Genomic DNA, 115,343 nt, shown 5'->3' with positions numbered 1-115,343 from the left:
CGCAGGCGCTGAGCGACGGCGAACTACTGGCACTGCTGCTCGGTCAGGGCCGACGCGGGGCGAGCGCGGTCGAACTGGCCTTCGCCCTCCTTGCCGAATTCGGTGGAGTAACCGGATTGTCCTCGGCACGTCCCGAGGAACTCGCCCGCCTCGGCGGTGTGGGCACCGCCAAGGCCGCCGCGATCATCGCCGCCTTCCAACTCGCCGCCCGCGCCCGCCTCGGCCCGGCACCCGCGCCACCCCTGTTGCGCGCCGAGGATATCGCGCTGGCAGCCGCTCCACTGTTCGCCGGGGCGCGGATCGAGCGTCTGCTGGTGCTGGTCTGCGATACGCGCAACCGACTGCGGCGATCGGTATTCGTCGCCGAAGGCGCCATCGACGAGGTGGCGGTGCCGGTACGCGAAATCCTCAACACCGTGCTCCGGAACGACGGCCGAGCTTTCGCCCTGGTACACAACCACCCCTCCGGTGACCCCTCCCCCAGTCTCGACGACCGGCGCGCCAGTAGCGTGGTCGCGGCCGCGGCGCATACCGTCGGCCTCCGTTTCCTGGACCATGTGGTGCTCGCCGGCGAGCAGTGGCGACGCGCCGCCCCACTCGAGGAGCCGGACCCGTGATCAGCCGGATTCGTCCTCGGCGATCGCCGCCGTACTGCGTTCTCGGGCGCGGCGTCGCGCGATGACCAGTCGGGACCCGATGAGCCCCTGCCGGGGTGCGAACAGATAGACCAGGGTGAACACCACGCCCTGCGCGAGAACCATGGTCGCGCCGGGCGCGGTATCGGCGTAGTAGCTGACGTAGAGGCCGATGAGGGCACAGAGCGCCGAAATGACCGGGGCCAGCACCAGCATCCGACCGAACCGATCGGTGAGCAGGTAGGCGGTGGCGCCCGGGATGATCAGCATGGCCACCACCAGAACGACGCCCACGGCCTGCAACGCCACGACAGCCGTCACCGCCAGCAATCCGAGCAGTGTCGCGCCGAGTACGCGCGGGTTCAGGCCGATGGCGTAGGCGTGGATACGGTCGAAGGCGTACAGCGTGAAATCGCGTCGTTTGAGGACGAGAACCACGAAGACGAAGGCGGCCAGGACGGCGATCTGCACCAGTTCGTCCGGTCCGACGCCGAGGATATTGCCGAAGATGATGTGGTTGAGGTCGGTATCGCTGGGGGTCACCGAGATCAGGACCAGGCCGAAGGCGAACAGAGTGGTGAACACGATGCCGATGGCGGCGTCCTCTTTCACCCGGCTGGTATCGCGGACCAGGCCGATCAGTGCCACGGCCAGGAAGCCGAAGATCACCGCGCCGACGGCGAACGGAACTCCCGCGATGTACGCGAGCACCACCCCGGGCAGCACGGCGTGCGAGACCGCATCGCCCATGAGCGACCAGCCGACGAGTACCAGCCAGCACGAGAGCAGGCCGCAGACGATCGCGGCGATCAGGCTCGTGATCAACGCGCGGACCATGAAGGCGTACCGCAGCGGTTCGAGCAGGAATTCGACAATATCCATGACACTCACCTGATTGCTCCGAGGAAACCGGCGACCCGGGCGGAAGTCAACGTTGTTCCAGCACGTCGAGTCCGAACGCCAGCGCGAGATTTTCCGGACGCAGAGCCTCCTCGGTGCTGCCGTGCACCAGCACCCGGTGCATGAGCAGCGCCGCCTCGTCGGCCAGTCCGGGCAGAGCGTGCAGGTCGTGGGTGGAGATCAGGACTGTCGCACCGCCGGCGGCCAGTTCACGCAGCAATCCGGTGATCGTCGCCTCGGAGCGTTTGTCCACACCCGCGAACGGTTCGTCGAGCAGGAGGACCCGCGCGTCCTGCGCAATCCCCCGGGCCACGAAGGCGCGTTTACGCTGGCCGCCGGAGAGCCGCCCGATCTGCCGATCCGCGAGATCGGTCAGTTCGACCCGCTCCAGCGCCTCGTCTACCGCGGCCCGGTCGGTACGGCTCACGCGCCGGGTGAAACCCATCCGGCCGTAGCGGCCGGTGGTCACCACATCGCGGACCGACAGCGGGAACGACCAGTCCACCGCTTCGCTCTGCGGTACATATCCGAGTGCTCCGGAGCGGCGCGCCATCGCCGGTTTCTCACCACCGATACGGACGGTGCCGCGGTCCGGGACGATCATGCCCATCAGCGTTTTGAACAGCGTCGATTTACCCGAGCCGTTCATTCCGATCAGCGCACATACGCGGCCGGGGTCCACCGCCAGCCGGACGCCGTCGAGGGCCTGCACCTCGCCGTAGTAGACAGTGACGCCGTCGACGTCGATCGCGGGGATTGTCATGACCGGCTCCCGGTGAGTGCGGCGGCGATAGTTTCGGCGTCGTGGCGGATCAGGTCCAGATAGGTCGGCACCGGACCGTCCGCCGCGGACAGCGAGTCCACATAGAGAACACCGCCGAACCGCGCACCCGTAGCCTCGACGACCCGCTGCATAGGCGCGTCGGAGACGGTGGATTCGCAGAACACCGCGGGTACCTGATTGTCGCGGACGTATTCGATCAACCGAGTGATCTGCTGCGGTGTGGCCTGCTGTTCGGCATTGACCGGCCAGATATAGGCCTCCGACAGACCAGCGTCGCGAGCCAGGTAAGAGAACGCGCCTTCGCAGGTCACCAGGGCGCGCTGCCGGCGCGGCAGATCGCGAAGTTCGGCGACGAGTTCATCGTGCACCTGCTGTAACCGCAGCTTGTAGTTGTCACCGTTGGCCCGGAACACGGCACCGTGTTCGGGGGCAAGGCGGGTGAAGGCGGCCACCATATTGTCGACATAGGTCTGGACGTTGAGCGGGGACATCCAGGCGTGCGGGTTGGGTTTGCCCGCGTAGGCGTCGGAGGTGATGGGTACCGAGGCCACTCCCTCGCTCACGGTGACGTGCTCGGCGTCGAGGTCGGCGACGAACTGGCCGAACCAGGCCTCCAGGTTCATCCCGTTGTCGAGGATAAGATCGGCTTTGGCGGCACGTTTGATATCGCCGGGCGTCGGTTCGTAGCCGTGGATCTCCGAACCGGGTTTTGTGAGCGACTGCACCTCGAGGTGTTCACCTGCGATATTGCCGGCGATATCGGCCAGCACGGTGAAGGTGGTGACCACCACCGGTTTCCCGTTGCGTGGCAGGTGGAAGGTCTGGCAGGCGGTGAGGACGACCGCTGTTGCGCAGACCGCCAATACAGCGGTGAGCCGGAGAAATACCTGCATGCCGAACCACCGCCTTCCAGTCAGAATGGTAAGTTCGGGTACCCGAATTATCAAGTTCGTGTGACGAAACCCGAACGACCGGGAATGCAAAACCGCCCCCGTGCAGGACACGGGGGCGGTTGCGACGACAACGAATCAGCGCGCGAACAGCAGTGCGCGCTTGACTTCCTGAATCGCCTTGGTGACCTCGATACCGCGCGGGCAGGCATCGGTGCAGTTGAAGGTGGTGCGGCAGCGCCACACCCCGTCGACCTCGTTGAGGATGTCCAGACGCTCCCGGGCACCCTCGTCGCGGCTGTCGAAGATGAAGCGGTGCGCGTTCACGATCGCGGCCGGGCCGAAGTAGCTGCCGTCGTGCCAGTACACCGGGCACGAGGTGGTGCAGCAGGCACACAGGATGCATTTGGTGGTGTCGTCGAACCGGGCGCGATCGGCCTGACTCTGGATCCGCTCGTAGGTGGGCTCGTTACCGGAGGTCATCAGGTACGGCTTCACCGCCCGGAACGCGTCGAAGAACGGTTCCATATCGACGATCAGGTCCTTCTCCACCGGCAGGCCGCGGATCGGCTCGACGGAGATCGTGACCGGTTTACCGTTCTTCGGCAGCATATCCTTCATCAGGACCTTGCAGGCCAGCCGGTTCACACCGTTGATCCGCATCGCGTCCGACCCGCACACCCCGTGCGCACAGGAGCGCCGGAAGGTGAGCGTGCCGTCCAGGTAGGACTTGATGTAGATGAGGACGTTCAGGAAGCGGTCCGTCGGCAGCGCCGGCACCTGGAACGACTCCCAGTGCTGGCCCTGCCCGTCCTCCGGGTTGAACCGCGCCACCTTGACGGTGATCATGGTCGAGCCCTCGGGCACCGGCGCCGGGTTCGCGGCTGCGGGCTTTTCGGCTACAGCGGTCATCAGTACTTACGCTCCATCGGCTCGTAACGGGTCTGCACCACCGGCTTGAAGTCCAGCCGGATATCCGAGAGGAGATCCGCGCCTTCCTTGTAGGCCATCGTGTGCCGCATGAAGTTCACATCGTCGCGGTCCGGGTAGTCCTCGCGGGCGTGACCACCACGCGACTCCTTGCGGTTGAGCGCGCCGACCACCGTGACTTCGGCCAGCTCCAGCAGGAAGCCCAGCTCCAGGGCCTCGAGCAGATCACTGTTGTAGCGTTTGCCCTTGTCCTGCACCGTAATCCGGGCGTAACGCTCCTTGAGCGCGTGGATATCGGTGAGGGCCTGCTTGAGCGTGTCCTCGGTGCGGAACACCGAGGCGTTGTTGTCCATCGACCGCTGCAATTCGGTGCGGATATCGGCGACCCGCTCGTTGCCGTGGTCGGACAGGATCAGCGAGAGCCAGTCCTGCACCATCTGCGCGGGACTCTCCGGCATCTCGACGAATTCGGCGCGCTGCGCGTATTCGGCGGCGGCGATACCGGCGCGCCGGCCGAATACGTTGATATCGAGCAGCGAGTTGGTGCCGAGCCGGTTGGCGCCGTGCACGGAGACACAGGCGCATTCGCCGGCGGCGTACAGGCCGGGGACGACATCGGTGTTGTTGCGCAGCACCTCGCCCTGGATGCGGGTCGGGATACCACCCATCACGTAGTGACAGGTCGGGAAGACCGGCACCAGTTCCTTCACCGGGTCCACACCCAGGTACGTGCGGGCGAATTCGGTGATATCGGGGAGCTTCTCCTCGAGGACGTCCTCGCCGAGGTGGGTCACGTCGATATAGACGTAATCCTTGTTCGGGCCGGCGCCGCGGCCCTCGAGCACCTCGAGCACCATCGAACGGGCGACGATATCGCGCGGCGCGAGATCCTTGATGGTGGGCGCGTAGCGCTCCATGAATCGCTCGCCGTCCACATTGCGCAGGATGCCACCCTCACCGCGGACCGCCTCGGAGATGAGGATGCCGAGCCCGGCCAGGCCCGTCGGATGGAACTGGTGGAATTCCATATCCTCGAGCGGCAGGCCCTTGCGGAACACGATCGCCATACCGTCGCCGGTGAGCGTATGCGCGTTGGAGGTGGTCTTGTACATCCGGCCGGAACCGCCGGTGGCGAAGACGATCGACTTGGCATGGAACACGTGCAGTTCGCCGGTAGCCAGCTCGTAGGCGACCACGCCGGTGGCGACCGGGCCCCGCTCGGTATCTGTCATCACCAGATCGAGCACGTAGAACTCGTTGTAGAACTCCACGTCGTGTTTGACGCAGTTCTGGTACAGCGTCTGCAGGATCATGTGACCGGTACGGTCGGCCGCGTAGCAGGCACGCCGCACCGGGGCCTTGCCGTGGTCACGGGTGTGCCCGCCGAACCGGCGCTGGTCGATCTTGCCCTCGGGCGTGCGGTTGAACGGCAGGCCCATCTTCTCCAGGTCCAGTACCGCGTCGATGGCCTCTTTGGCCATGATCTCCGCCGCGTCCTGGTCGACCAGGTAGTCGCCACCCTTCACCGTGTCGAAGGTGTGCCACTCCCAGTTGTCCTCTTCGACATTGGCCAGGGCCGCGCACATACCGCCCTGGGCCGCGCCGGTGTGGCTGCGGGTGGGGTACAGCTTGGTCAGCACCGCGGTACGCGCCCGGGGGCCGGCCTCGATGGCCGCCCGCATACCCGCGCCACCGGCGCCGACGATCACGACGTCGTAGCGGTGCTCCTGAACAGGCCGAGACTCAACAGTGGTGTCGGTTCGTTCGCTGCTCTCACTCATGCGAGGGGGCCGTTCCTAACTGATGTTGGGGTCGAAGGTGAAGATGACGTAGGTGCCCACGCCCATGATCAGGATCATCGACAGCACCAACAGCGTATTCAGCCAGAAGCGGGTCGAATCCTTGCGCGAGTAGTCGGCGATCACGGTGCGCAGACCGTTGCCGCCGTGCAACTGCGCCAGCCACAGCATGGCCAGATCCCAGATCTGCCAGAACGGGCTCGCCCAGCGGCCGGCCACGAACGCGAAGTTCAACCGTTTCACACCACCGTCGAGCAGCAACATGATCGCCATATGACCGAGGACCAGCACAATCAGCGCGACACCGGAGAAACGCATGAACAGCCACGCGTACTTCTCGAAGTTGCTGCTTGCGTGGCCTCGCGGCGACCGCGGGAGATCCAGGCTCGCCGGGCGATCGTGAGATTTACCGAGAACAGGTGCAGTCATGGCTCAGTGCTCCGTCAACAGTAGGTAGAACATGCGGCCGATCGTGGGCACCATGAGCACCACCAGCAGGCCGATGATGCCCCAGAGCATCTGCTTCTGATAGCGCGGGCCCTGCGACCAGAAGTCCACCAGGATGACCCGCACACCGTTGAGCGCGTGGAACAGCACGCAGAAGACCAGGCCCATTTCCATGAGCGCGACGATCGGCGTCTTGTAGAGCTCGATCGCCTCGTCGTAGATTTCGGGACTGACTCGGACGAGCGCGGTGTCCAGGACGTGCACGAACAGGAAGAAGAAGACCGTGACACCGGTGATCCGGTGCAGGGCCCAGGACCACATACCGGGGTCGCCTCGGTACAGCGTTTTACGCTTCGGCTGAGCCGGAGCTTCTATCGTGGCCATAGAGTCTCGGTGCCTCCAACATCGTTGATGGACCCGGTCACAGATCCCGGCACCGGTGCGGTGGAGCCGGGATTCGGTGACGCACCAGCCGGGTTGTGACAGGGCCCTATCCCGGGGCCGCGGTCGCTGGGCTCGCCGCCGCCGAACGTGTAACCGATCTGATCTGGACTCTAATCCCCTCACATTGGCGGAACTAATTCGGCGTGCCGCGCGTTGCAGCGATATCAGGCAGGTTAGGGTCGCCTTTCTCCGGTCGCCACAGGGTTACGCGACGGGTCACCCACGCCCGCACAACCCGGCCTGCCGAACATGTCCCGCGCCGGTATTCAACTGGTAATTCATTGCCCGGCAACGGTTTTACCGAATCGACACGATTCCACGCGAACGGGGCCCGATTTCCGCCGGCGACGAATGCTCTCAATGCCGAGGTCGCCATTGTGCGCCGGGGCAATGTGCAAAATGTCTCAGTGGAATGGGTCAAGTTACTCGAGAGTAGCCGAAGAATCGGGCGCCCGGCGAAAGATCTCCCGGAAATCGTGACACCGGCCCACGCGCCGGGCGGAACAAGAGACCCGCCCGGCGCCGCGGCCGAACCACTCGTATCCCGGCGACGGCTCAGTCGCCCTCGCCGATCGCCTCCACCCGCAACCGCACCGCTTCGTAGTTGAACTCCGTATCGACGATATCGCCGGTCACATGCCCGAGTAGCGCCTGACTGGCCGGTGCGCTCTCCGGGTACCTGCCCACCGCGGGATCGGCGTCGTAATCGGGCACGATCTGGTACTCCAGCTGCACCTCGACCTCGTCGAACGCATTGAGCCTGGACAACATAAGTTTCGAATACACCATGACGATGAGGAACTTCGGAAGCGTCATTCGGCACCTTCCTGGCGACCACGAGGCCGGGCCGGACGGCCCGGCACCCTACATATCTCCGAACCGAACGCGGTGTTTCAGTGTTGATGGCGCCGACTCCGTCGGCGCGGGTTTTGGCCCCCCTTGGTCCCTGCTGTCAGCACTCGATGCTCGCGGCTGCGCCGCATCGCATCGAGCACTGACAGCAGGGACGGGCCAAAACCTCACAGGGCCTCGTAAGACTCGGCTGCGCCGCTGGTCACGTCCGGTCCGCAGGGTTGGCCGAAACTGGCACATCTCGCTGAACTCGGCACCGCCGCTGGTCACATCGGGTTTGTGGTGGGCCGCACCGAGCACCGCGCCACCGATGGTCGCGTTTGGGGTCGGCCGAGCTCGGGTCAGCTACGCCGAGCGCTGCGCCACCGATGGTCGCATTCGATTTGCGGTGGGCCGAGTACACGTGAGCCGCGCCGGGCGCTGCGCCACCGGTGGGTCGCGTCGGGTTCGGCGCGGACCCGCGGCGCGTCACCACTTCGGGCCGGCCGACGAGCCGACAGCCGCTGCGCGGTCCCCGCTCGTCGGCCACGGTGAGCTCGGAACGACTGGGCGGTGCGGTGGCGACAACGGTAGACATGGAAGCCGACCGTTCGACCACACACACCTACGGGAGCGCGTATGGGTATCGACTGGGCAGGGCTGCGGGCCGAGGCGTTTGCGGCGATGAGCCGGGCCTATGCGCCCTACTCCCGGTTCCCGGTGGGGGCGGCGGGCTGGGACGGGGAAACGATCTCGATCGGCTGCAATGTGGAAAACGTGTCCTATGGGCTGGGGTTGTGCGCGGAATGTGTCCTGGTCGGCAACCAGCGCACCCGGTCACCGGCTCGGCTGATCGCGGTATCCGTCTGCGATTCACGGGGAGAGATCCTGCTGCCCTGTGGTCGCTGCCGGCAGGTGCTGTACGAGTTCGGGGGCAAAGAACTCTTGATCGACCATCCCGCGGGCCCGCTCCCGCTGGGGGATCTACTGCGCGATGCTTTCGGACCGGACGACCTCGCGGCCGGTCGCATCTGATCGGTCTCATCCCGTGGCTGTCGAGCGGCGGTTCGAGCCCAGCGCCCGGATCCGGTCAGCGAACCCAGGGCCGCCGGATCACCGTCGTACGGCGCACGGGGCACCCGACCCACGGCGTCGGCGCCACCGATTCGGCGGGACCGGAATCACCACGCAACCCCGGAGGTTGGTCCCGGTATGACTGTTCCCCTCTCCGTGCTCGATCTGGCCGCCGTCGCCGCCGACGGATCACATCGGCAGGCGCTGGCCGATACGCTGACCGTCGCCCGCGAGGCCGAGCGGCTGGGATTCCGCCGGTTCTGGGTGGCCGAGCACCACGGTATGCCGGGAATTGCCAGTTCGGCGCCGCCGGTGCTGATCGCGGCCGTGGCCGCGGCGACCGAGCGGATCCGGGTCGGCTCCGGTGGGGTGATGCTGCCCAATCACGCGGCGCTGGTCGTGGCAGAACAGTTCGGGACCCTGGTCGCGCTGTACGGGGACCGGATCGATCTCGGTCTGGGCCGGGCCGCGGGAACGGATCCGCTGATCTCGGCGACCATCCGGCGCGGCGCCACCGCCGAGGCCGTGGAGGATTTCCCCAAGCAGGTAGTGGAGCTCCTTGCCTATTTCGGCACCATCCCGCCACTCCGGGGCGGTCAGGGCGACCGGATCCGGGCGATTCCGGGCGAGGGCGATCCGCCCGAGATGTGGCTGCTGGGTTCCAGTGATTTCAGTGCCCGGCTCGCCGCCATGATGGGGCTGCCGTTCGCCTTCGCCCACCATTTCGCGGGTGGACGCACCACTCCATTGGTTTTCGAGCTGTACCGGCGCGAATTCCGTCCCTCGGAGGTGCTGAGCGAACCGCGGTCGATGCTGGCGGTGGCGACGGTGGTCGCCGATACCGAAGCCGAAGCCCGCCGCCGGACCCTGCCGCAGAGCCTGGTGCAGTTGCGGATGCGCACCGGCCAACTGCCGCAGCGCATCCCGACGCTGGAAGAGGCCGAGGCCTACCCGTGGTCGGATGCCGAGGACGCTTTCGTCGACGACCGCAACGCGGATCAGGCCATCGGCACCCGCGAACAAGTACGGGACCGCCTCGACACGCTGGTGAAGGAGACCGGCGCCGACGAGATCATCGTGGCACCCACCGGCCCCACCGTGCAGCACCGCCTCGAAACGCTGCGCGCTCTGCAGGAGTAGATCGCCGCCGGGCCCGCCCGCGGCACCGAGAACACCGGCTATGACGATGCACACGCCGAGGCTTCGTCGCTGGGACCGGGATGCCTCGGCCACCGGCGGCGGCTACGAGTCGCTCACCAGCAGTCCGGTGCCGAGACCCAGAGCACGGTCGACCTGCCGCACGGACGGACCGTACCGACGGGGTGCCCGCCCTGACGTCCTTCGACTCCCGCGCCACGGTCGTCGAGACCACACCGAGGTAGCCCGCACGCAGGCAGTCGAGGACGGAGCGACGACCGGATGCCGTCCCACGGCCGGTCGCCTGCTTTCTGCCCGGAGCGCTGCGAGACTGAGGGCGTGACGGCACACGACGCAATATCGATCATCCGGGCGAAACGGGACGGCGGCGAGCTGTCCGACGAGCAGATCGACTGGGCCATCGACGCTTTCACCCGTGGTGCGATGGCCGACGAGCAGATGTCGGCGCTGGCGATGGCCATCGTGCTGCGTGGCATGAACCGCCGCGAAACCGCGAGGTGGACCCGCGCGATGATCGACTCGGGCCGCCGGCTGGATTTCACCGATCTGCCCCGGCCCACCGTCGACAAGCATTCCACCGGCGGCGTCGGCGACAAGGTCACACTGCCGCTTGCCCCGCTGGTGGCGGCGTGCGGTGCGGCGGTTCCGCAACTGTCGGGTCGCGGGCTGGGCTACACCGGCGGGACCTTGGACAAACTGGAATCCATCCCTGGCTGGCGTGCCGATATCAGCCCGGACCGGATGCGCGAAATCCTCTCCGACCCGGCCACCGGCGCCGTGGTCTGCGCCGCAGGCGCCGACCTCGCACCGGCGGATAAACGCCTCTACGCGTTGCGCGACACCACGGGCACGGTCGAATCGATCCCACTGATCGCGAGTTCGATCATGAGCAAGAAGATCGCCGAAGGCACCGCCGCCCTCGTACTCGATGTGAAGGTCGGCGCGGGCGCCTTCATGCCGACCCGGGACGAAGCCCACACACTGGCCACCACCATGGTCGAGCTGGGCGCCGACGCCGGGGTGCACACCGTCGCCCTGCTGACGGCCATGGATACACCGCTCGGCCGTACCGCGGGTAATGCGCTCGAAGTCGCCGAGGCGGTGGAGGTGCTGGCCGGGGGCGGCCCGGCGGATCTGGTCGAACTGACTCTGGCGCTGGCCCGCGAGATGGTCGCGCTGGCCGGGCTGCACACCGATCCCGCGCAGGCACTCACCGACGGACGCGCAATGGACCACTGGCGCAGCATGATCCGCGCCCAGGGCGGCGACCCGGAGGCACCGCTACCGGTCGCGAAACACACCGAAACCCTGTCCGCACCCGCAACCGGCACGCTGACCGGCCTGGACGCGCGCGCTGTCGGAGTCGCCGCGTGGCGGCTGGGCGCCGGGCGAGCCCGGCAGGGCGACCCGGTTCAAGCGGGCGCGGGTATCCGCCTGCACGCAACTGTCGGAGACCGGGTGAAGGCCGGTTCACCGCTGCTCACTCTCCACACCGACACTCCGGACGTACTACCCGCGGCAGTCGAAGCGCTGGCCGCGGCTGTCACGATCAGCCCGAACTCCCCGGAACACGACCGCGGCGGCCCTCTGATCCTCGACCGGGTCGGCCCGGGATGAATGCCGGTGGCGTGCCCGGGCGCCGACTCGGGAGCTGGGCCTGATCGGTCGGTCGACCGCGAAACACCGGTTCCCGCCGACGCGGTCTCGCTCGACCGCGGTCAATACACAAACGCATCGATGACGGTATGTGCTCATGCGGGGCCGAAGCGGCACGCTCGGCAATCGGCCTGCACCGGCGGCGCGGCGATCAATCCGGCACGGACCTGACTGTAGGCATCTGCGCCCGGTAGCTGAACGGACAAGGTACGTCTTCGCCCTGCCGGCAGCCCGAGACAGTCTCGGCCGAGTCCAGGGGGCGGCATATCCACCACTGCTGCCGGACGTGCAAGTACCACCGGCACCGGCGGGCCCCGGTAGACGGGCCGGGCCGGGCCTGAGGAGCCTTGCGACTTGCCCCGGTTCGTCCCACTCACCGGCTACTTACACGCAACGGCCGCCTGACCGCCCCGGGAACTCGGAGTGAGCGGCAGCCGAAGAGGTGGGATCATTCGGAGCGTACGGCTGCCCGGCCCGGAAATCGGCGATACCGTCGGTACATGACCGGACCCATGCCGCTGGACCTCGCCACCTTGCGCCGGGCGCCGAAGGCGCTCCTGCACGATCACCTCGACGGCGGTCTGCGGCCCGCGACGGTCCTCGAACTCGCCCGCGACTGCGGTTACGACGAGCTACCCGCCGACGACGCCGCGGGTTTGGCCCGGTGGTTCCGGGACGCCGCCGACAGCGGTTCGCTCGAACGCTATCTGGAGACATTCACCCATACCGTCGCGGTGATGCAGACCCCCGAGGGCCTGCACCGGGTGGCCCGCGAATGCGCCGAGGATCTGGCGGACGACGGCGTGGTCTACGCGGAGGTCCGGTTCGCGCCGGAACAACATCTGGAACAGGACCTCTCCCTGGACGAAGTGGTCGAACACGTCCTGGCCGGATTCGCCGCCGGAGAAGCGGCAGCCGCGGCGGCGGGGCATCCCATCGTGGTGCGCTGCCTGCTGACGGCCATGCGGCATGCCGCCCGCTCACGGGAGATCGCGGAACTGGCGGTGCGCTTCCGGGACCGCGGCGTATGCGGTTTCGATATCGCGGGCGCGGAGGCCGGCTATCCCCCCACCCGCCATCTGGACGCCTTCGAGTACATGCGGGTGAACAACGCCCACTTCACCATTCATGCGGGTGAGGCGTTCGGCCTGCCGTCCATCCACGAAGCGCTGGCCTTCTGCGGTTGCGACCGCCTCGGGCACGGGGTGCGAATCGTCGACGATATCGAGGTAACCGGCGGGATCGCCGACGCCCGGCTGGGCCGGCTCGCCCAATACGTACGCGACACCCGGGTGCCGCTCGAACTGTGCCCCTCCTCGAACGTCCAGACCGGAGCGGTGCCCTCGCTGGACAAGCATCCGTTCGATCTGCTGGCTCGGCTGCGTTTCCGGGTCACCGTGAACACCGACAACCGGCTGATGAGCGATACCAGTATGAGCCGGGAGATGCTGAAACTGCACCAGACCTTCGGCTACGGCTGGAGCGATCTGGAACGTTTCACCATCAACGCGATGAAATCGGCGTTCATCCCGTTCCCGGAACGACTGCGGATCATCGACGACATCATCAAACCCGGTTACGCGGTTCTCCTGGGCTGAGGTGTGTGGGGCGAGTCCTTTGCCGATGTCTCGCTGCCCGAAAAACCTTCTAGGCTCTTCCCCGATGTACACCACCGAGCTCCACCAGCGCACCGCCCGCCGTTTCGGCTCGGTGCTCACCGCCGCGGTGCTCGCGGCCGGACCATTGATCGTCGGCGGCCCCGCGGCAGCGCAGCCACCACCGCCCACCACCACCCCGTTCGCGACCCCGGTCACCGACAGCTGCCCGCAGAAGACACAGCCGCCGCCGGCCATAGACTCGTCCGAGGTCCCCGCGCCCGGTGAGGCCCCGCCCACTGCCCTGCCGATCCCCGATCCGCCGGTCGGCGGTAAACGCCTCGGCGAATGCGGGATCGTCCTGCCCGCGGCTGCCCCGGCGGTACCGGCGGATATCTCCGCGACCGCGTGGATGGTCTCCGATCTGGATACCGGGGCGGTGCTGGCCGCCAAGGATCCGCACGGCCGGTACCGCCCGGCCAGCACCATCAAGGTGCTGTTGGCCACCGTCGCCTTGCGCACGCTCGACCTGGACCGGGTCGTCGTCGGCACCCAGGCCGATGCCGATGTGGAGGGCACGCGTGTCGGGATCGGCCCGGGTGGCCGGTATACCAACCGGCAGCTGCTGCACGGCCTGGTGATGGCGTCGGGCAACGATGCCGCGCATGCGATCGCCGCCCAGCTCGGCGGCGACGAGGCCGCGGTCGCGAAGATGAACGATCTCGCGAAAGCCCTGCACGCCTACGACACTCGTGCTGCCACTCCGTCCGGGCTGGACGGGCCGGGGATGAGCACGTCGGCCTACGATCTGTCGTTGCTGTTCCGCGAAGCCATGTCGATACCACTGTTCGCGCAGATGATCGGCACCGAGCAGCTCGATTTCCCCGGTTATCCACCGAACCCGGCGATTCCCGGCGATCAAGACCATCCGGGGTTCCCGATCGCGAACGACAACGGCCTGCTCTACAACTATCCCGGGGCGCTCGGTGGGAAGACGGGTTTCACCGACGACGCCAGGCAGACCTTCGTCGCGGCGGCCGAACGTGACGGACGCCGGCTCGTCGTCACGCTGCTGCAGGCCGATGTGCTGCCGATCCGCCCGTGGGAGCAGGCCGCCCGGCTGCTCGACTACGGTTTCGCGCTGGATCCTGCCGCGAAGGTCGGCGATATCCCCGGCGACGAGGCCGAAACCGTTTCCGGCGCTCCGGGGTTGGCTGTTCCGCCCGATAACGGCGATATCGCATACTCGGCGCAACCCGCGGCGGACGAGGAATACGACGAATTGTGGATGCTGCTCATGGTCGCCGGTCTGATCCTTGTCCCGATCCTGCTGGTCGGCACCTGGCACGTCCGGACCAGGCGGCACTGACATCCCGGCCGGGCCGGGCGGCAACAACACGAAATCCGCCCGTCCCGCCCGGGAAATCCCTTGACCGCAGCAGCGACTCGGTAATCCGCCGTTACTCGGCGCGTTTCTGCACCCGGCCCCGGCGCAACCTGGCGACCCCCAGTGTGGTGAGCGCACCCGCGCCGAACAGTGCCGCCGCCCCACCCATGCCCGGCCGCCCGGTGGTCTGCACCCGTGGCCGGATCACCGCGGGTTCGGGAACCGGAACCGATACCAATTGCTCGTTCTCCCGCGCGGTCGCCGCCCATGCGGTGGCGAACAGGATGATCCGGTACACCACATAGCTGAACACCATGATGCCGATCACCGAACCGAACGCCGCCCCCGCCGGACTGCTCAGCACGGACCGCATGTAGATCCCGGCGATGTTCTTGAACACCTCGAACCCCAGCGCCGCCAGGACCGCGGCCTTCGCGGCGCTGCGCACGGTGACCGGCTCCCGCGGTAGCCGGGCGATGATCCAGGTGAACAACGCCCACGAAGCGACCAGCGCGAGCACCGTCGACAGCAGCCACAACAGCCACCGCGACCCCGGCATCTCCTCGAACCCCACCAGTTCCAGCAGTTGCACGCCGAGCCGGCTCGACGCCAGGACCGACAGTCCGAGCGAAAGAGCCAGCGCCAGGAACAGTCCCAGCAGGGCCACCAGATCGGAGAGCTTGGTGTGGAACCAGCTCTGCTCGTTCGATTTCTGTTCCCACTGCTCGGTCAGGGCCTTGCGCAGATTCGCCATCCAGCCCAACCCCGAGTAGAGCCCGGTGAGCAGGCCGAGCACACCCACCGCACCGCGCGAACCGACCGCCTGATCGATCAGATCGTTGAGCTGGCCACCCATTTCGCCGGGGACGTTCTCGACGACCTTGTCCTGCAGTTCCCGCAGCAGCTCGTCGTTTCCGGCGAGCACGAAACCGGCGATGGCGAACGCGATCATCAGCAGCGGAAACAGTGACAGCACGGTGAAATACGTGATCCCCGCCGCGTAGTAGTCACCGCGCTGGTCCTGGTATCTGCCGAAGGCCCGGACCATATGGTCCAGCCAGGGCCGTTGCCCGACCATCCGGCTGATCGCGGATTTGACGTTGTCGATCACCTGCACTGTCTGCGCCCCTCACCGCCAACGCGCACGGGCCGGGCGACCGATCAGCGGGCGAGGAACCCGACTCGGTCGTAGACCTGTGCGAGAGTGTTACCGGCGATCTCGCGCGCACGCTCGGCGCCGATGCCGAGGATGCGATCGAGTTCGCCCTGATCCGCCATGTACTCTTCCACTTTCGCCCGCAAAGGGGTGGCAAATCCGATCAGTGCGTCGGCGACATCGGCTTTCAGATCACCGTAACCGCGGCCCGCGTAGTCTTTCTCCAGGGTCACGATGGGCGTTTCGGTGAGTGCCGACAGGATCACCAGCAGGTTGCTGATACCCGGTTTGTTCTCCACGTCGTAGCGGATTTCGCGTTCGGTGTCGGTGACCGCGGAACGCACCTTCTTCGCCGAAACCTTGGGATCGTCCAGCAGATTGATCAGACCGGCGTCCGAACTCGCCGATTTGCTCATCTTGGCGGTGGGATCCTGCAGGTCGTAGATCTTGGCGGTGCCCTTGACGATATGGGGCTCCGGGATGACGAAGGTCTTCTTGAACCGGGTGTTGAAGCGCTGCGCGAGATTGCGGGTGAGTTCCAGATGCTGGCGCTGGTCCTCGCCCACCGGTACCTGATGCGGGCGGTACAGCAGGATATCGGCGGCCATCAGCACCGGGTAGGTGAACAGCCCGACGGTGGTGTTGTCCGCCCCCTGTTTCACCGATTTGTCCTTGAACTGCGTCATCCGGCTCGCCTCCCCGAAGCCGGTGATACAGCTCAGCACCCAGGCCAGCTCCGCATGCTCGGGCACCTGCGACTGCACGAACAGCGTGGAGCGGGCCGGGTCGATCCCGAGGGCGAGCAGCTGCGCCGCCGCGATCCGGGTGCGTTTGCGGAGTTCCTTCGGATCCTGCGACACCGTGATGGCGTGCATATCCGGGATGAAGTACAGCGCGTCGTAGTCGTCCTGCAAGGTCACCCAGTACTGCAGGGCACCGAGGTAGTTCCCGAGATGGAACGAGGCGCTGGTCGGCTGGATGCCGGAGAGCACTCGCTGTTTACGCTCCCCCACGGCGGGGGTTTGGGCAGGACTGGACATGCCCCGATCTTCGCATGCGGCTCAAGCCGAATTTCGCTCTGCCCACTTGCGCGGGTCGATACCGGGCATACTGCGCTTTCCGGCTCGGGCCAGCTCCTGTTCCTGCTTGGTGATCAGCCGGTACACCGGCGCACTCGGCCCGTTGAGCGCTGTTTTCACCGGCCGTGGTACCAGGACCGACGGCACGCTGTGGGCATTGCGTACCGACTGCGCCAACCCCCGGTAGGCGAGTTCGTCGGTGCGCTTCCACTCGATGCCGTACATCTCCCGGATCCGCTCCGGCAGGCTGCCCTGCACCAGCAGGTAGTACGCCGAACTCACCTGCCGAGCCGGCAGCGGCTGCGGATAGGGCACGACATGCCCGCACAGATAGTTGCCGACCTTGCGCGCCTCGTCGGTGAGGAACAGTTCGTCGGAGGAGAGATAGCCGTCGAAGTACTCGCGGAATGCCCGGTAGTCGGCCGGGGCGGCGTCACGCGGCATCCCGAACAGCTCTCCCCACCGCACGTAGTCCTGGTACAGATCCTCGCGCTCGCCATCGGTGAGCCGTTTGACCAGCAGGTCGTACATGACCTCCGCGGATTCGAAGGTGAATGCCATGGTCATGAAGCTCAGATGCGGGTCGTAGGCGGAGTAGGCCGTCCCCGCCGGATGATGTTCCCCCGCATCCTCCGGAATCCGCCCCACCACCTTCTGGTGCTTCTTCCCGGTGAACTCGAGCGCCCGATCGGCTTCTTCCTTCGTCCCGAAGAACACCGCTTCGAACAGCTTCCCGGTGAGCGCCAGCCGGGTGTAGGGCGTATCCCGGTGCTCGGTGGATTCGGCCGTCCCCACATAGAGCAGTGGGTGTACCGCCCCGATCACCAGCGCCCGCAGCCCGTAGGTCAGGCCCACGGCCCGTTTCCGCATAACCCGCCGGATCATCGAATCGTCGGCAAAGTATCCCGTGTCCATGGCCATCTCAGCCTCCCGGTCCAGCTCAACTCTGAGCACCGCGCATCCGCGCATCTGGCAATAGCATCCACCAGTTGCGAATTTCTGGCAAGACCAACCACCAAATTGCCCCGCCCACACCCGTCGGCCGTCCACCCGCCATCATTTAGGGATGGCAGCGCAGCGCACCTACGGCGGTTTGTCCGCAGAGGAACGGCGGGCCCAGCGACGGTCCGCGCTTCTGGACGCGGCACTGGAGATCATCGGCACCCAGGGCCTGGACAAGCTGACCGTGTCGGGAATGTGCGCGCAGGCCGGCCTGAACGAGCGCTACTACTACGAGAGTTTCGGCAGCCGCGACGACGTGCTCACCGCACTGGTGGACGGAATCGCCGAAGAACTGGTCCTGGCCATCGTCGCCGCCGCGCACACCGCGACCGGCGATTCCCGCGCCCGAGCCCACGCCGCAATCACCGCCGGTATCCACCTGCTCACCGACGACCCCCGCAAAACCGAGGTCACCATGGTCGCCGCCATGGCCACCCCACAGCTACGCGCCCGCACCACCGAAACCATCCGCGTCTTCGCCCGGCTGGTGGCCAGCGAAGGTATCGAGTTCTACGGCATCACAGATCCCGCCCCGGACCCGGTGATCGATTTCCGCGCCACCTACCTGGTGGGCGGCCTCGTTCAAACCCTCACCAGCTGGGTCCGCGGCGATCTCGCGATCAACCGCGATACCCTCATCGACTACACCACCGATGTCTTCGTCCTCCTCGGCGAAGACTTCGCCCAGCGCAACGATCCGGCCTGATCCTTCCGCTCAGAAACGGAGCGGAACTGCTCCCATTCCCTGCAGTTCCCCTTGCATGATCACCCGGAAGACCACATCGCGCGACGGCCAGAAATCCGCGCATTCCTCGACGACCGAGGCGAACCAATCCCGCTCCTCCGGCGCGTCCGCGAGGAGCTGGCCGGCGTCGCGGATCGCGAGTACATACCCCTTGGCCTCACCAAGAGTGTCGTCGATATCCAGCAGACACTCGTCGAACGAATCCTTGTTCGGCCGGAAGTAGTACGGGAACTGCAGGGCCGCGGCGAATTCGTCGTAGAGCGCCGGCACAGTGCGCATCCGGCTGCCGCGTAGTTCACGCACCCGGAAACCCGCCGGGACGCGGTAGCGGATACCGCTGAACTCGGCCGCGTCCACCTGCACAGCACCCAGGGCGGTCATGCTGTCCTCGGTGGGGCGGAGTTCGGCGTCGTAGGAGAAGTCCAGGAAATCCGCGAGCGCGAGCGGTTCGGGCATCAGCGCATCCTTGTGAAGGTGTCGTAGTGGTCGCCGGTGTACCAGGCCGAGCCGTCGCTGCCGGTGACGATACGTTCGGCGTCACGGGACTGCCCGCGCTTCTTCGGGTTCACATCCCACTCCTGGTACTCGACGCGCTTACCGGAATCGTCGGTCGCCGGGAGGCGGCCTTCCCGGTTCCGGAAGGTGATCCCGCCTTTCGTGCCGGGTGCGTTCGCCGAATCCGGCCAGCGACCCGCATCGATCTCTTCCAGAGTCTCGTACGCGCGTTCGGGCACCCCGGCCACTCGCGAAACCACCGGAGAGTCGGCGGCGGCGTTGCCCGGCATGGGCTGACCGCTCACCGTCGACGTGGCACCGGACGACAGAGTGGCCGCGGTGTTCGACGTTGTCTCGTCACCGGTCTGGGTGAGCAGGGCGACGACGATCGCCACCACCGCGGCACCCACCGCGGACAGAATCTTCACAACTTTCGCACGCACAGAACTCCCCTTCATCGATACTGGACCGTCACCGGCGCATGATCCGACCACCGCTCGGCATAGGTCGCGGCACGTTCGACCACGGCCTGTTTCGCCCGCTCGGCCGCCTCCGGCGTCGCCAGCTGATAATCGATGCGCCACCCTGTGTCGTTGTCGAACGCGCGCCCACGATACGACCACCAACTGAACGGACCATCACCCTCCGGGTGAAGTTTTCGCACCACATCCACGTACCCGGCGGCCAATTGCCGGTCGACCCAGGCCCGTTCGGCGGGCAGGAAACCCGATTTCTTCAGGTTGCCCTTCCAGTTCTTCAGGTCCCGCTCGGTATGCGCGATATTCCAGTCACCGGCGATGACGAACGCGCCCGTGCGCGTGGACATCCGGGTGGCCAGTTCGTCCAGGAAGCGATACTTCTCTTCCTGCCGGGGCGTTTCCGCCTCACCGGTGTGCACATACACGCTGGCCACGGTCACATCGTCGAACTCGGCCTCGATATACCGCCCGGCGGAGGCGAATTCACTGTCCGGTTCGATCCCGACCCGCACCGACCGCATCGGCCGCCGCGACAGCACACCCACCCCCGCCCGGCCCTTGACGCCGGGCTCGGCGTGCGCAAGCTGCCAGCCGTCGGCCAGCGCCGGGGCGAGCGCGGCGGCGATCTGGGTGTCGTCGGCGCGCGTCTCCTGCAGGCAGACGATATCGGCCTCGGTGCGGCTCAACCAGGTCAGCAGGCCCTTCCCAGCGGCGGCCCGAACACCATTGACATTGACGGTCGAAAGGATGTAAGGCACGGGTCGACAGTACAAGGGCACGATACGGCGACCCGTCGACGCCCGGCCCGGCCCTTCCGCACCGAAGGTTCCCACGCCCGGGGAGATCCGATAATCGTTATGTGCTGACCATATCTCTCCGGGCGAATGCGAACTGCCGATGAGTCCCCCCAGCACCAAGAAGATGGGCGATCTACACGACCTGCCCCCTTCTGCTCCGGAGGGGTTGAAGGCGCTGTTCGTGACCGCTGAGGGAGTTATCCAGGAACAGATCCGGTTACTGGGCGAGGGAACTCCCTCCCAGGCACCCGATATGTGGCAGCTACTGCGCAATGAGGGGATCGACGATCCGGACGGCCAGGCGGCAATGCTCGAACGCTACGGCGAGCACCGGGACGAGGTGAACCGGGTCAAGTCGGAATACGACCTCCAGGACAAGGACGGGATCCCCATGCGGACCGCCGGAATCGGCAAGGCCGTGACGGATGCCTACGATGCCATCGAAACCTCGGTCGGCCAACTCAACGAAAAGATCGATGCCGCCCACACCGCGGAATACACCGACGAGTACACCGTGACCGACGAAAACGGCGAGAATCCGCGGCAGGTTTCGCGGCGGGTACTGCCGACGCACAACGTCAATGAGCTCTTCGAGGGGCTCTGGGACACCGTGAATACAACGTATGAACAGGTGAGCGGCGTCTCCGACCGTGCTGCGGCCGAGGCGCTCGGCATCGAACTCGACGAGCCGACACATCCCCGCGGTGTCAGCCCCTCGGCGTCGGGCCCGTACTTGCCCTCCGTCGCGCCGAACTCGCCCTCCTCTTCGGCGGCCAACGACGACGGTGTGGAATACACGGCCGCCGCAACCGACGCCGACTACGCCGCATATACCGGAGACAAGGATGTGAAGGCCGCTATCGACGGCGCTCTGGACGCGCTGGGGATTCACGACCCGGAGGCGCGGGAGAACTGGACGCGTGGATATCTCGTGCTGATCGAACGGGAATCCGGTGGCGACCCCAATGCGATCAACAACTGGGATTCGAATGCCGCTTCGGGACAGCATTCTCGCGGCCTCACCCAGACAATTCCGGGCACGTTCGAGGCATATCATGTAGGCGGAACATCCAACAATATCTACGATCCTGTCGCCAATGTCGCGGCCAGTATGAATTACGTCATGGAGCGATACGATGTCGCCAAGGATGGAAGCAACCTGCAGTCCGCGGTCCAGCAGACCAACCCGGCCGCCGCCCCGAAGGGCTACTGACCGGCCGTAGAATGACAGGTCACCGCTACTTGCCAGGAAGGGGTGACGACATCGATGTCAGGCACCTCCGCAACCCCAGCACCCGAGCCGGTCACCGCACTGCATCTGGGCTCCGGCGAACCGCTACTCCTCCTGCACGGTGTCCTGCTCTCACCTCACTGCTGGGACCGGGCCGCCACCCTGCTGGCCGCCCGGTGTGAGGTCTTCGCGCCGGCGCTCGGCGGGCACTGGGGCGGGCCGGAATTTCCGGACGGCCGCTATACCGCCGCTACTCTGGCCGACCGGGTCGAAGCACAACTGGACGATCTGGGCTGGCGCACCTGCCATATCGCCGGTAATTCGCTGGGCGGCTGGGTCGGGTTCGAACTGGCGCGCCGCGGCCGGGCCCGCACACTCACCGCGATCGCTCCGGCAGGTGGCTGGCGGACCCCGTCGGTGACGCAGCTCCGCGCCGCCGCCACGATCGCGCCGATGATCCCGATCACCGAAATTCTCCGGAAGCTGAGCAGTTCCCCGGTCGACAACCGGTTCGCGCGCTGGGCGATGGCCCATCTGCTCACCAAGAACACCCGTGCGGTCTCCCGGGCGGATATCTCGGCCGTGCTCCTGGCCGCCCTGAACTGCCCCGCGCTGCCCGCGCTGACTGCCGGCACCTTGCGGGGACCGTCCCTGCCGGATATGTCCGACCTGACCACCCCGGTCCGGGTCATCCTGGCCGATTCCGATCGCGTCCTACCGCCCGCGGCGCACGGCCGGCGGTTCCTGCGTGAGCTGCCGGAGTCGGCGGACCGGATCATGCTGAACGGGGCCGGGCACGTGCCCATGCTGGAGGACCCCGAACGGATCGCCAATCTCGTCGCCGAGCACATCTACGCCAGCCGCGACCATCTGCGAGCTGTGTAGTTCGGCGCCGACTCCGTCGGCGCGGGGTTTCGGCCCCCCTTGGTCCCTGCTTTCCGCACTCGACACTCGCGGCTGCGCCGCATCGCATCGAGCACGGAAAGCAGGGACGGGCCGAAACCTCACAGGGCCTCGTAAGACTCGGCACCGCCGCTGGTCACGCTCGGTCGCCGTGGTTGCTTTGTTGTGCGTAGGCGGAGCGCGTCAGAGTTCTGGGGTGGTGGTTTTCAGAGGCCGAGGATGCCCTTTGCTACGTGGGTGACCTGGATTTCGTTGCTGCCCGCGTAGATCATCAGCGATTTCGCGTCGCGGGCCAGCTGTTCCACCCGGTACTCCGACATATAACCGTTGCCGCCGAACAGCTGCACGGCTTCCATCGCGACCTCGGTCGCCGTCTCGGAGGAATACAGTTTCACCGCGGAGGCTTCCGAAAGGCTCAGCGGTTTACCGGCTTTCCCGCGTTCGATGATGTTGAAGACCATGTTCTGCACATTGATCCGCGCCACCTCCATCTTGGCCAGTTTGAGCTGGATGAGCTGGAAGCGGCCGATCTCCTGACCCCACAGTTTGCGGTTGCGGGCGTACTCGGTGCACAGCCGCAGGCATTCGTTGATCACGCCCAGTGCCATGAAGCCGATGCCGACGCGCTCGGCCACGAAACTGGATTTTGCGCTTTCCCGGCCGTCACCGCCGCGGTGTTCCTCGGTTTCGCCGAGCAACCGGTCGCGGCCGAGGCGGACGTTGTCGAAGAACAGTTCACCGGTCGGTGAGGCGTGCAGGCCCATCTTCTTGAACGGTTTGCCCTGGGTGAGGCCTTCCATCCCCTTGTCCAGGACGAAGGTGAGCACCTTGCGGTCGCGGGCGGGTGTGCCGTCGCCCTCGTCGAGTTTCGCGTATACGACCAGTGTGTCGGCGAAGGGGCCGTTGGTGATGAAGGTTTTCTGCCCGTTGAGGATGTAGTCGTCGCCGTCGCGCCGGACGGAGGTTTTCATACCGCCGAAGGCGTCAGATCCGGAATCCGGTTCGGTGATCGCCCAGCATGCGATCTTGCGGAGGCTGACGATATCGGGCACCCACCGCTCCTGCTGGGCGAGTGTGCCGCGGGAGAGGATCGTGGCGCCGCCGAGGCCGGTGCTCACCCCGAGTGAACTGCACAGACCCATGCATACACCGGAGAGTTCGCTGGTCACGACGGCCATCATGGTCTGCTGATCGAAACCGCCGCCGGAGGAGTCCTTGTCCCCCGAGGCGGGCTTCTCCGCGCCGTCGGCGGCCGCGCGCCGGGCGGCCAGTTGTTTGTTCAGCCCTTCCTCGGCCATCGCGCCGATACCGAAATCCGCGTACAGCTTGCGCAGCACCGGGTAGGGCAGCATTTCCCCGCTGTCCAGTGCGTCGAGGTGCGGGCGTACTTCCTTATCGATGAAAGTCCGGACCGCGTCGCGGACCATCAGATCGGTATCGGACCATTCGAACATCGTCGTCCTCCGTGCAAGCAGCAGCATTACGGCGTAAATCACCGGGCGGATGGATCCGCCTTGTTGACAGCCTGCCAGTTCCGCCGCCCCCGCGCTGAGGTTTCGCCGAGTGCCGACGGTAGAGGCCGAGGGGGACCGACACCCGCGGCGCCGAAGGCACCGCAAATAAACACAGGCCGCCGAGAACACAGCCCTGTTCTCGGCGGCCTGGGAAGGCTACGGCTCCACGAACCGGGTGCGGTACTGCGCATGCACACCGGGTGCCGTGGGGCCGCGGGTTTGTCAGCGCAGCGCGCGCGCCAGGTTGGCGTCGAGCGCGGCGAGGAATTCCTCGGTGGTGAGGTAGCCCTGGTCGCCGCCGACCAGCGCGGCGAGGTCCTTCGTCATCTGGCCGCCCTCCACGGTCTTGATGACCACATCCTCGAGGGTCTGCGCGAAACCGATCACCTCGGGGGTGTTGTCCAGCTTGCCGCGATGTTCGAGACCGCGGGTCCAGGCGAAGATCGACGCGATCGGGTTGGTCGAGGTCGGCTTGCCCTGCTGGTGCTGACGGTAGTGCCGGGTGACGGTGCCGTGCGCGGCCTCCGCCTCACAGGTCTGACCGTCCGGGGTGAGCAGCACCGAGGTCATCAGGCCCAGCGAACCGAAGCCCTGCGCGACGGTATCGGACTGCACATCGCCGTCGTAGTTCTTGCAGGCCCAGACGTAGCCGCCCTCCCATTTCATGGAGGAAGCGACCATATCGTCGATCAGCCGGTGCTCGTAGGTGAGGCCGGCCGCCTCGAACTGGGTCTTGAACTCGGCATCGAACACTTCCTGGAAGGTGTCCTTGAACATGCCGTCGTAGGCCTTCAGGATGGTGTTCTTGGTCGACATGTAGACCGGGTAGTTCTGCTGCAGCCCGTAGTTGAACGAGGCCCGCGCGAAGTCCTCGATGGACTTCTTGAAGTTGTACATACCCATGATGACGCCGCCGTCCTCCGGCATCTTCACGACCTCGTGGACGATCGGCTCGCTGCCGTCCTCCGGGGTGAAGGTGAGGGTGACGGTACCGGCCTGGAAGGCCTTGAAGTCGGTGGCGCGGTACTGATCACCGAAGGCATGGCGGCCGATGATGATCGGCTTGGTCCAGCCGGGGACCAGACGCGGAACATTCGAGATGATGATGGGCGCGCGGAAAATGGTGCCGCCGAGGATGTTGCGGATGGTGCCGTTGGGCGACCGCCACATCTTCTTCAGACCGAATTCCTCGACCCGGGCCTCGTCAGGGGTGATCGTCGCGCATTTGACGCCCACGCCGTGCTCTTTGATGGCGTTCGCGGCGTCGACGGTGACCTGGTCGTCGGTCTTGTCGCGGTACTCGATGCCGAGGTCGTAGTACTCGAGGTTCAGGTCGAGGTACGGGTGGATCAGCTTGTCCTTGATGAACTGCCAGATGATCCGAGTCATCTCGTCGCCGTCGAGTTCTACGACGGTGCCTTCAACCTTGATCTTGGACATGGATCTTCGTGTCCTCCTAAGATGGTGCCCTCATTGCACAACCAGGCGAACACGCTTGTGAGCGGACCCCAGCTGTTCAACAGACAACGTATACATCCCACGTTGTCCACGGGACGTCTGATGTAACCAAGACGAGCGTACTGCTTGTGGTGTTCGCACGGTGCAGCCAGCCCCGGCCGTGAGATCTCCCAGAGTGAATCGCGCCACAAGATTACCTGGTGGCGCCCCATGCCGATTTCGGTCCACCACAGCCCACAGCTACCATGTGGAACAGGTCATGAGTGCCAGCGTCAAGCCCCGGCTCGCTGGCCGGCAACCCTCCAGCTGCGGTGGGGTGCTCCGGGTGATGACCGGGCTTCCGAAAGCCGGGAGCAAGCGCATGTCAGGAGGTCGCCGTTATGTGCCGGTGCTGGTCGCCTCGGCCCTGGCACTCCGTAACGCGGCGAGCAACCCCCTATTCTCTGGAGCACGATATGACCGATGGCAGTATCCCCGCCCACCTCATGACCGCAACTCATATGATTCGGCTATCGCCGCCGATCGCGGCCCAGCGGGCGGAAGCCATCGCGTGAAAGTGAGCACCGACCGGACCACGGCCGTACCCGTGGCGCAGCTACCACCGCCCGACGGCACTGTCGGCGTCATCGAGATCGGCGAGCTCACCCTGGAGAACGGGGCCCGGCTACCGGCGGTCGAACTGGTCGTCCAGCGCTGGGGCGAACTGTCCCCGGCCATGGACAACGTGGTACTGATCGAGCACGCACTGACCGGCGATTCCCATGTGGTGGGCGAACCCGACGCCGAGCATCCGCAGCCCGGATGGTGGAACGGGATGGTCGGGCCGGGCGCACCGATCGACACCGACGAATGGTGTGTGGTCGCCACCAATGTGCTCGGTGGCTGTCAAGGCAGCACCGGCCCCGGATCCCCGGCGCCCGACGGCGCGCCGTGGGGGGCACGTTTTCCCGAGATCTCCATCCGCGACCAGGTGAGTGCCGAGGTGCAACTGTTCGAGCTGCTCGGTATCGACCGCCTGGCCGCGGCGATCGGCGGTTCGATGGGCGGCATGCGGGTCCTCGAGTGGATGCTGTGCGCCCCGGAACGCCTCGCCGCGGCACTGGTCCTCGCCGTCGGCGCCCGCGCGACAGCCGACCAGATCGGCACGCAGACCACCCAGATCGCCGCCATCACCGGTGACCCCGACTGGCAGGGCGGCAACTATCACGGCACCGGCCGGGCGCCGATGGCCGGAATGGGTATCGCCCGGCGGATCGCACATCTCACCTACCGCACCGAGGTCGAGCTGGACAGCCGGTTCGCCAACAGCCCGCAGGCCGGTGAAGACCCCTGGGACGGCGGCCGGTACGCGGTGCAGAGCTATCTCGAATACCAGGCCGAGAAACTGGGCAAACGGTTCGACCCGGCCACCTATGTGCTGCTGAGCGAGGCGATGAACCGGCACGATATCGGCCGCGGCCGCGGCGGGATCGAGGCGGCGATGGCGCGCGCCGAAGTGCCGTGCATCGTGGGCGGTATCGACTCCGACCGGCTGTACCCGCTGCACACCCAACGGGAGCTGGCCGAGGGGCTGGCGGGCTGCCGGCATTTCGAGGTGATCTCGTCCCGCGACGGTCACGATGCCTTCCTCACCGAGGCCGAGGCCATCGGCAAGCTGCTGGTCGAGACGATGGGTCTGGCCCGCACCCACCGCTGACGCGCGGGATCGCCTCCGGCGCGCGGATGGGCCCGCCGGTGGCGGCCCGGCTCATCTCGGGCGCGGCGGTCGTTTCAGCTCACACCGAGCGTGTTGATGGTGGCGGCGAGGAACACGATCACACTGCCCAGCAGAGTCAGCGCGCCCACATCGAACGGTTTGCTGCGTACTGCCAGCAACCCCACGCGGACCGTGGGCAGGCAGAGCCGGAACGCGGCGGCGATCAACGTCGCGCCACCGAAGAAGATGGCGCCGCGCCGCCACCTGTCCTGGGCGACGAAAACCACGGCAACCGCGATCACCGCAACAACCACCACCATCGGCAGATGGCAACGCAGGAACACGGCCAGGCGGCTACCGGTGCCGGGATCGCCCTCGGTCACAGTCTCGGCGTCGGTCACGGTTGCGATTGTTCCAGACGCGGCCGCTCAGGTCTGCGCCACCGGTTCGTACTCCCGGCGGTAGGCCGGAGGATGCCACCCCGAAATCGATCCGGCCCCGGGCTGGGCGGGCACCGGCAGCCGTGCCCTGGTTGACTGGTCGGCTGTGTTCCGATTGATGTTCCACGAACCGCGGATACCGGGTAATACAGGTAATGCGATCCGGCTGGCCGCCGGCACCGGCAGCGAGTTACATCTGATCGAACCGCTCGGCTTCGATCTGTCGGAAGCCAAGCTGCGGCGAGCCGGACTGGACTACCACGACCTGGCCTCGGTAACCGTCCACCCGGACCTGCCCACCGCATGGTCGCGGCTGCGGCCAGAGCGGGTGTATGCGTTCACGACGCGGGCGGGCACCGCGCATACCGATATCGCCTACCGGCCCGGTGACGTGCTTCTCTTCGGTGCCGAGCCGACCGGGCTCCCGGCCGAAGTCCTCGCCGACGACCACCTCACCGAAGAGATTCGCATCCCGATGCTGCCGGGGCGCCGGTCGATGAACCTCGCCAACGCGGCAGCGGTGGCGGTGTACGAAGCGTGGCGTCAGCACGGGTTCCCGGGTGCGGTCTGATCCCGGCCGTACCGGAACAGATCCAGGATCGCGTGATGCCGCTCGAGTGACGCCGGCTGCCCGGATCAGCCGATCTCGAATCTTTTGTGCCGGGCGGTCGCTCCCGCGGTGAGGCGTACCGCGCTCTTGGGGACCCCGAAATAACCGGCGAGCAGTTCGGCAGCGGCCTTGTTCGCTTTTCCCTCGACGGCAGGTGCCCGCACCCACAGCTGCAACGTGCCGTCGGGGAGTTCTTCCACCAGTGGGCCTTTGCGGCTGTTCGGTGTGATCATTGCGTGCACCGTGGTCGCCACGCCGGCCTACTCCCCGGCCGATCCACCGGAATCGCCCGCGGATCCGCCGGACTTGTCCGTGGAACGTACGGACTTGTCCGCTGCCGCGCCGGGCTCGGCCGCCGACGCCGCGGGCCTACCGGCGGTACCGGATTCGTCGGCCGGCGCGGCCGTGGCATCCGGGGTTGCGGTGCGCGCCGATCCCGCAGGGGGTGTGCCCGCGGCGGTGGTGTGGGTTCGACGACGCCGTCCCCGGAAAAGCCCGACGACCGCCGCGACGACCGCGCCGAGCACAGCGAGGAAGCCCAGCCACGGCAGTGCCTGCCCGGCGAACACCACGGCGTTCTTCAACCAGTCGATCAGCGAATTCCATCCGTCGACCACACCGTCCCAGAAGTTGGCGGGCCCGGTATCGCCCTTCTTCTCGGCGGTAGTGCTGATATCGATGGTCAGCGTGGAGAGGGTGATCTGGTCGTCGAGGTAGCGGCGCTGGCCGGTGAGACTGTCGAGTTCGGCCTGCCGGTCGGCGAGGGCTTCTTCGGCAGCGATGAGATCGGCGGTGTTGGCGGCGCGGGCCATCAGATCGCGGAGCCGGTCGACCGAGGCGCGCAGAGCCGTGATCCGGGCATCGAGGTCCTGCCATTGCAGGGTGACGTCGTCACGGTTGGTGCTGATCTCGGTCACCTCGCCGACCTCCCCGAGACCGTCGATGAACGCATCGGTTTCGCCGGCCGGAATCCGGATGACCAGATTCGCGTGCGGATCGTCGTCCTCGGTGCCGGGGTTCTCGGTGCGCTGATCGATGCGCCCGTCCAACCGGACCACGCGGTCGGTCAAGGTCTGCGCGGCGGCGATCGGGTCGCCGGCGGTGAGATCCACCGTTCCCGTGACCACTTCCTTACGGTCGGTGACCTGCGGCCCGTTGTCCGGTGCGGGTGCCTGTTCCCGGGCGGGTGCCTGCTGGATCCGGAACCCCGGGGTCGCGGCGGGTGCGCCACCTTCCATCGATGCCGGCGCATCCGTGGTGGAGTCGGAACCGCCACCACATCCGGTGAGCAGCACCGAACCACACAGGACCACGATCAACACCCCGAGCTTTCGCATGCTGGCAGCGTAATGCGTGTTCCGGGATCCGGTACCCGAACGCCGAGCCGAAACCCCGCGCGCCGAAGGCGCGCCAATTCAACGGAAGTCGCGGGAGCGGGAGCCGATGCGCATATCCAGGTGGCGGAGGTGTTCGGCGTAGATGCTCACCGCGCCTTCGGCGTTCTGTATCCGCCCGCGGATGAGCAGCGCTGTCGCGCCCTGGGCGAGCCGGCGGTAGCGGGTCCACAGACCGGCCGAGCACACCACGTTCACCATGCCGGTTTCGTCTTCCAGGTTCAGGAAGGTGACCCCGCCGGCGGTGGCGGGCCGCTGCCGGTGGGTGACCGCACCGCCGACCAGGACTCGGGTTCCGTCGGGGATCGCGAGCAGGCCGGCGGCCGGGATCACGCCGAGTGCGTCGAGTCGGGGGCGCAGGAATTGGGTGGGGTAGCTGTTCGGTGAGACCCCGGTGGCCCAGACGTCTGCGGCGGCATGTTCGAGGTCGCTCATACCGGGGAGGGCGGGTGTGCTGGTCGAGGCGCCGGTTCCGGGGAGCCGGTCGGCGCGTTCACCCGCGGCCGCGCCGGCCGCCCACAGCGCTTCCCGGCGCGAATATCCCAGACATCCGAGCGCGCCCGCGGTGGCCAGCGATTCCGCTTGCGGCACGGTCATTTCCACGCGTCCGGTGAGGTCGAGGAAAGAGGTGTAGGGGCCGCCTTCTGCACGTGCCGCCACGATTTTGTCCGCGAGGTCCGACCCGATACCGCGTACCGCCGCCAGTCCCAGCCGCACCTCGGTGCCCTGCTGTTCCAGCGTGGCCTCGGCCAGACTGGCATTGATATCCGGGCCGTGTACCGCGACCCCGTGCCGGCGGGCGTCGGCGACCAGTGACTGCGGGGAATAGAAACCCATCGGCTGCGCCCGTAGCAATCCGGCGCAGAACGCCGCGGGGTAGTGCAGTTTGAACCAGGCAGAGTAGAAAACCAGTGCCGCGAAACTCTGTGAATGGCTTTCCGGGAAACCGAAATTCGCGAACGCGAGTAGTTTTTCGTAGATACGGTCGGCGAGTTCGCCGGTTATCCCGTGCAGATCGCGCATACCCTCGTACAACCGGCCGCGTAACCGCTCCATCTTCTCCGGGGAGCGTTTCGATCCCATGGCGCGGCGCAGTTGGTCGGCTTCCACCGGGGTGAATCCGGCGACGTCGACCGCCATCTGCATCAGCTGTTCCTGGAACAGTGGTACGCCGAGAGTTCGTTCGAGCGAGTTCCGCAGCGCCTCGTGCTCGAAGGTGACCTTTTCCACCTTGTTTTTACGACGGATGTACGGATGTACCGAACCGCCCTGAATGGGCCCGGGCCGGATCAGCGCGACCTCGACCACCAGATCGAAGAACTTCTCCGGTTTCAACCGCGGCAGGGTCGCCATCTGCGCACGGGATTCCACCTGGAAAACCCCTACCGAATCCGCGCGGCACAGCATTTCGTACACGGCCGGTTCGGTGAGGTCCAGGGTGTGTAGTTCGACCGTCACCCCGATATGTTCGCGGAGCAGATCGATCATGTAGTGCAGCGCGGAGAGCATCCCCAGCCCGAGCAGGTCGAATTTCACCAAACCCGCTGTCGCGCAATCGTCCTTGTCCCATTGCAGCACACTGCGCCCGGCCATTCGCGCCCATTCCACCGGGCAGACATCGGCGATGGGCCGGTCACAGATCACCATCCCGCCGGAATGGATTCCCAGATGCCGGGGCAGGCCTTCGATATCGGCGGCCAGTTCCAGGACCGGCGCGGGGATATCGGTGCCGGTTTCCGCGCCCACCCCGGTCCACCGGCTCACCTGCCGGCTCCAGGCGTCCTGCTGGCCGGGGGCGAAACCGAGCGCGCGGGCGGCGTCGCGTACCGCGGATTTCCCGCGATAGGTGATCACATTCGCGACCTGCGCCGCATACTCCCGGCCGTATCTGCGATACACGTATTGGATCGCTTCCTCGCGGCGGTCCGATTCGATATCCACATCGATATCGGGCGGCCCGTCCCGCTCCGGGGAAAGGAAACGTTCGAATAGCAGCTTGTTGGCCACCGGGTCGACGTTGGTGATCCCGATGGCGAAGCAGACCGCGGAATTGGCGGCCGAACCTCTTCCCTGGCACAGGATGTCGTGCTCGTGGCAGAACCGCACGATATCGTGCACCACCAGGAAATAGCCGGGGAACCCGAGTTGCTCGATCACGGCGAGTTCGTGTTCGAGCTGCCGGTAGGCGGCCGGGTTCCGGGAGGGTGGTCCGTAACGCCCGGCGGCGCCGCGCAGGGTGAGTTCCCGCAGCCAGGAGTTCTCGTCGTGACCGGCGGGCACATCGAAGGGCGGCAGCTGCGGCGCGATCAGCTTCAGATCGAATGCGCACTCCTGGGCGATCAGTACCGAATTCGATACCGCGGCCGGGAATTCCTCGAAAAGATCGGCCATTTCCGCACCCGAACGCAGATGGGTGCCGCCGGCGGGGGCGAGCCAGCCGGCGAGATCATCGAGGCTGCGCCGGGCCCGGATGGCGGCCAGTGCGGCGGCGCGGCGGCCGCGGGCGGGGGTCGCGAAATGGGCGGCGGTGGTCGCCACCACGGGGATTCCCGCCCGCTTCGCGACCGCGGCGAGTGCGCTGTTGCGTTCGTCGTCGCCCGGCAGTCCGTAGCGGGTGAGTTCCACCGCGACCCGGTCGGCGCCGAAACGCTCGCACAGGTCACGCAGGGCTGCCTCGGTGCGCAGCGGTTGCCCACCGTCCGCGAGGTCCTGTTCCAGTGCCCGCCGCACGCGCCCTTTACGGCAGCCGGTGAGTATCTGCCAGTGCCCGCCGGCCGCCGCGGTGAGCGCGTCGAGGTCGTAGCGCAGGATCCCCTTCTCCCCTGCCGCCATATGCGCCGCCGCGAGTTCCCGGGACAGCCGCCGGTAACCTTCCTGACCGCGTGCCAGCACCAGCAGATGTTCCCCTTCCGGATCCGGGGCGCCGGTACGAGGCGGGGAGTCTGCATTCATCGGACCGATACCCGTGCTCCGCGCTGAATCGGCACCATTGCGAAGCACCGGATCGATACCGCTTCGGGCCCGTACAGACCCGGCCGGGATCGCCGAATCGGTCTGCGGTATACCGGATCCCACGAGGGTGAGTTCCGCCCCGTACACCGTGGGCATACCGTATTCGGCGGCGGCCTCGGCGAACCGCACCACCCCGTAGTAGCCGTTGTGGTCGGTGAGCGCGATCGCCGACAGGCCCAGCCGCGCGGCCTCGGCGACCATCTCCTCCGGCGGCGAGGCACCGTCGAGAAAACTGAACGCCGAATGCGCATGCAGTTCCGCGTAGGGAATCACCGGGCCCGCCGGCCGGATCAGCGGTTCGGCCCGGTACTCACCGCGGCTGCGGCTCCACCCCGGAGCGTCGCCGCCGTCACCGGGTGGCTGCCCGGGTTTCGCGCGACCGGACAGCACCCGCTCCAGCTCCGCCCAGCTGGGTGGCCCGTTACTCCATCCCATACGCCACCTCAGCAGGCCACCCGGTCGGTGGACTCGACGGCCAGCAGGGTCGCGACATGATCCACCCCGGCCCGGATCACTCGCCCGTAGGCGTCGTCGGCGAGGACGCTCGCATGCCCGCGGGCCAGGGCCAGCTGCATCCGTGCCACATCGAAATCGCCGACCAGCCGGTGACTGTCGGCCAGGCTCAGATACAGCGAGGGCAGGAATCCGAGCAGCCCGTCGTCGAGCGGGATACCGGGCACGAATGCCGAGTCGAGCGCCCGGGTGTCCCAGAGCAGCGCCTCCTCGGCCGTGTCCTGGAGATCGGCCAGGTGGTGGGCGATCACGCTACGGTGCAGCGGCTCGCCATCCGTACCGAGCTGATCCCACAGCTTGTGCAGCGCCTGCCGCGCCGCCTCTCGATTCACGCCGCCGAGCCGCACCGCGGCATAGATATCCGCCATCCGATCGTCCGTCATGGGCCTAAGTATCGCACATATGTTCGAACAATGAGAGTTGTATTCGAACCTGTTTTCGAACAGATTCGACCCTGGCGCGCTTTCTTACTTTGGAGTAAGTTCGGGCCGGGATAGACCTGCGACGAGGGGCTGCTGATGAGCGCAAACGGAACCCACCGCGGCAAACGCGACCTCACCGGGCGCCACGTCCTCATCACCGGCGCCTCATCCGGAATCGGCCGGGCGGCGGCGACGGCGGTGGCGGAGAAAGGCGCGGTGGTGCTGCTGGTCGCCCGCCGTGCGGAGGAACTCACCACCGCGGTGGACGAGATCAGGGCCGCTGGTGGCACCGCCTACGGATACCCTTGCGATATCACCGATTCCGCATCGGTCGAGGCGGCACTGGCCGAGATCACCGCCGAACACGGCCACGTGGACATGCTCGTCAACAACGCCGGCCGTTCCATCCGCCGGGCCATCCACCGCTCCACCGACCGGCTACACGATTACGAACGCACCATGGCGGTCAACTACTTCGGCGCACTGCGACTCACGCTGGCCCTGCTCCCGCAGATGCGGGAACGGAAATTCGGCCATATCGTCAACATCAGCAGCGCCGGCGTACAGGTCGCCACCCCGCGGTATTCCGCCTACCTGGCCAGCAAGGCCGCATTGGACAAATTCACCGAGGTGGCGGCCGTGGAGACCATGGCCGACGGGGTCACCTTCACCACCATCCACATGCCGCTGGTCCGCACCCCGATGATCGCCCCCACCGGTAACCAGGGCCCGGCGGAATCACCGGAGTGGGCAGCCGCGACCATTGTCCGGGCCCTGACCGAACGCCCTCGGCGGATCGACGTCCCGGTCGGCACCCTCGGCGAATACGGTGCGCTGTTCGCCCCACGTATCCGCGACCTCGTCCTGCACCGCTACTACCGGATGATTCCCGATTCCCCGGCCGCCCGCGGCGAACAGGCCGAACCACTCCCCCAGTCGCGGCTCACCATGGTGCGCGACGTGGAGACAAGCATTCCCGAAGACGATGAACTCCTCGCGAGCCCGCGCGAATCAGGCCCGCTCACCCGCGTACGTGCGCGAGCGGCGCGGGGCACCGGAACGGTCCTGCGCCGCGCCGCCCGCTGGGTCCCCGGGACCCACTGGTGAACCAGGTGCCGCTGCACCGGCACGGACCTGTCCCCGCGCAGTGACAAAGAAGCCGCGCTCGACGCGGTTCTGGAGTTGATCGCCACCCGCGGCGTAGGCGAAAACGACCCCGCGGCGGGTGGCGGACCGATCCGGCGTCGGTACGGCGACCGATACAGGATGCTGATGACCGCCGCCGAACACTCGAACCGAGCCGGGACCGCCTGCCGACCGCGGCCGGAGCAGCCCACCGGCCGGCCACGGTGGCGAACCGGCGCGACTACCGGGAGGCCGTTGCGCGCGCCCTGCTACTGGGCCTCGCCGACCACCGGGACCTACCGGTCCGCACCGAGCTGATCGCCGACGCACGATTGCCGGGCGGACCGGGCGCGGAGCCCGCGGCCTGCGCCCACCGGAAGTTCCCGTACGGCAACGGGGTGTCAGAGGTCGAAGGTTCGCTGAGCCGGCGGTAACGGCGGGCACGCGGCGGATATCTGTTCGACGAGCTTCCACGGCCGGTCCCCGTCGACCGACGATTTACCGCTGGTCAGGATCCCACCGGAGAGCCCGCGTTCCGGGTCGGCCCAGCCGTACTGGGTGGTGAACCCGCTGCGCCCGAAATGCGCGGTGGTATCGCGGCCGAATTTCGCACGGCGCCCGCCCAATTCGTATCCACCGCGGCTCACCCGCCCGGCCACACCGGGCACCCGTGGCGCGGGCCGCACCATCTCGCGCACGGTATCCGCGCTCATGACCCGGATTCCGTCGAGTTCACCGCCCCGCGCCAGGATCTCGTAGAAACGCGCGAGTTCGGCGGCGGTGGTCACGAGATTTCCCGACGGTAGTTCCGCGGTGAGGAACGCCCGATTGGATTCCCGGTTCACCGCGTCCTTCGCGAATCCGCCGCCGAGCGCCTTACCCGCGACGAACGCGGCGAGCCGCGACGGCGGCGGTCCGGTCTTCACGCTCGGCACCACGGCGTCCACGTCTTCGGGCCGCACGCCGAGATTAGTCCAGCGGAATCCCAGCGGGTCCAGTATCCGTTCGGCCAGATGGTCCCGGATCCGTTTACCGGTGGCCCGCTGCACCAGCAACCGCTGGATCAAACCGCTGGTGAGGGCGTGGTAGACGCGGAAGCGGCCCGGTGGATAACTGGGTTTCAGCGCGGCCAGCCCGCGAAGGGCGAGGTCTTCGTCGAAGGTCATTTCGTGACCGCGGAAGGGCGGAGTCACGAACGGCACCCCGGCGGAATGGGCGAGCACCTGACCGATGGTGATCGCGGCCTTATCGTTCGCTGCGAATTCGGGGATGTAGTCGCTGACCCGGTCGTCGTAGCCGAACGCCCCCTGTTCGATGAGCAGGAACATCACCGCCGCGGAAACCCCCTTCGCGGTGGAGAAACCGCAGAACGGCGATTCGGTGGTGACCGGGATACGTTCCGCGTCCGGCCCGTCGCCCGGCGCATTACCCCAGCCGTGGCCGATCGCCCGGTTCAGCACGATCTTCCCGTTGCGGCGCAGGCATACCTGAATCGCCGGGGTGCCACCGAGCCGGTACCAGTCGCGTACCGACGCCCAGATCGCGGCGATCTCCGTCGCCGCCAGGCCCACTTCGGCAGGGTCGGCTTCCGCGCCGATACAGGTGATGTCGTCCAACTGAGCGGCGACCGGAACCAGGAGCGCGGAATCTGCCTTCACCCGCCCCAGGGTAGCCACGCGGGCCGCGCCGAGAGTGGCCGAATTCGTGCCGTCGCGGGCGCCGCCGGACGCGGCTCACGCCTTTCGCCCCAGGAACCGCGGACGGCACGGTGACCAGCCCGAACAGTATCGTGACGGAGATCACCGAAGGTGGTTACCGATAACTGTGCTCTGATCATGAAAGAAGCAAACGCTTGTTTCCGCCTGTCGAGAGGTGACCATGACGTCCGCGAATACGCGCCTGTCCCGGGCACACGTCTGGCTGCTGGCGCTGTCCTCCATGGCCGTCGCGCTGGTGATCGCCGCGATGGCCGCGCTGTATACGGCACTGCCGGAAATCGCCGCCGATACCGGCGCGAGCCAGCAGCAGCTCACCTGGGTGGTCGACGGATACACCCTCGCGCTGGCCTGTCTCGTCCTGTTCTCCGGCGCACTCGGTGACCGGTACGGCCGCCGGATCATGATGGTGCTCGGGCTGGTCATCTTCGCGGCCGCCTCCGCGATACCGCTGTTCCTGGACGCACCGAACTGGATCATCGCGTCCCGAGCGGTCGCCGGGATCGGCGCCGCACTGGTCATGCCGTCCACGCTGTCGCTGCTGACCGGTGGTTTTCCCGCCGAGAAGCGCGGGGTCGCGGTGGGGCTGTGGGCCGGTGTGGTCAGTGGCGGCGCCGTTATCGGCATTCTCGGCTCCGGCCTACTGCTCCAGATGTGGTCGTGGCAGGCGATCTTCCTCGCGATGACCATCGCCGGCGCCGTCCTCGCGATCGCCGGTTGCACCGTGCCCGAATCGGTCGACGAACTACGTCCGCCGCTGGACTTCTGGGGTGGTATCACCTCGTCCGTTGCCGTCGGAGCCGTTGTGGTCGGGGCGATCGAGGCACCTGTGCGCGGCTGGGCAGACCCCCTGGTTCTCGGTTTGTTCGGCGCCGGAATCATTGCCGCGGTGGGATTCGCGACGGTGGAACTGCGGGTTTCGCATCCGCTGCTGGATGTCCGGTTGTTCGCCGACCGCGGTTTCGGCAGCGGGGCGGTGAGCGTCGGGGTGCAGTTCCTGGTGGCGTTCGGTTACTTCCTGCTGTTCGTCCAGTACATGCAGTTGATCTTCGGTTATTCGCCGCTCATGTCGGCGGTGGCGATGGCGCCGATGATCGCGCCGCTCATCGGTATCTCGATCTTCGCGCCCCGGCTGGCCGAACGTTTCGGCCTGCGACTGCCGACACTCATCGGACTGCTGTGCGTCGGCATCGCACTCATCCTGGTCTCCCGCACCACTGTGGACAGCACCTATATCGACGTCCTGTGGCCGCTGCTGATCCTGAGCACCGGACTCGGCCTGTGCACCGCGCCCGCGACCGCCGCCATCATCAACGGCACGCCGCCGGAGAAGCACGGGGTCGCCTCGGCGGTCAACGATGCCTTCCGGGAGGTCGGTGCGGCCATCGGGATCGCGGTTTCCGGCAGCATCCTGGCGGTCGGCTACTCCGACCGGATCGAGCCGGCCCTGCCCAGCCTGCCCGAGCAGGCACGCGAACCGGTCGGTGATTCACTCGCCGCGGCCCTGCAGGTCACCGAGCAGGCCGGGCCGGTCGCGGCACCGCTCGCGGATTTCGCCAAGGAGGCTTTCGTACACGGAGCCCAGCAGGCCTCGCTGGCCCTCGGTGTACTGACCGTGGTGATGGCGTTCGTGCTGGGTGCGTGGGCGCCCGGCCGGATCCGCAAGACCACCGACACGGTCACGGACGAACAGGTACTCACGAATCGATGAATCGGTGCCGGGCCAGGAGTGGTCCCCTGGCCGGGCCCTGCTCCGGTGCCGAGGAACCGGACGCGCCGAATCCGTGGATCGACCGGCATCACTGGCGAAACCACGCAGAGTTCGGCGCCCGCTTCCGGATCATCTGCCTCCGGACACGGACCCCGTACCCAACAGGTGGTGTCTCGCGAAGTCCTACCTCACCGGTATCTCCGCCGAGTCGGGACTGCCTTCGTTTCCGTGCGACCGAGATGCGGTCTGCACCGGCTCGGCACCATCACTCGCGGGGTCCGCGTCGCCGCTCACCCTGCCTGTTTCGCCGGCCGCCGGTTCCGCGGTCGTCTCCGCGGCTCGCGCCGCCCGGGACTTCTGCCACGCGTAACCGGTGAGCGCGATTGCCACCGCCGCGATCACCACGTAGGCGATCGTGCGCGGCGCGCCCTCGATCTCGAAAGTCTTGAACAGGGTGCGCACGTTCGTCAGCACCAGGACACCGCCGACGCCGGTACCCAGCACCGCCGGCGCCACCCGGCTCACCAGCCAGGCCGCGAGCGGCGCGGCCAGCACACCACCGAGCGCCAGGCCGGCGATGATCAGCAGATTGTCGAAGAATTCCGAGCCCAGACCGAGCAGGAATCCCACACTGGCCGACGCCGAGACGATGAACTCCGAGGCGCTCACCGTACCGATCACCCGGCGGGGCGCGGCCCGACCGGTGGTCAGCAGCGTACTGGTGGTGACCGGCCCCCAGCCGCCACCGCCGCTGGCATCGATGAAACCGCCGAACAAGCCGAGCGGGGTCAGGAATTTCGCGGAATGCGCGGCCTTCTCCGAAGCGGCGATCTCCAGCGGCGGCCGGGACGAGAACCGGACGACCAGGAAGACGCCGATCGCCAGCAGGATTCCCGCGGTCACCGGTTCGGCGGCCTCGGTGGAGATCCGGGAGAGCACGGTCGCGCCGAGGAAGGCGCCGACACCGCCGGGGACGCCCAGTCGCAGCACCATCTTCCAGTCGACATTGCCGAACCGCCAGTGCGAGATACCCGACGCCAGCGTGGTCGCGACCTCCGCGAAATGCACCGCGGCGCTCGCGTGCGCGGCACCCGTACCGCTGAGCACGAGCAGTGTCGTCGCGGTGACGCCGAAGGCCATCCCGAGCGTGCCGTCGACGATCTGCGCGCCGATACCCACAAGGGTGAAAACAAGTAACTTGATCATGACGGTGTGCTCCCGAACCTGGACCGGAGTTCGAGGTTACGGCGCCCGAGCCGCCGTGACACCGGTTGCGATCACCGTGAACACAACCCCTCCGGAACGATATAACCGCAGGTCACAGCACATTCGGAAATAATCGTTCGGCGAGCTCTCCCACTCCTGGTAAGACTGGCCGGTGCCTGCCCGAACCTGCCGCCGGATAATCCTCCGGGACCGGCCCGTCGCCGGAATCACCGCCACCACCTTCGCCACGCGGACCGTCCCCCGGCCGGAGCCGGCCGACGGTGAGGCGCTGATCGAGGTGTTCTGGCTCGGTATCGACGCCACCCAGCGCACCTGGCTCAATCCCGGACCGACCTATACCCGGCCGGTGGATATCGGTGCCGTGATGCGTGGCAGCGGGGTGGGCCGCGTCGTCGAATCCCGCAACCCCGACCTACCGGAGGGGCAGTGGGTCTACGGCGAACTCGGCTGGCAGGAGTACACCCTCGCCCGCACCAGCGGCCTGTTCGGTGTGAATCCCGTACCGCCGGGGATCGAACCCCGCCATATGCTGACGGTTTTCGGGGTCAGCGGGCTGACCGCCTACATCGGGGTGAACGAGGTGCTGCGGGTCGCGGCGGGCGATTCCGTCCTGGTCACCGGTGCAGCCGGCAGTGTCGGCTCGTTCGCCGGGCAGATCGCCCGGCTGGCCGGCGCGAGAGTGATCGGTACCGCCGGGTCGGCCCGGAAGACCGGCTGGGTACGCGATACCGCCCGGTTCGACGCCTGCCTGAACTACCGCACCGACGATATCCCGGCCGGGTTACGCGAATTCGCGCCGGAAGGCCTCACCGCGGTCTTCGACAATATCGGCGGCGTCCTGCTGGAACAGGCGCTCGACAATCTGGCCGTACATGCCCGGATCGCCCTGTGCGGCTCCATCTCCTCCGGCTATACCGCCGGCGGTTACGGAACGGGTCCGGCCAACTACATGCAGCTGGCATTCCGCCGGGCCCGGATGGAGGGCTTCCTCTTCTTCGACCATCCCGAATCCTTCCCGGCGGCTTTGGCCCGGCTGGCCGGGTGGGTTTCCGCCGGCGAACTGCACTGGGCCGAAGATATCGTCGACGGCCTGGAGAACGCCCCGGTCGCGCTGCAGCGGTTGTTCGACGGGGCGAACCTCGGCAAACAGCTGGTCCGGGTGCGACCGGCCGAATAGTCCCACCTCGATATCGCCGGCGCCGGCAGCGCCCGCGCTCCGGCACTTCGATAGCCATCCGCCGGCATTTGAGACCCACACCACAGTCGTTGGGTGCGCGGACTGTAATGTCACTGAACCGTGCCTGACTTCGGTGTACGTGCTGAACGAAAGACGACGTTGTGCTGGGCCGCCGCGACCGTTCTCGGGGTGCTCGCCGGGTATGCCGCGGTACTGCTCGCCAACTCCCGGCACTTCTATACCGACGACACCGAGGCCCAGTACGTTCCCCTCTGGCTGGACGTCGGGCGGCGCCTGCGTGCGGGCGAATTCCCGGGTATCGCACCGGAGCAGTGGATGTCCGGGAACTTCCTCATCGAGGGCCAGGCCAGTGTGTTCAACCCACCGCAGCTGCTGGTCGCGGTGCTGGCGCCGTCGTTCGACAACCTCGTCGTGCTGGCCACCCTGGTCAAGCTCGCGTATTCGATCGTTCTCGCACTCGGTGTATTCCGGGTGTGCCTGGCGTACCGGGCGTATCCCGCCTGGGCGGCGGTTGCGGGTGTCGCGTTCTGCTTTTCCGGATGGCTGCTGTTCCTGGACCAGGCGAGCTGGGTGCTCGGTCTCGCCGGTACGGCATGGCTGACGCATGCGTGGGCCTCCGGCGTGCGCTACGCACGCGGCCGCAGCGGCCCGATTCCGGTGTTCGTATTCCTGTTCTTCGCGATCACCCTCGGATATGTCTGGCCCGGTGTCGAATCCGCGCTCGTGATCGTCGCCGTCGCTGCCGGGGAGTGGGTGTATCAGCGCACGCCGTGGCCGTCGGTACGGCTGCTGATGGCGGCGGGATGCGCCGGCGCAGCAGGTCTCATGACCTACCTGCCCGCAATACTTTCGGCCGAAGTGACCTGGCGGACCGCCGACGACATGATCAACAACGACGGTTTCATGACCGTGCCGTGGTCGGAATCGCTGAATGCGAGCCTGCCCAGCACATTACCGTCGTTCAACTCGTGGTTCGGCCTGATCCAACCGCTTCCGATCGTCTATATCGCCTGGTTCCTGATTCCGGCGCTGGCCTTCATCGATTGGAAGACGGCCGCGCAAACGTTGCGGCAGTCCGCCGGGGCGGTGATCTTCGCCGGTATCGCATTGATGTGGACCGCGGGCCCGGCCGCCTTCGGTCCACTGCGGTGGCCGGCGCGGGTACTACCGATGCTCGCGCTGGCGCTGCTGGTGCTGTGCTGTGTCCTGCTGAGCCGCCACGGCACCCTCACGAATTGGCGCACGCGGTTCGGGGTGGCCGGGGTGCTGGTGCTGATGCTGCTGGTGCGGTCGGTGTCGTCGGCGCCGAGTGACCGCATCTGGACGCATATCGGGGCAGCCGCGGTCGTGGTGCTGCTGGGTATCGCGGTCGTACTGGTGTTCACGAAATGGGGCCGGGCCGCGGCGTGCACAGCGCTGCTGGTCACCATCGCCCCGATCGCGTACTACCAGGTGGACAGCACGTATCCGCACCCGATGGCGTGGAACCTGCCCGGAAGCCGCTCCGCGGCGCAGGCGCTGTTCCCGGACTTCGACGGCACAACCCTGCAACTCGGCAACAGTTCGATCTTCCCGGGCGACGCCAAAGATCTCACCGGCGTCTACAGTTCGCTGGTCGTCGGCCTCTATGCCGCGGATCTCGGACTCGACTACGTCAACGGCTACACCCCGATCGGGCACCGCGCGTTCTCGGAACGCACCTGTATGCGCTGGGAGGGCAGCACCTGCCCGGCGGCCTTCGACAAGATCTTCGCCCCGGAACCGGTGACCGGGGAACCACTGGTCGACCTGATGAAGGTCGACCGGATCACGCTGATGCGACTGGTCTATCCGGACGCCCGCGACAACCCGCCCCCGCCCGGCTGGCACTGGGTGAACTACCCGCCGAACGATAAATGGATCTGGGTCCTGGAACGCGATACCGGCCCGGTCTCCACGGTGGACGGCCGAATCGCGCACACCGAGGGTGTCGACGCGGTCTCGGTCTCGGAAACCGACAACACCAGTACCGTGCGGGTCTCGTCGGAACAGGGCGGGCGGATCACCTTCGCGCGCCTGGACTGGCCGGGCTACCGGGCCACGCTCGACGGTCGCGAGCACGACTACGTTGCCCTCGACGACATATTCGTCACGGTGGAGATACCGGCGGGCACCGAAAACGCCGAACTCGAGATCACGTGGCGGCCGCCGGGTATGCAGCTGGGAATTGCCGGCTTCGTACTCGGTCTCATCGGTATCGGTGCGCTGCACCTGCTCTACATTCGCCACCGGTCACGGTCCCGAACCGAGAACTCGCCTCCGGAACCCGGACCGCTCGCTCCGGAACCGGCGGAACAGACGGAATCATTCGCCCGCGTGTGAAACGATCCGGAGCCGGCTCCCCACCGAGTTCTGCGACTCGGTTACGGGCGGCACCGGCCCCGGGTCGGGGTTGCGGACAGCACCGGCCCGGCCAGGGTTTTACCGGCAACCTGGGCCGGGCCGGAGACCTCGTCGGAGACCGGGCAGGGTAGGCGCATACCGAGCTGCAACAGCTGCTCGACAGAGCGAACCCCGGTCCGGGTACGGCCGGCACGGTGTCGTGGCGGTGACCCAGGTCTACGACGCGGAACGGGCCTGCCGGGCCGCCGACACCGGAGTAGATGTTCTCGTCGTCGCCCAGGGCGCCGAAGGCGGCGCAAACAGGGCGCCGCCGGCGGGTAGCCTGCCGCTGCCCGATACGGCGGAGTAGCTCCGGTTCAGTACTGTTGGCGCCGGTCGATCGCGCCCGCCCCGATCGACCCCAGCAGCGTGATGATGCACAGGCCGGCGATCAGGTTGATCACGGCGGTGGCGATCTTCGCGTCGAGCCCGGCCACCAGGGTGAACGGCAACAGGACAGCCAGTGCCGTGACCAGGCCGGTGATCCAGTAGAAGAACTGCAGCGGATTCGGCATCAGCGCCAGCAGCAGGTTCAGCAGGCCCGTGGCCGCGATCGCGGCAGCCGCGCCGGCTATCGCGTACGAGGTGGTGGAGACCGTACCGTAGGCACCCGCCCCCTCCGGGGCCAGCACCGCGATATTCAGGATGCCGCGTACCAGCATGATGGCGACCACGATGACCAGTGCCACCACCACGGCGGTACCGAGCCCGCCCGCCCACAACCGGCCCAGATTGATTTTCGGCTCCGCCGGCTCCGCATAACCCGGCGGCTCGGAGTACCCCGGCTGCTGCGGGTAGCCCGGCTGTTGTTGGTGACCCTGTCGGTAAGGGTCCTGCCGTCCATAGTTGTACGACGGATCCGTCATAGGCAGAAACTACCCCGCCCGGGCCCGCGCTCCCACCCGAATCGGGCAGGCATGTCGCCGGAAATCACGGCGGTGCGATCGTGCACCGTCACCGATCCGTCCGCCACCACCGTTGACGAAGCGGGTGCGATCCACGACCTCCGCGCAAGAAGATCTCAGTAGCCGCGCTCGGTGTCGATCACCGCAAGCAACTCCTCCCCGGCCGCGAAGCGTTCGACATTGGCCCGCACATGCTCCGCCAGTGCCCCGGTGAGCCCGGTCGCGGGATTGGCGATATGTGGTGTGATCAGCGCGTTGGGCAGCGTCCACAGCGGGTGGCCGGCGGGTAGCGGTTCGGGGTCGGTGACATCGAGCGCGGCACCGCCGATCGTATTGTCGCCCAATGCGCGCACCAGCGCCTCGGTATCGATCAGGGCACCACGGGCCACGTTCACTATCCACGACGTCGGCTTCATCCGGGCCAGCGTGTCCGCATCCACGAGGTGTGCGGTATCCGCGGTCGCGGGGGCGGCGATCACGAAATGGTCGGCACGTGACCATATTTCGGCTGTGCGGGTCGCGTCCACGGTTTCCGCCGCACCGGGCACCGGAAGACCGGACCGGGTCACCGCCAGGACCTGCGCGCCGAACGCGGTGAGCAACGGGATCATCGCGCGGCCGATACCGCCACAGCCGACGATCGCCACCGTCGCGCCGCGCAGGGTGCCGACCCGGGCATCGAACTCCGCCTTGCGCCAGGATGCCGCCCGCGCCTGTTCGGCGAGCCCGCGCACGCCGGCGAGCAACAGCAGGGTCGCATGCTCGGCGACACTGCCTGCGTAAGCGCCGGCCGCGGAGGTCCAGATCCGCCGGTGGTCGACGAGTCCGGCCGCCAGCCACGATTCGACGCCGGCAGAGGGCAGTTGCACCCAGCGGACCGAATCCGGGAGCTCGGCGGGAAACATATCCGGGCCCTGCGCCCAGACCACCGCGTCCGCGTCCGCGAGCGGGACCAGGACACCGCCGCCGCGCTCGATCCCGTCGGTCAGGGTGTTCTCGTGATCGGGACCCAGATGTATTCGGGGCGCTCTGATGTTCGGCACATCTCGACTATGCCCGATACACAGGATGACGACGATGCCGCGCACGATTCGCCTGATACGTTCGGACAGCTGTCCAGCGAACATAACGGGAGATCGAGCATGCAGGTCGCGGGAAACGTCTTCGTAGTCACCGGAGCCGGAAACGGTATCGGGCGATGCGTCGCACTGGAGTTGATCGGCCGCGGCGCGACCGTGGCCGGCGCGGACCTCGACGAGCAAGCCCTGGCCCGCACCGCAGCACTGGCCTCCGACCCCGGCCGCTTCACCGCCTATCGCCTCGATATCGCCGACCGCGATGCCGTGGCCGCGTTCCCGGAAACCGTGATCGCGGCACACGGACAAGTGGACGGCCTGTTCAATATCGCGGGTATCCCGCAGAACTTGCAGACCCTCGCCGATATCAGCGACGACCGGATCGAAACGTTGATGCGGGTGAACTTCTTCGGTGCGGTCTGGATGTCGCGCGCCTTCCTCCCGCATCTCGAGGCACGTCCGGCGGGCGTCATCATGAACACCTCGAGCCTGTCGGCGATCGCGCCGTTCCCGGGGTCCGCGGTGTACGGCGCCTCGAAGGCCGCACTCGCGCTGTTCAGCTACGGGATGGCGCAGGATCTGCGCGGCAGTTCGAAGGTCACCGTGACCACGGTGCTGCCCGGGACGGTGTGGACCGATCTCGTACGTCAAGTCTCCCAGCAGATGGGTGCGCCGGAGAAGCTGGCCGAGGGGTTCGCGGCGAAGCCCGAGAAAGTCGCGCGCCGGATGGTCGATGCGACGATGAAGGGGAAGGGCCGGGTCGTCATCGGCAAGGACGCGCACGTCTTCGATATCGTCCGGCGGTTCAGCACCCGCGCGGCCGACCGCCTCTCCTACTTGCAGGTGGGCCGCGGGGTGTACAAGAAGCGGCCCGAGTCCACCCCGCAGTCCCAGTCACCACCGCCTGGGCACCGCGGGCGCTCCAGGGCATGACGCCCCACCTGCGGCGTAGCGGTGCCCCCAGTGGGACTCGAACCCACACTGTGCGGATTTTAAGTCCGCTGCCTCTGCCAATTGGGCTATGGGGGCGTGCGGACCACACACTACCGACTCGTACACCCGTACCGGAATACCCGGCGCAAGTGAGTCACATGGTGGGATCTGTCTGAATCGCTTGACAGGCCTCGACCAATACGTCCGCCGCCAGCAACCCCGACTCCTCCGCTGCCTCGCGAACCTCGTCGGACAGATCGTAATCTGTTGTCACCGCTAGTAAGGCCAGTTGCAGCGCCTCACCCAGCCGGCCCAGCCGGCGGGCGATCAGCGCCTCGTCCATCTCCGGACCCAGGTGCTCCCAGCCCACCGGCTGTACCCCGTCGATACGGTAGCGGCGCAGCGTGTCCTCGCCGAGCACCTTCATGAAATCGACCGCCGAGGCCATACAGCGGTTGTTCGCCACCCGGTACTCGGTGCGGTCGGCGATCTTGTCGATGAGTACCGCGACGATCGTGGCGGCCGTGAACATACCGTCACAGACCCGGGCCGGAGCCGCTTCCGGCGGTCCGGGCGGGGCCGTGGCCAGGCCGGTGGTGACCGCATCGATCCACTCCACCACCAGCTCGGTACCCGAGGCATCGGTTCGCTGTGGCTCGTAGACATTCGGTTCGTCCCGGCGCCGGAACCACCGCCACGGTAGATGCATCGCGATCACCCCTGTTCGGAAGCGGACTTGCCGAGCAGCGAATGCCGCCGGCCGTATGCGAAGTACATCACCAAACCGAGCAGCATCCAGGCTATGAAACGCAGCCAGGTTTCCACGGAAAGATTCACCATCAGCCACAGGCAGGCCAGCACCGCCAGTATCGGCACCCATGGCACGAACGGAACCCGGAAACCGCGCGGCAGGTCGGGACGGGTGCGGCGCAGGACCACCACGCCGATGGCGACCAACAGGAACGCGAAGAGGGTGCCGATATTGACCATTTCCTCGAGCGTGCCGAAGTCCACGAAACCGGCCAGGATCGCGCAGACGATGCCGACGGTCACCGTGATCCGCACCGGAGTACCGCGTGAACCGGTTTTGGCGAACCAGCGCGGGGTGAGCCCGTCCCGGGACATGGCGAACAGCACCCGGGTCTGGCCGAGCAGCAACACCATGACGACAGTCGTCAGACCGGCCAGCGCGCCGATAGCGATGATCCGGTGCGCCCAGGTGACTCCGTGCACTTCGAAGGCAGTGGCCAGGGTGGCATTGTCGCCGGACAGCTCGGTGTAGGGCACCATCCCGGTCAGCACCACCGTCACGGCCACGTACAGGATGGTCACGATGATCAGCGACCCGATGATCCCGCGCGGCAGGTCGCGCTGCGGGTTCTTCGTCTCCTCGGCGGCGGTCGCGACCACGTCGAAACCGATGAACGCGAAGAATACGAGGCTCGCCGCGGCAAGCAGGCCGTACCAGCCGAAGCTGCTGTTCCCGCCGCCGGTCACCCAGGAGAACAGCGACTGGGTCAGCCCGGAGGCTTCCTCGGCGGGCACCGATTCCGGGATGAAAGGCGTCAGGTTGGCGGAGTCGAAGAAGGTCAGGCCGACGATGATCACCAGCAGGATGACCCCGATCTTGATGGCCACGGCCACCGCCGAAACGCGCGAGGACAGTTTGGTGCCGATCGCGAGCAGCGTGGTCAAGACCGCGATCAGCAGAACCGCGCCCCAGTCGAAGGTCACCCCGCCGATATCGACGACCGCGGCGCCCTGATCGAATACCTGACCGAGATACTGCGACCACCCCTTGGAAACCACGGCGGCGGCGAGCGCGAACTCCAGCAGCAGATCCCAGCCGATGATCCAGGCGGCGAGTTCGCCGAAGGTCGCGTAGGAGAACGTGTACGCGCTACCGGCCACCGGCACGGTGGAGGCGAACTCGGCGTAACACAGCGCCGTGAGCCCACAGGCGATGGCGGCGAAAACGAACGCCAGCGATACCGACGGCCCGGCGACATTGCCCGCGGTACGGGCGGTGAGGGTGAAGATTCCGGCGCCGATGACGACGGCGACACCGAAGATCGCAAGGTCCCATGCGCTGAGTTCCTTGCGGAGTTTCGCGCCCGGTTCGTCGGTGTCGCGGATCGACTGTTCCACCGATTTGGTGCGGAACAGCGAACTGCGGCTTTTCGGGGTCGTCACGGCGGCCTCCTCGTCTTACTGGCGCGAGTATCGGGAACGCTAGTGCACTCCCGACATGTATCGGGTTATCCACGACGACAACGCCGCAATCACGACACCGGCCGCGATGGCCACCAGCCCGGTGATCCCGAAGTAGGCGAATTCGGCATCTGCGGAGTAGAACCGGGCCAGCACGCCCGAAAGCGTGGTGCCCAGCGCCACCGACAGAAAGTAGAGCGCCATCATCTGGGCGCGGAAATGTTCGGGCGCCAGCTGCGTGGTGACCGCCAGGCCGATCGGCGAGATCAGCAGCTCCGAAACCGCGAACACCGCCATGATGAACAGCACCGCCAGCGCCGGCACCGACTTACCGGTGGTTCCCGCCATCGGTACGAAAAGCAGGAACGCCGCCCCCATCCTCATCACACCGAAAGCGAATTTGCGCGGCGTAGTCGGTGCCCGGTCCCCCAGTTTCGTCCACAACAGCGCGAACAGCGGCGACAGCGCGATGATCCACACCGGTTCCACCGAACCGATCCAGTTCGACGGCGCTGTCCAGCCGAAGATATTCCAGTTCATCCGTTCGTCGGAGTACACCGCGAGCACGGTGAAGATCTGCTGGAACAGCGCCCAGAACACGACATTGGCCAGGAACAGTGGCACGAACGCCCACACCCGGCTCCGCTCGACCGCGGTGACCCGGCGGTGGGTGAGCAGTACGGCGAAGTAGACCAGGGCGGCCACCACGATGAGCGCCGTGGTGACATCCGGCAGGTTGTCGATGGTGACCAGGCCGGTCACCAGCACTCCCACGATCACAAGGATCGCGACGAGCAACACCCCCGCCAGCGGGCCGAGCGCACGGCGCGGCAGCGGATCCGGTACGTCACGGCCGGCGGTGCCGAGATTGCGCCGGAACACCACGTACTGGATCAGCCCGAGCGCCATCCCGACCGCGGCCGCCCCGAAGCCGGCATGGAACCCCCACTCCTCCTGCAGGAGTCCGGTGAGCAACGGCCCGACGAAGGCGCCCAGATTGATTCCCAGATAGAACAGCGTGAATCCACCGTCGACCCGCGCGTCCCCTTTCGGGTACAGGGTGCCCAGCAGCGCTGACGCGTTCGATTTCAGCGCTCCACTACCCAGGGCGACGAGCACCAGGCCGATGCCGACCCCGGCCAATCCGGGGATCAACGCCAGGGCGATATGCCCGGCCATCACCACGACCCCGCCGTAGAAGACGGTGCGTTCCATCCCGATCAGCCGGTCGGACACCCATCCGCCGAGCACCGTACACAGATAGACGAGACCGCCGTAGGCACCGACCAGCCCGACCGCGGCATCCTGGTCGAGCCCGAGCCCGCCGTCGGTGGTCTCGTAGTACAGGTAATAGCCCAGGATCGTGAGCATGCCGTAGAAGGAGAACCGCTCCCACAGCTCCACACCGAACAGATTGACCAGGCCGATCGGGTGCCCGAAGAAAGTCCGGGCGGGGACCGCCGTGGAGGGTGCTTCCGACATTCTCCGACTGTGCCACGAACCACACCAGCCGCGCGGCATACCGCACCGAACCGATATCGCACTTTGACGCGTGCGCCCGGGCTCAGGCGATCGACTGCGCGATACCGTCCAGAATGTCGTGTTCGCTGACGACCAGTGCCCGGATACCGGCCCGCTCGGCCAGTTCGGCCGCCAGCACCTCGGTGATCACGGCACCGCCGCCGATAACATCCACCCGCCCCGGATGCATGGGACCGAGCGCGGCCCGCTGGTCGTGATCCATCCCGATCAGCCGATCGCAGACCGTGTTCAGTTCCGGCAGTTCGATCCGCGCGAGATGCGTTTTCGCGGAATCGTATTCGGGCAGGTCCAGCGCGACCGCGGCAAGTGTGGTCATGGTGCCGGCCACCCCGACCCAGGTGTGTGTGCCGTCCACCGGCACATGCGTGAAGGCCTCGGTGAGCCGCTCGGTCGCGAATTCGCGGGCCGCGGCCACCTGGTCGGCCGTCGGCGGATTTCCGTGCAGGCACCGTTCGGTGACCCGCACACAGCCGATATCGGCCGAGAACGCCGCCCGCACACCGGTACTGTCCCCCACCACCAGCTCGGTGGAACCGCCACCCAGATCGACCACCACAAAAGGCCCGTCATCCGGTCGCAACTCGCCCACCGCACCCGCGAACGACAGCCGTGCCTCCTCGTCGCCGGTGATCACCTCGGCCTCGGCGCCCGGCACCACGCGACCCAGTTCCGCACGGGTCATCGCGAAGAAATCGTCCCGGTTCGCCGCATCGCGGGTCGCGGAGGTGGCGACCATCCGCACCCGCCGCACCTCGTGCTCGGCCATCAGCGTCGCATAGTCGGCGAGCGCCACCCGGGTGCGTTCGATCGCCGCCGGGTCGAGCCGGCCGGTCGCGTCCACGCCCTTGCCGAGCCGCACGATCCGCATCTCGCGATGCACATCGGTCAGTGTGCCGTCGGCGCCGATATCGGCGATCAGCAGGCGGATCGAATTGGTGCCGCAATCCACGGCGGCCACCCTGTCGGTCACAGCGACTCCTTCGAAGCTGGTACATACGGTCCGCGGCGGTCGGGGTGTCGGATCATGATTCGTCTTCGGGCGGCACGTACTGCGGCCAGTCCGCCGGGACAGCGGTCCCGCGCAAACCGTTCTCGGCGGCCAGCGCCACCGCTTCGTCACCGAGCGGATTCACCCCGGGGCCCTTCGCCAGCGCGTGCGCGATCAGCACGTGCAGGCATTTCACCCGGTCCGGCATACCTCCACCACTGAAATCGGTGCCCAGCGGCTCGATTTCGTCGCGCTCGGCCAGATAACTTTCGTGCGCGGCCCGGTAGCCGGCGGCCAATTCCGGGTCCCGCGCCAAACGTTCGGTCATCCCCTTCATCACGCCCGCGGATTCCAACCGGCTGGCTTCGGCGGTGAGCCGCGGATCGGTCAGGTAGTACAGCGTCGGGAAGGGCGTACCGTCGGGCAGTTTCGGCGCGGTCTTCACCACCGCGGGCAAACCGTCGGGAGTCCGATAGGCGATGGCGAGCACCCCGCGCGGGGCGCGGCCCAATTGTTCGGCGACGATCTGCAGATCTCGGTCGTCGGGTGTGCTCACCTGTTTCCTTCCGGCTGCGGCGCGGGTGGGGCCGATTCGTCGACGGGCGGTTGTTCGGAAATACTGCGCCACAGGTCGGTGTACCACGGGTCGGGAACATCGCGCGGCGCCTGCGGATCGGGAATGGCGGGCACCTCGATACCCGGGACCTGCACGATATAAGGCGTCTCCCCCGGCATCACCAGCCGCAACCGGTCCCGCGCCTCGGACCGGATATAGGCCGGATCCTCCTGCTGCGCCCGGCGGTCCTTCAGGACGGCGATATCGGCCTCGAGCATCCGGCGTTCGGCCGCCAGCTGGGCGGCTTCCGACCGCTGCGTGAAATAGGTACGCATGGGCACCGCCAGCGTCATGGCCAGCGCACACACCACCATTGCCAGAATGATCGCCTTACCGGCGGAAAGCCCGAGGATGGTCCGTTCCGACCAGTCCCGGGCCCCCGCGGCGCGGCTACGGGACCGGCGGGTGGTGCGCCGCACCCGTTCGGCACCGCCGTGCACTTCGGCGGCAGGCCGCCGGGACGGCGCACGCGACGTGCGCCGGTTACCCCGCCCGGCCGGGCTGGTCCCGCGCGCACGCCGCTCCGCCATCTTCTTTTGCTCAGTCCTCGAACGTGAACCGCGGGAAGGCGACATCGCCGGCGTAACGGGCCGAATCGCCGAGCGCGTCCTCGATCCGCAGCAGCTGGTTGTACTTCGCCACCCGCTCGCTGCGCGCCGGCGCGCCCGTCTTGATCTGCCCGCTGCCGACGGCGACGGCCAGATCCGCGATGGTGGTGTCCTCGGTTTCACCCGACCGGTGCGACATCATCGTCTTGTACCCGTTGCGGTGCGCGAGATCGACGGCGTCCAGGGTCTCGGTGAGCGTGCCGATCTGGTTCACCTTCACCAGCAGCGCGTTCGCGGCGCCCTTGGCGATACCGTCCTCGAGCCGTTCCGGGTTGGTGACGAACAGGTCGTCGCCGACCAGCTGCACCTTGTCGCCGATCTCGTCGGTGAGCGCGACCCAGCCGTCCCAGTCGTCCTCCGACAGCGGATCCTCGATGGACACCAGCGGGTACGCGGCGCGCAGCTCGGTATAGAACTTGGCCATCTCGGCGGCACTGCGCGCGGAACCCTCGAACTGGTAGGCACCGTTTTTGTAGAACTCGGTCGCCGCGACATCCAGCGCCAGCGCCACATCCCGGCCCAGTTTCAGCCCGGTCTTACCGACCGCGACACTGATCAGGTCCAGTGCTTCCCGGGTGCCGGCGACGTCCGGGGCGAACCCACCCTCGTCGCCCAGCCCGGTGGCAAGCCCCTTCTCCTTCAGCACCGCTTTCAGCGCGTGGTACACCTCCGCGCCCCAGCGCAGCGATTCCTTGAACGTCGGCGCCCCGATCGGTGCGACCATGAACTCCTGCACATCCACGCCGGTGTCCGCGTGCGCGCCACCGTTGAGGATGTTCATCATCGGCACCGGCAGCACATGCGCGTTCGGCCCGCCGAGATAGCGGAACAGCTCCAGCCCCGACGACTCCGCCGCCGCCCGCGCCACCGCCAGCGACACACCCAGCAGTGCGTTCGCACCCAGCCGGGACTTGTCCGGGGTGCCGTCCAGATCCAGCAGCGCCTGATCGACGGTCCGCTGCTCGACAGCGTCCAGCCCGATCACCGCCGGCGCGATCTCGTCCAGAACACCCTCGACCGCCTTCTGCACCCCCTTACCGAGGTAGCGCTCTCCGCCGTCCCGCAGTTCCACGGCCTCGTGCTCACCGGTGGACGCACCCGACGGCACCGCGGCCCGGGTCAGGGTGCCGTCGTCGAGGGCGATCTCGACTTCGACGGTGGGGTTACCGCGCGAATCCAGGATCTCGCGAGCTCCGACCTGTTCGATGATGGCCACGAAAACAACACTCCTTCGGCTGTCGGCACGGTGTGATCAGGAAAGAGCCGTGCAGTCGCGAGCCTAATGGGCCCGCTCGCACTCAGTCCATCCGCCGCCCCGCACCGCACCGAGCTCGGCAAACACTGCGGCGCCCCGGGCACACCAGCGCAACGCCGATTTCGGCAGCAATAGCACCGTCGTACTGCCCGGGCGCGGGCAGACCTCCGTCGCCCCTCGCCGGTGACGGTGCGATGAGCAGGTCTCAAACCCGGCGACCCACGCTGTAGGCGGCGGCGCGGTCACGGACGAGCTCCATATAGCTCTCCGACTGGTTGTAGGTGAACAGCGCCCGGCTCCACCCCTCCGCGGACAGCAGATCCCCGCCGCTGACACACAGATACCGGGCAGCGGTCAACGCCGCATCGTCGATACTGTGCGGATCGGCCACCCCGTCCCCATTGGCATCCACTCCCCACTTCCGCCAGGTCTCCGGAATGAACTGCATCGGCCCGACCGCCCGATCGAAAACCGGATCCCCATCGAACTGCCCGCCATCGGTATCCCGGATCTCCGCCACCCCCGGCGACCCGTCCAGCGCAATCCCGATGATCCCCGGCTGCACCAGCCCGTCCACCCCCACTTCGGCACCACGATGCCGGCCGTGATCACTCTCCACACTCCCGATCCCCGCCAACGTCGTCCAAGCGACCCCACACTCGGGCCGCGATCTCCCCATCACCACCGCCGCATACCCATACGCCTCCAACGCCGCCACCGGCATCTCCAGCCGATCCGCATGCTCCGACGCCCACCCGTTCAACAACGCCGCGGTCCGGCCGGGGGCATCGATATCGATCACCGGAACCGGCGCCCCGGGGCCGGGTGGGGTCCCCTCGGGAATGGGCACGAGTTCCTCACCCACCCCACACCCGGTGAGAAACAACGCGACGATCGAAGCGGCGATAACGCCGTACCTGCGGGAACGCACACCATCCATCATCCAGATCGCCGCGCCGCCGGGCGGGTAGCGCGCTGATTGTGTCCGGCGTCCCACCCGGCCGGTCGTGCTATCGGCCATCTCCGGTCGCCGAAGGTCCACTACCGGCCTGGGCGCCGACCGGAGGGCAGCTCCCGCGGAACATCTTGCCTGTCAACCGACTACATCAATGCTGGTCAGCCTCCATACGCCGGGACTTACCACGCTTCCGTTGCAGAACGTGCAGTACGATTCCGCGGGATCGCAATTCGTAAGGGGGGCGCCATGCACCGACCGGGACCTTCTGTGCTGTCCAGAGTCTTCGCCGCAATGGCGGCAGGAGCCTTACTGGCTGGCACCACAGCCTGCGGATCGGTTGTATCCGGCGAACCCACCCGGCTGAAACCCGACCTTTCCGGCCTCAACGTAGGCAACTACCCGACGGAACCGATCCACTACGGAACCGCGAAAGACAAAAAGGCCGCGAGGTACCGCGAAGGTCAGCGCCTGGGGGATTTCGTCGCGCTGCCGTTCGAAGCCGACCCCACCTTCGTCAAAGGCCTCGGTGGGATGGGCGGACCAGTTGTGCTCGACCGCCGAGATATGCAGTCTCTCGTCATCAATGACACATTCGACGAGATCGCACCGGATCTGATCGCGGGATGGGTCCACACCTGGGGAACCGACGGCGAAGCCGCCACCTCACAACAGATGAGCATTGCCGTCCTCATGTTCCCCAATGCGGCGACCGCAGAAACCGTTGCGGGACGTCTCGAGCATGACGACTTTACTTTCAATACCGACAACCGGCCCGTTCAGCTGCCGAAGTATCCACACTCGAAGGCGCACTGGCGTCCAGGCGTGACCTCGTTGGGCAGTTGGACAAGCCACGACCGTTATGTGGTCTTTGTCAAGTACAACGATCTTTCCGAAAAGGCCGACCTTCCAAGCATGGTTCAGCACACCGAAGCCATGCTCGATGTGCAGATGCCGTTACTCGACCAGTTCGAACCGACGCCGGCAGATCAGCTCGAAGGTATCCAGCTCGACCCGGACGGGGTGCTGGCTCTGGCCTTACCGAAAAGTGAGCAAGTGGTGACGATGATCGGCCCGTCCAGTACATTCCGCGGCCGAGGAGCACTCCATGCGCTCGGCGGCTTGACCAGTCTGGAGTTCTTGCACAAGGGGCAGGTCTCCGCAATTGCACTCGCGGAAACCGTGGTAATGGAGAGCAGATCCGCAACCGGCGCGGAAGAACTATTCCACTTCCTCGGGCCGAACGGGACTGAAATGTCCGAAGTGGAGACACTGGCCACGCCCCCGGGGATCGATAACGGAAATACCGAATGCTTCCGCCGGAAGGATGTGCAGTACGCCGAGTCGTCGAGCTTCTGCATTCTGCAAACGGGTAGGTATTTCGCACAGGTAGAGGGTTCGCAAATCCAGGACCTACATCAGAAGACTGCCGCCCAATACGCATTACTCGCAAACGTCTAGGGGGAGTCGTAATGAACTGGGAAACCAGGAGGCGCCTAAAGGTTCTGAAGTTAGCGTTGGCTGCCGTGGCAGTTGTAATAGTGGCTACGGCATGCGGCGCAACCGTACCTGGCACCGCTGTACCCGGAACTACGCCGGTTGACCTGACCAAACTCGACTACGGATTAGCCCCGAACGAACCGAGCGAGTTCGAATTCGATCCAATGCTCCCCAATGAGATCTACGCAATCGAGGGCCGCCGGATGCTCGAATACCTGGCATCGCCGTACGAAGCAGATCCCCAGCTTCGCTATCTGCACGAGACCTCGTTGATGACCGACAGTTCCATGGCTTTCCCGGATTCCTTCGCACCGATTGCCGAGAGAAATTACATGGTGGCCAGCGCGGCAACCGCGCGCGAAAATGGCAGCGTCCGCGACAAGAGGACCGCGACCATCGTCTTGATGCGGCTCGGTAATGATAGCTACGCGCGAACCGCGGCACGAGAATTCGATGCCGAATTGGACGTGACATCCCCTGGACGGCAGAGCATCCAGCTCGCTGAATATCCGGACGTCCAGGCAGCGGTGACGGCAGGCCACGATCGTGCCCAGGCAATTGCCACAAGAGGCCCCTACGTTGTCGCCGTATCCATTTCTGCCCCAGCGAACCAATCCAGTGAGATGGGTGACAGAATCAGACGACTGCTGGACGTACAGTTCGATGCGATGAGGGACCTGGTACCGACTCCCGCCGACGATATGCTCGATCTTCCCACGAACCCTGATGGGATAATGAACATCGTTCTTCCGAACAAGTACGGCGGCGATGGGCTCAATTCTGTACTGAACGGCACGTACTCACGCAATTCTCACCGCCATCTCGAGTACGATGCTGGTGCCTTGCCTGATTACTCAGCCTTCGGAGTGGACCTGGTTGCTCGAAACGGAGCGATCGTATACCGGACCGGAAGTGTCGCGCAAGCATTTGAGTTACAGACCGCATTGTCGCGGCCAGGCAAATACGACGCAGAAATACCTGGCCCCCCCGGGATCGCAGACGCCCGCTGTGTGCACCGCGATTACACGTTCGGATTTTTCGAAAGCTTCTACTGCGTAACCGTCTTTGACCGGTACGTCGCACTGGTGGACTATTACGGGGCCGGCAATCTGCCCGCCCCCGAGCTCTACCAGGCCACTGCTGCCCAATACGCCATCCTCGCGAACAGTCGCTAGGAGCTGGCCGTGGCCTCGACAATCACCGAGCAAAGTAGCCGGCAGGGCTCATCCGCCCGGCGGAAAAAACCAAAGATGGTTCGCCACCGGGTCGGTAGCGAACGGAGGAGGAACGAATGGCATTGCCGCCCGGTGCCGTGATCGGCGGCTACCGAATAGAGCGCATCCTCGGCAGCGGCGGTATGGGCGCAGTGTATCTCGGCCAACACCCGAGCCTCCCACGCCAGGACGCGATCAAAGTCCTCAACGAGGAACTCTCGCGCGATCCGGAGTTCCGCGCGCGATTCGAACGTGAAGGAAGCCTGGCCGCCGGCCTGGACCATCCCAACATCGTCCCGGTATACAACCGCGGCGAGGAGAACGGCCTGCTCTGGATCGCAATGAAATTCGTTCCGGGCACCGATGCTTCGGAAGAGGTCCAGAAGGGCCCTACCGTGATGACCGTCCGCCGAGCCTTGCGGATAATATCCGAGGTAGGCAAGGGTCTCGATTATGCGCACCGTCGACGCCTGCTGCATCGCGACATCAAACCGGCCAACTTCCTTTTGTCGAACTGTCCTGATGACGATGAAGAACGTGTATTGCTCACTGATTTCGGTGTGGCCAAGTCGGTTGAGGACAGACAAGAACTCACCGCCACCGGCAAGTTCATGGCCACAATTGCCTACGCGTCGCCAGAACAGCTTCTAGGTCAGCAGATCGACCACCGTTCGGACATCTACAGTCTCGGTTGCTCATTCTTCAGAATGCTCACCGGCCAGAATCCTTATCCATCGACCGTACCTGCGATGGTAATGATGGGGCACCTGAACGAAACCCCGCCTCGAATCTCTGCCGTTCGCCGTGACCTACCACCTGCCCTCGATCAGGTCTTCGCGAGAGTTCTGGCGAAAAGCCCCGATGATCGCTACAGCAGCTGCAGGGATTTTGTTGCCGATGCCGAGGCTGCGATACTCGGTCGCTCCCAATACGAGACGGCCGGTTACGCTCACGGGATCAGCAATCCGGGTATACCGGCGCCATACACCGGTTCACCTCCGCTATCGGCGACAATGGCCACGCAACGCAACCAGGCCGCGATCACGACTCAGCCAAGGGAGAGTCTCGACAGTTCCAACAGTCCGTATCATTCCGGAAGAGCGGGCAGGCGAAAGATTTGGTTGGTCGGCGCCGCAACAATCGCCACACTCCTCGCAATCGTCGCCGGTGTATATACAGTCTCCGGGAATGATTCCGGCTCGACAGGACAACCCGATCTTGCCCAGGTCAGTTCTGAGCATCCCGAATTCGCCGACATGACAGTTGCCGCGTTCAACTTCGGGAACACACTATTCTCTGCCGCCTTGGATGGCTCACCCCAGGCGAACTTCCTCCGCGATATCGGTTTTCGTTACAGCGGCGAATACTCACCACTCAGAAACGAGAAATCTCCACGCGAACTCTCCCCAACCGGGTTCCGACTTCCGGAACTCATAGACGTGATCATTGTCGGAAGGACCGATAACGGCGCGGGGAACGGTGGCCTCGGCGGACTACCGAACGCATTTCTCAATACGTCCGCGAAAATCGTTGTCGTCGACGATCTTACAACAGTTCAAGCATTCACAGTCTGGACCGAGCAATCACCCGAGATACTTGTCGAAGATCTGGTTCCAGCCATATCGAGTGTAATCTGACCAGGGGGCCTGATTTGTCACTTTTAAACCATCATTCCGTGGCCGTGCCGCTGTGCGTTGCATTGATCACATTGACCGGCTGCGGCGGTGAAACCGAGAGCAGCTCCGAGATCGACCTCTCCGCCCTGCAACCGGGAAATTACCGCACTACGCCGCGAACCCCCGAGGAGGTTCGCACCCCCGAGAATGTCGACATCCAGGAAGCGCTCCGGCTGGGCACCTCGGTGCCTATGATCATGGAGACGAGCCCCAAGCTGGTTTTCAACCGAATCGGCCTGTTACAGAAGATGTTCACACGGCACGACCCACCGGAATCGAAGGACTACGATTTCTCCTCACAAGTCCCCGGGTTCATAGCCGGCTGGGAGACAATCGGCCAGCGGCGCGAAGACAGCATGCTCGGCAGAACGGTAGAACTCACCGTTCTCAGTTTCGCAGAGTCGAGCCAGGCAGCCCATGCGGCCAGGTTCCTTTCAGAAGCCGCGTCTCGGGGGCCGTATCCACCGGTTGGAACCGTCGAAATTCCCGAATACCCCGCCGCGTTCGGTCAACTTGGACAGTACGGCTCGATCACAACCTGGGTCGCCCAGGGAGCCTTCATGGTCAAAGCATGGGTCGGGACAGGCGTCGACATCCCTCCTGATACCGCAGCCCTGACCGAACTCACCAAGGCACTATTCGATACGCAGTTCACGGCCCTTCAGAGCTACAGGCCGACGCCACTCGACCAAATCGATGATCTGCCCGTCGACAAAGACGGGGTCCTGTCCCATGCTCTGGTCGGCGACGAACCAGCCGCAGAAGCGGTAATGAGCCCAGAGGTTGCCCTGAATTTCATCCAGCGCCCAGACCTGACCGGCCGAGCGTTCGAGGATGCTCAGGTCGATCTGGCTGTGCACGGTGCGACCCGAATCTATCGCGCCGGAGATCCTGCTGCAGCAAACCGGCTGAAGGCATACTTCGTAACCCAGACTGAGCCCGAAAGGCAACCGATCGCCGCGCCGCCCGGGCTACCGGACGCCCAATGCACCGAGCATCCCGAGGAGACCAGTTCTCTCACGTGTACCTTCACCATCGATCGATATACGGTGGTGATCGAGGATTCCAACCAGATTCAGGACCTACACCAGCAGGTGGCGGCCCAGTACCTACTTCTCGAACAGGCGACTTGATACGGACCCACAAATTGACTCGGCGGACGCCTGCCCTATAGCTGCAGAACGGCCTGTCCACATCCACTGAGAATGATCCGGGATATTTCCCGTACCACGGAACAGTTTGGATCCCAAGCGAAATCGCTTGGGATCCAAACTATTTCAATTGCCCTTTACGAAGGACCTGATCAAAGCCATTTAGCCGCAAGCTGTGCGTCGGTAGTCGCCATGTCAACTGCACCATCCCGCACGATGCCCGAGAGTTTCTCCATGATTTCCATCAGGCGACCATTGGCATCGTCCCAACGACCCTGCTTAACGAGGTACTCATTCTTAGCCGTACCGCCCCATTCCGCGGCGAGCTGATCGACGTAACCCCTCAAATCGAGATGCGTATCAGACAACCTGTTCTTCGCTGCCAAGAGGTCGTTCGCGAGCATGTCCATCTGCTCTGCGGAATACTGAATCTGGCCACTCATGATGTCTCCTAACCTATGCGAAAATGTCAGATCAAATGTTGAGGCTCGAACCCGAATTCAGGTCACCCGAGGCACCCAGCGCCGCCAGTCGGTCCTGGTTCGCCTGCTCCTGGGCCGAGAACCCTTTGCCGTTCGCGCGGATCTGAACTGCGATCTCGGCAAGCACGTCGTTCAGCTTCCTTGCTTGATCGTCGTAGTCGGCCATAATCCTTTGGAATGCGCCCTGGGCAGCACCTTTCCAGTGCCCCGCGCTACCGGCGACGAGATTACGAATATGGCCGATCTCGCCAGTCAGCTGGCCATTCACGTCCTCAACGTGCTTGGCAGCTGTCTCCATCGCTGCTGAATCATTAATGACCTTGTCTTCAGCCATCGTGCCCTCTCCTCCTCGTTACGAGTTCGGATCCGGACCCCCTGCGTCCGCAAACGGTCCGAACTTGCCTTCATGATGATTGGACGGAGCGCCCGCCCAATCGGTTCCAACGAATTTCGGAAAAAATCCCGGCCGGGTTTCATCGGGTGATGTCCAGCGAGGATGCGAGGTCTTCACAGATAGGTGTAATCGAGTCCTGCCCCCCTGTCTGATATTGGCATCCGATGCTGATCTGGATGCTGTGCTCGACGATAACATGCCAGTCAACGGTGGATCCGCCCTCTGGATGCTCGGAATAGGCCAGTCCGGAGCGGCCGCCGAAGACCACGTCGCGGCGGATCGGAGAGTACAAACCCGCTGCGGCCGTTGTCCTTTTGGCTTCGAGGTCCGCGGCGACCTGTTCGTAGCCGGCGCCGGGGGCCAGCAACTGTTCCTGGATAACCGTGATGCGAGCCTTCAGCCCCTCTGTCGGCTCCAGTACCACGCGGTCGGTCGATGCGGTCGTCGGGTTGGTGACCCGCCAGCCATCGGGAACGGTGAACGCAATGGGCCCTACGGTCATCGAGCCGGAGTCGGGTGCAGGTTCTTGCGAGTCCGCGGGAGCGCTGACGGTCGTCGGGGTGGAGGCGACCGCTTCGGATTCTCCTTCGGTGGACATACCGAGTAGGACTCCACCGGCCACCAGGACCACGAGCGCCATCACCGCTGCGGCGCCGATATAGAGCGGGGTTTTCGAGCGGGGTGGCCTGGTGGCGGCCGCTCGTTCGCGCAGCGGCTGCAGCCATTCGGCGTCGGCGGCGGCCGGCGGGAGGCTGGGCCGCTGGTCGATGGGATCGGTGTTGCGGGCCCGGACCAGGTCGGCGCCGCCGAGAACGAGTAGCTCGGCGCGGCACAGTTCGCCGATCACCTCGGCCACGAGATTGAGGAAATCGGCGTCCGTCCGGCCGACGATGACCACGGAATCGACCTGGCAACCATGGATCAGACGTTCGATCATCGAACGGAAGGAGGTGCGGCCGCGTTCGTCGGCGCTGATCTCGACGGCGGCGAGAAGCGGTTCGTGCTCACAGAATTCGAGCCGCGGGCCGCTGTCGCTCGGCACCACTGTCGATGCGGTGGTCGACAGCGGTCCGAATTCCAGGACCACAGTGCGCACGTCCCGGACCCGCTGCGTGGCGATTACGGCACGCAGCGCCGCCGGCTGCAGTTCCACTTGGCCGGCATGGCGGGTCGCCGCGGAATGCAGGACGGTCAGGCGGTGCGGATCCCATTCGCTGGGGTGCACGACCGTCAGGCCCTCGCAGGGTGAATTGATACGTAGTTGGGTCAGGGTGTGGCCGAAAACGGTGGCCAGCGCGTCCACCGGTTTCGGCATACCAGGGTCGTAGGCGATGCGGTCGGCGGTGATGAGCTGTGCCGGGGACACCGCGATGGACGGCGGGGCCAGCGGCTCGCCGACCACGAGAGTACGACCGTCGCTGCCCGGGACGACCGAGGGCACGAAGTCGGCGTGGGTGTTCGCACTCCATGCCCACAGCCGGGTTTCGGTCAGCGCGATCTCGATGGCGGGCATTACAGGCCCGGCATCCACGAGGTCTGGATGAGCTCGGCGCCGGACCGGCCGGCCAGGGTCCCCCGGCCGGGCGGCATGGCGCTAGGGCGCACATTGCCCATCAAGTTGCCTTCTTCTCGGCTACCGCTCATGACCAGGCCGGGCGTGGCCAGATCCCGCATTCGCGAGATCACCGCTTCGTACATGGCCCGGCCCGCGCCACCGGAACGCCGCGCGATGATCAGGTGCAGGCCGATGTCCTTGGCGTGGGCGAGGTAATCCACGATCTGCGCGATGGGATTACCGCCGGACCCGCTGGCAACGAGGTCGTAGTCGTCGACGACCACATACAGGTCCGGGCCGGACCACCACGAGCGGTCCCGCAGTTCCTGCGGCGTGATGTTCGGCCCGGGCAGACGCGTCTGCAAGAGTCCCGCGAGGTCGCGCATATTGGTTTTCAGTCCCTCGGCGCCGGTCGCGTAGGCGGCCAGACGCTCCTGCGGGAATGCCCCCAGCATCGTGCGCCGGAAATCCACGAGGATCAGCGCGGCGTGGTTCTGCGCATTGGATTCGATGATCCCGCTGACGATATTGCGCAGCAGGGTCGACTTCCCACATTCGGTATCGCCGAAGATGAGGAAGTGCGGATTCTCGTCGAAGTTGAGGAATACCGGGGCCAGCTCGGATTCGTTGATACCGATCGGGATCGCGGCATTGCGCCGGTCCGGCGCACCCTGCCAGGGGCCGATGGCGCGCACGAACTGTTCGCGGTCGAGCTGTTCGGGCAGCATGCGGACCTGAGGGGCCGGCCGGCCCGGAGTCGCCTGCTGTAGCCGGGCGACGGCGTCGGCCACACCGCGGCTGATGTCCTCCGGATCGGACGAACCGTCGACCCGCGGGAGCGCGGTGATCATATGCAGGCTCTCCGGGGTCATACCGCGACCCGGGCGGCCCTGCGGTACCAGCGCGGCGACCTTGCGGCCGAATTCGGAGTCGGCCGGATCGCCGAGGCGTAGTTCGAGGCGGGTGCCGATCTGGTCCTTGAGCTGAGGCCGTGCCTCCATCCAGCGGGACAGGGCGATCACCACGTGCACACCGTAGGAGAGGCCCTGGACGGCGAGGTTCATGATGGCCTGTTCGAGGGGCTCGAAATCCTGGCGGATGGAGCCGTAACCGTCGATCACCAGGAAGGCGTCGCCGAAGGGGTCCTCGTGGGCGCCGGCGGCGGCCTGGCTGGCGGCCGGGTCGCCGGCCCGCAGGCGGCGGAATTCCGACATCGATTCGATACCGAGCTGACGGAATCGCAGTTCGCGGTTGCGCACGATGGTGGTCATCTCCGCGACTGTCCGGCGGACCTTGTCCTGGTCCAGGCGGGCCGCGACCGAACCGACATGGGGCAGGCCCTCGAGGCTGGCGAGGGTGCCGCCACCGAAGTCCAGGCAGTAGAACTGCACCTGTTCGGCGGTGTGGGTCATCGACATCGACATGATCAGCGCACGCAGCATCGTCGATTTACCGGACTGCGGACCGCCGACCACGGCGACGTTGCCGCGGGCGCCGGACAGGTCCACGACCAGCGGGTCACGCCGCTGGTCGTAGGGACGGTCGACGATCCCGATGGGTGCGCGCAGGCTCGCGACGGCGTTGTATTCGCCGGTGAGGATCGAACGCTGGTTGAGTTCGTCGAGCGGCGGGGCGGCGTCCAGCGGCGGCAACCAGATCGCGTGCGCGGGGCGACCGTGCCCGCGGATCCGGGCGGCGATCATGCCCAGGTTGGAGATCTGTTCGCCGTCCTCGACCAGGGGTTCCGGCTCGTCGATCGGTTCCGGAGCCAGTGGAACACGGTCCGCGGCACGGAATTCGACGTGTTTGGCCAGGAACGGCCGCGCGGTGATATCGATTTCACCGGCGCTGGTGGCGACCGAGATATCGCGCTGCGGACCGCCGCCCACATACGGGCCCGAAACATAGGAGGCTTGGAAGCGCTGGATCTCGCCCGAATCGGATTTCAGATAACCGCCGCCGGGGACGCCGGGCAGGTTGTACGCATCGGGAACGCCCAGCACCTGGCGGGATTCGTTGGCGGAGAAGGTTTTCAGGCCGATCCGGTACGACAGATGGGATTCGAGACCTTTGAGTTTGCCTTCTTCCAGCCGCTGAGAGGCGAGCAGCAGGTGCACATGCAGCGAGCGGCCCAGCCGGCCGATCATCACGAACAGTTCCGCGAAATCCGGGTGCTGGGTGAGCAGTTCGGAGAATTCGTCGAGCACCACGAACAGCGCGGGAAGCGGATCCAGGTCGGCGCCGGCGGCACGGGCTTTCTCGTAGTCGGAGACATTGGCGAAGTTACCGGCCTGACGCAGGACTTCCTGCCGGCGGTTCATCTCACCGGCCAGGGCGTCGCGCATACGGTCGACGAGGTCGGCCTCTTCTTCGAGGTTGGTGATAACGGCCGCGACATGTGGGACCTGGTCGAGGCCGAGGAAGGTCGCACCGCCCTTGAAGTCGACCAGGACCAGGTTCAGCTGATCGGGTGAATGGGTGGCGAGCAGGCTCAGCACCAGGGTGCGCAGGAACTCCGATTTACCGGAACCGGTGGCGCCGATGCACAAGCCGTGCGGGCCCATACCGGATTCGGCGGCTTCCTTGATATCGAGAACGACCGGCAGGCCGTCGGCGCCGACACCGAACGGCACCCGCAGGCGTTCCCGGCCGTAGCGGGGACGCCAGGCGCTCTCCGGGTTGAAGGAACCGAGGTCGCCGAGGCCCATGAGCTGAGCCCAGGTGTCGATGGTTTCGCCCTCGGTGACCTCGACATCGCTGCTGCGCTGGGTCGCGGCCCGGTAGGGGGCCAGCCGGCGGGCCACCTGCTGGGCCTGCTCCGGGCTGAGCCGGTCGATCATTGCGAAACGTTCCTGGTTACCGGTGGCACCGCGCCCCAGGCATTCGCCGTTGCGGATGGTCAGGGTGATGCCGCGGGATACGGCGAGCCGCGGGGCGTAGCCGCAGAGGTCGATGACGGTGACGCCTTCGTATCCGGCCTCGCGCAGCTGATCCTCCTCGGCTTCGAGCAGGCCGCCGTCCACCAGGATCACCACGTGCACCATGGCGGAGTTGGTGGGCTGGTTACGGGAGTAGCGGACGCGGTTGGACAGGATCGGTGCCAGACCGGCCATCATTTCGCGGATCGACCCGTAGAACATGCGCTGACTGCCGATACCGTCCTGGGCATCCGGATGCTGGGTATGCGGCAGCCATTTGGTCCATTCCCATTCCGCGCTGGTGTCGGGCCCGCAGACCACCGCGGTGAGCACCTGGTCGGGGCCGTGGAACATGGCCAGCTGGACCATCATCGCGCGCACCATATCGCGGGCCTGGGCGCGGTCGCCGTCGAGCGCGATCGTCGCGAACCCCTTCACCGCGACCGCGGTCGGTAGATCCGGGACGGTGGAATGGGCCCGGACGAAACGCCGCAGTGATACCGCGGCGATCGGTTCGAGTTCCTCCACCGGGCCGGTCTCCGGCGCCACCAGGCGGGTGGCCAGACGCTGGCCACCGATCCCGATGCGCACATGACAGAAGTCCTTGTCGCTGGGGCGGCGTTCCCACATCCGGGAGGTGCCCGCGAGCATCCAGACCAGTCCGGGTTCGGGGTGGCTCCATTCGACCGCGGCCCGCTGTTCGGTGGCGGTTACGTCGACATCTTTGCGGACCTGATCGAGATAACGCAGGTAATCCTTGCGGTCCTCGTTGGCCTCGGCCGCCTTGGCACCCTTGCCGTTGCCCTGACCGGCGAACATGCCGATCATCGAGACCATCATCATCATCGGGAACATCAGCGACATCGGGTTGGACGCGATACCGCCGCCCTGCGTGAACATCAACGCCATCATCCCGACCATGCCGATGATCATCACCACCGGCATGAGCTTCATCAGCAGGTTTCCGGGGGTTACCCGGGGAATCTCGGGGGGCGGTTGCAGTGTCACTTCGCCGCCCGGGGTCCGTGGAACCTCCCGGCGCGCACGCCTCTGAAACCGAACCGTGGTCATCGAGCGAGATCCCCCTTGTGGCAATGCGATGTTCGGGCTCAGTGTAGAGGCAGGCGCGAACATGTCGTACAGTTCGACCTGCATTCTGCTGGCCGCGACGTGGGCACGCAACCCGCGCCGTCTGCTGGGAGAATGTGAAAACGGCAGGGTAGCGAACAAACTTGGGGGAAGCGTGACGCATGCGCGACTCGACCATATGGAGGAAGATTCCTCGCGGGGTATAGTCCGCGCACCGGATCTCACCAGGGTCACCATTCTGGCCAAACACACACAGGTCGATATGGCCATCCCGGTAGATGTGCCCGTGGCCCTGGTCATTCCCAGCGTCGTCGATATGGTCGCCGCGCACAGCCGCACCAATGAGTTCGACAATCAGGGTGAACGGTACGAACCGGCCGACTGGGTGCTGGCGCGGATCGGTCAGCCGCCGCTGTCGAACTCGCTGAGCCTGGGCGATCAGGGTATCCGCGACGGCGAGTTGCTGATGCTGGAGAGCTCTGCGGCCGCTGCGCCCACTCCCCTGTTCGACGACATCATGTACAACGTCGCCGTCGCCGACGCGGAACATTTCCGCGGCTGGAATCCGAAGACCGCGCGGACCACCGGGTCGGTACTGGCCGTTCTCGCCATGCTGGCGGGTTGCACGGGCCTGTTGACCGCGCCCGATGCGATGCCCGGCTGGATCACCGGCGCGATCGCACTGGGCGTGACCGTACTGCTGGTGGCGGCCGCGATGGTCCTGAGCCGGGTCTACGGGGATCCGAAAACCGCACTGGTACTCGGCAGCTGCGCACTGCCGCCGGCGTTCACCGGCGGCATGCTCATCGTCCCGGACCACTACGGCTGGGCGCATCTACTGCTCGGGTCCACGCTGTTCGGGGCCACGGCGATCCTGGCCTGGCGAGTGACCGGTGTCGGGCTCGGGGTGTTCATCGGTGCCGGCACTGTCGCGATCTTCCTGGTGCCCTCGGCTTTGGTCGGCCTGCTCACCGCGCAGCGACTCGAGGCGGTCGGCGCCGTGGTGGCGGCCGTCGGGCTCGGCGCGCTCTCACTGGCCCCGCGTATTTCGATGATGCTGGCGAAACTACCGCTGCCGCCGGTTCCGGCCCCGGGTACCCCGATCGACCCCACCGAGGACGATCCCGACGACCATCGCGCTCTGCCCGCCCTCGACATCCTGCAAGCGAAATCCACGCGGGCGCGCACCTATCTGAACGGGCTTGTCACCGCGACCGCACTGGTCACGGTGGTCGGCGCCCTGGTGGCCACCGATCCCGACTACGGCGGCTTCTACTGGCAGGGCATCGCGCTCGCGCTCGTCTGCGCGGCAGTTCTCATGTTCCGCAGCCGCACCTACGCCGGCGCGGAACAGGCCGTCATCCTGATCGTCGCCGGTGCCGCGATCCTGCTCGTCATGCTCGCAGCCATGGCGTTCGTGGCCGATCTGCCGATGGCGGCGTTCGGGGCCGCGCTGGTGATGGTGATCGCGGCCCTGGTCCTCGGCATCATCGTCCCCAACCAGTCGGCGACACCGCCGATGCGGCGCGCGGCCGAACTGATCGAGTACGGGTTCGTGGCCGCGGTACTGCCGCTCGTGTTCTGGGTGGCCGACTTCTACTCCCTCGTCCGCGGGCTGTGAGCCGGGGGATCCGCACCGCGGCCGTGGCCGCGGTTCTGGGGGTGAGCGCATCGCTGGGGTTCGCGCAACCGATCGCCTACGCCGACCGGCCGCCGGCGGTGGACCCGGGCCAGGTGCCCTCCGGCGATCCGGCGAAACCGAGCGAACCGACCGAACGCAAGAACAACGCCCCCTGCACCAGCACGGTCGCCGGCGGCGAGGGGCCGACCGTGCCGGCCGCACAGGCGGCCCTGGATCTCCCGCACGCGTGGCAATTCTCCAAAGGAGAAGGTCAGCTCGTCGCGGTGATCGATACCGGTGTCGCCCGGCATCCGCGACTGCCGGGCCTACGCCCGGGCGGGGATTTCGTGGCGAACAGCGGTGACGGCACCGAGGACTGCGATGCGCACGGCACCTTGGTGGCCGGCATCATCGCCGCGAGCCAAGTTCCGGGTCAAGGCTTTTCCGGTGTGGCCCCGGCCTCGACCATCCTCGCGATCCGCCAGACGAGTGATAAATATGTGAAGGCTGGCAGTAACGCCACCAAATCCCCCGAGGACCTCTCCAAAGAGGGATACGGCAATGTCGCGACCATGGCGCAGGCCATCCGCCGCGCCGCGGATATGGGCGCCACGGTTATCAACATCTCCGAGGTCGCCTGCAGTTCCAGCCCCATCTCCGACGGATCGCTGGGTGCGGCACTGCACTATGCGGTACACACGAAGAACGCCGTAGTTGTCACCTCTGCGGGTAACACCGACAACGACAACTGCAAGGGCAACACCAACATTCTGGATCCGCTGGACCCCGCCGCGGATCCGTGGAGCAAAACAACCGTCAATGTCACCCCGGCCCGCTATGACGATCTGGTGCTTTCGGTCGGCTCCATCAACGCCGACGGTGCTCCCTCCGAATTCACCGTTCCCGGACCATGGTTGAGTGTCGCCGCACCCGGCGAGAACATCGTCTCACTGGATTCGGTCGGTACCGGGGTCATCAACGGCACCGTCGGCGCCCAAGGCCAGCAGAGCATCAACGGAACAAGCTTCGCCGCGCCCTATGTGTCCGGTGTGGTCGCACTGGTCCGCTCACGTTTCCCGGAGCTTTCCGCGGTGGAAGTGATGAAACGGATCCAGGCCACCGCGCACGCACCGGCCGAGGGCTGGAATCCGTACGTGGGCTACGGCGCGATCGATCCGGTCGCCGCCCTGACCAACGAGGTCACCGACGAACTCCGGCCCAAGGATCCGAATCCGCCGGTGAGCAAACAACTTGCGGTACCCACGCCACCCGACCCGCCGGACCACACGGCCCGCAATGTGGCACTGATCGGCAGCGGAATCATCGGCGGTAGCCTGATCATCGGCTACCTGGCGTCGTTCCCCACGCGGCGACGGTTCGGAGTGGGCGAAGACGACGCCTGACGTCGCTTCCGGCGCGGACAGCCACGACTGCCGGGCCGCCGCCGTGCCGGTTGCTTTCCGGGAAGACGCGGCCGGCGGTAAGTAGAAGTCGTCTCGTCTCGCCCGGTGTGACAACCTGATTCCGCCGGTTCCGCACCCATCGGGCCGGAATCCGGGGGGTGGTTGTCGGATTCGTGCCGGGCCGGTCCCGCTCGGCTGCCCCGGCATGGTGAGTCAACGAGGCAGAACAGACTGTGCAAGCCGGGCCAGGGACGCCTCGGGAGCCGGTTGACCCGGGCCCGGAATTGTCAGGCGTACCGGCCGATCAGCACCTCACCCGGGCCGAATCGTCAACCGACCGACTCGTGGACCGGATCGGCGGCCCGGTCACGCAGCCCGGCCGGAGGCCGAACCGGCCTACTCACCGAAAACGGTTCGGGTAGATGCGGTTCCGGCTCCCGGGATCCTGCGGGGAGCCGGAACGCGGACTATTTCGTGGAAGCGACCGGCTGATCCGCGGGCTCCGGGTCCGGTGCGACACCGTCGTGCGCGACCATCGCCTCTTCTCGGCCCAGGGTCGGCCCTGATGCCAGCAGCCCGACGATCGGCCAAGGTGCGGGTTCGGCCTTGTCCGGCATACCGAGTGCCTTCCCGGCGTCGGCGTTCTTTATCCCGAACCGCACACCGGTGTCGGCGATATAGAAGATGCTGTCCTTACGCCTGCTGTCCGGTTCGATACCGGTGGTCTGGACGTAGGCGCCGGTGCCCGGGGCGATATAGGTGGAGTCGACGTTCTGGCCGGAACCGTCGGCCTGCGCGAGCGGAACCAGTTTGGCGTCGTCCTTCATCGGCAGGCTCACTCCGGTGATCAGCTGCAGCTCGGCGCGGGTGCCGGTGTTCTCCCCTGCCTCCGGGACCGGTTTCCAGGACAGGCAGCTCACCGGCCGATCCATGGCCTCGAGGATGCTCGGTGCCGTCGCCGGGTACGTCTGGACCTGCAGAGCCGAGGAAACCGCGGCGCGGGTGCGCTGGGCCTGATCGATGATGAAATCGCTGGAGGTCTGCGGATTGGCATTGCGGATGATGTCCGCCGTCAGCGGTGAGACCTGCTGCAAGCCGTCGGCGAGCACCACATAGAACTCCTGCGAGGTACCGACCTGCACCACCTCGCCGATCCGGTGATCGCCGATCTCGTAATCGGGTACACCGCCGGGGTCGGCGATCGGCGGGGCGATGAGCGGCAGGACCTCGGGGATCGCGTTGATCAGTCCCTCGCTCACCGGGCGCGGGGTGGCACCGGTGATGTTCAAGGCGTCGGTGACCGGACGATCGTTCATATCGACCCGGGCGCGTTTGTTGTCGTACACCAGGTAGGTGTGCTTCTCCCCCTGCACGAGCAGCGCTTTACCGGGTTCCACGGCCGAGGCCTTCGCGCCCAGTTCCAGACCGCTCGCGAGCACCGAAGTCGTGCGGTCCTGGCTGCCGTCGTTCTTCAGCACGTCACAGATGGTCCACTGCCGGCCTTTGCCTTCGGAGTCGAAGTGGATCGCGCCGGGTGCACCGGGAATACCGATCAGTGGGCCGCGCGCCTTCTTGCCGACCTCCGATTCCTTGACGATCACCGCCTTCGGAGCGTCACCGGCGGCCAGCCGGGCCGAGGCCAGGTTCAGTGCCGGATGCACCACATCGTTGAGCACCACGTACACGGCGCCGGATTCCTTACCGATGAGGAGCTTGTTGTCGCCGACCTTGTCCTGTGGGCGGAGCAGCGCCAGCACACCGCATCCCGCCAGCACCACAATGGCCAGGACCAGGCCCACCACATAGGCACGCACCTGGGAACGCATGGGATCGTGCAGCATTCGCACGTCGCGTCGCACCAGCGCATGCTCCATCCGGCGAACCAGAAAGTTGTAGCCGCTGATCTGCCACCGAGTTGTGGGCTTTGAAGGCATCGTCTTCCCCCGAACTGTGCTCGTGCTCGCGGAACACAGTACAGTTCCCGGGGACGTAGTTCAGCTCGGCCGCCCGATAATCGGCCGACACCGGGTACCTGGGGGACTCTTATGGCCGTGCCAGCCACATCGGGACGCAGGCGCAACCTGCTGTTCGGGCGTATTTCGATGCCGAACCTGCTCATCGCACAGGTACTCGCGCTCGGCGCGGCGACCGTCGTGCTGCTGGCGGGGCTGAGCCCGTGGATCGCCCTGGGAGTCGCGGTGGTCACCGGGTTGATCCCGTTGATCCCGATCGGCCGCCGGGTACTGCTGGATTGGATCGCCACCTGGTGGAACTACCGCGCGCAACGGGAATACCGGATCGGCGACAGCGATGATTTCCGCGGCCCCGACGACCGTTCGCTGGGCCTGTACTGGGACGAGAGCCGGGTTGTCGCCGTCGTCGAGGTACTGCCTCCCCCCGGTGGGCTGACCCGGATCGACCGCACCGCCGTCCACGCGTCACATCTGCTGCCGATGGCCGAACTGGCGACCTGCCTCGCCCAGCACGATATTCTGCTCAGCGGTATCGACATCATCAGCCACGGTCACCGCAGCCGCTCCGGCACACCGGCGGGCGCCATCTACGAATCGCTGCTGGGCCCGCTGCCCGCGACAGCGCATCGCACCGTCTGGCTGGCGATCGGATTCGATATGGTCGACTGCCCCGGCGCCGCGTCCCGGCGGGGCGGTGGCGACGAGGGAGCCGCACGGTCGGTGACCATCGCAACCCAGCGCATCGTGCGCACTCTGGAGGACGCCGGCTGCGCCTCGCGCCTGCTCACCGCATCGGAGATCCGGTCGGCCGTGCGGCAGGTCATTCACGGTGCCGATGCGCGCGATCTCACCCATCGGTGGCGTTACGCCGAACTCGGCAACAGCGTGAACATAGGGGCGGCGATCGACCCGAAACAGCTGGGGTCGGAGATCCTCTCGCAGTTGTGGGTCGCGGAGTCGCGCGGTACCACGGTGGCGGTGCGGTTGCGCCCGGGCACGACCGCGGACACTGTGCATGTGGGGGCGGCCTGGCGGTCGACGCTGCGGGAGATGCCGGAGAAAACGAAATCGAAGGGCATGATGTCGGTGAACGGCCGGCATCGCGACAGCCTGCTCGCACATCTGCCGATCGGTATCCCCGATCTGGAAGATGTGGTGCCCACCGCCGAGTACCCCGTCGAGGTCCTGGACGCGCTCGCGCTGCCGTCGTCGGGCTGCGGTCAGTTGATCGGCTCGGACGACGAGGGTAACGGTGTGGCGCTGCGCATCATCGGTGCCGGTATCTCCGCGGTGTACGTCGCCGGTGAGCTGTACCTGGCCCAGCAGCTGGTCTTCCGTGCGCTGGCCGTCGGCGAGCGGATCCTGGTCCGCACGAACCGGCCGCAGGCCTGGTATCAGCTGATCGAGACGATCGGAAACCCCGAACGCCTGATGCTGGCGATGGAAACCCATCAGTCGGACGCCGGATTCACCGCGACGGTCGTCGACGGTGTGATGGCGCCCGCCCCGCACGCCGGTATCACCACGATCTACGTCACCGGCGACCCGATGGGCTGGCCCGCCACCAAACCGGATCTGTCGATCCAGCAGCCCGGTGCGATCGGCAGCCGGGTGGTGCTGCGCACCGCGACCACCCAGATCCCGCTGAACCTGGTCTCGATTCCCCGCGAGCACACTTATATCGGCGAACCCCGCACCCGCCAGCCGGCGGAACGGCCACGGCCGGCCCCCGCACGCCAGCCACAGCGCCGCTGAGAATCCGGGGCCGCACCGCGACCGAAGAAACCGAAGCCGCACTGCGGCGCCGGGTTTCACCGGCCGAATACGGTGTTCCACAGGTCGGCCACGGCCCGGTTCATCGGAACCACCACCCGCCGATGCACCCAGGCGATCGGGCGCACCACAACCACTTCACCGGCCACCGCCAGTGCGTGCAGCACCGGGCGCAGCGCATAGCGGTAGACGAACACACTCGGCGCAACGACCAGCACACGTACCACCGCGGTGGCGCCCCGCCAGCCGTACTCGGCCAGGCTTGCGAGCAGAATCCAGCACGGCCGCAGTATCCATCGCTGCACCATGCGCAGCGGCCATAGGACACACCACTCCCACAACCACCGGCCGGCGATCGCTATCGCATGCAGCACCGGCCGCAGGAGCCACTGCCAGAACCAATCGCCGGTTGCCGCGATCGCGTACAGCACCGGGCGGAGCACCCACTGCCACACCAGGACCAGCACCGGTCGTATTGCGCGCCGCCAGAGCCATTGCTCTACGGCATACCGCAGTGGGCGCAGCACCCGGTTCAGCACGAACGCACCCAGTGGCGTGAGCACCATTCCCCACAGCACATGCTGTATGGCCCAGCCCCACACCCCGTCCTTCAGGAACAACCACAGCGGCCGCACCAGCCAGAACCAGACGAAACGGCGAACCGGCACCAACACCTTGTCCCGGACGAAGACACCCGCCGCCACGATCGCCCGCCCGCACAGCTTCAGCCCCTCCCAGGCCAGCCGCACCGGAACGAGCAGCACCACCGCGAAGGCCCGCGCCACCCATTCCCCGATCGATACCGGCCGCCGTGGCTCCGGTGGATCTGTCGATTCCATCGAATCCTCCTCCCGGACGCCATCATCGCACTCTTCTCCGACACATCGCGGAGGAAGTCCGGCAGCGCGCACCGGGAATGCGGCACCGCCGATCATCCACCCCGCAACGAATCGGGTTGCTTCGCCGGCTCGTTGAACCTGTTCACCCGGGATACGGGTCGCTCGCCCGAGCCGCGGCCAGGGCGTTTCCCCACCAAGCCAGCTGGGAGAGCATGCGATCGGCAGCGTCTATGGCGGCACTGTTCCCGGTACTGCCGTCGGTATCGAACTGTTTGCGGGCGCGGTGAAAGCTCACCGATTCGCGCACGGAGACCATGTGGATTTCCGCGACGACCTGGCGCAGCTGCTCCACCGCGCGAAGACCACCCGACAGGCCGCCGTAGGAGACGAACCCGATCGGTTTGGCCCGCCACTCGTGTTTCGCGCTGTCCAGCGCGGTTTTCAGCGAGGCCGGATAACCGTGGTTGTATTCCGAGGTCACCGCGACGAAGGCGTCGGCGGCCGCGAGCCGTTGGCGGAAGCGCTCGGTTTCCGGTGTTTCGGACAGGTCCGGAGGGAGCGGCGTGTGCAGGAGATCGATGACCCCGGTGTCGAATTCCGGCCGGCCGCGGGCCGTGCGGACGAACCAGTCGGCGACCACGGGTGCGAAACGTTGCGGCCGGATACTGGCGACTATCACCTCCAGGCGGAGCGGACCGTCCACAGCACGTGACTCGCCCGCTACCGCATCCGGTCGGTTCACGGCAGCTCGAACGGGAGTGCGACACCGGCGTGTACCCGGCAGTGCTCGCAGGTTCCGGTATCGGCGATGGCGGCGACAGCGTCGTGGACGAGCTTCTTGAAGGGGCCGATATTGCGTTCGAATTCGGCGAAGACATCCGCCGCCCGCACCCCTTCGCCTTCGGCGAGCCCGGAATCGAGGTCGGTGACCAGGGCGAGGGCGGAGTAACACATTTCCAGTTCACGGGCGAGGACGGCTTCGGGATAACCGGTCATATTGACCAGCTCCCAGCCCTGCGCCGCATACCACCGGCTTTCGGCCCGGGTGGAGAAACGCGGACCCTGGATCACGGCCATCGTTCCGTGCGGTTGCACGTGGACGGCGCTGTCCGCGGATTTCACCGCGACCGCGCGCAGATCGGGGCAGTACGGGTCGGCGAACGATACGTGGATGCCGTTGGCATCGAAGTAGGTCTGGGCCCGGCCCGAGGTCCGGTCGACCAGCTGGTCCGGGATCACCACGGTGCCCGGCCCCCAGTCCGGGCGGAGGCTGCCGACCGCGCACGGGGCGAAGATCCGCCGCACGCCCAGCGAACGCAGCGCCCACATATTCGCCCGGTAGGGCACCGTGTGCGGGGAGTATTCGTGCCGCGTGCCATGGCGGGGCAGGAACGCGACCGGACGCCCCTCGACGGTGCCGACCGTTATCGGTGCGCTCGGGTCGCCGTACGGCGTGCGTACCGTCACCGGTTCCATGGCGCCGTCGAAAAAGTCGTAGAATCCGCTACCGCCGATAACCGCCAGTGCAGGCCGATCGTGGGATGTCATAGTGTCGATTCTCGCGCGCCCGGCCCGCGAACGCACGGCGGGCACCTGACAGAAATCGCCGGTGACTGTACCCTGTGGGGGTATATACGGTCTCCCGACCGGCACAGAGGAGATACCCGGTGACTTCCGACCCGACCCCAGCCGACACGGCCACCGATCCGGCGGCTGCCCCCGGACACGCACATCACGGCTACATCACCAGCAAGGAAGATTATCTGAAGCGGCTACGCCGCATCGAGGGCCAGTCGCGGGGTTTGCAGCGGATGGTCGAAGAGGAGAAGTACTGCATCGATATCCTCACGCAGGTCTCCGCAATGACCAAGGCGCTGCAGGCCGTCGCGATGGGGTTGCTCGAGGACCATATAAGCCACTGCGTAGTGGACGCGGCGGTCGCCGGGGGCCCCGAGGCCGAAGCCAAGATCAAAGAGGCTACCGACGCCATCGCCCGCCTCGTCCGCTCCTGATACCGAATCGACGACGGCGGCACGGAGCGAAGCCGTCGCTCGACTACCAGCGCACCGGACCGGCTGCCGGGTAACGGCCGGCGCCGGGTCCGGACGTGGATGTCTACCGGCTGCTCTGCGTGAGCAACGGGGCGAGGGCGCGCAGGGTGGCGAGGTAGTCCTCACCCAGCGCCTGCAGCGCCAGGTGGTCGGCGCCCGCGTCGATATGCGCGCGGACTTGTTCGGCGGACCCGTGCACGGCGAGCGCGTCCAGCAGGCGGTCGCTGCCGGGCTTGGCGATATCGTCGTCGGTGTAGCCCAGCCGCTGGAGGTTGGTCGTGTAGTTGCGTAGTCCGAGATACATATCGACCACCGAGCGGCCGGTGGCCCGGGCACGTTCCGCGTCGGTATCGACGACCAGTTTCTGCTCGGGCACCAGCAGTGCGTCACCGACTGCGGTGCGGGCCTGCTCGGTGTGCTGCGGCGTGGTGAGGTAGGGCAGGGCGCCTGCGGTGCGATCGGCCGCCAGTTTCAGCACCTTGGGGCCGAGCGCGGCGAGCATCCGGCCGGAAACCGGCACCTTCGCAGCATCCAGTTCGTCCAGATACTCGACCAGGGCCTCGTACGGGGAACGATACGGCTTATCGGCTTCGGGATGACCGCAGCCGATACCGAGCACGAACCGACCCGGAAACCGCTGCTCGATCCGGTGGAAGGATTCAGCGACCGCACCGGCGGGCGCGGTCCAGATATTGACGATGCTGGTGCCGACCTTCAGCGTTTCGGTCGCCGCGAGCAGATCCTCCACCACCGGCAGATCGGGGGTCGGCGAGCCACCCAGCCACAGTGCCCCGTACCCGAGGCCCTCCAGTTCGGCCGCCGCCTCCGGGGTGAACAGTTTGTAGTAACGCCATACGCCGTAACGTCCGAGATCAATCGTCATGTCTACCGCAACCTTGTCGTCGACCGGACAATTCCGTCACCGACCCTATCGCCGTCCCCACCGTCCTGGCGTTATGCCTATCAGTCCCCGCAGCAGCCACGCGGTGCAATCGAGCGGACTTCCCGGGTCTGTGCGTTGCGGACTGCGAGATCCGATTCAGGAGGGTAGTCGACCGCGATCAGGCTGAGTCCGTGCGCGGGCGCCACCGTCACCGAACTCGAACGCTGCCGTTCCTCGAGCAGCCCGGCAACCCATTCCGGCGTGCGCCGTCCCTCCCCTACTGCGAGGACCGCACCCACCAGGCTGCGCACCATCGACCAGCAGAAGGCATCCGCGCTCACGTAGGCGTCGAGCCGGTGGCCGTCGCGCACCCACTCGTAGCGCTGCAACTCCCGGATCGTGGTGGCGCCTTCCCGGCGCCGGCAGAAGGCGGCGAAATCGTGCAGGCCGAGAACAGTGCGGGACGCGGCACGCATCGCTTCCAGGTCGACCGGGCGGCAGCCCACCACACTGCGTGCGGCCAGGGGGTCGGGACCGTAGGGCGCGGTGGTGAGGCGATAGACGTAGTGCCGGCGGATCGCCGAGAAGCGGGCGTCGAATTCGTCGGGTACCGGGCGGATTCCGGTGATTCGCACGTCCCGGGGCAGGAACTTCGCCATCCGGTGGATCAGCTTGTCCGCGTCCACCTCCGCCGAGGTATCGAAATGTGCGACCTGACCTTCGGCGTGCACACCGGCATCGGTCCGCCCGGCCACCGTCAATTGCACCGGTTCGCGCAGCACCTTGCCCAGTGATTCCTCCAGCTGGCCCTGCACGGTCCGCAGTCCGGGTTGCCGGGCCCAGCCGGTGAAATCGGTGCCGTCATAGGAGATATCCAGCCGGAACCGGGTCACCTGGGGCGCCGGCTCGTCCCGAGGCTCCGGCGCTCCCGGGTCGTATTCGCTCACCTGACCATCCTCCGGATACGGGACGAGCCCGCACGCCCGGAACGGGCGGCGGGCTCGTCGACGAACCACGGACGCGCCGAGGCATCCGCAGCAGACGAATTACGCCTTGTCGTCGGCCTTCTCCTCGGCCGCAGCTTCCTCGGCCGGAGCCTCGGTCGCTTCGGTTTCGGTCTCGGGGGCCTGGTCCTCGGTCTTCTGGGACGCGGCCACCCGGCGGGCGCGATCGGCCTCGTTGGTCACGGTCTGTTCCCGGACCAGCTCGATGATCGCCATCGGGGCGTTATCGCCCTTACGCGGCAGGGTCTTGATGATCCGGGTGTAGCCGCCGCTGCGGCCTTCGAACGACGGACCGATCTCGGCGAAGAGATCGTGTACGACGTCCTTGTTCCGGATGACCTTGAGCACCTCGCGGCGATCGGCCAGCGTACCGGCCTTGGCCTTGGTGACCAGTTTTTCGGCGTAGGGGCGCAGCGCCTTGGCCTTGGCCTCGGTGGTCGTGATCCGACCGTGCTCGAAGAGCGCGGTGGCCAGATTGGCGAAGATCGCCTTCTGGTGCGACGCCGACCCGCCGAAGCGAGCACCCTTCTTGGGCTTGGGCATTGTGGGTTCTCCTTGGTAAAGACCGTTCCGGGGCGCCCGCCCCGCGAAGGCCTAGAGCTGTTCGGTTTCGGCGTAGTCCTGCTCGCCGCCGTTGTCGTCGCTGAAGGTGCCGCTGTCGGACCAGGTGCCGGTGGCCGCGTCGTAACCGACCACGCTGGACGGATCGAAGGACGCGGGGCTGTCCTTGAGGGACAGGCCCAGCGCGTGCAGCTTGACCTTGACCTCGTCGATGGACTTCTGGCCGAAGTTGCGGATATCCAGCAGATCCGATTCGGTACGCGCCACCAGCTCGCCGACGGTGTGCACACCCTCGCGCTTCAGGCAGTTGTAGGAACGGACGGTGAGGTCCAGATCCTCGATCGGCAGCCCGAAGGAGGCGATGTGATCCGCCTCGGCCGGGGAGGGGCCGATCTCGATACCTTCGGCTTCGACGTTCAGTTCACGGGCCAGGCCGAACAGTTCGACCAGGGTCTTGCCCGCCGAGGCGAGCGCGTCCCGTGCGCTGATGGAGTTCTTGGTCTCCACGTCGAGAATGAGCCGGTCGAAGTCGGTGCGCTGCTCGACACGGGTGGCCTCGACCTTGTAGGTCACCTTGAGCACCGGCGAGTAGATCGAATCCACCGGGATCCGGCCGATTTCCGCACCGGTCGCCTTGTTCTGCACCGCCGGGACATAACCGCGACCACGCTCGACGACCAGCTCGATCTCGAGCTTGCCCTTGTCGTTCAGGGTGGCGATATGCATATCCGGGTTGTGCACGACCACACCCGACGGCGGCACGATGTCATCGGCGGTGACGGTCCCCGGGCCCTGCTTACGCAGGTACATGGTGACCGGCTCGTCCTCCTCGGAGGACACGACCAGGCCCTTGAGGTTCAGGATGATGTCGGTGACATCTTCCTTCACACCGGGCACGGTGGTGAACTCGTGCAGAACGCCGTCGATGCGGATGCTGGTCACCGCGGCCCCCGGGATCGAGGACAGCAGGGTGCGCCGCAGCGAGTTACCGAGGGTGTACCCGAAACCCGGCTCGAGGGGTTCGATGGTGAACTTCGAGCGGTTGTCGGCGATGACCTCTTCGGTGAGGGTCGGACGCTGGGAAATCAGCATGGGATCAATCCTCCTGTGTTGGGCGCCCGCTATTTGACGCCTCGTTCAGTGGTTGTGCGGGCCGTCACCTCGACGACCCGCACCAGCGGCACAGCCGGCCGGTTACTTCGAGTAGTACTCGACGATCAGCTGTTCCTGCAGCGGCACATCGATCTGAGCGCGCTCCGGCATGGAGTGCACCAGGATCCGCAGCCGGCCCGGGACGACCTGCAGCCAGCCGGGGACCGGACGGTCACCGGTGGTCTCACGGGCCACCTGGAACGGCAGGGTCGCCAGCGACTTCTCCTTGACATCGATGATGTCGTACTGGGTGACCTGGAAAGAAGGAACGTTGACCTTCTTGTTGTTCACCAGGAAGTGGCCGTGGCTGACCAGCTGGCGGGCCTGACGACGGGTCCGGGCCAGACCGGCGCGGTACACGACGTTGTCCAGCCGGGTCTCGAGCAGACGCAGCAGGTTGTCACCGGTCTTGCCCTTGAGGCGGTTGGCCTCTTCGTAGTACCGGCGGAACTGCTTTTCCATAACGCCGTAGGAGAAGCGGGCCTTCTGCTTCTCCTGCAGCTGCAGCAGGTATTCGCTCTCCTTGATCCGCGCGCGGCCGTGCTGGCCGGGCGGGTAGGGGCGACGCTCGAAAGCCTGGTCACCGCCGATCAGGTCGACGCGCAGGCGACGCGATTTGCGGGTGATGGGTCCGGTGTAACGGGCCATTGTGCTCTACCTTCCTTCCCGCTTAGACGCGACGCCGCTTGGGCGGACGGCAACCGTTGTGCGGCTGCGGAGTGACATCGGAGATCGTGCCGACCTCCAGGCCGGCGGCCTGCAGCGAACGGATCGCGGTCTCGCGGCCCGAACCCGGGCCCTTGACGAACACGTCGACCTTCTTGACGCCGTTCTCCTGCGCCTTGCGGGCCGCGTTCTCGGCGGCCAGCTGCGCGGCGAACGGGGTCGACTTGCGCGAACCCTTGAACCCGACGTGACCCGAGGACGCCCAGGAGATGACGTTGCCCGTGGGGTCGGTGATGGACACGATCGTGTTGTTGAACGTGCTCTTGATATGCGCGTGGCCGTGGGGAACGTTCTTCTTTTCCCTGCGACGCGACTTCTGGCTCTTCTTCGGGCCGGAGGCCCGGGACTTCGGAGGCATCTGTTATCCCCTACTTCTTCTTGCCGGCGACGGTGCGCTTCGGGCCCTTGCGGGTGCGCGCGTTGGTCTTGGTGCGCTGGCCGTGCACAGGGAGGCCACGGCGGTGACGCAGGCCCTGGTAGCAGCCGATCTCGATCTTGCGACGGATATCGGCCTGAACCTCGCGGCGCAGGTCACCTTCGACCTTGAGCGACGAGCCCTCGATGTAGTCACGCAGCTGCGTGACCTGCTCGTCGGTGAGATCCTTCGAGCGCAGATCCGGGCTGACGCCCGTGGCCGCCAAGATCTCCTGGGAGCGGGTACGACCGATGCCGTAGATGTAGGTCAGTGCGATCTCCATGCGCTTCTCGCGCGGGAGATCGACGCCCATGAGACGTGCCATCTGGCAGTTCCTTCACTGTTGCGGAGGTCTGCTCCCTGTCCGTCCCCTCGTCTGGTGGGGCCCCGGCCTCCGTACCGGGGGTAGGCACGCACACCCTCCGGAAAAATTCCGGAAAACCTCAGTGTGCGGCTGGCGCTGGGAGTTCTTCTGTGTGCCAATCCGAACCGCGTTCGGTGCTCGGCGCCGGTGTCAGCCCTGCCGCTGCTTGTGCCGCAGGTTGTCGCAGATCACCATGACCCGGCCGTTACGCCGGATCACCTTGCACTTCTCGCAGATCTTCTTGACGCTCGGCTGAACCTTCACGTCCGTCCAATCTTTCGTTGCGGTCCACACCAGGGTGTGAACACAGTTGACCCCGGTCGTGCCCGACCGGGGAAATCTCGGGTGAGCGAGCCGGGGCTCACATCGTTCACTTGTATCGGTAGACGATCCGACCGCGGGACAGGTCGTACGGTGACAGCTCGACGACGACCCGGTCCTCCGGCAGGATGCGAATGTAGTGCTGACGCATCTTGCCGCTGATATGCGCGAGGACCTTGTGCCCGTTCTCGAGCTCGATCCGGAACATCGCATTGGGCAACGGCTCGACAACCCGCCCCTCGACCTCGATGGCCCCGTCTTTCTTCGCCATATCCTCCGCGATCCCGGTTACACTCAACCTGGTCTGATTACCTGGTACTGCCCGGTGCACCCGGCCGAAGTACCGCGGTGGCCACCCACGGTGGCTCGCACTGCACAACGCGGATGTCCACAACCGATCGCACACGAACAGGCGGCGCTTTGATACACCGCCTGGTCAGCTTACCGGTAGGTCTGCCATCGGGCAAAAAGGGGTAAGTGCTGGTGGCGTCGCGCGGCGTGCGTGGATGTCTCCCCGGCGCCGAGTGGAATGCGACTTGTCGCGTAAACTGGCCGCTGACCGAGGACGACCATTCCAGGAGGGGAACCGGTGAGCGGCAGCAACGACGGCCTGCCCATGCTGCCGCCATGGCTGGCCGATACCGAGGTCACCGGGGTCGGGCAGACGAACTTCCGGAACTACGAGCCGCCACCGGTCGAGAATCTCCCGCAGGACGAGTTCATCCCGGAGACTCCGGAACCGGCCAACGGCTTCTTCAACCGGCGCGGACGCGGCGACGACCGATCCGATTCCGAGGGTGACAAGAAAAAGGGCAAGGGCTGGTTCCGCAACAAGAACAAGCCAGAGCCCTCACTCGAAGAACGCGTCGGCGAGCTGCTACCGAACAACAACGGGCCCCGGCCGTCGCAGCGCAACAACTGGGCCGAAGGTACCGCGCAGTGGTCTACGCAGCAGGTTCCGCAGCCCTCCACCGATCCGCACACCGCGGATGGGCCCACGCAGCCCGGCCCGTCTCCGGACGCGTTCCCGCAGGCCGGTCCGAGCGCGCCCCCGGCACAGCATCCCCCGGTGGCCCCGCCGACTATCCCCGGTCCACCCGAGCAGGCGCCGCTGACACAGGCCCCGGACGGACAACCGGCATGGGGTTCGGGCCCGCAATGGGGCCCCGGCGGTCAACAGCCGCCGAACGGTACGGGTCTCCCACCGGCACCACCGCCTCAGCAGCAGTTCGCCGCGGCGGCCCCGCCGGCCGATACGCCGGCGCCACCGCAGGCACCCGGGCCGGACCGGCCGAGCACCTCGGCTGCCGATTCCGGTTTCGGCGCATCCGCCGCGCCGACGGACTTCCAGGCCCCGGAGTCGGACCGGACCGGCCTACCGGTACGCAACCCGAGCCAACCCGCTCCCGAGTTCGACCGGCTACGGCCGCATCATCCGATCCCACCCCACCCGGCGCCATCGGACGATTCCGCGAGCACACCCACCCAGAACCGGTCGGCGGGCGCACCCACGACCGGCGCCGGCGATTTCCGGCCCCCGCCGCCACCGCTACCCGATCCGCCTCCGACCGGCGACACACCGGTAGCGCAGCAACCACTGCGCCGGCTCCCCGATCTGCCGCCCCCGCCGGACACGGAATCGGCGCAGACGGATATGGCCGCCGAGGCCCCGGTCGATCTGCCGGTCACCCCCGGGCCGCAGCAGCCCTACTCGCCGGACGGCGCTCCGACTGCCCCCAGTAGCGGCGCGCACCCGATCGCCGACCAACCCGATTCGGCCGACAGCGGATCGGTCCCACACGGCAGTGGCGCATCCTCGGTCTCGAGCCGGGCCGTTCCGCCTCACAGCGCGCCGGGCCCGCACGGCAGCGGAACACATCCGATTGCGAACCAGCCCGAACAGGCCCACGGCACGCCGAGCCCACACGGCAGCGGTGCACACCCGATCGCGAACCGGCCCGATTCGGCCGGCGACGGTAGCGCGCCGGAGTTCGGCCCACGGTCCAGCGGCGCACCAGTGTCCGATAATTACCCGGCCGGGCAGTTCGCTCAGGCACCGGAGTCTCCCCCCGTGGTCGACCACTCGAGCGCGCCGACACCCGCTACGGATGCGCCGCAGTGGCAGGCACCGGAGAGCGCACCCGCGCCCCGGCCGCTGAACGCGCCGGGTCCCCAATGGCAAGCGCCGGAACAATCCACGAACTGGCCATCGGGTGCGCAGCACTCCATCCCGCAGCAGCCGGGCCCGGCAAGTGCGCCGCCCGGTATGCCGGCCCAGCACGGTGGCCCGCCCACGGGCCATCCCGCCCCCGGCCCGCATCAGCAGCCGAATCAGCCGCCCGCCCAGCAGTGGCAGAACCAGGCGCCGCCGGCTGATCCCGGACCGCCGCAGCAGGCCGGGCCGGGAGCCTGGCAACAGCAGGGGCCGCAGGGTGGCCAGTGGCAGAACCCGCAGACTCCGCAGAACCCGCCGCAGCAGTTCGGCCCCAATGGACCCGCCCTGGACAATGTTTCGGTACGGCGCGCCAAGAAACCGGCCGGCAGCGGCTGGCGCAAGGTCGTGCACCACGCCTCCGGTGGGAAGATCAATCCGGGGATGTCCGCCGAAGAGCGGCGGATGCTGGAGCTGGTGGCGCGGATCCGCCAGCCGGTCCGTGGCGACTACCGGATCGCGGTGCTCTCGCTGAAGGGCGGTGTCGGTAAGACCACCACCACCATCGGCTTGGGTTCGACCTTCGCTTCCATCCGCGGCGACCGCGTCATCGCGGTGGACGCCAACCCAGACTTCGGCACGCTGTCGCAGCGGGTGCCGCTGCAGACCCGGTCCACCGTCCGCGATCTGCTGCTCGACCCGGCCATCCAGCGCTATTCGGATGTGCGCCGGCATACGTCACAGGCCACCAGCCGGCTCGAAGTACTGGCCAGCGAACGGGATCCGGCCGCCTCGGAGGCGTTCAACGAGGACGAGTACCGCGCGGTCGCCCGTATCCTGCAGCGGTTCTACAACATCATCCTCACCGACTGCGGGACCGGCCTGATGCATTCGGCGATGGCGGGCGTGCTCCAACTGGCGCATTCGCTGGTGCTGATCTCCCCGACCGCGATCGACGGCGCGCAGAGTGCCTCGGCCACACTGGACTGGCTGTCGTTGCACGGCTACCACCATCTGGTGCAGAACGCGGTGGTGGTGATCAATTCACCGCGCGACGGCACCCCGAATATCGACGTCCAGCAGCTGCGGCAGTACTTCCTGTCCCGCTGCCGGGCTGTGCATATGATCCCGTTCGACCCGCATATGTCCGAGGGCGCGGAGATCGATCTGCCCCGGTTGAAGAAGGAAACCAAGCGCGCGTACGTGGAACTCGCGGCCACCGTGGCCGACGATTTCGGCCGCAGCTACGGCCCGCATCACGCCGGCTGAACCGGGTCCTGGATTCGGGTTGCCCATCGGTCGCCGCCCACCGGCGGACAGGTAGCTCGTCCGGCGGTGGTTCTTCGAGGTTCGCGTTCGCGCGGGTGGTGCACAGCAATCCCCACGTGCGACCGATGTGCGCGGTCGATGGGCGTGCCCTGGGGCGCCGGGGCCATCACGGTGCGAGTACTTGTACTTCGCGCAAGATGCGCTGGGTGACCACCTCAGGCCCGGACCCGTCGGCGAGCCACTCGCCGACGGGAGTCGGTCCGGTCGGTGCCATAACTCCATCTCGCCGGCACCGCGACTTCGCGGCTACCCGCCACGCACGATTCACCCGGCGGCCGACCTGCACCACCGAGTAGCGCTGCGACCGGCGCTCGGTGTCTCGCCTGGGACGCCCCCAACCTGACGGTCACCGAGGGAGCAGCCAAACAACTCACGCCCACGGCATCCGCGCGGATGGGCCGTAGGTGGCGAGCACGCACTCGGTGCATGCCCATGCTCGCCACCCGGTCGGCCGCTCCGCTCGGCGCTTACGGGAACCCTGTCGCCGGGCAGCACCTGCGAGGCTCGGCGGCGAGCTCACCACTCCGGCAGTCGGCGACGCCCGGCCAGGACATCCCCCACCAGTGCGTCGTAGGCGTCGGCCAGTTCGGCCAGGTGATGCCAGGCGCCGTGCAGGAGTTCGTCATCGGCGTCCAGGGTCATCAACGCGTGGTGCGCGCGGACTGCCGATTCCGCGAGCCGGTCGATGATCGCGCCGACGGTCTCGGTGTGCAGGGTGACGCCGAGTCGATGCTGTGGAACGTTGCGTCCCACCCAATCGTCGATCGCCAGCACCAATTCCATCCGCCGCCGATCGATCTCGACCAGCCTGTCGGGGTCGGTGACGATCGACCCGCCGCGCCCCACCAGTCTGCGCTCGTGGAGGACGGCGAGATCGCGGGCGTACCAGAGCAGCTGCCCACCGACCACCCGGTGCCCGCGCGCAGCGCGCACCAGTAGGTCGGAATTGGGCAGTGGACCGGCAGTCCCCTTCTGCGCCAAAGGATCAGCGCCTCGCTGGGCGCTGGGAAGAGCCATTACGACTGTTGTATCCGAACCTGTCACGGTTGCCTCGCCGTTCATCGCCGCACAACACCGGGTCAGTACGTTGATTACAATAAACCGCGAAAGTCGACTGTCAAGCGATAACGGCCACCCCCGACACGAAAAGCGTACACTTCGTTACCTGGAGACCACCCGAGGAGCACGATGGCGGACGGTCCGACGTATCGACGGATCGCGGACCACCTCCGCGAGGAAATACGAGCAGGTAAGTGGGGGCCCGGGGACCGCCTGCCCAGCCACTCGGAACTCGCCGAGCAAATGCAGGTTTCACTGACCACGGCACGTAACGCCATCCAGGTATTGGTCACCGAAAATCTTGTCTATACGGCTACCTCTCGCGGCACGATCGTCCGAAGCCGCGAAGTTCTGGAATCCGTGGTGACCGACCACATCCGGCCGAATCGGCCGCGCGCGTCGCACGATATTTTCGAAGAGATCGCCCGAGCCGCCGGGCGTGTCCCGACCAAGGAATTCACCGCCCGGATGGAGCCGGCGGATCAGCAGATCGCCGAACTGCTCGGTATTCCGGTGGATTCCTGGGTGCTGGCCCGTACGGTCGTGCAATTCCTGGACAACGAGCCGTGGTCGTGGGAGGTGAGCTTCTATCCACGAGACCTGGCCGAGGCCACCGGAATAGATTCGCCGCACGATATCGCCGAGGGCACGACCCGGCGCCTGGCCGACCGCGGATATGCCGAGACGGCATACCGCGATACCATCGTCGCCCGCCCGGCGAATGCCGAGGAGGCGGTGGTCCTGGGGGTCGCCATCGGGACCGTCCTGCTGGACCACGTGCGTATCGGCGCGAATCACGACCGGGTCACCCGGGTCACCCGGCATCGATCTATCGCCGCCAGTAACCGTTTGGCCTATGAACTGGGCGACTCCGCAGGTACCGGCGTTATTCGTGCCGTGCTGGAACAGACCGAACGGTCCGGGATATGATTCTAGCCCATGACCGTGCAGATTCGGCCGGCCGCTCTCGATGATCTGAACCTGATCTGTCGCCTGCGGCTACAACGCGCCTCATGGCTCGCCGCCCGCGGCTCCGACCAGTGGTCCACCGAGGCCTCGGGACTATCGATCGACTATTTCGCACAAGTCGTCGACCGCGCGCTGACGGGTGGGGAAACCTGGATCGCGGAGGTGAACGGGGACCCGGCCGGGACGATCACCGTGAACGACCGCGCCGACGAACAACTGTGGACCGAGATCGAACTCGCCGATTCGCTCATCGTGCACTATCTGATCGTGGACCTGCGCTTCGCGGGCCAGGGTGTCGGCTGCCGATTGCTCACCCATGCCGCCGCCCTCACCCGGGCCCGCGGCCGCCACTGGGTCCGGTTGGATGCCTGGACCACCAATTCCGATCTGCACGCCTACTACCGGCGGGCCGGGTTCCACCTGGCCCGGATCGCCGGGCCGGACAGCCGGAGCCCTTCCTGCGCGCTGTTCGAACGGCATATCGACAGCTGGCCGGCCGGCGACATCCTCGTCGGGGCGCACTCGGCACGTCTGCGGATGAGACCACTGGCGCGATATCCGATCGTCCTGCCTGCCTTCGGCTGACCTCTGTCCGGCCGGCGCCGCGGCGCCGGCCGGACAACGACCCGCCGGGTACTTCCGAAAGATCGGCTCAGATCGGGTCCAGGTGGGCAATATGCACCATCTCGATACCGCGACTCCGCGATACCAGCACGCCACGTCCGGGTGGAAGTTTGGTGGGCCGCACATCGCCGACGAGTTTGCCCTCGTCCTTGGAACCGCTCATGATCAGCGTTTCCACCGACATGTTCTTCATGATGCCCAGAATCGGGTCGAACAATGCCCGCGACACCCCGCCGATACGCCGCGCGACGATGAGATGCATACCGATATCGCGGGCCTGCGGAAGGAATTCGACCAACGGCTGGAACGGGTTCGCACTACCGGCGGCGACCATATCGTAATCGTCGACCACGATGTAGATCTCGGGCCCGGACCACCAGCTCCGCTCGCGCAGCTGCTGCGGCGTGATATCCGAGCCGGGAATACGTTTCGCCAGATATCCGGCGACTTCCTTGATCATCGGACCACAGGTCTGCGAGGACGTCGAATAGCCCGCGAGCTGATCACCTTCGATCAAGCCGAGCATGGTGCGGCGGTAGTCGATCATGATCACCCGCGCCTGCTCGGTCGTCGAGTTCTCGGTGATCCCCATGACGATATTGCGCAGCAGCGTGGTCTTACCGCTTTCGACATCCGCGAAGGCCATGAAATGCGGCTCGGCATTGAAATCCATGACCAGCGGCTGCAATTCGGACTCCCCGAGCCCGACCACGACCTTCGTGGCGCCGCTCTCGATTCCCCGGGCCCGTGCCTGTTCGAGCAACTCGGCGCGCTCGAATTTCAGCGGCAGCATCCGGACCTGCGGCGCGCGGCGGTTCGGGTACAGCTGCGCCAGTTCGGTCCGCGCCCGCGACACCCCTTCGGCGAGACTTGCCGCATCCGAGTCGGAGTCCAGCCTCGGCAGAGCGATGAGCATATGGAGATGATCGGCGGTCAGGCCGCGACCCGGCCGGCCCACCGGCACCTGGTGCGCGACTCGGCGGCCCATCTCCGAATCGGTGGGATCGCCCAGACGTAGTTCGATCCGGGTACCGATCTGGTCCTTCACCACAGGCCGGATCTCGGCCCAGCGCGAGGCACCGACCAACAGGTGGATACCGAACGACAGCCCCTGCCCGGCGATCGCATTGATCTGCGGCTCCAGCGTTTCGAATTCTTCGCGGATGGCGGCCCAGCCGTCGATCACGAGGAAAACGTCACCGAACGCGTCCTCGGGGAACGGATCGGCTATCCCCTGCTGCAGAGCGACGAACTTGCGCCGGCGGTACTCGGCCATCGATTCGATGCCCTGCTCGGCGAACCGCTCCTCGCGCTGGCGCATGAGCGAGGTGAGTTCCGCGATGGTCCGGCGTACCCGGTCGCCGTCGAGCCGGCCGGCCACCGAACCGATATGAGGAGTCCCGACCAGGCCTGCCATACTGCCGCCGCCGAAATCCAGGCAGTAGATCTGCACCTGTTCGGGGGTGTGGGTGGCTGCGGTGGCCATGATGATGGAGCGCAGAGTGGTCGACTTCCCCGATTGCGGACCGCCGACCACCGCGACATTGCCCAGCGCACCGGACAGATTGATGGTGAGCACATCGCGACGCTGCTCGTACGGTTTATCGATCACGCCGATCGGCATCCACAACTGGCCGTGCCGGTTCACCGGCGACCGCCAATCGGGCTCGGGCAGCAGCATATCCACTGTCGGCGATTCCTCCAGCGGCGGCAACCAGACCTCGTGGGCCGGCCGGCCGTGACCGGTGAGCCGTTTGACCACCACATCGAGGAGCGAATCGGGCACCCCCTCGCCGTCCGGGGCCGCTGTGTCCACTTGCGACGGCGGAGGCGGCAGTTCGAGCAGCGGGTTGAACGGGGCCGCGCTGTCTTCCGGCTCGAGTTCTCCGGCGGCCGATTCGGGGACGTCGACGGGCGCGGCGGTGAACAACCCGGGGCGTCGCCGGGCCACCGGACTGCCGTCCTCGGTGGCGGTGCCTTGCGGCGCCTCGTAGGAGCCCGACACATAGCTGGCGTTGAACCGCAGCGGGTCGGACGCATCACTCTTCAGGTACCCGGAGCCGGGGACACTGGGCAGATGGTAGGCGTCGGTGATGCCGAGTACCGCGCGGGATTCGTTGGCGGAGAAGGTGCGCAGCCCGATTCGGTAGGACAGATGCGATTCCAGCCCGCGTAGTTTGTTCTCCTCGAGCCGCTGCGAAGCCAGCAGCAGATGGACATGCAGCGAGCGGCCGAGGCGGCCGATCATCACGAACAGCTCGGCGAAATCCGGTTTCTGCGAGAGCAGTTCGGAGAATTCGTCGACCACGACGAACAGCGCCGGCAACGGGTCGAGGGGGACGCCCGCGGCGCGCGCCTTCTCGTAATCGGTGACATTGGCGTAGTTGCCGGCCGAACGCAGCAGTTCCTGGCGCCGGTTCATCTCACCGGCCAGCGCGTCCTTCATCCGGTCGACCAGTGACAGTTCGTCTTCCAGGTTGGTGATCACCGCCGCGACATGGGGTAGCGGATCCAGGCCGAGGAAGGTCGCGCCGCCCTTGAAGTCGACCAGCACGAGGTTCAGTGCATCCGGTGAATGCGTTGTCACCAGCGAAAGCACAAGGGTGCGAAGGAATTCCGATTTTCCCGAGCCGGTGGCACCGATACACAGGCCGTGCGGGCCCATACCGTTCTCGGCCGACTCCTTGATATCGATCTCCACCGGCGTCCCGTCGGGAGTGATCCCGATCGGTACCCGTAACCGTTCGCGGGCGGTGCGCGGCCGCCAGACCCGAGCCGGATCGATCTGGGCGGCATTGGAGATCTTCAAGAGCGCCATGAGGCCGGGGTCGGCGGTGGTGCCCTCCCCCAGGCTCACGATCTGTGCCGCCGTCGCCAGGCGATACCGCGCGAGCGCCCGGGAAAACGCCTCTGCCTCGGCGGTGCTCATCGAATCCGCGGTCGCGAACCGTTCGACGCCCGCGGCACTCTTCGCCGACACCTCACCGTCCGAACAAACCAGCTGCAGACCCCGCCGGACGGCCAGGCCGCCCTCCGGGGCAGTGAGGTCCAGAACGGTCACCGAATCCAGGCCCGATTCGGCCACCAGCCGCTCGTTACCGCTGACATAGCCGTCGTCGATGACGACGACCAGATGCAGGCGTCCCTGGGTGGGTTGCGGATTGCGCATGAACCGGCCGCGCTCGAGCAGCTCCGCCGAAAGGGCGGTTTCCAGTTCGCCGAGTGACTGGTACATCATCCGCACCGAGCCCATTCCGTCGCGCTGTACGGGATGCTGCAGATGCGGCAGCCATTTCGCCCACGACCAGACGGCGGCGTCAGGGTCACTGCAGACGATCGCGACGGCCAGATGGTCCGGACCGTGGAAGACCGCCAGTTCAACGATCATCGAGCGCACCAGCGTGCGGGCCTCGGCCGGATCGCCACCGATGTTGATGGCCGGGAAGGCGCGCAGCGATACTGCGGTCGGCAGCCGGTGCACCACCGAATGTGTGCGCACGAAACGACGCAGCGCCACAGTGGAAACGGGTTCCAGATCTTCGAGTGGCCCGGTTTCGGGGCGGGCCAGTTTGGTGGCCAGCCGGTGACTGCCCAGGCCGACCCGGACATGCCCGAAGTCAGGGTCGTTGGGACGGCGCTCCCACATCCGGCGGGTGCCGACCAGCGACAGCAGGTCGGCAGGTTCGGGATGACTCCAGCCGAGGGATTCGAGCTGTTTTCCCCCGGTGCGGCGCACTTCCTTACGGATCTGATCCAGGTAGCGGAAGTAGTCCTTGCGCTCCTCGTTCAGCTCGACCGCGCGTTTACCACCGCCGCCCTTGAAACCGGCCATCATGCCCACCATCGACATGATCATCATCATCGGGAACATCATCATGAAGGGATTGGCCAGCATATTGCGGCCCATCATCGCCATCATGGCGATCATGCCGATCACCGCGATCACCATGACCACCGGCATGATCTTCATCATCAGCGGCGCCGGTATGGCGCGCGGGACCTCCGGTGGCGCCGTCAGTGCGACCTCACCGCCCGGCGCTCGCGGCGGAGCGATACGGGGTCGGCGTACAAAGCCTTCGGTAGCCATGATTCCTTCTCGATTCGGCAGCCGGCGATCGATACCGACCCGTGATTACGGGTCCGGTTCCAGGTCCAGTTCGCGTTGCGGGCGGCGGAACGGGTAGGCGATCGCCGCACCGATGGCCAACGCCGACAGGCACACCACCGAACCTGCGATCGCGATCCAGCGCTGCCGCGGATCGGGTCCGGGGGGCTGGACCGGCGCAGCTATGGGTCGAGCGGCTGCCGCTCCCACCCCGACCGGTTCGGGCGGCAGCTCGGCGGTGAGCGCGGCCAGCGGATCGATCAGGCCGTGCCCGATCTTGTCGTCGCGTCCGGTGCCCGGACCGTGTGCGGTGCGGGTGATCCGGTCCATCACCTGCGCGGCGGTGAGTTCGGGAAACCGCGACCGCACCAGCGCCGCCAAGCCCGCGACATAGGGCGCGGCGAAACTCGTACCCTCCACCGACCGGATACCCTCGCTCGTCTGCACACCGTCGACGAGGCCGGTGCCCCCCGGTTTGCTGTCCAGCGAGACGATACTGCGGCCGATCGCGGCCACCTGCACCCACGGCCCGTTCAACGACAGCTCGGAGACCTGGCCGTTCGGGTCCACCGAACCGACGGCGAGCACATGGGGCGAGAACCAGGCCGGGCTGGCCACCGTGGCCACCGATTCCCAGCCGGAGCCGGAGTTCTGGTTCTGGCAGGCACCGTCGCTCTGCAGGTTCCCGGCCGCGGCGACGACCACCACATTGCGGTCGTAGGCGTATTTCACCGCGGCGCCGAGCGCTCCGTCGGCGGTGTTCAGGCCGGCCGAGGTGCAGGCCACCTCGGAAATGTTGATCACCGTGGCACCCAGGTCCACGGCGCGCACCACTGCACCCGCGAGAGTGAGCACGGTGCCGTAGCCGGCGGTACTGATCTTGCCGGGAGCATCGCGGTTGTTGTTGTCCTTCTTCTCGTACGCCAGGCTCAGCTGGCGGATACTGAGGATTTCCGCGTCGGGAGCGACGCCGGCGAACGCGTCGTGAGGGCTGGGCTGGGCGGCGATGATCCCGGCCACCAGCGTGCCATGCCCATCGCAGTCGACCGTACCGTCGGTATCGGAGACGTAGTCACCGCCGGGTTGCAGCCGCGGCAACCGCGGATGCCGGTTCACTCCGGTATCGATGACCGCGACCTTCTGGCCCGCGCCGCGGCTGAACTGCCAGGCCGCCGGGAGATTCAGCACCTGCTGCGATACCGGAGGCGCACTGGGCGGTGCGCCGGTGAGTACCGGCTCGGCACACACTGCGCTCTGTTCGGTGGGTTCCAACGGGGCAGGCCGGCCGCTGATCGCCTGTGCGGCAGCCAGCGCAGCCGGGTCGACCACCGGTGGCGGTACCGCCGCCGCTACCGAGCCGGGCAGTGTCAGCGCACCGAATACGGTGAGTGCGCCCATCATTCGAAGCAGCCTGCGCGGTGGTCGAACGCTCATAGGCTCAGGTTCCGGGCCATACCGTAGATACCCATCATCCACAGCACCAGCGGGATCACCGCCATGATCAGCGCATACTCGAAGAGCTCGATCATCCGGCGAACCACCGGGGTGACCTCGATATGTGGCCCGATCACTCCGAAACCGACCACGCCGAGAGTGAAGGCGAGCAGGATGCCGGCACAGAGCAGGATGAGATCGCCGTCGCCGAAAGACAATCCGGCGATCAATGCCACGAAGGTCGTGCAGGCGCCGCCGATCAGCACCGCGGCCTGGGCGATATCGGCGAACGACCGGCCGCGCAACGCCAGGATGATCGCGGTGATGACCGCCAGGGTGATGCCCTGCCAGCGGTAGGGTCCCAGCGGGTCGGCGACCGCGAACGCACCGATCACCGCAGTGGCGGTGCAGGTGGCAACGAGACCTGTCTGGAATTGGTTGGCCCGCCGGGCCCGCTCGCCGAGCCCGGCCGCGGACGGCAGCGCGGTGGCGCCGATGGCACCGATGCCTTCGATGGTCGGTCGTGGTTCGTGATCGGCCGGATCGATCGCCGCGCCCGCTGTCGGTACCGGCGGGACCGGCAACCTGGCCAGCAGCGCCGCCAGCCGCGGCACCATGGACAGGATCATGATGCCGGCGACCAGCAGTCCGGCACCCACCTTCGGCAGGCCCGGATGCCAGATGAGATAGATCACGGCGGTGACCAGACCGATTACCGCAGCGGCCGCCGCACAGGAGAAGAGCGTGGCGCCCACTCCGGTCAGCCGGTACCCCAGGACCGCGGCCACCAGCAGAACCGAACTCCCCAGCAGCAGGTGGGGACTGCCGAGAGTTCCCGGAACCAGCAGTCCGGCGCCACCGAACAACAGCAGCAGCCCGTCGGCCGACAACCACGTACCGGTGATTTCGTCGCCATATCTGCGTGCGGTGATCCCCGCCGCCACCAGCGCGCCCAGGCCGGTGCCGAGCAGCACCAGCCCCGGCGCCAGCGGATCACCGGCGCCCCGGGACAGCACCAGCACGGCCAGCGTGGTGAGCACGGCGAACAGCGAGACGACCAGGCCCATCCAGCGCGCCGCCGCACCCGTCCATCCGGTGAATTCTTCGGCCGTGAGCCGGGATACCGCATCGATCACATCGTCGAACAGCGCGGGCGCTTCCTTCGCGCCGACCTTGCGAAGTACCAGGAGTTCACCGTCGTAGACCTCGGCCTCGGTGAGTGTGCGACTCGGTGCGATCGCCTCGCGTCCCAGCCGGGCCAGGGTCCAGTGCTGCGCGTCGAGCGGTCCCGCATCGTCCTCGGATTCCGGCAGAGCCGGGTTACGCGATTCGATCAGCGCCACCAGATCCGCGATGAAGCTCGCGATCGGCACCGTCGCGGGTAGCCCCACATCGACCTGGGTGTTGCCCCCGATAACCGAAACCCGGCTCAGCTCCGGCTCTTGCGCGCGGGTGGCGCTCGGCGTTTCGACCACTGTACTCATCTCCCCACCCACATTCCGATCAACAATTCACGCCTCGGCGGTCGACAATTCATTTTCCCGCCGTCCGCATTTCGTTCTCCGGTGCTGCCGCGATGCGGAACAGGGCCCGTATCAGTGTTTTCCGCAATTGTCGAGCACTCCCAGCTGGATGGCCTGGCGTTGCGTCCTCCCGGCAACTGAACCCAATGTATCGGAGCACCGAGTCGCGCGCGATCGGTAGTCTGGTATCCAGATAATCGTTCTCTTCACGCCTATACAAGAATTCGGGGAGCGCCTGCAATGACCGGCAACCGCCAAGCTCAACGCGCATTCGACGCCGGGGTTCTGTCGCTCGGATTGTCCATCGAGGGGCAGGAGTCCGCCCGCGACCTCGAGTACGCCAAGCTGGCGTTCCAGCGCGCCACCGAATGGGATCCCGGTATGTGCGACGCCTGGCTGGGCCGGGCCGCTGCCGGTGAACTCACCAAGGACGTGCTGTTCAACCTGCAGAAGACCTGCGACAGCACGCTGTATCGGGAACAGCGCCGGGTGGGTCTGCGGCCGCGCGAACTGGCGGGCCGCTTCCAGCCCGGCCTCTACATCGACTACCCGTTGTCCAGCCGCACCGAGATTTCTCTCGCCTGGGCCGCCCAGCTCATGGCGGACAAGGACTTCGACGAGGCAGAGCGCACGCTGGATCAGCTGGACGAATTCCGCAAGGGGCAGTTGGGCGAAGCCGAACGCGAACCCGACAACCGGATCGCCGCGTATGTGCGCGCGGTACTGCACTACACCACCCAACGCTGGCCGGATGTGATGACCGTCCTCGCCGGCTCCGCGGAATGGGACGATCCCTACCTCGCCACGGGCGCGCATGTGATGGTCGGGACGGCCTGTGCCCAACTCGGTTTGTTCGCCGAATCGATCCGCCGGATGCAGGCCGCCGAGCAGGGCCCGATCCCCGCCGCCCAATCCACCGCCATGTTCTGCCGTGGCCTGTGCCTGCGCGAAACCGGTAACGAGGACGAGGCCCAGGCTCTGTTCGAGAAGGTGTACTCGCAGGCCCCGGATTTCGAGGCGAATGCTTCGGCCATGCGCGATCGCACCTTCCGGATCACTGTCACCAGCCGCGATGTCATCGCCGCCCGCACCGATAAATGGGATCCCGCCTCCTCCCCCACGATGGAGCAGATGAACCGGGCCGAGGTGCAGGACCGAGCCAAGGAGACGCTGGCCGAAGCGCGGGCGGAACTGGATTCGCAGATCGGGCTGGCCTCGGTGAAAACCCAGGTCGCCAAACTGCAGTCGACCGCGCAGCTGGCCAAGATCCGCGCCGAGAAGGGGATGGCCAGTGTGCCCCGCGGTCAGCACCTCGCCTTCACCGGGCCACCCGGCACCGGTAAGACCACCATCGCCCGGGTGGTGGCCAAGATCTACTGCGGTCTCGGCCTGTTGCAGACCGAGAAGATGGTCGAGGCCAAACGTGCGGATTTCGTCGGCGAGCATCTGGGCAGCACAGCGATCAAGACCAACAAGCTGATCGACAGCGCGATGGACGGTGTGCTGTTCATCGACGAGGCCTACACCCTCATCCAGACAGGTCTGTCCGGCGGAGACGCATTCGGTCGCGAAGCGGTGGATACGCTGCTCGCCCGGATGGAGAACGACCGGGATCGCCTGGTGGTCATCATCGCCGGCTACGACGGCGAAATCGACCGGCTGCTCGCCGCCAACGACGGTCTGGCCTCTCGCTTCGCCAAACGCCTGCAATTCCCGTCCTACAGCGCGACCGAGCTCGGCCGTATCGGAGAGGTGATCGCGAAGAAGCGCGATTCGGATCTGTCCGAGGAGGCGCTGAAGGTGCTGATCCGGGCATGCGACCGGCTGTACGCGATGGAGAGCACCGACCAGAGCGGGCAGCCGCGCCGGGGTGTGGACCTCGCCGGCAACGGCCGGTTCATCCGCAATGTCATCGAGGCGGCCGAGGAGGAGCGCGAGTTCCGGCTGGCCAACGACGAAAACCTGGACCTCACCGATATCGACGAGGCGGTACTGCGGCGTATCGAGGAACCCGATATGCGGCTCGCGCTGGCCACCATCCTGGACTCGCTGGGGATCGGCGGAAGCGCCACCGACTGATGCGTTCCCGCGCGGCGTGCGAAAGCGCTTCGCGAAAGGCCGGGCGACCGAACAGGACGACTGCCGGTCGCCGTCCGCGGTCAGCCCTCCGTCAGTGAATCGTGGCTGACCAGCGCCTCGCGCGGGTCCAGCGTGGGCCCGGGAACGAGCTGCCCGATGATCGCCCACGGTGCCAGATGCGGAGTATCGCCCAGACCGAGAACATTCGCGATGGCGGGATCGGGGACGCCGTAGCGGATCCCGTTGTCGGCGACATAGAACAGGCTCCCACGCCGCGGGCTACCCGGTTCCATACCGGTGATCTGGACGTATTCACCGTGGCTGGGTTCGACGTACACCGCGTCCACCCGGTCGCCACTGCTGTCCGCGGTGGCCAGCCGGACCGGTTCGGCCGACTCCGGAATCGGCAGCTCGGTGCCGACCAGCAGCCCTACCGAGGCCCGTTCCTCCGGGCCGTCCCCGGCACCTTCTTCCGCGGGCGCCGTTCCCGGTGATTTCGACCAGGCGATACAGGTCACCGGCCCATCCTCGGCCGCGACGATCTCCGGGACCGCCTCCGGAAAATCCGCCACGGGCAACCGCTGAACCACCGGGACCTCGTCCAGGACGTCGGGCGGCAGCACCGGGACCTCGCTCATCCCCTGTGAATCGGCGTAGCGGATCACCTCGGCGGTGAAGGGCGAGACCGGCTGAACCCCGTCGGCGAGTACGACATACATTTCCGGGCGGGTGTCGCCGCCGACACTCGCGACGGAAATGATTCCACCCACCGGCACATCGGACAACCGTCCCGGGCCCGGCTCGCCGGCGCGGTCGATAACCGGCGCCTTCAACGGGGCGACCTGCGTGGTGGCACCGAGGAATCCGGTGCCGACCGGTCGCGGACGGTGGACCGCTAGGTCGAGGGCGCGGGCGATCACCGAATCGCCGGGGTCGATTTCGGCGCGTTTGCCGTCGTAGATCAGGTAGGTCTTGTCGTCGCGGGATACCAGCAGCGCTTCGGCCGGGGTGGCGGCGCGAATCCGGTCGGTGAGGTTCGGGGTGCCCCCGACAACAGTGGTCGTCGCACCGGCCGCCGAGGCCGCGCTACCACCCGCGGACAATTCGATGCTCTCGCACAGCGACCAGTGCGAATCCCCGCCTTGCGCCGAACCCGGCAGCGCGGCCGGGGCACCTGGTATGCCGAGCAGCGGGCCACGCGGCAGCTCCCCCAGTTTATCGTCCTTGACCGCATGCGGTTCGGCGTTGCTTCCGGTGATCAACCGCGCCGAGGCCAGATTCAGCGCCGGATGCAGGGTCCGGCTGCCGTCCTGCTTCTCTACCACCACATACAGCGCACCGCTGGACTTACCGGAGACAATCAAGGCGTCACCGATCGCTCCCTGCGGACGCAGAAAGGCCAGAATGGCCGCCCCGGCGATGATGAGAATACCGAGCACCAGACCGACCAGCAGCGAACGGATCTGGGAGCGCATGGGATCGTGCAGCATGCGCACATCGCGGCGGACCAGTGCGTGGTCGAGCCGGCGTAGCAGGAAACGGTACCCGTTCACCTGGGCACGGGTAGTCAGCTGTGCTGGCACTCGGGACTCCATCGCGCTGTCGACCGCAATCTCTTTCGACACGGTACCGTAATTCCCGACGGTTACGTCGGCCCATATCGGTGGAATCGCCGCTGGCGCACCGGTAAGCGAATGCAGCCGAGGCAGGAACAAACAACTGTGAACGAGACGATGAACACCGGGGAACTCCGATCCGAAATTCCGGAACCGATGGTTTCTCCGGATTCGGTGAATACTCGCCGGTCGGCTTACGACACTTTACGGGACCCAGAATTCTGGTTGTTCCGGATATTTCCACTTCGAATTGTTGTGCCCGGCGTTCTCGCTGCGGCGGCGATCGCCTGGATCGTGCTCGCCATCGGCAACTCGGTCTGGTATTCGCTCGGTGCCGGGATCGTCACCGGCCTCATCGGTCTCGCCCCCATCGGTGGCCGGACGCCGGTCGCCCGGATCGGCGGGATACTCGCCCGCCGCGGCACTATTGCGGCCGAGCGGCTGGAACAGGCCGCGGCCTTCGATGTGCCGCTGCCCGAGGGCGGCGGATACGGAGTGCGCTGGGACGGCGATCTGCTGCTGACCATGCTGCGTATCGACCCCCCGCCGGACACATTGACCCTGCTACGGCCCGGGTCGCTCAATACCGAACAGCTGCTGCCACTTCCCGAAATCGCGCGCTGCCTGGATCAATTCGATCTGACTCTGGCCGGTATCGATGTGGTGAGTACCGGCGCGCGGACCGCGGGAACGGGAATCGCCGCACACCTCTACGACCGGATACTCGGGCCCCTGCCGGCCATCGCCCACCGAACGTGCTGGCTGGTGCTGCGGTTGGATCCCCTGGCCAATGCCGAAGCCGTCGACAACCGCGGGGGCGGCGGTGCCGGAGCGCTACGCGCGGCCATCATCGCGACGCGGCGGGTGGCGAACCGGCTGGCCGCGCACGATATCGCCGCCTCCGTGCTGACCGCGACCGAGATGAACACCGCCGTCCGCGAACTCACCCACGGCTTCGCCGTGGACCAGCTCACCGAATCACCGAAATGGCTGGAATCCCAGGGCCGGCATCTGGCGCAGTACCAGATCGGCGCCGATATGGTGGGGCCCCGCGGGCTGGCCGATATCTGGGCGGTGCCCAGCCTGTCGACCACCGTGACGCTGCGGCTACGGCCCGGCATCAACCGTGGCGATCCACATACCGAACTGGCCGAAACCGTGGTCCTGAACGCCGTGGTTCGCTTCGATACGGTCGCGCCACCCGAGAAGCCCCCGCTGGAGGGCCTGCGCGAACTGTACGGAAACCAGCTGCGCATCCTGCTCGATACGCTGCCGGTCGGTTTCACCGGCCACTGGGGGCGTGATGTGGCCTACCGCGGCACCCTCGCGGCGCTGACCGAGTTCACCGTCCCGACCGCTGGTTGCGGGCAGCTCATCGGTGCCGATGACCAGGGGCAGGGTATCGCTGTACCGCTCGTCGGCGAGGGCACCCGCCAGCTGGAGGTGATCGGCACTCTGGACCTGGCTCAGCAGGTGATCCTGCGCGCCACCGGTCTCGGCGCACACGCGATCGTGCATACCGCCCGGCCGGAGGCATGGCAGACGATGGTCCGCAACCTCGATACCCCGCAGATCCTCACCATCGCCCCCCGTGCCGCCGGTGCCAGCTATCACCCGCCGGGCCCGCCGCCGTTGCCCACGGCGCCCTACCCGAGCACCACGGTGCTGGTATTCGACGGAGTCCCACCGGTATCCCATGCCGGTGGCGCGACCATCGTGCATGTGCGGCAACCGCACGAACCGCCGGGCACGGTCGACGCGGATGTTTCGCTGATCCAGGATCCCGCCACCCCCAACCGCGTCACCGTGCGGACGCCGGCGGTGACGACGACGGTGAATATGGTGACGACCCGGGAGGAAATGCATTACATCGGCGAATCACTCGCGGCTCGCTGACCCACAGATACGGCAACGGCCGGTTGGATCCTCATCCGATCCAACCGGCCGTTGCCGTCAGTACACCGAAACAGTGGTTCCGGTCAGCCGAAGGCGGCGAAACCGTCGCCGATCTTCTTATCGGTCTGGAGGGCGCGCTGCAGCGCGTTCTCGACCGCGATGGCGAGCTGGTCCAGCTTGTGCAGGGTGTCCTCGAGTTCGGTGTTCACCGACGCGTGCGCGGCGGTGAAGCCCTCCTGGGCACCCTGGCTGGCCATGGCCTGCAGGAAGTTGTTCTTGGCGGTGGCCAGGGCCTCGATCTCACCCTGGATCTTGCTGCCCTCGGTATTCAGCGAGTCGAACAGCGCCTCCATAGTGGGGCGGTCGTACAAGATATCGCTCATGTTCCCATTCCTTCTCAGTCGAGCAGATAAGTGAAGTGCCGCGCTGCGGGATCAGAGGCTGGTGTAGCCGCCGCCGGGGATGAAGGCATCCTCGTCCATGCCCAGGATGGTCTGGGTGGCATCCTCGGTGGCCTTGGTCAGCTCGTCCAGCTTCTGGTTCAGACGGTCGGACTCGTCGCTCCATGCCTGCGAGGTGGTGACGAACGAGGCGTTCGCGTCACCCTTCCAGCCCGCACGGGCCGCGTCGCCGGCCGAATCGACGGCCTTCACCGACAGCCGCAGATTTTCGATCGCCTGGTACATTTCGCCGGTCGCCTTCTTGACCAGCTCGAGGTCGAGATCAACACCCTGAGTTGACATTACGGTGTTCCTTTCGTGAGTTCGTACGTCCGCAGAGATCGCAGGATCTCGTGCCGGTGGGTTGTCACCTGGGGAATTACGGTGTCAGCCACCTCCCCCCGGGCAGGCCCTCGAGCAACGTGGCGATTGCCTGCGTCACCCGATGATCACTACCCGTTGTGACCGTCGACCAGATCTGTCGATCCGGCGAGACTGTGGGCGCAACCGCCAGCCGGCCGCGATCGGTGTCGTAGACCGCGACGGCGCCCGGTACGCGCATGCTGAGTCCGTCCTCATGGCTGTAGGCCACGATTTCGGTGAAGCCCCGGCAGGAGGCGAACGCCGCGGCCAGCACCGTGGCATCGCGATCCTCCACCCCGAGGGCGTAGATGGCATCGGCGAAATCGCCGGTGTTTTCGGCAATATCGAGCCGACCGGCGAGTTCGTCGGCCGGTGCACTGAACCCCGCGACCTCGGCCGCCTCGGCCGGGCCCAGCGCGGTGATCAGCGGGCGCGCCAGCGCCTCCGCAGAACCGTCGCACCAGATCGTCGCTACCTCGAAACTGTCCCCCTCGCGTACCGCAAGGGCATGCAGTTCGCCGCGACGGGCCAGGCACAGTCGCAGTATGCGGTCTTCGGCGAAGCCACGGGCCACCAGCTCGCGATCCGGTTGCGCCAGCACGAACAAGGCCTGGCCGGTATCTGGATCGACATCGCCTTCGGCATCGAAGACACCCGCCGTGGTGAGCTCGGCGACGGCACGCGCGCGGGCCGCCTGCCACTGCTCGTAGGAATCCTGCTGCGGTCCGGCGGCGAGTACCAGGGGCAAGGTCTGCACACCCAGGCGTTCGGCGACCGCGAGCAGCGCATCGTTGGTCAGGGCCGTCACGACGTACCTCCCGCCCGGGTACCCGGCGCCGGAGCCGCCGGGTCGATTCCGCCGAGTACGGCGGGCGCGGCCCGCAACTCGTTCTCCGCACCGAGGTGATCGCTCTCGTCACCGGGGAGTCCGGCGCGCGGGAAGCGGGATGTGTCCTGGGCCGTACCGCCGGCGCCGGCGGTCGCACCGGGTGCCAGCGGTGCCGCCTGGGACGACGCTGCGGAACTGGTGACCGGGGTCGTTTGCGGAGCCGTTTCCGGCGTGGTCGCCGATTGCGCGTACAGCGGAGCGCTGTAGGCCGTGGGTACCCGCGGTACGGCGACCGGAATCGGGACGGATCCGATGCCCAGCGCCCCCAGCGGCATACCACCCCGGACGCCCGGCGCCGGTGCGGGCGCGGAAGTCGCCGCGGCGGCGGCATGCTCGGCGGCCAGCGCGGTCTCCGGTGCCACTACCGGCGGTGCGGTCTGCTGCCACGGCAGTGCGAGGGGTTCGGTGGCCTTCTCGTAGTTCTCCATGACCCGGGACGCGACAGCCTTCGCCATGTCGGAATCCTTGTCCGTCTCGGCGGCCACAGCTTTGATCGGTGCCCCGACCAGCCCGCCGACCGATTCCAGCATGCGCTGGACCTGCTGAATCTGTTCGATATCGGCGGTATGCGGCATGGTCAGCCGCGCCACTTCGTAGGCCGCGACCTGCGCCTGGAATCGCGCCGCATTGGCCGCGGCGGCGCCCGCCGCTTCCACCAGCCAATCCCGCAGTGTCGAAATACGCTGCAGTACTGCGTCACTGCGGCCGGACCCCCATGCGCCGCGCATCTCGACGATGGCTTTCTCGTATTCCACCACCGCCGCACCGAAGGACGCGGCCAAACGTGTCCAGGCCTGCACGGCCTCGGCCATCGGCACCGAGCCCGGACCCGTGGTGAGCTCGCGGGCCAGCCGGTCGGCCGGCCGCGCGGGCCACACCACACCGGTGAAGCCGGGTCGTGGTGGTTCGATCATCGCTGGGAAATACCCTTCGCTCATCGGCACTGCGGGAGCCTGTCAGGCCTTGGACCCGCCGAGATTCGCGGCGTTATCGGTTTCCATACCGTCGAACCGAGTGGTACTGAGCCGCAGCGTGGCCGCCAGTTTGCGCATTTCCTGCACGCTCGCCTGGGCACTGGTCAGATAGGACACCGCGACATCGTTGTGGGTCTGCGACGCACGGCCCGAAACCTCGTCCGAACCTGCGGGAACCACGGTCAGCGTGTCCTGGACGGCCGCCAGATCGTCGGCGAGCCGATCGGCCAGCGCATCCAGGCCCGACGACGCCTTCCCGGCCGCGGCCGGGTCGAACCGGACGCCGTCGTACACCTCGCCCATCTCGTTCTCCATGAGACCCTCCTGTGTGTCCTGATTGCCGGCACGCATCAGAGCGTGAGTTCCTTGTCCGGCGGGGGTTCCGAGGTCGATTCCGCGGCACCGACCACCGGCACCGCGATCCCTTCGATCGGCCCGACCACTTCGTCACCGTGTTCGGCCGAGACCGCACCGCGCGCCGAGCCGTCGGTGACCGATTCGCCGTCGCGCGCCATCCCCGCGGCCCCCATACCGGCGCCACCCATCGGCATGTAGCCCGGGCTGCTGCCGCCGGCCGAACTCGTTCCCGCAGGAGTTGCCGCGGACGACATGCCTGCGACCGACCCCGGTGACGTCGCACCGAGCGTTCCGACGGGGCCGAGTGGGCCGGGGGCGGCCACCTTGGATCCGGGGAAAGCACCGAGTGGCGCGGGTGCGCCTCCCAGCGCACCACCGGCACCGAGACCACCCGCGGCTCCCGGCGCACCCGAAGTACCGGGCTTGTCGGCATCCGGTGCGCCGGGCTCACCACCCAGCGGTTTCGGCGCGGACAGTGCAGTATTCGCGGGCGCGAGTTCGCCCAGCGCCTGTGCGGCCTGGCTCGCGGAGCTGATCAGCGGTGTGACCATACCGATCATCTGCATGAGCTGGTTCATCTGCTGGCTCGGATCGACTCCGGTCGGCGCGTTGGTGATCTTCACCTTCTCGCCGGTCTGCGTCAGTGCGGCACCTTCGACACCGAGCTCGGATTTGGTTTTGACGGTGATGACGAGCGCTTCGGTGGCCGCCTCGACTGCCGAGGCCACCAGGTAGGCCGCACCGGCTCCGGATGTCGCGTAGAGCGGGGCGAGCGCCAGTTTCGCGGAGAACGCACCGATCACCACGGCCATTTCCCCACGGCCGATGGCGACACTGGTCGCCCCCTTGGCGAGATGCAGTTTCTCCCCGGTGCTCTGTGCCTCGAGTTTCGCGGCATCGGTCTGTGCCTGACCGGCCTTCTCCGCGGCCTCCGTGGCCCCCATCCCCTGCCACAGGCTCATTGCTGCCTGTAGCGCGGACGTGCCCACCTGCATCACGGTCTGCATCACCGTCGACACCTGCGCCAGCAGTTGTGTCGGGTCCACACCCGGCGGCGGCGCCGGGGCAGCCGCCGGATCACCCGTGGCAGACTCCTGCGGCGCCGGTACAGGGGGCGGTGCACCCAATTGTCCGGAGCCGAACGCCGAGGCCAGATCGGTGAGCGGTCGCATGAGGGCACTCAGATCGAGCATGGGTAGCGGCGGCAGCTCCGGCAACCCCGGCAGATGACCGAACGCCGGTAGCTCCGGCAGATTCGGCAGGCCCATGCTGTTGAGGATGTCGTTCACCGGCATATCGAGCATGGGCGCCAGCGCGCTGCCTCGCAGCAGCTCCAGAACGGTCGGATCCAGCGGATCCGCCCCGGACGGCGGCGGGCCACCCGGGAGCGGAGCCGCTCCTGGAGTGCTCATGATCCCGGATTCACCGCGCCGATATCCGCCGCGTTACCGGCGTCGGTGAGCTCGTAGTTCGCGGCGGCCTGATGTGCGGTGAGCGCGGTACCGGCGTGCACCGCGGCGAGTTCGGCGACCGAGGACAGATGGTTTGCCTGCGCGTAGGCGAAGGCAGCGAGGAATTCCTGGCCGATGAGCCCGAATGCCGGTACCGCGAAGCCGACCGTCGCCGCCTGATCGACGGCGGCGGTCGTGGCGATTCCGGCCGCCATGGCCGCGGATTCGCTGCCGTACAAGCGCACCGCATCGGGTACAACGTGAACGTTGTTCATGTCATGTGTCCAATCCCGAAACATCCCACAATGTTTCGTTGTCAACGGTACCCAGAGGGCACCTCCGGCCGGGACCGCCGACCGGTTAACAGTCGGTGACTACCTCGTGCTTTCCGAATTGAAGGTGTCGATCAGTTCTGCCTTCTCGGCGATCGCCCGCGCGGCGGCCGCCCGCGCGGTCTCGACCAGCGTTTTCTCGAATTCTGCGGGGCTCAGTTTGTTGATCCCGCCGGTGAAGTCCAGCCCTACGGGGGCGGCGTTTCCGTCCACTTCCACCGTCACCGAACCGTCCGGTGACGTCGCGCTGACCACGATCCGGCCCATCGCCTCCTGCAGATCGGTCAGCCGATAGACCTGCTGCTGCACCCTGGCGATGAGTTCGTCCATCGTTTCGACCATGACAGTTCCTCGAAATCCACTCCGGCCTAGACGGAACGGAGCCAGCTCTCCGGTTCGGTGTCGTACTCCTGCTCCTGCACCAGCTCCCGGCGCGCGACCTGTTCCTCCGTGGGCAGACCCGCCAGCTTGAGCATTTCGCTGGTGAAACCCGCTTCCTGCAGCTGTTTACGGCGTTCCAGACCGGCCCGGGCCGCCGATTGCTTGCACAGCCGCAGAATCTCACCGGCCAGCGCATCGGGGTCGCGGCGGAGCTCGCCGGGTTCGACGGATACCGCGACGGGCAAGCCCGTTTCGGTGGTCCGGATCCGGATGGAACCGGTGATCGAATGGGCGGTGAACTCGATGGGGAACTCGGCGTCCCCCGCAATTCCTGTGCTCATCGTCCTCCTGCCTGCACTAGGGCGCCGCCGGCGGCGACGCGGGAATCGACCTCCGCCCGAGTATGGATCGAGCAGGTGAACTGGGGGTTATCGAATGGCGTGGCGCCCGGTGGAAACCGGTGCATGCTGCGCGAACGCCGGGCACCGATCGCCGATTGCCAAGGCTGGGAAGATACGCGGCGGCACACCACATGACTCGGATATACGCTGACGCCGTCCAATCCCGGGACTCCCACCCCCGGACCCACAACCGAATAGCAAATCGACCGGCGCGGTGCCGGCCGACCGGCCATGCGACGGGGCCGTCCCCACAGTGATGCGCCCCCATATGCCTCGACCGGTTATTCCCCGTTTGCGCCGCGTCCGTCAACAGTGTGCCTGCCGATCCGGCTATGCCGGAAGGCCTTTCCGTTACGCAGCTCGAACCCCCAGGTCGACGCGCTGCCGGGCACACCCGCCCATCCGCCGCGCCGACCGGGATCACCGGTTTCGTGCACGGGGACCGATAATCTGATCCGCGTGTACGAACGGACGGAAGATCCGCGATGAGGCGTATCGACCTGAACTCCGACGCCACCTTCATCGGCGACGATCTACGACTCGAGTACGACGGCGAACCGTTCACCGGTGAGGTCGTCGAGGAACTCGTACCGGGACAGCTGCTGTCCCAGGAGTTCTATGTCGACGGTCTCCCGCACGGCAGTATCCGGGAATGGTGGCCCGACGGCCGACTGAAATCCGAGGGTGAGAACTACCGCGGCAGACCACACGGGATGCTCCGACGCTGGCATCCGGACGGGCGGCCGGCGACAGCCGTTCTCTTCGATGACCAGGGCGGATCGGCCGCGGTCCGCGCCTGGGGGCGCAACGGGCAACGGGCCTGAACCGATCGGGCCGTCATCTCCCCTGCCGCTCATCCTTGATCACCCGGACGATCTGCGCGATCTTCGCATTGATGGTCGCGGTGAAATCCTTCGAACCGGCGGCAACCGCGACCGGCGGGTCCGAATCCCGGACCAGGTACCGGCCGTCGCCGACCAGATCCCGCCATTCGAACTCGAATCGGGTTATTCCGCGCGGTCCGTAGATCGACGAGCCCTGCACGACCCGGACCAGCCCTGTACACGAGGCCGGCTCCGCCAGAAAAGCAGTACCACGTTCGGATTCTGTGGCCTGGAAGGAATCGTGCACAGTGGGGCTGCGGCGGGGTTGTGCCGCCGGTTCGGCGGCGGTCCGGGCGCGACGCGGCAGGACCATATCCTTGCGGGAACCTGCGGCCATGTCCGGTAGCTTCGCCACCACTTCACCCGCGAGCTGCACCGCGGTGCACTCCGTGACAGTGAATCCGCCACTGTGCAGATACGTTTCCCCCGGAAGGGCGGAAACGATATATCCCGCCGATTCCCGGCGCACACCCAGCATCCGCACAACGCTCGTCGGCAAGGTGTCCGGATCGGCCTTACGCCTGTCGCTGCCGCGCACCTCCACCCGGATATCCGGGGTGGTGAGCGCATCCAGCACCTGTTCGAAAGCGGGGTCCGAGCGCTCGGCGAGCGCCGCCCGCGCTTGTCGCTGATCGGACCGGAAATCCTCCGGATCCGGGCTGCGCGCGGTGAAGTGGAACGGGAAGGGCAGGCGCAGCGCACCGGTGGCATCCGCCCACAACGTGTAGAACTCGATATCGCTGAACGCCCAGCGCCGCCCGGTCCCGGTGGCCGTCACTGGTCGACCACGGGTTTGGCCACGATCGACGGATCTCCGATACCTTCTTCGAGCCATTCGGTGGAATCGAGGTAGTCGGCGCGTTTGTGGTCCTTCTGCTGTCCGCCCTGAGCGCCACCGCCGGCGCCGCCACCGCCCATCGGCATCCCGCCCATCGGCGCACCCGGCTGCGACGCGGCGACCACGCCGGTGGCCTGCCCGGCAGCGACTCCCGTTGCGACGGTCGCCCGTGGGAAGAGCTTGGACGCTTTCTCCATATTCGGCACCGGTGGTGTCTTCGTCCCCGCCGGGCTGCTGCCGCCCGGGCCACCGCCTGCGCCCCCCAGACCGGCGGGCAGTTTGCCCGCCTTCTGCAGGGCGGACTGATAGTTCTTCACCGCATCCTGCAGTGCGGGCATTCCCGGCAGCCCGGTGATACCGGCCTGCTGCAACGCTTGCTGGGCCGCGGTGGACAGCTGCTGCCCCAACTGACCGAGCTGCTGTAGGCCCTGCTGCGCTGCCTGCAGCATCGGCTGAGCGCCCGCCTGCTGCTGCAATGCTTGCTGCTGTTGTTGAAGTGCCTGCTGCTGTTGCTGAGCCTGCTGTTCGAGTTCCTTCTGAGCGGCGAGCAATTCCGCGCGCTGTTGCGCGATCTCACCGACCGCCTGCTGTTGCTGCTGTTGCGCGCTCTGCCCCGGCGGCTGCCCTCCGCCCGCGCCGTTATTGCCGCCGCCGTTGTTTCCCCCGCCGTTGTTGTTACCGCCGTTGTTGTTGCCGCCGTTGTCGTTCGGCAGATCGGGTTGTCCGTTGGGGACGGGGAGGGTCGGGATCACCGACGAAGCCAGCTTCACTCCGGGTTCGTAGAAGTTCGCGTAAACCTGGGCCGCCAGCTCCTCCTGTACATTGACCGCCCCTTGGCCACTTTCCAGTTCTGTGTAGTACACGGACTTGTCCGGCATGCCGTACGACGTGTGAACGAGCCACGCCGACATGTTCACCAGGTTCAGGGCGAGCGTGCCGGTCGCCGAGATCAGCTTCTCGCCGCTGCCCAAATAGGCCCGGACGGCCGTGGCGGCACCGTCCGAGCCCTGACCTTTCCACCGGTCGGATTCCAACAGGGACAACATGCCCTGGTCGAAATGGTTGAATCCGCGATCCAGCTGATCTCTGATCCGGTACCAGTAGGTCGCCTTGTCCTCGACCGACCACCCGTTGAGGGTGAGAATGTCACCGAGCATCCAGAACTGATTGAAGTTCAGGCCCCCGGCCGGCGGTGCCTCGGCGCCGAAGGCCTGGACGCCTTCGAGACCGGTCAGACCGGCGGGCAGGGTGTACTTGTTGTTCTCGTCGCCGTAACGGCCGAGATCCGGACGGTACTTATAGGTTTCGTCGACCCATCCGTCGGTGTCGTCGTAGTGCGCAAAGGCGTGTTCGACCTGCTCGCCCAGCCCACTGCTGTCGACCATGCTCTGAAACCGGCCGGCGGCATCCTGATCGGTGTCGCGGTAGAGGTTGCCGGCCAGCACGAACGCCTCACCCAGGTCTCGGACATGCTGCCGATGTTTCGGCAGGATGTCGTTCTCGAACTCCGTGGCGACCTCGTCGAGTTTGGCGCGCAGCCGCTCCGGACCCGCGAACGACTCCAGGCCGATCTTCGGCAAGGGCACGAGAAGTGGCGCCACTTCCTCGACGACGTCGAAAACGCTCATCAAATCGGCGCAGAACGTCGCCGCATCCTTGGCCACGCCGTATTCGAACGCCACCCCGCCACTTGCCGCCCGGTCCCGGAAAGCACCCCACGGATCGTCGCCGGCCATGAACTCACACTCCCACCGAATCGAAGATGCGCGTGCCGTCTGTCGCCGGGACCGGGAGAACACGGCCGATCGGGTTCACGGTTGCCACAGTGCTTGCGGGGATCGGGGAACAACGCGACGAATGGTGACGCACGCTCACGACCCTCCTCCCCACCGACAGCACGAGTCACGACCGAGGATCGCAGCCCGGACTTACCGCCGTCCCACCACCGGCTGAACAGGCACCAAACCCTTCCGATACGGAAGGTACCAATGCCCGAACACGCATCGGTACCACTCGGCGCCGCCCGGATTCGCGGCTTTTCGAAGCCGACCCTCCGACACTCGCCGGGCCGGCCGGCGATTCACCGGGGCGCGGTCACGGGGTCGAATCGCCCGGGGCGATCGGGCGCGGCAGAAACGCGGGCAGCGCTGGTTTGCCGGTATCCCCCGGCAATCATTCGAAGCTCGTCCTCGGTGAGCACGTCCGCTATCCGGTCGAAACCCTGCGGAGCGCGCTCCTCGACCAACCGCAGTACCCGATCGGCCGGGATATCACGATTCGCCAGTACGACAGCGTTGGCGGTCTCGAGACGGGCCGCCTCATAGGCCGTCAGACCGTCCCGAGGGTCATCTGCACGGGCCAACTCGGCGGCCAGTACACCGGCATCGAGAATCGCCTGGGAACCGCCGTTGGAACCGATCGGATACATCGGGTGTGCGGCATCTCCCAGCAAAGCGATTCGGTCGAAGACCCAGCGCCCCACCGGGTCTCGGTCGACCATCGGATACTCGAGAATGCGCTCGCTACCGGCGAGCAGCGCTTCGACATCGATCCCGTCGAAACGCCAACCGCGATAATGGGGTAACACATCGTCGAGCCGGCCGATTCGGTGCCAGTTCGCCGCCTGCTCTGTATGGTTCGGCATCCGGACCTCGGCCACCCAGTTGATCAGGGCCCGCCCCTCCCCCCGGGCCGCCGCAGAAATCGGGTATGCCACCAGTTTCGCGGTGTGATTACTCCCGGCCATCACCATGGAAGCGCCGGTCAGGAACGGCTGGGACATCGTGATACCACGCCACATGCGGATACCGTTCCAGTGCGGCGCGCCTTCGTCCGGATACAGGCCGGCCCGTACGGCAGAATGCAATCCGTCCGCACCGATAACCACGTCTGTTGTGATCTCGACGGCACGGTCCAGGGCTCGGTCGTGCACGGTGCTGCACACACGGTCCGGATACTGGCGAGCAGAGACGAACCGCATACCCGTGCGAATCGCCTCGGAGCCGAGGCGAGCACGGACCGTGGCCGCGAGCAGAGACTGCAATTCACCGCGATGCACCGAGTACTGCGGATGGTCGAATCCGGCGGCGAGGCCCCGGGGCTCACGCCAGATCTCGTTGCCGAACCGATCCAGATGGACGAGTTCCGCAGTGGGGATCGCGAGGTCGGCCAAGGCGTCGCCCAGGCCGAGTTCGCAGAGTTCGGCGGTGGCGTGGGGCAAAAGGTTGATTCCCACCCCCAGCGGCAGCAACTCGGTGACGCTGTCGATGACCAGCGTGTCGATACCTTCGGCGTGCAGTCGCAAGGCCGCTGTCAGGCCGCCGATTCCGGCCCCGGCCACCAATACCTTCACAGCGCCCCCGTCAGCGGTGCGAATTCAGGGCTGATGCGCTCGTTCAGGTGCGCCACCGGAATGTCCGCGCGATCCCGCAACAGACTCTCCTTGTACACACACCGATCTCCGGCGGTGGCGCCGGCGCGGGACCAGGTGGCGATACCCGATCCGAGGACGATACGCACCAGGTGGTGCCCCGTCGCGGTCATGCTGTATCCGATCGGCCGGTGGCGATCGGTGAGCACGCCGGCCGACTCGTGCCGGGCCACGATCACCACGGAATTCTGGGACACCACCGTACTTTTCCCGATCGTCAGCACGGATCGGCGAATGATCACCGGATCCGCTCCGACCACACCGAGCGCGCAGCGGATGTGGTCGGCCAGTTCGGCCGCGGTTGTGGTGGATTGTTCGAGTAGTTCGAGTCGAAGTGGGGCTCCGACCAAAGCTTCGAGCAAGGTTGTCATCGAACCATCGGATCTGAGCAGTACCCGGGTTATTGCCGGTAAGTCCGATGCCTCTGTAACTGTCGAGGGTTCCGCCGCCATAACTGCCGAATATAATTGCCGGCACAGACTATTCCAGCGGGCGGGAATACCTCGCCGCGAAGTTTTCCGGGGAATTCACCACCCGGCACCCGACTCGCCTTCTGTCGGCCACAATACCCGCAATCTATCAGCTAATGATAGATATCCGGGCTTGTCATGCGAATTCACGGGATCACCGTCGTCAATGGGCCCGCTTCGCTAGCATGCAGCGTCACTTCCGCCGAGGATCGAGTACGCCCCAACGTCATTCGCTGTAACGACAGCGACGCCAGAAATTCATCCCGGGCTCGGGACACCTCGTGGCGAACACCCTCCACAACCCGTCACGGGCCCGCTACCGGCCGTAATCCCGGCATTTCCCAGAACTGCACCGGCCTGCGATAGGGGGCGCCCCCTATTCGGCAAGACCACCACATCCGAGCCGTCACCGTCGTATTGTTTCTGCGCATCGTCAAGGCGGTAATCACCTTCGGCTATTGGACGGCAATTTCGTTTCCGGCGCGTGGTCCGACACCCGTCAGAAACAAGATCGACTCCAGCCGTCGAGAGCGCACCGCTGCTGGGAAAGTGGGTTTACATATGCCAAAATTCGTTGCTGGACTTACCGAGTCGCAACTGTTCAAACGAAGGCCGGCGATGCTGACCGCACTATTGATAGTGGTCGTTGTGGTCGCGGCACTGATCCTACTTCCGCTGTGGCGGGACTCCACGGCGCCGGCCGATACCGGCACCACGAACCTCGTGGCGGTCTGCGAGGTGGGCGAGGGCGACCCGGCCCGGGAAACCAACCGGCGGATCGCCGAATCCGCGGTCGCCGATCTGCTCAGCGGATCCCGCTCCTACCTCGGCCCCTGTGCCGAATACGGTGCGAGCCTGCCGCTGGGCGGCGGGCGGATGACCGCCTTCTCACAAACGGGAGAATCAGGTGAACCGCTCGCCATCGGGCTGGCCGCCGATGACACCGTCTACGACGCCCTGCCGTACGAACCACCGTCCGGACGCCTGTGGTGTCACGACAAGAACGAGGACGGCGCAGTGGCCGATCACGGCGAATGCGCAGGCGGACACGAGACCGTGTTACCCCTGGGCGACGCCTTCACGGCGCGTTCGGATATTCCGTTCACCTACGTACTCGCGAACTGGAACCCGCACGGGCACGTCCCGCCCGGCGTCTGGGATACCGCGCATTTCGATGTCCACTTCTACCTGAACGACAACGCGGAGCGGCTGGCCATCAGGCCGGGACCGTGCCCACAGCTCACGCACTGTGACGACTACCGGCTCGGCAAGATCCTGCCCGAGCCGAAGTATCGTCACCCGGACTACGTCGACCTCGACGCGGTCGAACCGGGAATGGGCCAGCACCTGATCGACTCGACCACCCCGGAACTGAGCGGTGGCGATTTCACCAGCACCTTCATCTACGGAAGCTGGGACGGCGAAATCACCTTCCTCGAACCGATGGTGGCGCTCTCGCAGTATGAGGCCCTGCGCAATGGCGGCCGGGAAGACAGCTGCGTCGATATCAAACAGCCGCAGGCATGGCAACAGCCCGGCTGGTATCCGACGAAATATTGTCTACGCCATCGGGACAACCGTGCGGAGACGCTGACCACCCTCGAGGGGTTCGTCCGCCATCCCGCGAACTGACGGCCTCCGCCGGCGCACCTCCCGGTGCGCCGGCGCGGCCTCGAAGTCCACAGCTACATCAGCGAGCGGTTGCGCTTACCGAAGCGGCGGCGGAACTCGGGTAGGTACTGCGACGGCGCCACCGAGGAAGACGAGCGCTCCAGGACACCGTCGTCGGCGACATAGAAGATCGCCCGGCCGATCGCGATCTCGCCCGGTGTGACCGGCGCGAACACCATCCAGCCTCCGTCCACCCGGTCCGCGCGCAGGTCCGCGACCGGATATCCGGACAGATCCGCGCCGTTGCCGGAGAGATAGCTGCCGACCCGGTCGATCGCCTGCTGTTCCGGCAGCGGTTCCGGGGCGGTGACCCCGCCGAGAACCAGCTGGTGGAAGGCGCTGTCGATATCGAACCCGTCCGCTTCGGGGAAGACATCGGTCAAGGCGGCACGCGTCAGAATGCCGGATTCGGCTGCGGCTACCAGGGTTTCGATCGCTGCCTTCCGCTCCTCGGACGGATCGGTGTCGAGGATCAGGCCGGTCACGATCCGAACGACCGTCTCCGAGTCCCAGATACCCGGCATCGCGGCGGCGACGGCCTCGGGGTCCGGGGATTCTCCCCGGTACCAGCGGCCGCCGTCCCACCAGTAGCAGAACGTGAGCAGTCCCGTACCGCATCGCTCGTTGAGTACCGAACCCGCCACCCATTCCGGCGCGCCACGGAACACCGCCGGCAGCGGCGCCTCCCCGTTGTAGGCCGCGTCCAGTTCCGGAGCGTTCCACACCCCGCCCGACAGCACGGCCCGGCCACCCGGCAGCGAATGCAGCGTGCTCCCGCTTCGGCTCGCCCCCTCGAACCAGCGCGCGCCGGGAGTGAGGCGAGGACCCCACTCCGACCGGACCGCGACGAACGCCGCGCACAGCGCCGCCCAGCGCGCCGCCATCACCGGGAACGGCGGTAAGCCCGCGACCGGATCGCCGGTGACACCGGCCGGACCTTCCGCGGCGGCCTGCACCGCCGCCACCGACGGCGGCCGCTGCTGACGATCGCCGTGGAACAGGTAGGCGGCCAGCCATACCGGCAAGGATTTGCGGGGAAACGCTTCCAGATCGGCGCGGTAGATCTCCGGAGCGAACAGCTGATCGTCGGGGAACGGCTGATCCCCGTAGTCGTAATCGACCTCGATCTGCCCGGAAGCGGTCAACGCGAGCAACAACCGCCACCACGGCCCGTCACCCAGTTGCGCGGACAATTGCCGATGCTCACGAACCAGGGCCAGCACCTGCGGTGTCGGCGTCCAGCGGACCACGCGCTGTTCCGCGTCGGAGAACACGGCGAAACCGGCATCGACGGCCACCGTCGACGCGAACACCGCGTCCACCCGCTCCCAGCCTTCAGGGGCCACCGCGCCCAGCTCACGGGCAAGCCGGTGCATCAGCGCACGCGCACGTTCGGCGACGTCCTGCTCCCGGGCGGCCGAGTCCAGCGTGAAACCCACATCCGGGTCGTCTTCAGTGGCCGTGTCGGCGGCCGGCGGCTCCGGTGCCACCGTCTCGGGGCCCACATCGATATCGGCGGTATCTCCGGACCGGCCGGCCGTCACCGCGCCGTGCGCCTCGTCTGGTTTCGTCACTTCGGCCACATCCTCCTCGTACCGGTACCGCGATCGTTCGGCCGGACACCCGGCTCAACGCTCAGCTGTCGCCGCGGCGCATCTCCTCGAGCCGGCGGGCCAGCTCTTCCCGGTGCCTACGGGCATTGGAACCGTCCAGCTGGCCGGCGAACGCCGACCGGGCGGCCGCCACCAGCTCATCGGTGACCTCGGGATACGCCCGCGCGATATCCCACAGCGCCTCCTCGGTCTCCATATCGAGCCCGGTTTCAGTGCGCAAACCGCCCCCGTTACGCACAGATTCGAGCATTTCGGCGAAGTTCTCCTGCAACTCGTCCTCGGTCGGATGATCGATACGCATATCCACTCCTCGTCGATGTCGTCCGTGCCCCCGGCACGATGTGTGTAATCCGCCCGTTCACTCGGCGAACACCTTGGCGTGGCGCTGCGGATCTGCGAGCACATCACGCAGGTAGGCGCCGAAATCCAGTTCCTCCGGCAGCGAACGATACGTCAGTTCACCGAGCCTGGTCCCGCCCTGGATCAAGGCGAAACGGGTGGTCCGGTAGGCAATGGTCTCCAGCTCGGCGACGACGGGTTGCTCCAGGTCGATCGTATGGGTACCGATCCGCAACCCGAGACGGCCGTGCTGCCGATACAGCACCACCGGCACGCCGCCGATCTCTCCGTAGAGACCGCTGACCCGGCCCGGATTCGTAGGCGCGGCCTGCAACGCGCCGGTCTCCGGAGTGAACTCCGACGGCACACCGAACCCCGCGAACGGCCGGACCAGCAGCGGAACAAACGCATCGTTACCGCCGCCGTCCGCCCGGGAAGCACCGCCGGCCGCTGCGGCTCCACGGTGGCTGCGGTGACCGTCCCCGGAACCGGCTTGCGGCATCCCGCCGTGGGACATAGGCGGCACCCCGGGTGGATACGGCAGCGCCGGCGAGTTCTGGTCCGTGGGCCGGGCACCACCCTGCGTTCCCGGCGGGCCGTAACTGCCGCTGCTGTCCGGATACGGCTGTGCCGGGGGCCCGGCCGGCCGGGAATGATCCGGCGATACCGGATACGGCTCCAGCGGTGGTCCAGTCGG

At 66.6% G+C, this 115,343-nt stretch carries 103 protein-coding genes, 1 tRNA gene, 1 pseudogene and 1 riboswitch (1 of these 106 running past the window's edge); of the genes and pseudogenes, 33 read left to right on the top strand and 72 right to left on the bottom strand.

The genetic code is table 11. The features are described 5' to 3' along the window. On the top strand, positions 1 to 617 hold the 3' portion of the coding sequence (locus tag ON22_RS04585; RefSeq protein ID WP_081595326.1) for a JAB domain-containing protein. It extends 67 nt beyond the left edge of the window; the window shows 617 of its 684 coding nt (coding positions 68-684); its start codon lies beyond the left edge, outside the window; the stop codon is at positions 615 to 617. Here the strand turns inward: ON22_RS04585 and ON22_RS04580 are convergent, their stop codons facing one another. From ON22_RS04580 to ON22_RS04545, 8 genes are all read right to left on the bottom strand, one after another. Then, positions 618 to 1,517 (bottom strand): metal ABC transporter permease, encoded by a 900-nt coding sequence (locus tag ON22_RS04580; protein WP_033244342.1) that lies wholly within the window; start codon positions 1,515 to 1,517, stop codon positions 618 to 620. Positions 1,518 to 1,563: 46 nt separating this feature from the next. Further along, entirely contained in the window at positions 1,564 to 2,298 is a 735-nt protein-coding gene (locus ON22_RS04575) for a metal ABC transporter ATP-binding protein (RefSeq protein ID WP_033244341.1), read from the bottom strand. After that, the gene (locus ON22_RS04570; RefSeq protein ID WP_174375552.1) at positions 2,295 to 3,212 is read right to left on the bottom strand and encodes a metal ABC transporter substrate-binding protein; all 918 of its coding nucleotides are present in this window, start codon (positions 3,210 to 3,212) and stop codon (positions 2,295 to 2,297) included. The genes ON22_RS04575 and ON22_RS04570 overlap by 4 nt, the downstream gene beginning before the upstream one ends. A 135-nt stretch (positions 3,213 to 3,347) precedes the next feature. After that, positions 3,348 to 4,121 (bottom strand): succinate dehydrogenase iron-sulfur subunit, encoded by a 774-nt coding sequence (locus ON22_RS04565; RefSeq protein ID WP_033244340.1) that lies wholly within the window; start codon positions 4,119 to 4,121, stop codon positions 3,348 to 3,350. After that, positions 4,121 to 5,920 (bottom strand): succinate dehydrogenase flavoprotein subunit, encoded by a 1,800-nt coding sequence (gene sdhA, locus ON22_RS04560; protein ID WP_051157154.1) that lies wholly within the window; start codon positions 5,918 to 5,920, stop codon positions 4,121 to 4,123. Before sdhA ends, ON22_RS04565 begins: the two co-directional genes overlap by 1 nt. Before the next feature lie 15 nt (positions 5,921 to 5,935). Further along, complete coding sequence (locus ON22_RS04555; RefSeq protein ID WP_033244339.1) at positions 5,936 to 6,367, bottom strand: succinate dehydrogenase hydrophobic membrane anchor subunit; 432 nt, start codon at positions 6,365 to 6,367, stop codon at positions 5,936 to 5,938. Between the two features lie 3 nt (positions 6,368 to 6,370). Continuing rightward, entirely contained in the window at positions 6,371 to 6,769 is a 399-nt protein-coding gene (gene sdhC, locus ON22_RS04550) for a succinate dehydrogenase, cytochrome b556 subunit (RefSeq protein ID WP_081595325.1), read from the bottom strand. A 615-nt stretch (positions 6,770 to 7,384) separates the two neighbouring features. Then, positions 7,385 to 7,645 (bottom strand): GreA/GreB family elongation factor, encoded by a 261-nt coding sequence (locus tag ON22_RS04545; protein WP_043739836.1) that lies wholly within the window; start codon positions 7,643 to 7,645, stop codon positions 7,385 to 7,387. Between the two features lie 654 nt (positions 7,646 to 8,299). Between ON22_RS04545 and ON22_RS04540 the strand changes: the two genes are divergently transcribed. From ON22_RS04540 to ON22_RS04515, 5 genes are all read left to right on the top strand, one after another. Beyond that, positions 8,300 to 8,695 (top strand): cytidine deaminase, encoded by a 396-nt coding sequence (locus ON22_RS04540; RefSeq protein ID WP_033244336.1) that lies wholly within the window; start codon positions 8,300 to 8,302, stop codon positions 8,693 to 8,695. A 177-nt stretch (positions 8,696 to 8,872) separates the two neighbouring features. Next, entirely contained in the window at positions 8,873 to 9,874 is a 1,002-nt protein-coding gene (locus ON22_RS04535; protein WP_033244335.1) for an LLM class flavin-dependent oxidoreductase, read from the top strand. 336 nt (positions 9,875 to 10,210) lie between these two features. Further along, the gene (locus tag ON22_RS04530) at positions 10,211 to 11,509 is read left to right on the top strand and encodes a thymidine phosphorylase (RefSeq protein ID WP_033244334.1); all 1,299 of its coding nucleotides are present in this window, start codon (positions 10,211 to 10,213) and stop codon (positions 11,507 to 11,509) included. 539 nt (positions 11,510 to 12,048) lie between these two features. After that, positions 12,049 to 13,146: an adenosine deaminase gene (locus ON22_RS04520; protein ID WP_033244332.1), complete on the top strand. Its 1,098-nt coding sequence runs from the start codon at positions 12,049 to 12,051 to the stop codon at positions 13,144 to 13,146. Between the two features lie 64 nt (positions 13,147 to 13,210). Beyond that, a complete protein-coding gene (locus ON22_RS04515) occupies positions 13,211 to 14,512 on the top strand; it encodes a D-alanyl-D-alanine carboxypeptidase family protein (protein WP_051157153.1) in 1,302 nt (433 codons plus the stop codon). A gap of 91 nt (positions 14,513 to 14,603) precedes the next feature. On the opposite strand, the gene yhjD is transcribed toward ON22_RS04515, so the two are convergent. From yhjD to ON22_RS04500, 3 genes are read right to left on the bottom strand one after another with little or no spacing between them, the layout of a single operon-like run. After that, positions 14,604 to 15,647 carry an inner membrane protein YhjD gene (gene yhjD, locus ON22_RS04510; RefSeq protein ID WP_174375551.1) on the bottom strand — a complete coding sequence of 348 codons (1,044 nt, stop codon included), beginning with the start codon at positions 15,645 to 15,647 and terminating at the stop codon, positions 14,604 to 14,606. Positions 15,648 to 15,691: 44 nt separating this feature from the next. Further along, positions 15,692 to 16,726 (bottom strand): tryptophan--tRNA ligase, encoded by a 1,035-nt coding sequence (gene trpS, locus ON22_RS04505; RefSeq protein WP_033244331.1) that lies wholly within the window; start codon positions 16,724 to 16,726, stop codon positions 15,692 to 15,694. Positions 16,727 to 16,747: 21 nt separating this feature from the next. Then, positions 16,748 to 17,686 (bottom strand): oxygenase MpaB family protein, encoded by a 939-nt coding sequence (locus tag ON22_RS04500; RefSeq protein ID WP_231508576.1) that lies wholly within the window; start codon positions 17,684 to 17,686, stop codon positions 16,748 to 16,750. Between the two features lie 145 nt (positions 17,687 to 17,831). Between ON22_RS04500 and ON22_RS04495 the strand changes: the two genes are divergently transcribed. Then, a complete protein-coding gene (locus ON22_RS04495) occupies positions 17,832 to 18,473 on the top strand; it encodes a TetR/AcrR family transcriptional regulator (RefSeq protein WP_033244330.1) in 642 nt (213 codons plus the stop codon). Between the two features lie 9 nt (positions 18,474 to 18,482). On the opposite strand, the gene ON22_RS04490 is transcribed toward ON22_RS04495, so the two are convergent. The 3 genes from ON22_RS04490 to ON22_RS04480 are packed head-to-tail and all read right to left on the bottom strand — an operon-like array spanning position 18,483 to position 20,244. Next, a complete protein-coding gene (locus tag ON22_RS04490) occupies positions 18,483 to 18,968 on the bottom strand; it encodes a barstar family protein (RefSeq protein WP_033244329.1) in 486 nt (161 codons plus the stop codon). Then, positions 18,968 to 19,450 (bottom strand): guanyl-specific ribonuclease, encoded by a 483-nt coding sequence (locus tag ON22_RS04485; protein WP_231508575.1) that lies wholly within the window; start codon positions 19,448 to 19,450, stop codon positions 18,968 to 18,970. Before ON22_RS04485 ends, ON22_RS04490 begins: the two co-directional genes overlap by 1 nt. Positions 19,451 to 19,461: 11 nt before the next feature. Further along, positions 19,462 to 20,244, bottom strand: a complete 783-nt coding sequence (locus ON22_RS04480) for an exodeoxyribonuclease III (RefSeq protein ID WP_033244327.1) — start codon at positions 20,242 to 20,244, stop codon at positions 19,462 to 19,464. A 139-nt stretch (positions 20,245 to 20,383) separates the two neighbouring features. On the opposite strand from ON22_RS04480, the gene ON22_RS34380 reads away from it, so the two are divergent. Together ON22_RS34380 and ephH are read left to right on the top strand one after the other, a co-directional pair. Beyond that, complete coding sequence (locus ON22_RS34380; RefSeq protein WP_197039665.1) at positions 20,384 to 21,496, top strand: transglycosylase SLT domain-containing protein; 1,113 nt, start codon at positions 20,384 to 20,386, stop codon at positions 21,494 to 21,496. 54 nt (positions 21,497 to 21,550) lie between these two features. After that, on the top strand, positions 21,551 to 22,399 hold the full coding sequence (gene ephH, locus ON22_RS04470; RefSeq protein ID WP_043739834.1) for an epoxide hydrolase EphH: 849 nt from the start codon (positions 21,551 to 21,553) through the stop codon (positions 22,397 to 22,399). 224 nt (positions 22,400 to 22,623) lie between these two features. Here ephH and ON22_RS04465 read toward each other — a convergent pair whose 3' ends face one another. Together ON22_RS04465 and ON22_RS04460 are read right to left on the bottom strand one after the other, a co-directional pair. Continuing rightward, positions 22,624 to 23,871 (bottom strand): acyl-CoA dehydrogenase family protein, encoded by a 1,248-nt coding sequence (locus tag ON22_RS04465; RefSeq protein WP_033244326.1) that lies wholly within the window; start codon positions 23,869 to 23,871, stop codon positions 22,624 to 22,626. A gap of 282 nt (positions 23,872 to 24,153) precedes the next feature. Then, positions 24,154 to 25,371, bottom strand: a complete 1,218-nt coding sequence (locus ON22_RS04460; protein ID WP_033244325.1) for an NADP-dependent isocitrate dehydrogenase — start codon at positions 25,369 to 25,371, stop codon at positions 24,154 to 24,156. A 273-nt stretch (positions 25,372 to 25,644) separates the two neighbouring features. Further along, positions 25,645 to 25,755: riboswitch (SAM riboswitch) on the top strand. Positions 25,756 to 25,939: 184 nt separating this feature from the next. Between ON22_RS04460 and metX the strand changes: the two genes are divergently transcribed. Next, positions 25,940 to 27,085: a homoserine O-acetyltransferase MetX gene (metX, locus tag ON22_RS04455; protein ID WP_231508574.1), complete on the top strand. Its 1,146-nt coding sequence runs from the start codon at positions 25,940 to 25,942 to the stop codon at positions 27,083 to 27,085. Between the two features lie 74 nt (positions 27,086 to 27,159). Here the strand turns inward: metX and ON22_RS04450 are convergent, their stop codons facing one another. After that, complete coding sequence (locus ON22_RS04450; RefSeq protein WP_051157170.1) at positions 27,160 to 27,405, bottom strand: DUF3017 domain-containing protein; 246 nt, start codon at positions 27,403 to 27,405, stop codon at positions 27,160 to 27,162. 226 nt (positions 27,406 to 27,631) lie between these two features. Between ON22_RS04450 and ON22_RS04445 the strand changes: the two genes are divergently transcribed. After that, positions 27,632 to 28,096: a tRNA (cytidine(34)-2'-O)-methyltransferase gene (locus ON22_RS04445; RefSeq protein WP_081595322.1), complete on the top strand. Its 465-nt coding sequence runs from the start codon at positions 27,632 to 27,634 to the stop codon at positions 28,094 to 28,096. 65 nt (positions 28,097 to 28,161) lie between these two features. Here ON22_RS04445 and ON22_RS04440 read toward each other — a convergent pair whose 3' ends face one another. From ON22_RS04440 to ON22_RS04425, 4 genes are all read right to left on the bottom strand, one after another. Continuing rightward, a complete protein-coding gene (locus tag ON22_RS04440; protein WP_033244647.1) occupies positions 28,162 to 28,368 on the bottom strand; it encodes a DUF167 domain-containing protein in 207 nt (68 codons plus the stop codon). A gap of 27 nt (positions 28,369 to 28,395) precedes the next feature. Beyond that, positions 28,396 to 29,472: a DUF4349 domain-containing protein gene (locus tag ON22_RS04435; RefSeq protein WP_051157151.1), complete on the bottom strand. Its 1,077-nt coding sequence runs from the start codon at positions 29,470 to 29,472 to the stop codon at positions 28,396 to 28,398. A gap of 78 nt (positions 29,473 to 29,550) precedes the next feature. Next, positions 29,551 to 32,976 carry an error-prone DNA polymerase gene (locus ON22_RS04430; RefSeq protein WP_033244323.1) on the bottom strand — a complete coding sequence of 1,142 codons (3,426 nt, stop codon included), beginning with the start codon at positions 32,974 to 32,976 and terminating at the stop codon, positions 29,551 to 29,553. Positions 32,977 to 32,984: 8 nt separating this feature from the next. Further along, the gene (locus ON22_RS04425; protein ID WP_033244322.1) at positions 32,985 to 33,437 is read right to left on the bottom strand and encodes a hypothetical protein; all 453 of its coding nucleotides are present in this window, start codon (positions 33,435 to 33,437) and stop codon (positions 32,985 to 32,987) included. A gap of 135 nt (positions 33,438 to 33,572) precedes the next feature. On the opposite strand from ON22_RS04425, the gene ON22_RS04420 reads away from it, so the two are divergent. Continuing rightward, on the top strand, positions 33,573 to 34,583 hold the full coding sequence (locus tag ON22_RS04420) for an SDR family NAD(P)-dependent oxidoreductase (protein WP_033244321.1): 1,011 nt from the start codon (positions 33,573 to 33,575) through the stop codon (positions 34,581 to 34,583). Positions 34,584 to 34,825: 242 nt separating this feature from the next. After that, entirely contained in the window at positions 34,826 to 35,035 is a 210-nt protein-coding gene (locus ON22_RS04415; RefSeq protein ID WP_033244320.1) for a hypothetical protein, read from the top strand. On the opposite strand, the gene ON22_RS04410 is transcribed toward ON22_RS04415, so the two are convergent. Further along, positions 35,003 to 36,259 (bottom strand): serine hydrolase, encoded by a 1,257-nt coding sequence (locus ON22_RS04410; protein ID WP_033244645.1) that lies wholly within the window; start codon positions 36,257 to 36,259, stop codon positions 35,003 to 35,005. The two genes, ON22_RS04415 and ON22_RS04410, sit on opposite strands and share 33 nt — an antisense overlap. A 220-nt stretch (positions 36,260 to 36,479) precedes the next feature. Between ON22_RS04410 and ON22_RS04405 the strand changes: the two genes are divergently transcribed. After that, complete coding sequence (locus ON22_RS04405; protein ID WP_033244319.1) at positions 36,480 to 38,027, top strand: MFS transporter; 1,548 nt, start codon at positions 36,480 to 36,482, stop codon at positions 38,025 to 38,027. Between the two features lie 183 nt (positions 38,028 to 38,210). Here the strand turns inward: ON22_RS04405 and ON22_RS04400 are convergent, their stop codons facing one another. Beyond that, entirely contained in the window at positions 38,211 to 39,233 is a 1,023-nt protein-coding gene (locus ON22_RS04400; RefSeq protein WP_063820532.1) for a sulfite exporter TauE/SafE family protein, read from the bottom strand. 172 nt (positions 39,234 to 39,405) lie between these two features. Between ON22_RS04400 and ON22_RS04395 the strand changes: the two genes are divergently transcribed. The 3 genes from ON22_RS04395 (at position 39,406) to ON22_RS37370 (ending at position 43,183) form a co-directional block, all read left to right on the top strand. Continuing rightward, on the top strand, positions 39,406 to 40,431 hold the full coding sequence (locus tag ON22_RS04395; protein ID WP_033244318.1) for an NADP-dependent oxidoreductase: 1,026 nt from the start codon (positions 39,406 to 39,408) through the stop codon (positions 40,429 to 40,431). A gap of 120 nt (positions 40,432 to 40,551) precedes the next feature. Beyond that, positions 40,552 to 42,813, top strand: coding sequence for a hypothetical protein (locus ON22_RS04390; protein ID WP_156052303.1), 2,262 nt, complete (start codon positions 40,552 to 40,554; stop codon positions 42,811 to 42,813). A gap of 220 nt (positions 42,814 to 43,033) precedes the next feature. Then, positions 43,034 to 43,183: a hypothetical protein gene (locus tag ON22_RS37370; protein ID WP_174375550.1), complete on the top strand. Its 150-nt coding sequence runs from the start codon at positions 43,034 to 43,036 to the stop codon at positions 43,181 to 43,183. Positions 43,184 to 43,190: 7 nt separating this feature from the next. On the opposite strand, the gene ON22_RS04385 is transcribed toward ON22_RS37370, so the two are convergent. After that, on the bottom strand, positions 43,191 to 43,739 hold the full coding sequence (locus tag ON22_RS04385; RefSeq protein ID WP_033244317.1) for a DUF6069 family protein: 549 nt from the start codon (positions 43,737 to 43,739) through the stop codon (positions 43,191 to 43,193). 155 nt (positions 43,740 to 43,894) lie between these two features. Beyond that, complete coding sequence (locus ON22_RS04380) at positions 43,895 to 44,821, bottom strand: D-isomer specific 2-hydroxyacid dehydrogenase family protein (protein WP_033244642.1); 927 nt, start codon at positions 44,819 to 44,821, stop codon at positions 43,895 to 43,897. Between the two features lie 9 nt (positions 44,822 to 44,830). Here ON22_RS04380 and ON22_RS04375 point away from each other — a divergent pair, with 9 nt between their 5' ends. After that, positions 44,831 to 45,787, top strand: a complete 957-nt coding sequence (locus ON22_RS04375; RefSeq protein WP_306306581.1) for an SDR family NAD(P)-dependent oxidoreductase — start codon at positions 44,831 to 44,833, stop codon at positions 45,785 to 45,787. Between the two features lie 22 nt (positions 45,788 to 45,809). Here the strand turns inward: ON22_RS04375 and ON22_RS04370 are convergent. The 9 genes from ON22_RS04370 to ON22_RS04330 all read right to left on the bottom strand — a co-directional run bounded on the left by ON22_RS04370 (position 45,810) and on the right by ON22_RS04330 (position 53,947). Beyond that, positions 45,810 to 45,883 (bottom strand) — tRNA-Leu (locus ON22_RS04370). Positions 45,884 to 45,941: 58 nt separating this feature from the next. Continuing rightward, the gene (locus ON22_RS04365) at positions 45,942 to 46,496 is read right to left on the bottom strand and encodes a hypothetical protein (protein WP_156052302.1); all 555 of its coding nucleotides are present in this window, start codon (positions 46,494 to 46,496) and stop codon (positions 45,942 to 45,944) included. A 5-nt stretch (positions 46,497 to 46,501) separates the two neighbouring features. Then, a complete protein-coding gene (locus ON22_RS04360; RefSeq protein ID WP_033244315.1) occupies positions 46,502 to 47,980 on the bottom strand; it encodes an amino acid permease in 1,479 nt (492 codons plus the stop codon). A gap of 39 nt (positions 47,981 to 48,019) precedes the next feature. Continuing rightward, complete coding sequence (locus tag ON22_RS04355) at positions 48,020 to 49,480, bottom strand: peptide MFS transporter (RefSeq protein ID WP_033244314.1); 1,461 nt, start codon at positions 49,478 to 49,480, stop codon at positions 48,020 to 48,022. Positions 49,481 to 49,562: 82 nt separating this feature from the next. Next, entirely contained in the window at positions 49,563 to 50,510 is a 948-nt protein-coding gene (locus tag ON22_RS04350) for a Ppx/GppA phosphatase family protein (RefSeq protein ID WP_033244313.1), read from the bottom strand. 52 nt (positions 50,511 to 50,562) lie between these two features. Then, positions 50,563 to 51,084 (bottom strand): DUF501 domain-containing protein, encoded by a 522-nt coding sequence (locus tag ON22_RS04345; protein WP_033244312.1) that lies wholly within the window; start codon positions 51,082 to 51,084, stop codon positions 50,563 to 50,565. Next, complete coding sequence (locus ON22_RS04340) at positions 51,081 to 51,674, bottom strand: FtsB family cell division protein (RefSeq protein WP_033244311.1); 594 nt, start codon at positions 51,672 to 51,674, stop codon at positions 51,081 to 51,083. Before ON22_RS04340 ends, ON22_RS04345 begins: the two co-directional genes overlap by 4 nt. A gap of 10 nt (positions 51,675 to 51,684) precedes the next feature. Next, a complete protein-coding gene (gene eno / locus ON22_RS04335; RefSeq protein WP_033244310.1) occupies positions 51,685 to 52,968 on the bottom strand; it encodes a phosphopyruvate hydratase in 1,284 nt (427 codons plus the stop codon). A 244-nt stretch (positions 52,969 to 53,212) separates the two neighbouring features. Continuing rightward, the gene (locus ON22_RS04330) at positions 53,213 to 53,947 is read right to left on the bottom strand and encodes a lytic transglycosylase domain-containing protein (protein ID WP_033244640.1); all 735 of its coding nucleotides are present in this window, start codon (positions 53,945 to 53,947) and stop codon (positions 53,213 to 53,215) included. A gap of 285 nt (positions 53,948 to 54,232) precedes the next feature. Here ON22_RS04330 and ON22_RS04325 point away from each other — a divergent pair, with 285 nt between their 5' ends. From ON22_RS04325 to ON22_RS04310, 4 genes are all read left to right on the top strand, one after another. After that, positions 54,233 to 55,423 carry a DUF7373 family lipoprotein gene (locus tag ON22_RS04325; RefSeq protein WP_156052301.1) on the top strand — a complete coding sequence of 397 codons (1,191 nt, stop codon included), beginning with the start codon at positions 54,233 to 54,235 and terminating at the stop codon, positions 55,421 to 55,423. 11 nt (positions 55,424 to 55,434) lie between these two features. Then, positions 55,435 to 56,637 carry a DUF7373 family lipoprotein gene (locus ON22_RS04320; RefSeq protein WP_156052300.1) on the top strand — a complete coding sequence of 401 codons (1,203 nt, stop codon included), beginning with the start codon at positions 55,435 to 55,437 and terminating at the stop codon, positions 56,635 to 56,637. A 116-nt stretch (positions 56,638 to 56,753) separates the two neighbouring features. Further along, entirely contained in the window at positions 56,754 to 58,313 is a 1,560-nt protein-coding gene (locus tag ON22_RS35475; RefSeq protein ID WP_081595319.1) for a serine/threonine-protein kinase, read from the top strand. 38 nt (positions 58,314 to 58,351) lie between these two features. Next, complete coding sequence (locus ON22_RS04310) at positions 58,352 to 59,485, top strand: DUF7373 family lipoprotein (RefSeq protein ID WP_043739831.1); 1,134 nt, start codon at positions 58,352 to 58,354, stop codon at positions 59,483 to 59,485. Between the two features lie 170 nt (positions 59,486 to 59,655). Here ON22_RS04310 and ON22_RS04305 read toward each other — a convergent pair whose 3' ends face one another. From ON22_RS04305 to ON22_RS04290, 4 genes are all read right to left on the bottom strand, one after another. Continuing rightward, positions 59,656 to 59,946, bottom strand: coding sequence for a WXG100 family type VII secretion target (locus tag ON22_RS04305; RefSeq protein WP_033244305.1), 291 nt, complete (start codon positions 59,944 to 59,946; stop codon positions 59,656 to 59,658). A 31-nt stretch (positions 59,947 to 59,977) separates the two neighbouring features. Beyond that, on the bottom strand, positions 59,978 to 60,319 hold the full coding sequence (locus ON22_RS04300) for a WXG100 family type VII secretion target (RefSeq protein WP_033244304.1): 342 nt from the start codon (positions 60,317 to 60,319) through the stop codon (positions 59,978 to 59,980). Between the two features lie 139 nt (positions 60,320 to 60,458). Next, complete coding sequence (locus ON22_RS04295) at positions 60,459 to 61,892, bottom strand: type VII secretion-associated protein (protein ID WP_033244303.1); 1,434 nt, start codon at positions 61,890 to 61,892, stop codon at positions 60,459 to 60,461. After that, positions 61,892 to 65,923 carry a type VII secretion protein EccC gene (locus tag ON22_RS04290; protein ID WP_033244302.1) on the bottom strand — a complete coding sequence of 1,344 codons (4,032 nt, stop codon included), beginning with the start codon at positions 65,921 to 65,923 and terminating at the stop codon, positions 61,892 to 61,894. The genes ON22_RS04295 and ON22_RS04290 overlap by 1 nt, the downstream gene beginning before the upstream one ends. 172 nt (positions 65,924 to 66,095) lie before the next feature. Here ON22_RS04290 and eccD (ON22_RS04285) point away from each other — a divergent pair, with 172 nt between their 5' ends. Together eccD (ON22_RS04285) and mycP (ON22_RS04280) are read left to right on the top strand one after the other, a co-directional pair. Beyond that, the gene (eccD, locus tag ON22_RS04285) at positions 66,096 to 67,562 is read left to right on the top strand and encodes a type VII secretion integral membrane protein EccD (RefSeq protein WP_033244301.1); all 1,467 of its coding nucleotides are present in this window, start codon (positions 66,096 to 66,098) and stop codon (positions 67,560 to 67,562) included. Between the two features lie 41 nt (positions 67,563 to 67,603). Continuing rightward, the gene (gene mycP / locus ON22_RS04280; protein WP_231508573.1) at positions 67,604 to 68,965 is read left to right on the top strand and encodes a type VII secretion-associated serine protease mycosin; all 1,362 of its coding nucleotides are present in this window, start codon (positions 67,604 to 67,606) and stop codon (positions 68,963 to 68,965) included. Positions 68,966 to 69,432: 467 nt separating this feature from the next. Here the strand turns inward: mycP (ON22_RS04280) and eccB (ON22_RS04275) are convergent, their stop codons facing one another. Beyond that, positions 69,433 to 70,899: a type VII secretion protein EccB gene (eccB, locus tag ON22_RS04275; RefSeq protein ID WP_051157148.1), complete on the bottom strand. Its 1,467-nt coding sequence runs from the start codon at positions 70,897 to 70,899 to the stop codon at positions 69,433 to 69,435. 111 nt (positions 70,900 to 71,010) lie between these two features. Between eccB (ON22_RS04275) and eccE (ON22_RS04270) the strand changes: the two genes are divergently transcribed. Next, positions 71,011 to 72,693 carry a type VII secretion protein EccE gene (eccE, locus tag ON22_RS04270; protein ID WP_051157147.1) on the top strand — a complete coding sequence of 561 codons (1,683 nt, stop codon included), beginning with the start codon at positions 71,011 to 71,013 and terminating at the stop codon, positions 72,691 to 72,693. 56 nt (positions 72,694 to 72,749) lie between these two features. On the opposite strand, the gene ON22_RS04265 is transcribed toward eccE (ON22_RS04270), so the two are convergent. The 3 genes from ON22_RS04265 to ON22_RS04255 all read right to left on the bottom strand — a co-directional run bounded on the left by ON22_RS04265 (position 72,750) and on the right by ON22_RS04255 (position 75,098). Beyond that, a complete protein-coding gene (locus ON22_RS04265) occupies positions 72,750 to 73,550 on the bottom strand; it encodes a hypothetical protein (RefSeq protein ID WP_156052299.1) in 801 nt (266 codons plus the stop codon). A gap of 142 nt (positions 73,551 to 73,692) precedes the next feature. After that, positions 73,693 to 74,253 carry an NADPH-dependent FMN reductase gene (locus tag ON22_RS04260; protein WP_033244298.1) on the bottom strand — a complete coding sequence of 187 codons (561 nt, stop codon included), beginning with the start codon at positions 74,251 to 74,253 and terminating at the stop codon, positions 73,693 to 73,695. 35 nt (positions 74,254 to 74,288) lie between these two features. Continuing rightward, positions 74,289 to 75,098, bottom strand: a complete 810-nt coding sequence (locus ON22_RS04255; protein WP_033244297.1) for an S-methyl-5'-thioadenosine phosphorylase — start codon at positions 75,096 to 75,098, stop codon at positions 74,289 to 74,291. A gap of 119 nt (positions 75,099 to 75,217) precedes the next feature. On the opposite strand from ON22_RS04255, the gene ON22_RS04250 reads away from it, so the two are divergent. Further along, the gene (locus ON22_RS04250) at positions 75,218 to 75,562 is read left to right on the top strand and encodes a metal-sensitive transcriptional regulator (protein WP_033244296.1); all 345 of its coding nucleotides are present in this window, start codon (positions 75,218 to 75,220) and stop codon (positions 75,560 to 75,562) included. Positions 75,563 to 75,665: 103 nt separating this feature from the next. On the opposite strand, the gene ON22_RS04245 is transcribed toward ON22_RS04250, so the two are convergent. The 9 genes from ON22_RS04245 to infA form a co-directional block, all read right to left on the bottom strand. Then, positions 75,666 to 76,484: an LLM class F420-dependent oxidoreductase gene (locus tag ON22_RS04245; RefSeq protein ID WP_033244295.1), complete on the bottom strand. Its 819-nt coding sequence runs from the start codon at positions 76,482 to 76,484 to the stop codon at positions 75,666 to 75,668. Between the two features lie 80 nt (positions 76,485 to 76,564). Beyond that, positions 76,565 to 77,431: a tRNA pseudouridine(38-40) synthase TruA gene (truA, locus tag ON22_RS04240; protein WP_081595318.1), complete on the bottom strand. Its 867-nt coding sequence runs from the start codon at positions 77,429 to 77,431 to the stop codon at positions 76,565 to 76,567. A gap of 99 nt (positions 77,432 to 77,530) precedes the next feature. Beyond that, the gene (rplQ, locus tag ON22_RS04235) at positions 77,531 to 78,031 is read right to left on the bottom strand and encodes a 50S ribosomal protein L17 (protein ID WP_033244294.1); all 501 of its coding nucleotides are present in this window, start codon (positions 78,029 to 78,031) and stop codon (positions 77,531 to 77,533) included. Between the two features lie 51 nt (positions 78,032 to 78,082). Continuing rightward, positions 78,083 to 79,141: a DNA-directed RNA polymerase subunit alpha gene (locus ON22_RS04230; protein WP_033244293.1), complete on the bottom strand. Its 1,059-nt coding sequence runs from the start codon at positions 79,139 to 79,141 to the stop codon at positions 78,083 to 78,085. Positions 79,142 to 79,243: 102 nt separating this feature from the next. Then, a complete protein-coding gene (rpsD, locus tag ON22_RS04225; RefSeq protein ID WP_033244292.1) occupies positions 79,244 to 79,849 on the bottom strand; it encodes a 30S ribosomal protein S4 in 606 nt (201 codons plus the stop codon). A gap of 22 nt (positions 79,850 to 79,871) precedes the next feature. Continuing rightward, positions 79,872 to 80,285: a 30S ribosomal protein S11 gene (rpsK, locus tag ON22_RS04220; RefSeq protein WP_033244291.1), complete on the bottom strand. Its 414-nt coding sequence runs from the start codon at positions 80,283 to 80,285 to the stop codon at positions 79,872 to 79,874. Positions 80,286 to 80,295: 10 nt separating this feature from the next. Then, the gene (gene rpsM / locus ON22_RS04215) at positions 80,296 to 80,667 is read right to left on the bottom strand and encodes a 30S ribosomal protein S13 (RefSeq protein ID WP_033244290.1); all 372 of its coding nucleotides are present in this window, start codon (positions 80,665 to 80,667) and stop codon (positions 80,296 to 80,298) included. Positions 80,668 to 80,856: 189 nt separating this feature from the next. Then, positions 80,857 to 80,970 (bottom strand): 50S ribosomal protein L36, encoded by a 114-nt coding sequence (gene rpmJ / locus ON22_RS04210; protein WP_025347279.1) that lies wholly within the window; start codon positions 80,968 to 80,970, stop codon positions 80,857 to 80,859. Between the two features lie 106 nt (positions 80,971 to 81,076). After that, positions 81,077 to 81,298: a translation initiation factor IF-1 gene (gene infA / locus ON22_RS04205; RefSeq protein ID WP_003418601.1), complete on the bottom strand. Its 222-nt coding sequence runs from the start codon at positions 81,296 to 81,298 to the stop codon at positions 81,077 to 81,079. A gap of 318 nt (positions 81,299 to 81,616) precedes the next feature. On the opposite strand from infA, the gene ON22_RS37800 reads away from it, so the two are divergent. After that, positions 81,617 to 84,448: a MinD/ParA family ATP-binding protein gene (locus ON22_RS37800; RefSeq protein ID WP_231508572.1), complete on the top strand. Its 2,832-nt coding sequence runs from the start codon at positions 81,617 to 81,619 to the stop codon at positions 84,446 to 84,448. Positions 84,449 to 85,024: 576 nt separating this feature from the next. Here ON22_RS37800 and ON22_RS04195 read toward each other — a convergent pair. Continuing rightward, positions 85,025 to 85,525, bottom strand: coding sequence for a DUF4254 domain-containing protein (locus ON22_RS04195; protein WP_033244289.1), 501 nt, complete (start codon positions 85,523 to 85,525; stop codon positions 85,025 to 85,027). A 171-nt stretch (positions 85,526 to 85,696) separates the two neighbouring features. Here ON22_RS04195 and ON22_RS04190 point away from each other — a divergent pair, with 171 nt between their 5' ends. Together ON22_RS04190 and ON22_RS04185 are read left to right on the top strand one after the other, a co-directional pair. Next, positions 85,697 to 86,497 (top strand): GntR family transcriptional regulator, encoded by an 801-nt coding sequence (locus tag ON22_RS04190; protein ID WP_051157146.1) that lies wholly within the window; start codon positions 85,697 to 85,699, stop codon positions 86,495 to 86,497. Between the two features lie 9 nt (positions 86,498 to 86,506). Continuing rightward, positions 86,507 to 87,121 carry a GNAT family N-acetyltransferase gene (locus tag ON22_RS04185; protein ID WP_051157145.1) on the top strand — a complete coding sequence of 205 codons (615 nt, stop codon included), beginning with the start codon at positions 86,507 to 86,509 and terminating at the stop codon, positions 87,119 to 87,121. A 67-nt stretch (positions 87,122 to 87,188) separates the two neighbouring features. On the opposite strand, the gene ON22_RS04180 is transcribed toward ON22_RS04185, so the two are convergent. From ON22_RS04180 to eccD (ON22_RS04170), 3 genes are read right to left on the bottom strand one after another with little or no spacing between them, the layout of a single operon-like run. Beyond that, complete coding sequence (locus ON22_RS04180) at positions 87,189 to 91,247, bottom strand: type VII secretion protein EccC (RefSeq protein ID WP_033244288.1); 4,059 nt, start codon at positions 91,245 to 91,247, stop codon at positions 87,189 to 87,191. Positions 91,248 to 91,292: 45 nt separating this feature from the next. Continuing rightward, a complete protein-coding gene (gene mycP / locus ON22_RS04175) occupies positions 91,293 to 92,699 on the bottom strand; it encodes a type VII secretion-associated serine protease mycosin (RefSeq protein ID WP_086007663.1) in 1,407 nt (468 codons plus the stop codon). Continuing rightward, positions 92,696 to 94,183, bottom strand: coding sequence for a type VII secretion integral membrane protein EccD (eccD, locus tag ON22_RS04170; RefSeq protein ID WP_063820530.1), 1,488 nt, complete (start codon positions 94,181 to 94,183; stop codon positions 92,696 to 92,698). Before eccD (ON22_RS04170) ends, mycP (ON22_RS04175) begins: the two co-directional genes overlap by 4 nt. Positions 94,184 to 94,462: 279 nt before the next feature. Here eccD (ON22_RS04170) and eccA point away from each other — a divergent pair, with 279 nt between their 5' ends. Continuing rightward, a complete protein-coding gene (gene eccA, locus ON22_RS04165; RefSeq protein WP_033244286.1) occupies positions 94,463 to 96,301 on the top strand; it encodes a type VII secretion AAA-ATPase EccA in 1,839 nt (612 codons plus the stop codon). Between the two features lie 80 nt (positions 96,302 to 96,381). Here eccA and eccB (ON22_RS04160) read toward each other — a convergent pair whose 3' ends face one another. Then, entirely contained in the window at positions 96,382 to 97,884 is a 1,503-nt protein-coding gene (gene eccB / locus ON22_RS04160) for a type VII secretion protein EccB (RefSeq protein ID WP_033244632.1), read from the bottom strand. A 288-nt stretch (positions 97,885 to 98,172) separates the two neighbouring features. On the opposite strand from eccB (ON22_RS04160), the gene eccE (ON22_RS04155) reads away from it, so the two are divergent. Then, positions 98,173 to 99,813 carry a type VII secretion protein EccE gene (gene eccE, locus ON22_RS04155; RefSeq protein WP_231508571.1) on the top strand — a complete coding sequence of 547 codons (1,641 nt, stop codon included), beginning with the start codon at positions 98,173 to 98,175 and terminating at the stop codon, positions 99,811 to 99,813. 83 nt (positions 99,814 to 99,896) lie between these two features. Here eccE (ON22_RS04155) and ON22_RS04150 read toward each other — a convergent pair whose 3' ends face one another. The 9 genes from ON22_RS04150 to ON22_RS04110 all read right to left on the bottom strand — a co-directional run bounded on the left by ON22_RS04150 (position 99,897) and on the right by ON22_RS04110 (position 105,341). Continuing rightward, positions 99,897 to 100,196: a hypothetical protein gene (locus tag ON22_RS04150; RefSeq protein ID WP_033244285.1), complete on the bottom strand. Its 300-nt coding sequence runs from the start codon at positions 100,194 to 100,196 to the stop codon at positions 99,897 to 99,899. Between the two features lie 51 nt (positions 100,197 to 100,247). Then, on the bottom strand, positions 100,248 to 100,556 hold the full coding sequence (locus tag ON22_RS04145) for a WXG100 family type VII secretion target (protein ID WP_051157144.1): 309 nt from the start codon (positions 100,554 to 100,556) through the stop codon (positions 100,248 to 100,250). A gap of 76 nt (positions 100,557 to 100,632) precedes the next feature. After that, complete coding sequence (locus ON22_RS04140; RefSeq protein ID WP_033244284.1) at positions 100,633 to 101,424, bottom strand: ESX secretion-associated protein EspG; 792 nt, start codon at positions 101,422 to 101,424, stop codon at positions 100,633 to 100,635. Next, the gene (locus tag ON22_RS04135; protein WP_231508605.1) at positions 101,421 to 102,443 is read right to left on the bottom strand and encodes a PPE domain-containing protein; all 1,023 of its coding nucleotides are present in this window, start codon (positions 102,441 to 102,443) and stop codon (positions 101,421 to 101,423) included. Before ON22_RS04135 ends, ON22_RS04140 begins: the two co-directional genes overlap by 4 nt. A gap of 18 nt (positions 102,444 to 102,461) precedes the next feature. Further along, positions 102,462 to 102,830: a PE family protein gene (locus ON22_RS04130; protein ID WP_231508570.1), complete on the bottom strand. Its 369-nt coding sequence runs from the start codon at positions 102,828 to 102,830 to the stop codon at positions 102,462 to 102,464. Continuing rightward, positions 102,830 to 104,248 (bottom strand): hypothetical protein, encoded by a 1,419-nt coding sequence (locus tag ON22_RS04125; RefSeq protein WP_051157143.1) that lies wholly within the window; start codon positions 104,246 to 104,248, stop codon positions 102,830 to 102,832. Before ON22_RS04125 ends, ON22_RS04130 begins: the two co-directional genes overlap by 1 nt. Beyond that, complete coding sequence (locus tag ON22_RS04120; RefSeq protein ID WP_033244282.1) at positions 104,245 to 104,562, bottom strand: type VII secretion target; 318 nt, start codon at positions 104,560 to 104,562, stop codon at positions 104,245 to 104,247. Before ON22_RS04120 ends, ON22_RS04125 begins: the two co-directional genes overlap by 4 nt. Before the next feature lie 99 nt (positions 104,563 to 104,661). After that, complete coding sequence (locus ON22_RS04115; RefSeq protein WP_033244281.1) at positions 104,662 to 104,961, bottom strand: YbaB/EbfC family nucleoid-associated protein; 300 nt, start codon at positions 104,959 to 104,961, stop codon at positions 104,662 to 104,664. A 26-nt stretch (positions 104,962 to 104,987) separates the two neighbouring features. Next, a complete protein-coding gene (locus ON22_RS04110; protein ID WP_051157142.1) occupies positions 104,988 to 105,341 on the bottom strand; it encodes a hypothetical protein in 354 nt (117 codons plus the stop codon). A 545-nt stretch (positions 105,342 to 105,886) separates the two neighbouring features. On the opposite strand from ON22_RS04110, the gene ON22_RS04105 reads away from it, so the two are divergent. Continuing rightward, positions 105,887 to 106,225 (top strand): toxin-antitoxin system YwqK family antitoxin, encoded by a 339-nt coding sequence (locus tag ON22_RS04105; RefSeq protein WP_051157141.1) that lies wholly within the window; start codon positions 105,887 to 105,889, stop codon positions 106,223 to 106,225. Positions 106,226 to 106,238: 13 nt separating this feature from the next. Here ON22_RS04105 and ON22_RS04100 read toward each other — a convergent pair whose 3' ends face one another. From ON22_RS04100 to ON22_RS04085, 4 genes are all read right to left on the bottom strand, one after another. Further along, positions 106,239 to 107,063 (bottom strand): ESX secretion-associated protein EspG, encoded by an 825-nt coding sequence (locus tag ON22_RS04100; RefSeq protein WP_033244280.1) that lies wholly within the window; start codon positions 107,061 to 107,063, stop codon positions 106,239 to 106,241. Next, on the bottom strand, positions 107,060 to 108,859 hold the full coding sequence (locus tag ON22_RS34370) for a hypothetical protein (RefSeq protein ID WP_051157140.1): 1,800 nt from the start codon (positions 108,857 to 108,859) through the stop codon (positions 107,060 to 107,062). The genes ON22_RS04100 and ON22_RS34370 overlap by 4 nt, the downstream gene beginning before the upstream one ends. Positions 108,860 to 109,203: 344 nt before the next feature. Further along, complete coding sequence (locus ON22_RS04090; protein ID WP_051157139.1) at positions 109,204 to 110,475, bottom strand: flavin-dependent oxidoreductase; 1,272 nt, start codon at positions 110,473 to 110,475, stop codon at positions 109,204 to 109,206. Continuing rightward, on the bottom strand, positions 110,472 to 110,924 hold the full coding sequence (locus ON22_RS04085; RefSeq protein ID WP_033244279.1) for a hypothetical protein: 453 nt from the start codon (positions 110,922 to 110,924) through the stop codon (positions 110,472 to 110,474). The genes ON22_RS04090 and ON22_RS04085 overlap by 4 nt, the downstream gene beginning before the upstream one ends. A gap of 717 nt (positions 110,925 to 111,641) precedes the next feature. Between ON22_RS04085 and ON22_RS04080 the strand changes: the two genes are divergently transcribed. Continuing rightward, the gene (locus ON22_RS04080; protein ID WP_033244278.1) at positions 111,642 to 112,655 is read left to right on the top strand and encodes a hypothetical protein; all 1,014 of its coding nucleotides are present in this window, start codon (positions 111,642 to 111,644) and stop codon (positions 112,653 to 112,655) included. Positions 112,656 to 112,708: 53 nt separating this feature from the next. Here ON22_RS04080 and ON22_RS04075 read toward each other — a convergent pair whose 3' ends face one another. The 3 genes and pseudogenes from ON22_RS04075 to ON22_RS04065 form a co-directional block, all read right to left on the bottom strand. Beyond that, a complete protein-coding gene (locus ON22_RS04075; protein ID WP_231508569.1) occupies positions 112,709 to 114,268 on the bottom strand; it encodes a hypothetical protein in 1,560 nt (519 codons plus the stop codon). A gap of 61 nt (positions 114,269 to 114,329) precedes the next feature. Next, complete coding sequence (locus tag ON22_RS04070) at positions 114,330 to 114,608, bottom strand: hypothetical protein (RefSeq protein ID WP_033244622.1); 279 nt, start codon at positions 114,606 to 114,608, stop codon at positions 114,330 to 114,332. A 57-nt stretch (positions 114,609 to 114,665) separates the two neighbouring features. Continuing rightward, positions 114,666 to 115,343 (bottom strand): annotated as a pseudogene (locus ON22_RS04065) (hypothetical protein); the annotation flags it as partial.

This window comes from Nocardia carnea NBRC 14403 (genome assembly GCF_000308515.1).
GTDB classification, from domain to species: domain Bacteria; phylum Actinomycetota; class Actinomycetes; order Mycobacteriales; family Mycobacteriaceae; genus Nocardia; species Nocardia carnea.
Note: the sequence above shows the minus strand (reverse complement) of the source record. Positions and strands in the feature narration are given on the sequence as shown.

Bases quoted from the DNA above. Each gene is read 5' to 3' on its own strand.
- mycP (WP_086007663.1), bottom strand. From the start codon at position 92,699: ATGAGCGTTCGACCACCGCGCAGGCTGCTTCGAATGATGGGCGCACTC.
- ON22_RS04105 (WP_051157141.1), top strand. From the start codon at position 105,887: ATGAGGCGTATCGACCTGAACTCCGACGCCACCTTCATCGGCGACGAT.
- ON22_RS04320 (WP_156052300.1), top strand. From the start codon at position 55,435: ATGAACTGGGAAACCAGGAGGCGCCTAAAGGTTCTGAAGTTAGCGTTG.
- ON22_RS04340 (WP_033244311.1), bottom strand. From the start codon at position 51,674: ATGGCGGAGCGGCGTGCGCGCGGGACCAGCCCGGCCGGGCGGGGTAAC.
- ON22_RS04580 (WP_033244342.1), bottom strand. From the start codon at position 1,517: ATGGATATTGTCGAATTCCTGCTCGAACCGCTGCGGTACGCCTTCATG.
- ON22_RS04295 (WP_033244303.1), bottom strand. From the start codon at position 61,892: ATGCCCGCCATCGAGATCGCGCTGACCGAAACCCGGCTGTGGGCATGG.
- ON22_RS04145 (WP_051157144.1), bottom strand. From the start codon at position 100,556: ATGTCAACTCAGGGTGTTGATCTCGACCTCGAGCTGGTCAAGAAGGCG.
- ON22_RS04115 (WP_033244281.1), bottom strand. From the start codon at position 104,961: ATGGTCGAAACGATGGACGAACTCATCGCCAGGGTGCAGCAGCAGGTC.
- ON22_RS04440 (WP_033244647.1), bottom strand. From the start codon at position 28,368: ATGATCACACCGAACAGCCGCAAAGGCCCACTGGTGGAAGAACTCCCC.
- sdhC (WP_081595325.1), bottom strand. From the start codon at position 6,769: ATGGCCACGATAGAAGCTCCGGCTCAGCCGAAGCGTAAAACGCTGTAC.
- rpsD (WP_033244292.1), bottom strand. From the start codon at position 79,849: ATGGCCCGTTACACCGGACCCATCACCCGCAAATCGCGTCGCCTGCGC.
- ON22_RS04290 (WP_033244302.1), bottom strand. From the start codon at position 65,923: ATGACCACGGTTCGGTTTCAGAGGCGTGCGCGCCGGGAGGTTCCACGG.
- ON22_RS04460 (WP_033244325.1), bottom strand. From the start codon at position 25,371: ATGTCCAAGATCAAGGTTGAAGGCACCGTCGTAGAACTCGACGGCGAC.
- trpS (WP_033244331.1), bottom strand. From the start codon at position 16,726: ATGTCCAGTCCTGCCCAAACCCCCGCCGTGGGGGAGCGTAAACAGCGA.
- ON22_RS04545 (WP_043739836.1), bottom strand. From the start codon at position 7,645: ATGACGCTTCCGAAGTTCCTCATCGTCATGGTGTATTCGAAACTTATG.
- ON22_RS04520 (WP_033244332.1), top strand. From the start codon at position 12,049: ATGACCGGACCCATGCCGCTGGACCTCGCCACCTTGCGCCGGGCGCCG.
- ON22_RS34370 (WP_051157140.1), bottom strand. From the start codon at position 108,859: ATGGCCGGCGACGATCCGTGGGGTGCTTTCCGGGACCGGGCGGCAAGT.
- ON22_RS04385 (WP_033244317.1), bottom strand. From the start codon at position 43,739: ATGACGGATCCGTCGTACAACTATGGACGGCAGGACCCTTACCGACAG.
- ON22_RS04330 (WP_033244640.1), bottom strand. From the start codon at position 53,947: ATGGATGGTGTGCGTTCCCGCAGGTACGGCGTTATCGCCGCTTCGATC.
- ON22_RS04430 (WP_033244323.1), bottom strand. From the start codon at position 32,976: ATGGGATGGAGTAACGGGCCACCCAGCTGGGCGGAGCTGGAGCGGGTG.
- ON22_RS04265 (WP_156052299.1), bottom strand. From the start codon at position 73,550: ATGGAATCGACAGATCCACCGGAGCCACGGCGGCCGGTATCGATCGGG.
- ON22_RS04130 (WP_231508570.1), bottom strand. From the start codon at position 102,830: ATGCGTGCCGGCAATCAGGACACACAGGAGGGTCTCATGGAGAACGAG.
- ON22_RS04300 (WP_033244304.1), bottom strand. From the start codon at position 60,319: ATGGCTGAAGACAAGGTCATTAATGATTCAGCAGCGATGGAGACAGCT.
- ON22_RS04465 (WP_033244326.1), bottom strand. From the start codon at position 23,871: ATGTTCGAATGGTCCGATACCGATCTGATGGTCCGCGACGCGGTCCGG.
- ON22_RS04150 (WP_033244285.1), bottom strand. From the start codon at position 100,196: ATGAGCGATATCTTGTACGACCGCCCCACTATGGAGGCGCTGTTCGAC.
- ON22_RS04420 (WP_033244321.1), top strand. From the start codon at position 33,573: ATGAGCGCAAACGGAACCCACCGCGGCAAACGCGACCTCACCGGGCGC.
- ON22_RS04195 (WP_033244289.1), bottom strand. From the start codon at position 85,525: ATGGCTCTTCCCAGCGCCCAGCGAGGCGCTGATCCTTTGGCGCAGAAG.
- ON22_RS04425 (WP_033244322.1), bottom strand. From the start codon at position 33,437: ATGACGGACGATCGGATGGCGGATATCTATGCCGCGGTGCGGCTCGGC.
- ON22_RS04230 (WP_033244293.1), bottom strand. From the start codon at position 79,141: ATGCTGATTTCCCAGCGTCCGACCCTCACCGAAGAGGTCATCGCCGAC.
- ON22_RS04435 (WP_051157151.1), bottom strand. From the start codon at position 29,472: ATGCGAAAGCTCGGGGTGTTGATCGTGGTCCTGTGTGGTTCGGTGCTG.
- ON22_RS04190 (WP_051157146.1), top strand. From the start codon at position 85,697: ATGGCGGACGGTCCGACGTATCGACGGATCGCGGACCACCTCCGCGAG.
- eccE (WP_051157147.1), top strand. From the start codon at position 71,011: ATGGCCGTGCCAGCCACATCGGGACGCAGGCGCAACCTGCTGTTCGGG.
- ON22_RS04490 (WP_033244329.1), bottom strand. From the start codon at position 18,968: ATGCCCGAACCGCTCGCGCTCGCGGATTTCCTGGACTTCTCCTACGAC.
- ON22_RS04135 (WP_231508605.1), bottom strand. From the start codon at position 102,443: ATGAGCGAAGGGTATTTCCCAGCGATGATCGAACCACCACGACCCGGC.
- rpsM (WP_033244290.1), bottom strand. From the start codon at position 80,667: ATGGCACGTCTCATGGGCGTCGATCTCCCGCGCGAGAAGCGCATGGAG.
- ON22_RS04405 (WP_033244319.1), top strand. From the start codon at position 36,480: ATGACGTCCGCGAATACGCGCCTGTCCCGGGCACACGTCTGGCTGCTG.
- infA (WP_003418601.1), bottom strand. From the start codon at position 81,298: ATGGCGAAGAAAGACGGGGCCATCGAGGTCGAGGGGCGGGTTGTCGAG.
- ON22_RS04255 (WP_033244297.1), bottom strand. From the start codon at position 75,098: ATGACATCCCACGATCGGCCTGCACTGGCGGTTATCGGCGGTAGCGGA.
- ON22_RS04185 (WP_051157145.1), top strand. From the start codon at position 86,507: ATGACCGTGCAGATTCGGCCGGCCGCTCTCGATGATCTGAACCTGATC.
- rpsK (WP_033244291.1), bottom strand. From the start codon at position 80,285: ATGCCTCCGAAGTCCCGGGCCTCCGGCCCGAAGAAGAGCCAGAAGTCG.
- sdhA (WP_051157154.1), bottom strand. From the start codon at position 5,920: ATGAGTGAGAGCAGCGAACGAACCGACACCACTGTTGAGTCTCGGCCT.
- ON22_RS04305 (WP_033244305.1), bottom strand. From the start codon at position 59,946: ATGAGTGGCCAGATTCAGTATTCCGCAGAGCAGATGGACATGCTCGCG.
- ON22_RS04565 (WP_033244340.1), bottom strand. From the start codon at position 4,121: ATGACCGCTGTAGCCGAAAAGCCCGCAGCCGCGAACCCGGCGCCGGTG.
- ON22_RS04450 (WP_051157170.1), bottom strand. From the start codon at position 27,405: ATGGTGGTGGTTGTTGCGGTGATCGCGGTTGCCGTGGTTTTCGTCGCC.
- ON22_RS04570 (WP_174375552.1), bottom strand. From the start codon at position 3,212: ATGCAGGTATTTCTCCGGCTCACCGCTGTATTGGCGGTCTGCGCAACA.
- ON22_RS04120 (WP_033244282.1), bottom strand. From the start codon at position 104,562: ATGAACAACGTTCACGTTGTACCCGATGCGGTGCGCTTGTACGGCAGC.
- eccD (WP_063820530.1), bottom strand. From the start codon at position 94,183: ATGAGTACAGTGGTCGAAACGCCGAGCGCCACCCGCGCGCAAGAGCCG.
- ON22_RS04355 (WP_033244314.1), bottom strand. From the start codon at position 49,480: ATGTCGGAAGCACCCTCCACGGCGGTCCCCGCCCGGACTTTCTTCGGG.
- ON22_RS04535 (WP_033244335.1), top strand. From the start codon at position 8,873: ATGACTGTTCCCCTCTCCGTGCTCGATCTGGCCGCCGTCGCCGCCGAC.
- ON22_RS04375 (WP_306306581.1), top strand. From the start codon at position 44,831: ATGCCCGATACACAGGATGACGACGATGCCGCGCACGATTCGCCTGAT.
- ON22_RS04515 (WP_051157153.1), top strand. From the start codon at position 13,211: ATGTACACCACCGAGCTCCACCAGCGCACCGCCCGCCGTTTCGGCTCG.
- eccA (WP_033244286.1), top strand. From the start codon at position 94,463: ATGACCGGCAACCGCCAAGCTCAACGCGCATTCGACGCCGGGGTTCTG.
- rplQ (WP_033244294.1), bottom strand. From the start codon at position 78,031: ATGCCCAAGCCCAAGAAGGGTGCTCGCTTCGGCGGGTCGGCGTCGCAC.
- ON22_RS04575 (WP_033244341.1), bottom strand. From the start codon at position 2,298: ATGACAATCCCCGCGATCGACGTCGACGGCGTCACTGTCTACTACGGC.
- ON22_RS04245 (WP_033244295.1), bottom strand. From the start codon at position 76,484: ATGACGATTGATCTCGGACGTTACGGCGTATGGCGTTACTACAAACTG.
- ON22_RS04080 (WP_033244278.1), top strand. From the start codon at position 111,642: ATGCTGACCGCACTATTGATAGTGGTCGTTGTGGTCGCGGCACTGATC.
- ON22_RS04085 (WP_033244279.1), bottom strand. From the start codon at position 110,924: ATGACAACCTTGCTCGAAGCTTTGGTCGGAGCCCCACTTCGACTCGAA.
- eccB (WP_051157148.1), bottom strand. From the start codon at position 70,899: ATGCCTTCAAAGCCCACAACTCGGTGGCAGATCAGCGGCTACAACTTT.
- ON22_RS34380 (WP_197039665.1), top strand. From the start codon at position 20,384: ATGAGTCCCCCCAGCACCAAGAAGATGGGCGATCTACACGACCTGCCC.
- ON22_RS04400 (WP_063820532.1), bottom strand. From the start codon at position 39,233: ATGATCAAGTTACTTGTTTTCACCCTTGTGGGTATCGGCGCGCAGATC.
- ON22_RS04125 (WP_051157143.1), bottom strand. From the start codon at position 104,248: ATGAGCACTCCAGGAGCGGCTCCGCTCCCGGGTGGCCCGCCGCCGTCC.
- ON22_RS04110 (WP_051157142.1), bottom strand. From the start codon at position 105,341: ATGAGCACAGGAATTGCGGGGGACGCCGAGTTCCCCATCGAGTTCACC.
- ON22_RS04365 (WP_156052302.1), bottom strand. From the start codon at position 46,496: ATGCATCTACCGTGGCGGTGGTTCCGGCGCCGGGACGAACCGAATGTC.
- ON22_RS35475 (WP_081595319.1), top strand. From the start codon at position 56,754: ATGGCATTGCCGCCCGGTGCCGTGATCGGCGGCTACCGAATAGAGCGC.
- ON22_RS04180 (WP_033244288.1), bottom strand. From the start codon at position 91,247: ATGGCTACCGAAGGCTTTGTACGCCGACCCCGTATCGCTCCGCCGCGA.
- ON22_RS04500 (WP_231508576.1), bottom strand. From the start codon at position 17,686: ATGGCCATGGACACGGGATACTTTGCCGACGATTCGATGATCCGGCGG.
- ON22_RS04070 (WP_033244622.1), bottom strand. From the start codon at position 114,608: ATGCGTATCGATCATCCGACCGAGGACGAGTTGCAGGAGAACTTCGCC.
- ON22_RS04555 (WP_033244339.1), bottom strand. From the start codon at position 6,367: ATGACTGCACCTGTTCTCGGTAAATCTCACGATCGCCCGGCGAGCCTG.
- ON22_RS04540 (WP_033244336.1), top strand. From the start codon at position 8,300: ATGGGTATCGACTGGGCAGGGCTGCGGGCCGAGGCGTTTGCGGCGATG.
- ephH (WP_043739834.1), top strand. From the start codon at position 21,551: ATGTCAGGCACCTCCGCAACCCCAGCACCCGAGCCGGTCACCGCACTG.
- ON22_RS04495 (WP_033244330.1), top strand. From the start codon at position 17,832: ATGGCAGCGCAGCGCACCTACGGCGGTTTGTCCGCAGAGGAACGGCGG.